Genomic DNA, 106814 nt, shown 5'->3' with positions numbered 1-106814 from the left:
AGATGTGCTCACGAGTCTGTGGCATTGGGCCGTCAGTTGCAGATACTACTAGGATTGCGCCGTCCATTTGGGCCGCACCAGTGATCATGTTTTTAACATAATCGGCGTGACCTGGGCAATCTACGTGTGCGTAGTGACGGCTGTCTGTGTCATATTCTACGTGTGAGGTGTTGATTGTGATACCACGTGCTTTTTCTTCTGGTGCTGAGTCAATAGACGCATAGTCTTTGGCTTCGCCACCAGAGGTGATTGCAGCTACGGTTGCGATTGCAGCGGTAAGGGTTGTTTTACCATGGTCAACGTGTCCGATTGTACCGACGTTGACGTGTGGCTTGTTACGTTCAAACTTGGCCTTTGCCATGGGTATTTCCTCTTTTTTTGGTGAATGATCAATAAAAAGCTGTTTAATGGCTCATAATAGAATTAAATCATCATAAACCTAGCTATCAACCGCACGAACCACTGCTTAAACAATGCTCCGAACTAATTCTTGTATCCGTTATTATACGCTGACTTGTCTTAAATAGTCATACATCTCTCAATCGAAATCAACTTCTCTCTAACTAGTAGATATAAAGCTCGATTGATTATAACCTTTCTTATAACCGTATAATTATCTTGATATGCAAGGTCGAGATATTAGCTGACCGACATCATCAAACAATCCGTAAAATCCGTTAACATATGGAACAGCAATCCAATTCCAATGATGTTAAAAGGCTTACGAAGAAAGAGTAAAGCAAAATACACTAGCATCGCATAATAAGTATGTAACGGATGAAAATTAATGCTACATCTATTTGCCTGAAATATTGGGTTTGCTACCAGATGATCTATATCAACCAACATGGTCGCAAGCAAAATCAGATATGCTTTTTTCCACTCTTTTCTAAAAAACGCAATCGCGATAAAAAGAGGGAAACCGAAGTGCAAAAAATAATGTATGAATGTCTGCATACTGACCTATTAGTTTTAGTCTTCTCTATATAAGACCATCAAAACCAATATTTATTAATATACTGACAGCACTAAAAGGCAACACCTCAGTGTCACCTTTGAATCATTGTCTACCGCACTACTGTTATATATTTCAATATTCTATAATTTCGATATCGACGCAAAGTTATATAAATAGCAAAACAAGCATAAAAGGTATAAACAATAAATGGAGCTCATATCGAGAATTGAACTCGAGACCTCTCCCTTACCAAGGGAGTGCTCTACCGCTGAGCTATATGAGCGTATGTTAAAACCTTTGATTTGCACTAAAAAAAATATCACGATGCAGCAATAATTACTGACTCTCGTGATGATTTATTGTTATGCTTTGCGATGGTGTATATATGGAGCGGGTGGCGGGAATCGAACCCGCGTCATTAGCTTGGAAGGCTAAGGTGTTACCATTATACCACACCCGCATTTACTCTTATTCAGGATAACTCTAATCGAGAGTTATGAGATATAGAGAGTATGCTTGGCGCTATGACAAACTTTAGAAAATATGGTGGTGGGGGAAGGATTCGAACCTTCGAAGCTTTCGCGACAGATTTACAGTCTGTTGGGTTTGACCGCTCCCCAACCCCACCTTAGGTTGCTTTGAACAAAAATGACTTACATTTAAGACAAATTCATAAAAAGCTACTTTAAGAGAGATGGTGCCGACTGCCGGGATCGAACTGGCGACCTACTGATTACAAGTCAGTTGCTCTACCAACTGAGCTAAGTCGGCTTGTTCTCTTAAAGTGGTGGCTATTCTATCAAATTTTTTGAGATGCGCAAGTACTTTTTCATCTTTTTTTAAATTAATTTGATATAAATATTTAAGTTACTGATTAATCTCGTTTTTTTATAAATAAAAATATGACGATAAATTGGCTTTTTACTTGCAGCCCTTATTTTTGTCATATTACTGGCTATTTAATTAGCGAATACGCAAGCCATTACAGGCCATTTCTACCGCTTTTATTAATGCCAATGCTTTTTTATTGGTTTCATCCCATTCTTTTTCTGGCACAGAATCAGCAACAACTCCTGCTCCGGCTTGAATATGTATCTCACCACGGCGCATCACCGCAGTACGGATAGCAATGGCAGTGTCCATATTACCATTCCAACCTACATAACCAACTGAACCGCCAAACACCGTTCGACGTACTGGTTCTATCTTATCGATAATTTGCATGGCACGGATTTTGGGTGCACCCGATAACGTCCCAGCTGGGAAGGTAGCGCAAAACACATCTAGTGCATCTTTGTCAGCTCGTATCGTACCTTCAACGTTAGATGCGATGTGCATTACTTGTGAGTAGCGCTCTATAAACATCTTTTCTGTGACTTTGACACTGCCATACTCGCAAACGCGGCCAATATCATTGCGACCCAAATCAATGAGCATCAAATGCTCGGCTGTTTCCTTCTCATCATTTAACAGCTCTTGCTCAAGCGCTAGGTCTTCAGCCTCATCTCGGCCACGTTGCCGTGTCCCTGCCAGCGGCCTTACCGTCACCTTGCCATTTTCGATACGGGATAGAATTTCAGGAGAGGCACCGATAATATCAAAGCGTTTGTGATCATCGAGTGTATAGCCATGCACCAAAAACAGATACGGTGATGGGTTTAGGTAGCGAAGCGCACGATAGACGGCTAGAGAGTCGCCTGTATAGTCCGCTGTCAAGCGCTGCGCTGGCACTACCTGCATGACGTCACCTGCGGCAATGTAATCCTTTATTTTATTGACATCGCTACAGTATTTTTCGGCACCTGTTTGCGATATAAATTTAGGCGTAGGCATTACAGGGGCACGCAGATTGGATGGTTCTGCTAGCTTTTCCTCGATTTGTTCTAGCTCACGAATAGCTGAACTGTAGCCATCCTCAGACTGGCAATCAGCATAGACGATGATTGACAGCGTATTCTCTAAATTATCAAATACAATAACGCTCATCGAAAGCATCAGCCACATATCTGGCATCGACATTGGATTGGGCGCATCAGATAAGCCGACACTTGGCTCAATAACACGTACTATATCGTATCCAAAGTAACCGACTAGACCGCCGCTAAAGCTCGGCATCGTCGGCACATCTTCAGCGGTTGGCATATGATATTGTGCCATCAGCTCACGCAGGTAATCAAAGGGATTCTCTACTGACTCTGTATCAATATGATCGTTTCGTTTAGTCGTCATATTGCCATCAGCGTACTGCAAAATCAGATCGCTACCCAATCCAATCATGGAGTATCGTGCCCAGCGCTCACCGCCTACTACAGACTCAAACAGATAGGCAGAGCCATTTAGATCACGTACTTTGGAGAATACAGATACGGGAGTCTGCGCATCCATCAGACGTTTTTTTACTAGCGGTGCGTGACTAAAGCCTCTATCTCTAAAAGCTTGGTATTCTTCAAAAGTCATCATAATAGCGCTCTCTTAGCACCTTATAGGCAATGATAAAACTATAAGCTGCTCTATAAAATATAGCGCCAATATTCGCTAAAATATCGACGCTATAATGAGTCATTTGTTTAAAAAACGGTACACACACAAGGGCCTCTGTCAAAAATTACGACAAAGACCTAGTGTAGAATTAAATTATGCACCGCCCATATTAAACAACCATAAGGCCAAACCGATAATTAGAATGGTCACAAATACCCATATAAACCAGCCGCCGCTCGCTTTTTTCTCTACATGACCTGCATGAGCAGGGTTGCTGATTTCTTGATCCATCGCATTATTGCCTTCGGTACCAAGATCGCGCGGCTGCCCTAAATTAGCTGTGCCTGAAAACTGGGCGCTAGCTGCTTGTTTGGCTTTTAAAACTTCAGGGTCAGCTTCTTCTTGTAACTCTGTTTTTGTCGTTTTGTCGTGTTCGTCTTGGACTGCTGGCTCTTCATGCACTGCTGGCTCTTCATGCACTGCTGGCTCTTCATGCACTACTGGCTCTTCATGCATTACTGGCTCTTCATGCATTACTGGCTCTTCATGCATTACTGGCTCTTCATGCATTACTGGCTGATCTTCTACCGTTGGCGCACTATCAATAGATGCTGCCTGTGATGGCTCTGTAGTCGTTCCAGCTTCTGTTTCAGTTGCTGTTGGTACAGATGTGTCATCTACCCCTTCTGTAGCAACTGGCATTTCTTCTACTAACGTAGGCGATGCTGCATCCGCGTCAGACAGTACTTCATCGATACCTGTTTCTTTGACAACTGGTTCTGTAGAAACGCCTTCCTCGGTAGCTAGCTCTTCAACAGCTGGTTCTTCGACAACTGGTTCAACGGTTTCGTGCGTAGAAGAGACTGAGTCTTCGGTCATATTTGAGCTGGTATCTACAGATAAAGGTTCTACAGGTACAGTATCATCTGTAGCAGGTAACATTTCTTCGATGCCAGTTTCTTTGATCACTGGCTCGTTGCCTGTTTGCTCTATGATCGGCTCTTCTTCAATTAGAGCTTCTTTGCTCGAACTTTCTTCAAGAACGCTTTCTTCAACTATTTGCTCTTCAGTCACAGGTTCACTAGCAGGAGTTTCTAGCACAGTAGCCGTGTCAGCATTCTCATGTGTATCTACTACTGGCTCTTCTGTGATCACTGGCGCTAGCGTTTCACTCTCTGACGTCGTCACAGGCGCAGTAGATGCCTGTACTTGAAAGCTAAAACTTGCAAAGCCAAGTGTATCATCTGCTTTTAGATGACTAGATTCATTACCTGCAATACGTTGCTCATTGATAAACGTGCCGTTAGAAGAATCTAAGTCCTTCACGTACAGCTGACCATCTAGCACACTGAGCACTGCATGGTTGCGAGAAACCTGCTTGCTACCTAGCACTACGTCGTTATCACTACCACGACCTATAGATAAACTATCACTAACTGTCAGTGTTAGGTCACCTAGCGCTTCCGTCAATGCATTCAGCTGCCAAGTTGTACTTGCTGCCGTATTCATACTATCTGTCTCGTTTATCATGTTATAACTCCTTATTTTTCTATTGAATATCCAATGAGGCTAAAAATAATAACTCTAAAATATTACTGCCAATTTATGATAAGTATTGTCGCTATTTCTTTAATAATATTTGCCTAGCACGGTTTATTAAGTACCTTCCTCAAACACCATACAGTATTTACTTTGGTATAAAGTGAGGTTTTATAACTTTATCAAGCTTGCTATACGGTATATTAAGGATAGGCATACCGTAAGCATATGGACCAATAGAATAATGCTGATAACGAATGCTAACGCCTGTATCTGTCAAAGTCACATTATCGCTCAACGTAAATGGCCAGTTTTTCTCATAACTGCTCACGTCTTCGGCAACCGTTTTAACCCACGTTTTATAAGCATCATAGGCAAGCGCCTCAAAACGAGGTTTTTGCCCTGATATAAGCATGTCGTCAAGCGTGACTTGCTTTTTGGTACTTGGGTCAAACACTAGGTACTCGCTATAAGACATGCCATGTGCACCGCCAGTATAGACATAGGAACTAATATCAAACAGTTCAAAATCGTCGACATGACCTAGATAATTGGGCGCTACCATCAGATTATAACCCCACGACACATCATCAAACATATCTTGAAATTGTGAATTCACAAAGCTATCAAGAGCATCCGTAACTTCTTTTTCGCTGCTTTTACCCTTAATAGGTGCTGACTCTGTCATCTGACTATTGACGACTAAGTTATCAATACGGGCATTGGCAATCTCATCTATCCAGTTTTGACTGCTTTTGAGATATTTAATTTCAATCTCTGGACAGTTATCACGCTTGTCACACGTCTCTTGTATATTACTGGGTAGTTGATACGGTAGATACTCCGTGCTGCTAATAAAACTTCCTGCATTTACCGACATACTAACGGCACTTAACAGTAGGCTGCCAGTCAACATAGCAATTGAACGTCCCTGACTCACCTTCATCGAAAATAGATCAGCCGATATAGATTTATCATCAGTTTGAGTCGTAGTATGCATATGTCCTCTTTTACAAATATAAAATGCCATTCAATATTCTACCGTAACAATTGCAATGTATTGTAGGAAGACTGTTCACGTTTTTGAGGTGGTGTAAGCGAACGGATATCTGATTCTTACTACTTAAGTCGTAAACACAGGCAATAAAAAAGACACGGCTGGCGTGTCTTAATCAATAAACGATATAAGCGTATAAATAAATTTAATGTTCGCGAGTGCTACTAAAAGTCACTTCTGGGTAGCGGTCTTGCATTAGCTGTAAATTGACGCGTGATGGCGCAAGGTAAGTCAAATAACCACCACCATCTAATGATAATTGGTCATGGGCTTTTTTCTTAAATTTCGCCAAAGCTACTTCGTCATCGCAATGAATCCAGCGTACCGTAGCTATCGATACTGGCTCAAAGGTACATTGTACTTTGTACTCTTCTTTTAGACGATGCGCGACCACTTCAAACTGTAGGACACCGACCGCACCCAAAACCAAATCATTGTTAATCTGCGGCATAAAGACCTGCGTTGCACCCTCTTCACTTAATTGTTGAAGACCTTTTTGCAGGGCTTTTGATTTAAGCGGATCTTTTAGCACCACACGGCGGAACAATTCAGGAGCAAAATGCGGAATACCTGTAAAGCTCAACTCTTCGCCTTCAGTGAAGCTGTCACCGATAGAGATGGTGCCATGGTTATGCAAGCCAATGATATCACCCGGATAGGCTTCTTCTAGCGCCTCACGGTCACCTGCTAAAAAGGTTAGAGCATCGGCAATACGTACGTCTTTACCCAGACGCACGTGCTTCATTTTCATACCCTTCTCGTACTTACCAGAGCACACTCGCAAGAACGCAATACGGTCACGGTGACGCGGGTCCATATTGGCCTGAATCTTAAAGACGAAGCCCGTAAAATCTGTCTCGGTGGCTGATACTTCACGCTCAGTCGTTGGATGGGCTTTTGGCGGCGGTGCATATTTGACCAAGGTATCAAGTACCATGTTTACCCCAAAGTTACCCAATGCCGTACCAAACAATACTGGCGTCATCTCGCCAGCCAAAAATGCTTCAACACTGAACTCTTCTAGCGCCATCTGTACCAGCTCAAGCGACTCTTCGAAAGCGTCAAACATCAACTGTCCTAGACGCTCACGGATATCTGGATAATCGTAGCCTTCTCTGGTCTCAGAGACCGTCATCTTGCCGCCATTACCTTTTTCATAAAAGTAAGTTTTATTTTCAGTCAAATGATAGACACCGATGAAGTCTTGACCCATACCGATAGGCCAAGTTACTGGGATACATTTGATTTTTAGAACGGCTTCGATTTCGCTAAGCAACTCAAGCGGCTCACGAATCTGACGATCTAGCTTGTTGACGAATGAGATGATAGGCGTATCGCGCATACGACATACTTCCATCAGCTTGATGGTTCGTTCTTCGACACCTTTTGCACCATCGACCATCATCAGCGCACTATCCACTGCGGTCAGAGTACGGTAAGTATCTTCACTAAAGTCGGCGTGACCTGGGGTATCTAGTAGGTTGACCATGTGGTCTTTATACGGAAACTGCATGACAGACGTCGTGATTGAGATACCACGCTCTTGCTCCATGCTCATCCAATCTGAAGTTGCATGACGATCTGTTTTACGGCCTTTTACTTCGCCCACTACCTGAATCGCTTGACCCCACAACAGGAGTTTTTCGGTCATGGTGGTCTTACCAGCATCGGGATGCGAGATAATGGCAAAGGTGCGGCGCTTAGCAACTTCTTTGTTTAATTTCTTTGGATCTACGCTCATAATTTTCAGCTTCAACAGTTATGTGATTTAGAAGTGACTCTAAACAAATAAAATAAATAATGGGTGTATTGTAGCGGATTTAGCATCAGGGTGCAGAATTAGCGTATAAAAAAACACGCCCCGTTATTTAAACGAAGCGTGTTTTTTGGCTTTCTAATTGCGATTATCATGCTTGAGTAGCACGACTAATAGCCATCAATTCATCTCAGTAGTAGCGTTCGATTTGCTCAGCTAAGAAGTCGCCAGCCACTTCATTGACGATTGTACAATCGACTACGTCAAAACGACTGTCTGTGTTCGGATCGGTACTACCTTTGGCGACATAGTTTGCTTCATAGACGTCTTTTCCGTATTCAACACCGCTATATTCATAAGCAGGCTGATCATCGTACTCAAAAAACATAACTTGCGCGGCTTGTTGCTGATTGCCTACGCCCACTCCGAACTGAGAAGTTCTGTGATCTCTATCTGCACTAAAGCGGGTTTTGGCCACTTCAATCCATCTTTCTATTGAGGCGTAACCAGTCTTGTTTTTCTCATTAAATGCCAAAAACGAACGCTCACTGGTTACCACAGGGATATAACAAACCGATCCTTCAGGAAAAGCAACATTGGTCGGAATTTCAGAATAGTTGTTTAAGTCGGTAATAATACCGTATCTATTGTTCATATTTGTACTAGCAACATAGCTGTTCGCACGCAGCCCTGATAAGTTAAGCGTCTTATAAGTGGTTTGGTAGTCTAGCTGGTTGTTGGTGTTTTTTTCATAAATAGGGCGTTTGACCGTCCGATTATCAACCTCGATGTCTTTATTTTCAAGTCGACCCTCGAAGTCATCTGCTAGCACGGTTCTGTCTAAATCATTCAGGCTTTGATTGCTATAACTGTTGATGAGATTGGTTGTTTTGATCTCGCGCGCACCAGTACGATACGTTTCATCAATTCGCGCAACTGCCGTAGCATTGGCTTTGCTATCATAACTATTAGCAAAACTTGTCAATGTAATCTTGCTACTAGCCGACCCATAAGCGCCGTCTTCTTCTTCGCATCCTATCAAAGCAATCGTCGTCAAAAAACAAACACTAGGTATCGCAATCCATCTATTCATCAAACAATGTCCTTATGATTCAGATTCTATTATCCGTACTGATAACGTATATATGGCTCATTACCGCTATTGTACCTCTTTGACGCCTATAAGATAAGCTTGTAAATATAAAAACGAATAAAACTGAGCTCGAAATCTCATTTACAAACTAGCAGTATATATTTACTCTCTATGCACTGAGCTGCGTGAGCGATTTGTTATGCTAAGTTTCATATTAAGATTTACCACTTAAATATAAACATTAAAACTTACAACAAAGGATGTGTCATGAAATCTCTATACTCTACCAAATCTACTGTTACTGGCGGCCGCATGGGTACAGCAACCTTAAGCGATAGCGATCTTGAAATCAATATGGTACCACCAGGCGCTAATGAAAAAGGTAATAATCCTGAGCAATTACTTGCGATGGGTTATGGCGCTTGTTTTGATGGCGCTTTAGGCGTAGTTAAGAAAATGGAAAGCGCAACATTTGGCTCAACTGTTGAGACCTCTGTAGACCTACTACAAGGTGACAATCATGAATATAAGCTTGCCGTAAAAATTCACGTCATCGCTGATAATACAGACCTATCTGCTGACGAGATCCAAAAATTGGTCGAAAAAGCGCATGAAGTATGCCCATATTCGAAAGCAACCAGCGGTAACATCGATGTCGAAGTCTCATCAGAAGTAAAATAATGCATTCAGAGACTCGTTATTAACATCTATTTAATAACAAATAGCCGATAGTCATCCAATACCAAAAGAACTCAGATTATCTGGGTTCTTTTTTTGTTTTTAGCAATTTATTTATCCTAGACATGAAATATCGAAAACTCAGTGTAGATTTCAATAAAAAAGAACACGATAGAACATCTCGTAACGGTTAAGCAGTTCGGCACGCGCTAATTTTATCGTTATAATAAGCGTATATATTTTTATCTAATAGCTGATAAGTGACTTTTATGACTGATGACATAGCTGACAATACCACCGATAACGACCACAACTCTCACCAAGCGCTTGACCCCAAAGCATTACCGAACTTCGATAGCATGCCTAACGTGGCGCTAATGAATACCAGTCATGTAGACAAAGATCAGCCGCCTTTTATTTTGGTTGATGGATCCTATTATCTGTTCCGCACTTATCACGCCTTGCCAAAAACCATGCAAAACTCGCAGGGCTTAATCACCAATGCGATACGCGGTACACTCAACGCACTACTAAAACTGATGCGTCGCTATCACCCTACTCATATGGCTGTTTGCTTCGATACCAAATCACCGACTTTTCGCCATCATATGTCTGCTGATTACAAGGCTGCTCGCCCGCCCATCGATGTCGAGCTGGTAGAGCAGATACCTTATATTCATCGTTTGGTCACCGCATTAGGTATTCCGCTGTTGCGTATCGAAGGTGCAGAAGCGGATGATATTATCGGTACACTTGCCCATCGCGCTGTCGAGCAAGGTCATCATGTGGTCATCTCGACGGGTGATAAAGACATGATGCAGCTGGTCAACGACTGCGTGATACTGGAAGACAGCTTTACGGGTAAAGTCACGGATACACCAGCGGTAATCGATAAATTCGGTATTAACCCAAACCAAATGATCGATTTCTTAACGCTAATGGGTGATGCCTCTGACGGTATTAAAGGCGTACCTGGTATCGGTAAAAAGACCGCTAAAGACCTGCTCGTTGAGTATGGTGATATCGAAAATATGCTCAAGCATATCGGCTTTATTAAAGGTCGCGGGGCGAAAGGTCTGATTGAACACGCCGACGACATTCCTTTTAACAGAAAGCTTGCTACCATCGTCACTAACTTAGCCATCGGTCAAGATTGGAATGATCTAAAAATCAATACCGATCCTTGTGCGCATATAGATGAATTGCGCGACTTATATAATGAGCTTGAGTTTAGAAATGAGCTGGCATCGCTTGATCATCCCAATCACCCTGCTAATGGCTCTAAAAGTGTTGCTGATAGCCAAGCCAATACTGAGTCACAGGCACAGGTAGCAAAATCGCTCCAATCCACCAATACCGACAGCATCAAAGACAGTACTAACCATGATAAAGCGTGGCACTCTGTACTCGACAAGCCAGCGTTTGATAGCTTGGTAGAACTATTAGAAGCTGCTCCGCACTTTGTCATTGATACCGAAACCACTAGCGTTCATTGGCGTGATGCACAAATCGTCGGTTTATCTTTCGCATTGCAAGCACATGAAGCGTATTACATTCCGCTTACGCATAGCCTAGAAGGTGATGAGCTAATAGCCAAGCAGCTTGATCGCGATACAGTATTAGCTCGCTTAAAACCTGTACTAGAGAACCCAAATATCGGTAAAATCGGTCAACATCTAAAGTATGATGCGCATATCCTCGCTCACTATGATATCGACCTAGTTGGCGCCATACATGAGCAGCCAAATAACTGGGCAATGGACACCATGCTTGCCAGCTACGTCATCAATGCGGCAGCCACTCGCCACGGTATGGATGATTTGGCACGCCATTATCTGCAAACGCAAACCATTAGCTTTGAAGATGTAGCAGGTAAAGGCGCTAAACAAGTTACCTTTGACCAAGTGGCCATCGATATCGCGAGCGACTATGCTTGTGAAGATGCCGACATCACCTATCAATTATTTGACGTGTTCAGCGTTGAGCTGGCTAACGATGCCAATAATGCCAAATTGCTACACGAGCTAGAGATTCCAACGGCAGAGATACTTTGCCAAATGGAAGCGCATGGCATTTTGATTAAACGTTCATTCTTGAACGAGCTATCAAAACGCTTCGATGAAGAAATTATCGCCCTAGAAAAACGCGCTTATGAAGTAGCTGGTGAAGAGTTCAATCTTGGCTCTCCTAAGCAGCTCGGTGAGATGCTGTTTGAAAAGCTAGGCGTTGCTGGTGGTAAAAAAACCAAGTCTGGTCAATACTCGACTGGTGAGGCGGTACTATCAAAAATCGATCATCCATTGGTCGATATTACCTTAGAGTATCGCGGACTATCTAAGCTCAAAAGCACTTATACTGATGCGCTAGATAATGTTGCGGATAGCGAAACCGATCGCGTACATACCAGCTACCATCAGGCATTAACGAGCACTGGGCGTTTGTCATCGACAGATCCTAACTTACAAAACATCCCGATTCGTACTGCGACTGGTCGTCTCATTCGTCAAGCTTTTATCGCACCAGAAGGTCGCGTTATTTTGGCTGCGGATTATTCACAAATTGAGTTGCGTCTAATGGCGCACTTCTCAGGTGATAAAAACCTAACCCATGCCTTTAACGAAGGGTTAGATATTCACGCGGCCACCGCTGCCGAAGTACTTGGTAAGGATGTCGCAGACGTCACTTCGACCGAACGTCGTAATGCTAAAGCCATTAATTTTGGTCTGTTATACGGAATGAGTGCCTTTGGACTTGCCAAGCAGCTACAGATGAGCCGCGGCGAGGCACAAGACTATATCGATATGTACTTTGAGCGTTATCCAGGCGTCAAAAACTATATGATCAATACTCGTGCCAGCGCCTATGAACAAGGTTATGTCGAAACAATATTGGGCCGTAAGCTCTATACGCCTGATATCAATCATAGTAATCGTATGGTCAAGCAAGGTGCTGAGCGCGCGGCGATTAACGCCCCACTACAAGGCTCTGCTGCCGATTTAATCAAGCTTGCTATGATTGCCGTTGATAAAGTGCTGCCAAAAGAACAAGCCAAAATGCTGCTACAGGTTCACGATGAATTGGTGTTTGAAGTAGATGCCGATAAAGTAGACGAAGTTAGCCAGCTAATTACTAATGCTATGCAAGACGTATTGACGACTACAGCAGTAGAAAAAGGCTGGAATGTAGACTTTGCAGTACCTTTATTAGTCGAGACTGATAGCGGTCAAAACTGGGATGAGGCGCACTAATCACTAACTGCCATTTTATCAAGCATGCAAGGTATGATTATCGATGTACCTTGCAGATATGACAGTTTTTGATAACTAACACTACAATAATTCATTATATATTGTTTATATTAACAATCACTTATGACCAGTTAGTTATATTTCATAACAGTAATATCTAGGTACGGGGTTTATAATAGGTCATCTGTTAAACCCTAACTATTCGATATTTTTTGCTTTAAAGTGAGCCTTTGGGCTCACTTTTTTGTTTTTAACACATTCTTTTTGATACGCAGGAGCCAGTTATTTTGAGTTCAGATGGCATCATTGAAGTCCCTGGCATTATACTTTTGATAATATGCCTATTGCGCAGTTCACAATATGTTATGAAAAGTCATGTCAAACAAATTAAGGCTTTTTGGCTAGCAGCAGTACTTATATTTGTTTCTGTCATTCGTCGAGAGTTGAACTATCTACTAGACTTACTGGTTCCAAGCGATTTTTCGATGCTTGGTCAGTCTTATGACTGGTGGGAGGACAGCGTCCTTACCGTTATCTATCTCGTCGCGCTTGGTTTGCTGGTCTACTCGAGGCATTACCTATGGGCAGTGCTAAAAAACGTGCCCGTTTCGCTCTATCTTAGCGTTACTGTACTGGCTATCATTCAATACATGGGTGAGAACGCTATTATGTTTCCGCATACATTTGGTGAAATTGTCGAAGAGCTGGCTGAGACTGCCATTTATGGTATTGCCCTGACCTATTTATGGCGATTTAAACTGGCTGACTATCAGTCATGTCTGGTACAGAAGTTAAATTACAAGTTCGACCACGCCAATAATTAAAATTATAAGTTTTATTATTTAGCAATCTTGCTATCGTACAAAGACTTAGTAGAAATTTTATAAACAATTACGGCTACTCATCTTGAGTAGCCGTTTTGCGTTCTAATTATCGTCTTACATTTTTTGAACATCCTGTCACACCTTACTACTAGTGCAAAGTTGATTAAGCGTACAAACTGAGAAGCATATTATCTACATTGCAATGAGCGATGCTTTAACAAGTCAGCGCGATATTTTTACTCCTAATGATGGCGACATCTAATAACTACAATAAGGAATTACTCATGGAAAATTCAAAAAACCCACTTCCAGAAGAGATGGATCATATTGACGGTAATCGTCGTGACAATAATGACAACGTCGATAGCTTAGATAACTTAGATAACTTAGATAACTTAGATAACTTAGATAACTTAGATAACTTAGATAACTTAGATAACAATAATCAGGATGAACCAGACAACCAATTGGTTGATTTGGACAATCCTATGCTGCATACCATCGATAACGATGATGTGATTGATAATAGTGCGGGATTTAATAACTCAGAAGTCGGTAGTGATGCGACCCAAGGACTAACACCTGCGCATCGTCAAAATATCGATGAGTCACGTGTCGATGAGATTTTGGTTCAGGATAACCTCGATGACAGCGATTATCCAGATGCGATGGATATTGTTGATAGAGAAGCGGCCGAACGTAGCAACGATGATGATTTTTAGAACTTAATACGATTGTTGACCTACCCCTCTAAACCAAAAAAGCACGCTTAACTATATTAAGCGTGCTTTTTTATTCTACTATTTAACGCACCAATACAACTACTCTCGACTAACTAAACCCATCCATCTAACGTGCCAGCCCAACCTTTTACCAAAGGTAAGCTCAACGCTTCAAGCAACTCAATATGTGTCTCATCAAGGTTTAATGCAGGGATATAATGATACTCTTGCCCGCCAGCATTAAGGAAGTTATCACGGTTTTCAATGGCTAGCTCTTCTAGTGTCTCTAGACAGTCTGCTGAAAACGCCGGACTAATTACCTGTACCGAGCGCACACCTGACTGACCCCAATCTTCCAACACCACATCAGTATATGGCTTAACCCACTCTTGCTTACCAAAGCGTGACTGGAAGCTGATAATCCACTCATCTTTTGTTAGGCCAAGTTCATGCGCCACTTGCGCAGCCGTACATTTACAACGTTTAGGATACGGATCACCTTTATCAGCATAAGGCTGCGGAATACCATGAAAACTAAACATCAATTTTTCAGGCTTGCCATGCTTCTCTTGAAAACGGCGAATAGAGTTGGCCAAAGCTTGAATATATAGTGGATGAGCAAAGTAGTCTTTGACAATCGTATAATTTGGCAAGTTGCGTTGCTTGAGCGTCCATTTCGTCAGCGCATCATATACCGCACCGCCTGAAGAGGCAGAGTACTGCGGAAACAATGGCAGAATGACAAAGTGATCAACCCCTTCACCGCGTAGCGCATCCATGACATCAGGCAAACCAGGATTACCATAGCTCATCGCAGGATGCACAGAGACACGAAATGGTGCCACACTATCGGCCAAACGTGGTTCTAATAGCTCAACTTGGCTTTTTAGTATTTTACGAATCGGTGAGTCACCTTCCCAAATACTAGCGTAAGCCTTTGCTACGCGTTTAGGACGACTCGGCAAGACAAATAGATTCAGAATAATAGCCCATAGAAATTTGGGAATCTCGATTACTCGTGGGTCTGACAAAAACTGTTTGAGGTAGCGACGTACGGCAGGTGCCGTTGGCTCATCTGGTGTACCAAGATTCACTAACAAAACGGCAATACGTGGGGGCAATTTAGGTTTCATAGCAGCACTTTATTAGCAGTAAGTTATTAAGGGTTAGGTCAAAGTAATAAGAGACGATACTGTTAAGACATAGTTGAATAGACATCTCATTAGTGTAGCATTTTATCCATTAATGACGCGGGCTAAAAGCGCCCCTATACAATTTGATACGCAGTTGCTATTTATTAACTATTGATTACTTGATGCTGGCGGCTTACTCGTTATTCATTTATAAAGCATGTTCCATAAAAACTACGCTCGAAAGGCGCGCACGATGGTTGTACTCCAACGCGCATCACCATACAATAGGCAGGCCCAGTTTATAAAAACCGTGTAGCTAAAATAGCCTGTTAGCAATGTGCTATTTTGCTTTTATTTTATTGATGATTGTAGTCTTGCGAGGTAGCTTTGAACGCACGCTCTGATAATACCAGTGACCAGCATCCTGATTCACAACCTCACCCCAATAGCTCAGCCAATATTGACAGTGCTGTAGGATCAGTGGGTGTCGTTACGCCTCAGAATTTCCATTTTTCTGAGCCCTTAACGTTAGAATGCAACCGTACCCTGCCCTCTTTTGACTTGATGGTAGAGACTTACGGTACGCTCAATAGCGACAAATCAAATGCAATTCTGATTTGCCACGCGTTATCGGGCAATCATCATGCAGCTGGCTTCCATAGCGCTGATGATAAAAAAGCAGGCTGGTGGGACAATATGATTGGCCCTAATAAAGCGATTGATACCAATCAGTTCTATGTAGTATGTGTCAATAATATCGGCAGCTGTTTTGGTTCAACAGGGCCTACCACTATTAACCCTGATAGCGTTGGTTCGGACAGCCTTGATGCAAATAGTAGCAATGAGCCACAAGTGTATGGCCCTGATTTCCCGCTGATCACGATTAAAGACTGGGTAAAAACCCAAGCAATGCTCTCAGATCGTCTAGGCATTGACGTTTGGCACGCCATTGTCGGCGGCTCAATGGGCGGTATGCAAGCGCTACAATGGTCTGTTGATTATCCAGAGCGATTAAAACGCTGTGTAGTTATCGCTAGCACGCCAAAGCTATCTGCTCAAAATATCGCCTTTAACGAAGTGGCGCGCCAATCTATATTATCCGATCCTGACTTTAAAGACGGGCGCTATATACAAGAAGGCACTTATCCTCGTCGCGGACTGATATTGGCACGTATGGTTGGACATATTACCTATTTAACTGATGACGCGATGAAAGCAAAATTTGGTCGTGATTTAAAATCTGGCAAATTTATGTACGGCTACGATGTCGAGTTTCAGGTCGAAAGCTACCTACGCTATCAAGGCGAGCGCTTTAGTGAAAACTTCGATGCCAATACCTATCTGCTCATGACCAAAGCCTTAGATTACTTTGATCCGACGCGCGACTACCCATCAACCGTAGCAAAAGATACTACAGAGTCGGCAGTGCAAATAGAAGACTCAATCGCGGCGTCAGTCGAATCTAGCAAAGCCAAGGCACAGAGTGAGTTAGAAGATGCAGTAACGACGATTGAAGATATTGAGTCTGATCGTCAGCAAGAGCTTTCTGCGCTCAAAGCAGCCTTTGCCCATACACAATGCCAGTATCTGGTCGTGTCATTTACTACTGACTGGCGTTTTGCACCTGAGCGCTCGCAAGAGATTGTCGATGCGCTGATGGCCACTGGCAAACCCGTCAGCTATATCAATATTGACGCGCCGCACGGACATGATTCTTTCTTGTTTGATATTCCTCGCTACATGGGTGCGGTTAAAGGATTTTTGACTGCGCCATTTATTACCCCTAGCCGCCCAGTCACAGGAGAGCGCTCATGAGAATGGATCATCAACTGGCAGAGCGCTGGATTGCGCCACAAGCACATGTACTGGACTTAGGTTGTGGTAATGGCGAGCTGCTTGCCCACTTACAACAGAAACTAGGCGTGACAGGTTACGGACTAGAGATTGATGAAGACAAAATCAATGAGGCGATTGGTAATGGCTTGTCAATTGTCGAGCAGGACCTGAACGATGGTCTAGCGCGCTTTGCTGATAACAGCTTTGATACGGTCGTCATGGCACGTGCCCTACAAGCAGTAAAAGCACCTGACGAGTTGTTGCTTGATATGCTGAGAGTCGCTCGTGAAGCAGTCATTACCTTCCCTAACTTTGCGCATTGGCAAAACCGCATTCATTTAGGGCTTAAAGGTATGATGCCTGTCTCTGAAGCGCTGCCTTACGAATGGTACAACACGCCAAACATTCACCTATGTACTTTCAAAGATTTTGAGCTGTTATGTGCGCAGCATGATATTCATATTATTAATCGTTTTGCGGTTAGTGATTCTGAAAAAGGTCATACACCTTTGATGAAGGCGTTAATTAGGCAAGCACCTAATTTATTAGCAGACGTCGCTATCTACCGAGTGACCAAGAAATAACCGATAAATCATCAGCTATCTTTATATTTTATAGACTGCTAAACAGTGCTGTACGTACTGGCATTAACCTTAATAGATTGTTAACTTAATATAAGTTTTTAGTAACTGTCTGATTTTGTTAAGGACAATCAAGTACAAACGTCTATGAGACCTTGTAATTAGTATTTGAGTTTCGTAAGTTTGGGTGTTAAGCTAGCAAAATATTGTCAGCCGCCCCACTATTACGACCGTTTGTCTAATCAGTTAGGGTGAAATCTCTTATTTAGAGATGACAACCCCCTTTTGCTAATGATTAGGTAAGTTCATATCGCAAGATTCCACCTAATTGTTATCGCCGTCTGACTGTCTTTAGCGAGACAATGTTTAGCGGTACAATTCTTTTTGCTTATTAACTGCCTAATTTTGGAGCTGCTATGAAATTATTAAAAGCTGCGTTGTTTACTGCATTATTTTCTTGTGCTGGTTTAGCCAATGCTGAGTTAATATCAAACGTACCGCTTGATACCTCACGTTTTGAGCTTATGCCTGTGAGCGAATTGTCTAGTCGTGCCGCTCAAGGTAACGATCACGCTCAGTTCTATCTGGCCAAGCGTTTGCAAAAAGGTGAAGGTATTGCTCAAAATACCCAACAAGCAATCCAGTGGTATACCAAAGCGGCTCAGCAAGGCGTTGCTCCTGCTCAGCTGAATCTTGCTATTATGTATTTGCGCGGTGAAGGTGTTCAGCCTAACTTACAACAAGCTCGTCTGTGGTTAGAAAAAGCTGCAATGCGTGGCGATAACCGTGCCAGTTACACGCTTGCGCTATTAGATGAAAAGCAAAAAAATCTGGTCGATGCCTATAAATGGTATGATTTGGCTGCCCGTGATGGCATGCTAGATGAAAAAGTGCGTAACAAAGCACGCGGTAAAATTGGTCAGTTGGCATTGAACTTATCAAGTGCAGATATCGCTAATGCCCGCAACAAAGCAGATACTTGGTTCCAGAGTAAATAGTATCTAACTTTCGTACTACGAATTGAATATAAAAAAAGCTCAGTATTTTACTGGGCTTTTTTATTTTTTATCATATTCATCAGTGGTCGAACGTTTTCCATAACAGCAAGCCAAGCAATACAAACTATTCAAAACCCATCTAAAATTTGCTACACTACGCGCGCATTAACCAATTCCACAATTGAGATAATGTTATATACCTATCTACTTTTTTATTATCATTGCACTAGGTTTGCGACCTAGCCAGCAGGAGAAAGACATGAGCACCTCTCAAAATAGTAATATCAAAGAAACCGTAATAACTGACAACAATTCAGCCCCTGTATACGATAGTGTAACTAATAATATCGTCGTTGCTGCACTATATAAGTTCACACGCTTTGCTGATTTTGAGCAATATCGTGAGCCTATCTTAAACACTATGCTCGATAACGATGTGAAAGGTACGTTGTTGCTTGCAAGCGAAGGCATTAACGGTACGATTTCTGGTACGCGTCAAGCTATCGATACCGTACTTGACTACCTGCGTAGTATCGAGGCGATTGGTACGTTTACCTTCAAAGAATCCTATACTGACGCACAACCTTTTTATCGCACTAAGGTGAAGCTGAAAAAAGAAATCGTCACTATGGGTGTCGAGAATATCGACCCATTGGAATCCGTTGGTCGCTATGTCAAACCTAGTGAGTGGAACGCGTTAATCTCAGATCCTGAAGTCACTTTGATCGACACGCGTAACGACTATGAAGTGCAAATCGGCACCTTCCAAAACGCGGTCAATCCGAACACTGAAACGTTCCGCGAGTTTCCAGAATACGTCTCAAAAGAGCTCGATCCAACCAAGCATAAAAAAGTCGCAATGTTCTGTACGGGTGGTATTCGCTGTGAGAAGTCGACTGCGTATTTGCGCGAGCAAGGGTTTGAAGAGGTCTATCATTTAGAAGGTGGTATCCTAAAATACCTAGAAGAAGTCCCTGCCAGTGACTCTATGTGGCAAGGTGACTGCTTTGTTTTTGACAATCGAGTTTCGGTCAACCACAACTTAGAAAAAGGCAGCTACGAGCAGTGTTTTGCTTGCCGTATGCCGATTACTGTCGATGATATGCAAAGCCCTGCCTATATTAAAGGTGAGTCATGCCCACACTGTATCGACAAGGCAACCGATGAGCAAAAAGCCCGTTTCCGTGAGCGTGAGCATCAGATGCAACTAGCGAAGAAGCGTGGTGAAGCCCATATTGGTAGCGATGTGATGGATGTAATCGAAAAACGTAAAGCCGCTAAGACGGAAGCGCGTCTACAAGCAGAAGCTGCAAACAACACGAAAGCCAACTAAACTTAGCATTAGTACAATAGAAAAGAAGTGAAATAAAAAAGAGAGGCTCTAATCAATAGAACCTCTCTTTTTTTATGATAAATCTTTAGTGACTATCAAAACTATTAGCCCTGATATAGTTAATCCAACTTTATAGTGGATTGACTATATTAGAATAAGATACGTACGCGGATAGTCTCTTCTACATCTTTTAACTGATCTAGTGCAGCAGTCGAATCATTGTAATCGACATCCATCACTAGATAACCAACATCACCTTCTGTCATCAGGCTCTGTGCTAGGATGTTAATGCCAGCTTCAGCAAACAAGCGGTTAATCTGAGACAGTACGCCTGGCACGTTTTTGTGAATGTGTAGTAGACGATGCGAGTTTTCTTTGAACGGAATAGAAACTTCTGGGAAGTTCACAGCAGTCGCCGTATCACCTTGGTCAGAGTATCTAACAAACTTATCTGCTACTTCTAGTCCGATATTGGCCTGTGCTTCTTGTGTTGAACCACCGATATGCGGCGTCAAAATCACATTATCAAACTTACGTAGTGGTGACTCAAACTCTTCGTCAGCTGACTTTGGCTCTTTTGGGAACACATCAATAGCCGCGCCCAAGATTCTACCAGACTCAAGCGCATCCGCCAGATCATCAATCTCGACGCACGTACCGCGAGCCGCATTGATAAAGTAGCTGCCTTCTTTCATCTGAGCGAACTGCTCAGCTTTCATCATATAGCGAGTGCTTGGTACATCAGGTACATGCAATGTTACGATGTCAGCCGTTGATAGTAGCTCTTCTAGACTACCAACCTGTACCGCGTTGCCTAGTGGCAACTTGGTCACAGCATCATGATAAATGACTTTCATACCAAAGCTTTCTGCTAAGACAGACAGCTGCGAGCCGATAGAGCCATAACCGACGATACCGATAGTCTTGCCACGTACTTCGTGTGAGTTGGTTGCAGACTTGCCCCAGCCACCGCGATGTACAGTTGCATTCTTTTCAGGAATACCGCGATACAGCATAATGGCTTCTGCCAATACTAGCTCAGCTACCGAACGAGTGTTCGAAAATGGCGCGTTAAAAACAGGGATACCAAGATCACGAGCTGCGTCTAGATCGACTTGGTTGGTACCAATACAAAAGCAACCTATGCCGATAAGCTTGTGTGCGTGCTCTAGTACTTCACGCGTTAGCTGAGTGCGCGAACGAATACCGATAAAGTGAGCATCTTTGATCTTTTCGATCAGCTCGTCTTGATCTAAGGCGTGACTGATATTCTCGATGTTGTGATAACCAGCTCCTTCCAATACTTTTAGGGCATTGTCATGTAGACCTTCAAGCAATAAAAACCGGATTTTGTCTTTTTGTAGTGATAACGCCATATGAGAACTGTCCTATAATTGTTTTATAAGATTACCTGTTGGATAATCTATGATGGATGAAACGAAAACAGTCCCGATATCTTACACAAAATTTGACGCCGATGTTAGCAGATTAGATGAATTATTGGTTATCAAGCCTGAAAAATTTTTATGCTATAGTGAATTATTCTGTTTGAAACCGCTCGAATCAATTGTTTATTACTTACCTCTTCTTATAGGTAGAAATTATCACCCACTTATTACCTCTACGAGCTGACTCATCACTGAATTTATAGTTATTTCGCTATATAATAAACAGTCCCAGCATCGTGCTTACGCTAATATTGAGATTTGACCATGACGCCAACTACCGCTCAGCCCACATCTGAAACCAATGCCGTGCAAACCATCTTGAGCACGCTCACTGATAACCATGAATTCGATCCCAGCCAAATCAAAACCGATGCTGAGAGTCTAGAGCATTGGGGTAAAGACTGGACCAAGCACTTTGCCCCTGCTGCTGCTGCCATCGTCTTTCCGAAAACTACCGAGCAAGTACAGACTATCGTACTGCTTGCCAATGAGCACAACGTCGTCCTCACCCCAAGCGGTGGTCGTACAGGACTCTCTGCTGGTGCCGTGGCTGCTAATGGCGAGATAGTCGTTAGCATGGATAAAATGAACCAGATTGGACAGTTCTATCCTGCCGATCGAATAGTTGAAGTCGAAGCCGGTGTCGTCACCCAACAGTTGCAAGAATTCGCTGAATCAAAAGACTTATACTATCCTGTCGACTTTGCCTCAGCAGGCTCTAGTCAGATAGGCGGCAACATCGGCACCAACGCAGGCGGTATCAAAGTCATTCGCTATGGTATGACTCGTCAATGGATCATGGGGCTAACTGTTGTCACTGGTAAAGGCGATATCTTGCAGCTGAATCGCGGCATGGTAAAGAATGCTACTGGTTATGACTTGCGCCAACTATTCATCGGTAGTGAAGGCACGCTTGGCCTTGTCACTCATGCGCAAATCAAACTTGAACGTCAGCCACAAGACTTAAACGTCATGGTGCTTGGCATGGACAGCTTTAACGATGTGATGAACGTACTCTCTGCCTTTCAAGCACAAATTGATTTGACAGCATTCGAGTTCTTTGACGATGTAGCGATTGATAAGCTGATGGCACATGGTCAAGTACAAGAGCCGTTTGAATCACGTACCAAGTTTTATACCTTATTAGAGTTTGAAGCGCCTTATGAGCCAATCATGGACAAAGCCATGGCCATATTTGAGCATTGTATGGAGCAAGGTTGGGTTGTCGATGGGGTGATGAGTCAAAACCTTACGCAAGCAGCAGAGCTGTGGAAACTACGTGAGTATATCTCGGAGACTATTTCGGTATTTACGCCTTATAAGAATGATGTGTCTGTCCTTATCAGTCACGTGCCGACCTTTATTGAAGAGATTGATCACATTGTCAGCAGCAACTATCCAGACTTTGAAGTTTGCTGGTTCGGTCATATCGGCGATGGTAATTTGCATCTCAATATCTTAAAACCTGAGAATATGAATAAAGATGATTTCTTTGCTGAGTGTCAGGTCGTCAATAAGTACGTGTTTGAGACGGTACAAAAATATGGTGGTTCAGTGTCTGCTGAGCATGGGGTGGGTATGACCAAGAAGCCGTATCTGCAATACAGCCGTAGTGAGACTGAGATCAATTATCTGCGAGAGGTCAAAAAGGTATTTGATCCTAATAACATCATGAATCGTGGCAAAATTTTTGATATGTGATTGATAGGCTAACGATTTATCTCAAAAAAAAGACGCTAAACCTAATGGCTAGCGTCTTTTTTATATCTGCAACTTTATATTTGGAAAACCCAAAATTACGTTTAAAAAAACATGATTTATAGATATAACAGTACCAGCGCTACAACTAGCAAGACACTCAAAAACCCTTGAATAATCAAAAATGCTTGATGCGGCGCCGCGATATGGCGGAACATATTGCCTAACGCATTGTAAGTGATGCCCGCTGCTTTGATATGTGGCGGGGTATCGAAATTTTTGATAATTTGCAAAAACTGCTCAGTACGATCAGGTGACCAGCCGTGCGGTGCAAATGGCAAAAATGGTGAAAGCTGCGCCGCTTGCTCTTTGGTTGCAGGCGACCATAGCCAGCGCTCTAAAAACAGCAAGCGCATACGCCAGTCGGCAAAGCTGCGATGGTTAATGACTTGTAATAGCAACACTTCTACATTCTTATGACGACTATCTACAAAGATACGCTCTTGCAGATTAAATACGTCTGATTTTTTGCCTTCAATACATTGCAAGAAGTGACCATTGCCGTAGCATAGCGTGCCTGTGATGTTATGCTGCTGATTGTAGTTACGTGCGTGGCCTTCTACTTCATCAAAAATAGAAGTGCTCAAACGCGAGCCAAGAGTCAACGTACTGACATAGACCAGCTGAACCAATGCTGATTCTTCTATTTCATCCCATTTTTTGATTCTATTGCTACGAGTTAAGGGCATAATAAAACGATCCTACAGCCGAACAAATACGGCTAAATATGACAAGCAAAACGATACTATGCCTGAAGTAAATGAAGATATTGACTCACAAAAACGTAGCAAATATTTACTACCTGAGACTGTTATTACTTATACAGCTTGCTATGATAACAAGCAAAACAAAAGGTGCTGATAGATATTATTTAGATTCTATATTGAGATAATAAATAGCAAGACAGTCGCAGGTACAATGATAATGCAGGGTTATGCGCTTATCGGTGCTCACAAACCCAATAGGTATAAAGTGGTATAGAGTGCGGCGTTCGCTATCCTTTAGTCCTCTATGTTAGCCAAAATCATTACTAAATAAAGTGAGTAAAACGGTCTAAGATATCAACATAACCTATTGTAAATACGGCAATAAATTATTGTAACGACAATATCTTCCTATTGGAATGTTTTTATTACTTTTTTGCACAAAAATCGGCACACCAATGTGCTATGACACCATTATTCGATCACACTACATTCAATAGCTATTTAAAACAGGAAACTTATGAGTAAGATGGAAAAACTAGATGATTTTCACCTCACGATTGCTGAGATTAAGAAAAAAGATTATCCACAATTAAAAGCCTTGATGGATCGTGTCTATGTAAACTTGGGTGGCGCGTGGTCGAAGACAACCATTCATACTTTGATTGATGCTTTCCCTGAAGGTCAGATTGCCTTGTTTGATCATGATCAGCTGATTGGTATCGTGCTATCCATGCGCGTTGACTATGCCAAATTTTCAAACCCGCACACTTATGACGATTTGATTGGGCAAAAAGAAATCATCAGAGACAATCCAGAAGGTGATGCCATTTATGGTTTAGATGCACTCATTGACCCTGATTATCGCGGCTACCGTCTCGGTCGTCGTCTGTATGATGCACGTAAGGAACTATGCCGACAGTTGAACTTCCGCGCTATCTTAGCCGGTGGACGCATACCTAACTATCATAACCATAAAGATCTGACTCCAGGCGAATATATTGATGCCGTTGAAAGCCGTGAAATTCACGACTCAGCTTTGTCATTCCAGCTGTCTAACGGCTTTATCGTTAAACGTATTTTGACCGCTTATCTGCCAGATGATAAACAATCAAAGGGCTTTGCTACCTTGCTTGAATGGGCAAACATCTACTACGAGCCTAAAGACTATAAGCCTAACACTCGCAAGTCTGAAGTGCGTATCGGTGGTATTCAGTGGCAGATGCGTGAAGTCGAATCACCTGAAGAATTACTGCAACAGGTTGAGTTCTTTGTCGATATCATGGCTGACTACAACTCAGACTTTGCCTGCTTACCTGAATTTTTCAATGCGCCATTGATGGGTCTGTGCGAAGAAACCGATCAAAATATTGCCATTCGATTTTTGGCGGGTTATACCGAGTGGTTCAAAAATGAAATCTCGCATTTAGCCGTCAGTTATAACGTCAACGTCATTACCGGTTCGATGCCGTTACTGGACGAAGACGATACCTTATACAACGTCAGCTATCTGTGCCGCCGTGATGGCACCGTTGAAGAGCAACGCAAAATTCATATTACTCCGCATGAGCGTAGCGCTTGGGTAATCGAAGGTGGCGATGAAGTCAAAGTATTCGACACAGATGCGGGTCGTATCGGCATCTTGGTCTGCTATGATGTTGAGTTCCCTGAGCTTGCACGTTTAATGGCACTTGATGACATGGATATCTTGTTTGTGCCCTTCTGGACTGACACCAAAAACGGCTATCTACGTGTCCGCCATTGTGCACAAGCCCGTGCTATCGAAAACGAATGCTATGTGATGATTTGTGGTTCAGTGGGCAACTTACCGCAAGTTGAGAGTTTGGATATTCAGTACGCTCAGTCGTCGATTTTTTCACCATCAGATTTTGCGTTCCCGCATGATGCGATTATGGCAGAGACCACTGCCAACACGGAGATGGTATTTTTCTCTGATGTGAACTTAGACAAGCTCACTCACGTTCGTCATGAGGGCTCAGTACATAACCTGATTGACCGCCGTGATGATTTGTTTAGCTTGAAATGGAAGCGCAAGGCCAAAGTGCCAGCGAGCAAGTTGAGTGATGAGCAGCGCCGTGAAAATTCAGGTAGCGTACTGATTGGTGATCCATTACAAAACCGAGCACAAAAGCCATAATAGGTTGACGTCGCACACTTATAGTAGACTTTATAAATAACACGGCTGATTTTCAGCCGTTTATTTTTATCTACTGTCCACTCTTAGTGCAGTTATCATATAGGCAATCACGATAAGATAAGCAGTAACGATAAGCAGTAACGATAAGCCATTATTTGAAAATAACTGAAAACAATATACAAACTAAAAAGCGGATGTCATGACAACTGATATTGAGCAAAAAGAAGTAAAGCCAAAGAAGCAGCCGAAGCGAAAGATCATTTCGATACTTAAAACGATAATGTTATATGGTCTCATGTTTGTCGTGATCTATAGCGTGGTCAATTGGTGGCGACAACCTGTCATGCCTGCCAACCCTCAATTGCAACTGACCGATTACCAAGGACAGACTATCGATCTAGCAGCGATGAGTCACGAGCGTCCTACACTGGTATACTTTTGGGGTACGTGGTGTTCAGTCTGTAGTTTTACTTCGCCCACCATCAATAAACTAGCAGCAGATAACTATCCCGTTGTCACTATTGCCGTACAGTCAGGCTCAAACCAAGAGCTACGCAGCTACCTCGATCAACATCAGTTTAATTTCACCACCATAAATGATCAACAAGGCAATATCTTTGCAGATTGGCAAGGACAAGTCACACCGTCCTATGTGATATTAGAGAATGGTAAGATGACACAAGGACTAACAGGGATTCAGCCATTATGGTCATTGAAACTGCGCTTATGGTTAGCATCTGTTTTTTAGCACTTGAGTCGTACTTTATGCTTCAATAAGTCATTGTGTAAAAGGCCTATAGCTATGTCTTCACCAATGATATATGACACAGATAAACGATTGATATTGGACAAAATTGGGCTGACCTCGCACAGCTCTTTTTACCCTACCCTTTTTGTCATATAATAGCTGCCGATCTAAATATTTTTTTGAATTATTTTTACTAGCATATTTTATGTTGCAATCGTCTCGTTACCATTTATTATTGACGTAACTATTTACCGACTAATGAGCGACAATGGGTATTTATTGACATGATGGTTGATAAACCGACTATGATGAGCAATATACCTACTATTAGTAATTGAATAATATCGACACAGCATTAACCTCAGCACTATATTGAACTACATTGAACATCGAGCCTTGTATCCGGTTTTGAACCGACACACAAACCTACCTTTTAAAAAGATACCTTCTATGACTGATAAAAGCACTGACACACCAAGCCAAGATTACAAAGACACGCTGAACCTTGCGGATACGCCATTTGCGATGCGCGCAAACCTTGCCAGGCGCGAGCCAGATTGGTTAGCTGCTTGGGAAGCAGATGACGTGTACGGTAAAATTCGTCAGGCGCGTGCTGGTGCAACCAAATATATTTTGCACGATGGCCCTCCATACGCCAACGGTCAGATTCACTTGGGTCACGCGGTCAATAAAGTACTAAAAGACATTATTGTAAAATCAAAAACCTTATCAGGATTTGATGCGCCTTACGTCCCTGGTTGGGATTGTCATGGTCTGCCAATCGAACAAAAAGTCGAAGCCAAGGTCGGTAAAGTTGGTCAAAAAGTTTCTGCGACCGAATTCCGTGGTCTATGCCGCGAATATGCGAGTACTCAAATTGAATTGCAAAAAGCAGACTTCAAGCGTCTAGGTGTGTTTGGTGATTGGGACAATCCTTATTTGACCATGAATTTCCATCAAGAAGCCAACATCGTACGTGCGCTTGCCAAAATCTATGACAATGGTCATGTGACTCGCGGTATGAAGCCGGTCAACTGGTGCTTGGACTGTAGCTCTGCCCTAGCAGAAGCTGAAGTAGAATATCAAGACAAAGTCTCTGACGCGATCTATGTCAGCTTTGATGTGCTCGGTACGGACAAAGTAGCCGCATTGGCAGATATCGCAGATAACATCGCTGCTGTTATTTGGACTACCACGCCATGGACACTACCTGCCAACCAAGCTATCTCAGTACATCCAGAGCATAACTATAGCGTGGTTGCTACTGAAAAAGGCAATCTGCTACTCGCAGCGGATCTTGTCGAAACTGCGTTAAGTGAGCTAAAATTAGAAAATAACGGCATCCTAGCAACTGTATCAGGCAGCGAGCTTGAAGGTCTAAATGCCCAGCATCCACTGATTGAAGACCGTCAAGTACCGCTCATCTTGGGAGACCATGTGACTACCGATAGTGGTACTGGTCTAGTACATACGGCACCTGGTCACGGTTTAGACGATTATATCGTTGGTCTAAAATACAACTTACCAGTGGAAAACCCAGTAAGCGGTACGGGCGTTTATTTAGATAGCGCTGCTGTATTTGCAGGCGAGCACATCTATAAAGCCAATCCAAAAATCATCGCTGCACTACATGAAAATGGCCATCTAATCAGCCATACCAAAATTGAGCATAGCTATCCGCATTGCTGGCGTCATAAGTCGCCAATCATTTTCCGTGCTACGCCTCAGTGGTTTATCAACATGGAAACTAAAGGCTTACGTGCTCGCGCGCTTGCTGATATTCCATCAGTAAGTTGGACGCCAGCGTGGGGACAAAACCGTATCGAATCAATGATGACGGGTCGTCCTGATTGGTGTATCTCACGTCAGCGTACATGGGGCGTGCCGATTACTTTCTTTACGCACAAAGAAACAGGCGAGTTGCATCCAAACACGCTGGAGCTGATGGAAACTGCAGCACAGAAAATCAATGAAGGCGGCGTAGAAGCGTGGTTTGATGCTAGCTGTGAAGACTTCTTAGGTAGTGAAGCTGCTGACTATGACAAAGCAACTGATACGTTAGACGTTTGGTTTGACTCAGGTACGACGCATTTCGCTGTCCTTGATCAACGTGATGAGTTGACCAACCCAGCTGACATGTATCTAGAAGGCTCTGATCAGCATCGCGGCTGGTTCCAGACGTCACTACTGACGTCAGAAGCGATTTATGAGCGCCCACCGTTTAAGCAAGTATTGACCCATGGTTTTGTGGTCGATGAAAACGGTCGCAAGATGAGTAAGTCACTGGGCAATATCATCACGCCGCAAGAAGAGATTAATAAAACAGGCGCTGACATGCTGCGTCTGTGGATTGCGTCTAGCGATTACCGTTATGAGATGAGCGCTGGTAAAGCATCATTTAAAGGGGCAATAGATCAATATCGCCGTATCCGTAATACTCTGCGTTTCTTACTTGCCAATACCGATGACTTCGACCCAGCTACTGACAGCATTGACATCAATGAGTTGGTTAGCCTTGATAAATTCATCATTGAGCGCGCACAAACCGTACAAGCGCAAATCATTAGCGCTTATGATGCGATGGACTTTCACCAAGTCACGCAGCACGTAACGGCGTTCTGCTCGCAAGATTTGGGTAGCTTCTATCTAGATATTATCAAGGATCGCCAGTACACCACGCAGGCGGATGGTCAGCCTCGTCGCTCTGCGCAGACGGCTATCTACCATATCACTCATGCATTGATTCGCTGGATCACACCGATCTTGTCATTCACGGCGCAAGAGGCATGGGAAGTACTGAACCAACGTGAGGCTGATAAAGGTGGCTATGTATTCACTCAAGAATGGTATGAATTCCCAGCGTTTGAGCTAAGCGCCATCAGTAATGATGACTGGCAGCGCATTATGTTCGCAAAAGATATGGTAAACAAGCATATCGAAACTGCACGTGGCGAAAAAATCATCAATGCCAACTTGTCTGCCGACGTAAGTCTATACGCTGACGGTGCTATGCATGAGAGCTTAGCTAAGCTTGATGAAGAGCTACGTTTTGTATTGATTACTAGTAACGCTGCACTAAAGCCAATGAGCGAAGCACCTGCTGATAGTAAGCAGACAAACGATACGACCGCAGAGAGTACAGATGAAGTTATCGACTTAGTCGTACAAGTCAGTGCGGCTACTGGTACTAAGTGTGTACGCTGCTGGCACATCCGTGATGACATCGGCACAGATAACGCACACCCTGAACTATGCGCGCGCTGCGTGACCAACGTCAGTGGTGATGGCGAGGTGCGTTACTATGCCTAACCCAACTGATTCGCCTGAAAGCCAGCGTGACCAGCAGCCGCAGGTTGAGATTGACCATTCGCCTAAGCCTGCTCATGCAACCACAGGTAGCTCGACTACGCCTAGAAGTCGCCTGACCAAGTCAACAAATAGGACACCAAAGCTGGTGGCCAATGGCAGTCGTGCGCTTGTATGGTATATATTGGCATTGGTTATTGTCATTATCGATCAGTGGACCAAGTGGTTGGCAGAAACCAAACTGACCTTTCATGATCCAGTGCCGGTAATTGAGCCATTTCTCAATTGGACATTGGCTTATAACTACGGCGCGGCATTTAGCTTTTTGGCGGATGCTGGTGGTTGGCAGAAGTGGTTCTTTTCAGGACTGGCGTTACTAATGTCGCTATTTCTAATCATTTATCTGATTAAAGCACCGCGCAAAGCCACGCTGTTATCTTTCGGTCTAGCCTTAGTATTGGGCGGTGCAGTTGGTAATTTAATCGACCGCTTACTACATGGTCATGTGATTGATTTTATCCATGTGCATTATGCTGATGTTTGGCATTATCCGATTTTTAATATCGCGGATATCGGTATATCTATCGGTGTACTATTGATTGTCATTGATATGCTATTTTTGGAAAAAAAGCGTGAAATGCCACGGTCATAACCATCTATAGCTAGAGACATTAAGTCAATTTATAAATAAAAAAGGTGATTTACGTAATCGTAACCCACCTTTTTTTGTCTATTTTTGACGATTGAATATGTATATCAGTTTGCCCCATTGGTACAATTTCTATTCATGCACCAAAATACCAGTCTCACCGACAAAGTAAGTGTGCGTGTCTTCGACCTCGATGTTATATACCGTCATAGTAAGAGGACCTTCGCCCTCTGCCCAATCTATGGTATCAGGATCTTTCCATTCACCTTGACGGAAACCAAAGAACTCAGCATGCTCACGTTCGTCTTCAGGTGTTTGTTCTAATAGGCGTTGCTCCCATTCTGAGTCAGCTTGCCACAATTTATTTATCCATGTTGGTGCTGGATCTGTATAAAGTTCATACCTTCCTGTTAATAAATTAACGTATGATCCTTTGAGTTCGCCTGTTTCATCACCAAAGCTTACCTGATAAGCATATCCTTCTTTATTTGCATGATACATAGGTATTATGCCTTCATATCTATAGTCATACCCACCTCCACTATCAGTTGTAAAATAAGTATTATCCTTAGTCACTAAGATATCTTGAGCGTTCAATTTATCTGCTCTCACCCAACCTCTATTTTGTGTCCAAAATGGATGATCTGCTGTCATTAATAGAGGCTCAGGCAATATCTGTTGTTTCTTTAACTTACGTCTTAGATTAACTCTATCTGCCAAATTTAATTGTGGATTTACATAAGTATTAAAATACATCATGAAAATTGATGCATCATTAGTTGTCGTCCGAGCTATCCTATTGTAAATCAGCTCACCCGAGCCATTAGCTGCATTAGACAACACTTTATCACCAATTTTTAGTTGTTCTATTGGTACTAGCCCTGTTTCTGTATGTACTAAAGTGCCAGCAGTGAAACCTGAAAAATCTTTATCCATATTATTCATTCACCGAAATTATGTCTTGTCAGGATTATCGCCATTCACCCACAACCCCTGCTCACCGACAAAGTAAGTATGAGTATCTGCTACCTCAATGTTATATACCGTAGTGGTAACCGGACCTTCCCCTTCCGCCCAGTCAATGCCTGCACCCTCTTGCCAAAAGCCTGTACGGAAATTATAAAACTCGGCATTGTCTCTTAACTCTACAGGGGTTTGCTCTAATAGTCGTTGTTTCCATCCCGAATCTTCTATGAAAAGTTTCTTAAAAACTGGATCATATCCACCATGTGATAATGATTTACCAGTTAATAAGTTAATAAACCTGCCATCATTAGTTTGACTAGACAGATTTGGTATAAAACCTACTTCAATGTTCTCTGTTTTAAAAATAGGCTCTAAGATTTCTCCAGAACTTCCGATCTCACAGAAAGTAGGCTCACCACTTTGTAATGTTGCCATATCTCCCATTTCTATGTCACTGGCTTTAACCCATCCCTTATTTTGTATCCACACTGGATGACTAGCCGTACAAAGCACATCAACGTATAGATCAAAGTTATTTTGCTGTTCGAATGGTAAGTCGTCTACAGACTCAGGTGTAAAGGTAGCAAAAAACACAGGTACATCTTCAGTAATTATAGTACGAAGTACTGGCTTATAGACTAGCTCACCTTCCGCATTATGTTGATCTCTAGATAAAACCATATCCCCGACTTTAATATCTTTGATCGGTACTAATCCTCTATTGGTATCCACCAACGTGCCACCGACAAATCCTGACGTATTCATAATCACGTTATCCATATTTGTGTCTTAGTTCTCATTTATAGCAACTCTGATAGTAAATCAGTGACAGTCTCTAACCCGCCACCTGCTAATAAAAACAATAACCCTGCCATGTTCACAATGACTGTCAAATAATAGGTGACGCGAAACTCAGGCTTTTGTGATTTGTGACGCAGATACGTCTGAGCCAATAGCGCGCCTACCCAACCGCCAAGCGCGCTCAGCACGTGCAATGTAGACTCAGGTGTACGCCAGTCGCCACTTTGGGCAGCAGCTTTGTCTTTGGCATACATTATATAAGTGATTAACCCTAGTGCAGCATACCAGCCGACCACTAGCCAACTCAGTTTACCTGTCGCTGACAATAGAGCTAAAACACCATAAAAAGCCAGTCCAAGGAACGAGCGTTTCTTTTGTCCTGCTTCAAACTCCGCTTGCGCGCTACGTTTGGCATTACGTTGACGGATCTGTTTATTTTTTTGTGCCATTTTTTGCTGCACAAAACCAAGTTCTTGTACTTGTTTGGCTCGCCTGCGCCCTTGATCGTCTTGTCCGATACTAAAGACGACTTGCTCGCCAACATTGGGACGGCGCTGCGCTCTAAACTCACTCACGTGAAAGAAGATTGAATCCCCTGCTTCGGTTTCGATAAAGCCAAACCCTTTATCATCCTGCCATTTTTTGACAGTGCCTTGTTGTTTATTCACCACCGACACCTCATATCTTTTAGAATTGCCAGTTATAGTACACCATATGCGTTACATTATTGACGCTTACATCTAATCGCAGATGGCTTATTATTTCTTACACTATAATACTGTAATTACTGCAACTAAAGAGACTGCAACCCAACGCAGCATTTTCTATTCTTTTATTCTAACAACCGATGGCTTTTTATTATGACTCAATCTCAATTTATTAACCCAAACGAAGACACTCGTATCGCTCATGGTAGCTTTGTTAAGCTGCACTTTGAAGTTTCACTAGAAAACGGTACCATCATCGACTCAACCTTTAATCGTGACGCACCTGTGTCTTTGACCATTGGTGATGAGAGCTTGTTACCTGGTTTTGAGCAAGTACTGATGAATCTACGCGCCGGTGACACTCGTACCGCACACCTTGAGCCAGAGCAAGCATTTGGTGAGTGGAATCCTGAAAACATCCAACATTTTAGCCGTACTCAGTTTGCGCTAGTCGCTGACAATCCAGAAATTGGCATGATGGTTGAGTTCGAAGATAAAGGCAAAAATACGCTGCCCGGTACGATCAGTGCCATCGATGATGATCAAGTCGAAGTCGACTTTAATCATCCGCTTGCTGGACAAGACGTGTTGTTCAAAGTAAAAATATTTAAAGTCACACCGCCCGGTGTCACTGGTATCAAATTGATGTAGTCACTTAAAGACTATCAAAAACTCGTTAGACATTAACTAAGATAAAAACTAGCGACGATAAAAATAAATATTGATAAAAAACAGCCAAAAGGGAGACTTATATGCAGTATCAAACGTTACCGCAACTCGATGAAAAAGTATCTAAAATCTGTCTAGGCACGATGACATGGGGACAGCAAAATACTGAGTCCGAAGCACATGAGCAAATGGACATGGCACTCAGTGAAGGTGTGAACTTTTGGGATACCGCCGAGATGTACCCGTCACCACCAGACAAAGACAAACAAGGCGATACCGAACGCTTTATGGGTACTTGGTTTAACAAGACCAAACAGCGTGACAAAGTCATTCTTGCTAGCAAAATATCACCCATGGATTTTTTGCGTGATGGTCAAACGCGCTTTAACGCGCAGCATATCAGTAGCGCTATCGATGGTAATTTGGAACGTCTACAGACAGACTATATCGATATCTATCAGCTGCATTGGCCTGAGCGTAAAACAAATTTTTTTGGTCAGCGCGGCTATACAGAGGACATGGCAGCGCAGTCATTAGATGACTTAACGCCCTTTCTAGAGACCATTCAGGCGCTGAATGACGAGATCAAAAAAGGTCGCATTCGTGCTTATGGCTTATCTAACGATACCGCATGGGGTCTCATGCGCTACTTATGGGAAGCGGATAAAAACGACTTGATTGCCCCCATTACCGTACAAAACCCATATAGTTTGTTGAACCGGTTGTATGAAGTTAATATGGCTGAGATTGCCCATCGTGAGAATGTTGGTCTACTTGCGTATTCACCGCTTGGTTTTGGTGTATTGTCTGGTAAATACCTCGATGGCAAACGTCCAGCTGGTGCGCGTCTGACGATGTATGATCGTTTCGGGCGTTATGTGAATGAGCAGGCCAAATCAGCCACTGAGCAATATGCCAAGATAGCCGCTGAGGCAGGTCTAGATATGGCACAGATGTCATTAGCCTTTGTGAACTCTCGTCACTTTGTCACCAGTAACATCATTGGCGCCACGACGACCGAACAGCTCAAATCAAACATCGATAGTGTCAATGTAGAGCTGACCGCAGACGTTTTAGAGGCTATTGAAGCGGTACATGCGCAGCAGCCTAACCCATCACCATAGTTCATTAGAGAACATAAGTGCTGATAGTATTTACTGTATGATATTGCATTAACCCTATGAGCACTGACAAAAAAAGGCGCAAATCGTAGTCATATGACTCGCGATTTGCGCCTTTTTATTGACTAGACTGCTTATTGGCTAGACTGCGTTACAAACACTACAAGCAATCGGTAGTACAGGTCTATCAGTCCTGCGCTGGTGTGCTAAGGACTCTTGAATGCAGCTCTGCTAAGCCTTCTTGCATACGTGCCTGCAATACATTGGTCAGCTCACTTTTAGTACAGCCTTTTGGATCGATCGGTGCTAATGGTAAGACATAAGCAGTGACATCTTTGCTATCAAGCACTTTTTTCATGCTCTCTTTCATGGTCAGTTTGCCATAGTATGGTAGTGCGTCACTCAAGGTGCCATCTTTATCAACATAAGCGATGATGATTGGTCTGATAGGCACATCAGCGTCTATGGCTGATTGTAGGAGTGTCCCATGAATGCGCTTTATTTTTTTACCACTAGTGGTCGTCGCCTCAGGGAAGAAAATAATCGAAAAACCTTTGGCTAAAAAGTCAGCAATCTGTGCCGATACTGAGCTTGCATCACCGGATCCACGCTCGATGAAAAGCGTCCCTGCGGCATGGGCAAGTTTGCCAAATACAGGCCATTCACCGATTTCAGCCTTGGATAAAAAGAACGCTGGGCTCACAGTACCAACGACAGGGATATCCATCCATGACACGTGATTCGATACCCATAAGCCATGAAACTGCTCTACAGGTTCCACTTCTACCACTTTTACCCCAAAAGAGCCTGCCATCTTGCGGCAGAATGTCTGGATATAGCGCGGTAGGGTCTCGCGTGGTGGCTGCTTAAATGCACCGATACGCTTCGCCGCGCGTATGCCGCCGACCATGGTCGTGGTCATACCAGCAACCTGACGGCCTCGGCTCAACTGTCGTCTGAGTGAAAAGCTTGATTTAGCTTGGCTCATCTTCGCCCTCATGATTAAATAACGGGTGTTTAATAGTCAAAAAACGAGCTCAGTATAGCAAAGTTAGCACACTCAGTGATAGCTTGTTCACTCAGTGAGTGCCGACTTTTATACAAACGCGCAATAAAGCAGATTTATAAAAAATTATCCGCAGCAAACGCTGTAACATAAAACCATCGCTAATTATGCTAATACGCTTTAATATCAAGTGATAAGACCATATATAGATAATCATATGAACGCTACGTCAAAGCTTCTTGAGCTGATTATAGCGAGACATTTACTTTATTAAATAGGTGATACTCTTTGGATTATTTTGAAAGACATGAAGGTGGCGAACGCGCCATTTTAGTACATTTAGACATCCGCCAAATTCAAGATCCTGACGATCTTAGTGAATTTGAGCTGTTGGCTGATTCAGCAGGTGCCGATCGTTTGGCACTAGTCACTGGATCACGCTCACGCCCTGACGCCAAATACTTCGTTGGTAGCGGAAAAGCAGAAGAAATCGCAGAGTTGGTACGCGAACACGAAGCAGACATCGTACTGTTCAACCACAGCTTGTCGCCATCACAAGAGCGTAATATCGAAGCACTAGTGAAGTGCCGCGTGTTGGATCGTACTGGTTTAATTTTGGATATTTTTGCGCAGCGTGCCCGTACCTACGAAGGTAAGCTCCAAGTAGAGCTGGCTCAGCTTAACCATCTATCAACGCGTCTGGTACGTGGTTGGACGCATTTGGAACGTCAAAAAGGTGGTATTGGTCTGCGTGGACCGGGTGAAACCCAGCTTGAGACCGATCGCCGTCTATTGCAGACTCGTGTCAATCAGCTAAAGAGCAAACTAGAAAAAGTCCGTCAGACCCGTGCGCAAGGGCGTGCCCGTCGCCAAAAATCTGATGTGCCAACCATCTCACTGGTCGGCTACACCAATGCGGGCAAATCTACTTTGTTCAATCGTTTGGTCGATGAAAATATCTACGCTGCTGACAAACTATTTGCGACGCTAGATCCTACTCTACGCCGTTTAGACTGGCAGGGAGTTGGTCGTGTCGTCTTGGTTGATACGGTTGGTTTCGTCCGTCATCTGCCGCATGAGTTGGTTGAGTCTTTTCATGCAACCTTAGAGGAAACTCTAGAAGCAGATTTGTTATTGCACGTCATTGATTCTTCTAGCGAAGATATGCACGAGCAGATTCAGGCGGTTAAAGAAGTATTGGCAGAAATCGATAACGATGTACCTGTGCTCAATGTCTACAACAAGATTGATTTGACTGATGAGCCTGCACATATCGGCTATGCTAGCGAAGGTCAGCCAAACCGCGTCTATGTTTCTTCTAGACAGAATCTAGGCATGGAAGAGCTAACGCTTGCCGTACAGCAACTGCTGACAGGTAAACTGACGACGTTTGATTTGACCTTGCCGTATGATGCTGGACAGTTCAAAAACACTCTATATGAATTGGGTGTTATTGAAGAAGAAAGCTATGACGATACGGGTCGTGAATGTCTGACGATTCGTTTGCCAAGTGACCGCTTAAGACAGCTACTGGGTCAAGCCAACTTAAAACCTATCGATGTGTTGCCGCTGGCACAAGCAACATTGCTGATGCCAGTACTCGAAGAGTTTGAAAAAGTTAATGACGTTGAAGAGCCAACCATGACAGAGGCTGAAGAAAAGGCGTTTGACGAGTTTGATGCATTACATTCAGAAACAGCTGATTCAGAAAAATAATCGTTTCTGTAAAATAAGAGCTATTGTTAAAGTGAGTCATTTGCGGCAGTAATCGAATGAACGTTTGATTCATACTGTTAGATCACAAACCCTTATATAGTACGTTAAAATAGAATAGACGATATCCATTGATATCGTCTATTTTTTTTGGATATGATGAGTCACAGTGCATAGGCTTTATTAGTTGCCCCACTCTCTATATAATCGCCTGTTATACATTCAACAAATATTGATAGATAGCGTTAATATTTTAAAAGTGAATCATTGCTACTATCAGTATTTATAGCATCATTTTCTACGTTGTGTTCTTGGTGCGATCATGTGCTTTGTTTTATACACCATCCATTTATATCTGACTTGGCCAGAACTGCTTATGAAGCCTGCTCACTCTCCCCATCTCCCACTATGGCTTGCGTTAATTCTAACGTTGACCATGGTTATCGTAGTCCGAGAAACGGCGGTTGTTCTCTGTCAAATGGCAGGCATCGAAAAAGCGGCCAATATTGCCGGTTTGGTTGCGATGTTTGTTATTTTGATGGCGTGGCGATTGCTTAAGGGATTACCGAGCTGGCTCACACAGGCCAGTAATACTTTACTAGTCGATAGTGGTTTTGCCTTCTTACCAGTTTCTGCTGGCGCAGGTTTGTTGCTATTTGCTCTAGGAGATGAGTTATTGGGTGTGATGATAACGATGATCGTTAGTACGCTCATACCACTGTGGGGACTAGCATTATTGGCCAATCGTTGGCTCAATCACGCTACAAACACTGATAGTACGACTACCACTGAGCAAAAGGGACAGCCGTGAGCTGCGGAGAGATATTATGACTTTTGACAGCGTATTTATGGCAACCCTAGCCGCAATATTATTGACATTAGCAGCACATGTAATTGCACGTGTATTGGCACGTAAACTATCATGGCTACCGATGGTCATTACCGCACTTGTTCTAGTACTTGTTTTCCTATTTGTACTGCAGTGGGATTACAACAACTATTACAGCGCGGCAAAACCTGTATTTGACCATCTGTTGGGATATGTCACAGTACTTCTGGCTGTGCCATTGGCGGCGATGAACTTTAAAGGCTTACCAGTCAAAAAACTCACCCTAATTGTCGCTATTGCTAGTGTCGTTGGGGCATTATTGCCTATGTCACTGGCCTATTTATTTTCGCTCAGTCATGAGACCCTATTGGCTTTCGCTACCCGTTCTGTGACGACGCCGATTGGCTTGAGTGTCGCAGATTTAATCAAAGCACCATTGGCAATGGCTAACCTAATTATCATCGTCTCAGGTCTGATAGGTGGTACGGTCGCGCGATTTTTGTTCCGCGGTATCAATGATGACCGTGCTAAAGGTCTAGCACTGGGGTTAGCAGCTCACGCGTTTGGTACAGTAGAAGCTTGGCAAATCAGTCACACAGCTGGACGTTATGCAGCATTTGGCTTGGCAGTGAACGGGTTGGTTACTGCGGTTTGGGTGCCTATCTTCATCAGTGCTATCGGTATCTAGTCATCACTAAAAGTCTATCTACACTATTCTTATATTTTTAAAAACCTAACCATTAATAGGCTTATCTACTGTTAATTTTAAATTAAAAATCACCTCGACTATTCAAATGTCATTATTATTTCTTAAAAAATTGAGACACTTTATTTATCTGAATTCATAAACGAAAAAACCGACTACAAATGGCTCATTAAGTAACCTAAAAAAGTTAGCATATTGATTTATCTAAGGTTATTTAATAAAAGAAATCTGATCTTACAACTTAGTTTGTCAATCTGATGCGCCAAAAAGTTATTATATGTTATAGTAAGCAACTATTATTTTTTGTATCTATTGCAAGTGGTTCCTTATTGAAAGTGATAATTGCTCAGCTGCTGTCCTCACAGTGGGCTAAATAATTCTGCAAAATCAGTAACCGCTTAAGCGCCTAAATCAATGCATATATAGGCAAAATAATTTGCTGTTATTCGATAAAAAGTGATTTTACTATGATAAATACGGCTACTTTGATGACTCGCTGCTTATCTCCCCTTTTACTAAGTGCAATGGCTCTTTCGACTTTTTCTGTCGCTGCCAATGCAGGCAACATGTATATCTACAAAGACAAAGGTGGACAAGTACTGTTGACCAACGTCAATCCTAGTGGAAATTTTGATAAGTTTACGAAAAAAGTAAAAGTAACTTATTATAAAGACTCTAAGATGTATGACGGAAGTAGCGATAGCTATGGTAGCAGCGCCGCTAGCAACAGCGGAAGTCGCAACTCTTACGACAGCTACATTCGTGCGTCCGCTGAGCGCAATGGTGTTGACCCTGCCCTTATGAAAGCGATGATGCACACTGAATCAGCTTTTAATCCAAACGCACGCTCACCAGTAGGCGCACAAGGCCTGATGCAGTTAATGCCTGCGACTGCGCGCCGTTTCAATGTCAGCAACCCTTGGAACCCTGCAGATAATATCGAAGGATCAGCCAAATATATCGCGTGGCTCATGCGCCGTTTCAATAATAATGTCGAACATGCTGTCGCAGGCTACAATGCGGGTGAAGGCAATGTCGATAAATACGGTGGCATCCCTCCATTCAAAGAAACACGTAACTATGTTCAAAGAGTAATGAGCCGTTATCATAGCCTGTATAAAAACGATGCCGGACTGTTTGGTGCAAGTATCAGTGCTAACAATCAAACCAGTAGCACCAGTACAAGTAATGGCTTACAAAATGTCAGTTATGGCACCAGCAGCAATGTGAATAGTGCCAGCTATGCCAACTCAGCCTATGCGGCTTTACGCTAAGCCAGTTATCCAAAAGTCAGACATAAAAAAGCCCATTAACGAATTAATGGGCTTTTTTATATCTGGACGCTTTATATCGTGATGCTTTATATCTTGATACATTAAGAGTGATAAAGCCAAACTGTGAGTCACAATTAAGGACTCACAGCTGATCCAATACTATATGATGCTTACTTGTTAGCAGCCTGAGTTGCAGCAACTTCAGCAGCGAAGTCTTCTTGCTTCTTCTCGATGCCTTCACCAACTTCTAGACGTTTGAAGCCAAGTACTTTTACGCCTTCAGCTTTTAGGACTTCACCAACTTTTTTGTCGTTGTCCATAACGTATGGCTGACGTAGTAAAGTTACTTCGTCTAGGTACTTACGTAGGCCACCTTCGATCATTTTTTCAACGATGTTGTCAGGCTTGCCAGACTCACGAGCTTTCGCTTCGATGATGTCTTTTTCGCGTGCCAATACGTCAGCAGCAACATCTTCATCATCTACAGCAACAGGGTTGAATGCAGCGATATGCATAGCAAGGTTTTTACCAGTGTCAGCGTCGCCGCCTTCAAAAGATACAACTACACCGATACGTAGACCATGACGGTATGCAGCGATGTTAGCACCTTCAAGTGTTTCAACACGGCGAATCTGGATGTTTTCACCGATTTTCTGTACTAGTGATACACGTGCTTCTTCAACAGTCTGACCTTCGCCATAAGACAATTCAGAGATAGCAGCAACGTCAGTTACGTTGTTTTCTAATGCAAGGTTAGCAACTTTTTCTGCAAATGCAGTGAAGCTGTCATCTTTTGCAACGAAGTCAGTCTGGCAGTTAACTTCTAACAAGAATGCTTTGTTTTCGCCTTGAGCGATAATGATAGCGCCGTCAGCTGCGATGTTACCCGCTTTTTTAGCTGCTTTAGCTTGACCAGATTTACGTAGGTTATCAATGGCAACTTCAACATCACCGTTTGATTCTTCTAACGCTTTTTTACATTCCATCATGCCAAGACCAGTACGGTCACGCAATTCTTTTACCATTTTGGCAGATACTTTTACTTCTGTCATAAGAGTCACCTTAGTATAGTTATGTATAGGAGTGCTGTATTTCTAAATGCTGTATTTCTATTCGATATCTTGGTATTACTTAAAATCTAGCAGACAGCTCGTTTTGAACGATTACTAATATAGCCATAGATGATGTCAAACAAATAACATCTGTACAATATAGCGATATGACCAGTAGGAGCGATAATACTCGCTCAATAGTTGCTCGCTCTACGTATGGCATTATTAATAAGGCTTTATTCAATAACAAGGCATGACGAGTAAAACTACATCATGCCTATTATGAGCTTATACGCTGTTCAAAACATTATATGGATGCTGATAGATACACTATCAAGACATCCTTACAAAGTTAAACTTTTTAAGTCAGCTACTTATTCTGCTGGAGTTGCAGCAGCTTCTTCTGCAGCTGGCGCTTCTTCAGTTGCAGCAGGTGCTTGCTCAGCTTTACCACCAGCTTGAGTTTGTGCGTATTCTTTACCAGCGATGATAGCATCAGCCATAGAAGTTACATACAAAGTCACAGCACGGATAGCATCATCGTTAGCTGGGATGATGTAATCAACGTTGTCTGGGCTAGAGTTAGTATCAACGATACCGATAACTGGGATACCCAAGTTCTTGGCTTCTTTAATAGCGATAGCTTCGTGATCTACGTCTACTACGAAGATAGCGTCAGGTAGGCCGCCCATGTCTTTGATACCACCTAGTGAACGCTCAAGTTTTTCCATATCGCGAGTACGTTCTAGCGCTTCACGCTTAGTTAGCTTAGCGAAAGTACCGTCTTCTGCTTGCTTTTCTAGCTCTTTTAGACGGTTGATTGACTGACGTAGAGTTTTCCAGTTAGTCAACATACCACCTAACCAGCGATGGTCAACGTATGGCATACCAGCGCGAGCTGCTTGCTCACGTACGATACCGCTTGCAGCGCGTTTAGTACCAACAAATAATACTTTGTTTTTCTTAGCAGCTAGGCCGTTTACGTAAGTCAACGCTTCGTTGAATGCTTTTACGGTGTGCTCTAAGTTGATGATATGGATTTTGTTACGTGCGCCAAAGATGTATGGACCCATTTTTGGGTTCCAAAAACGTGTTTGGTGACCAAAGTGAGCGCCTGCTTGTAGTAAGTCGCGCATTTCGATTTTGGTTGGATTCTTTGTAGCCATGAGAATATATCCTATTGGTTGGGTTATGCCTCCACATCACAAAAACAGCCTATTTAGCGACACGCATCTGCTACCGGTTAGTTTTCATTAGTAAAGCACTAACAGATCACAAATTAATCAAGTCGCCAAACACCCAGCAATTTTTTGCCATGATGTGTGTGTCATTGGTTGGTTAAAAAAAAGAAGCTATCGCTAGATCGAAGCAAATGCCCAAATCTAAACTATAAAAAATAGCTGCGCTGTATTTTATCACATAACGTCTTGGAATCTCCAGCAGTTTGTTTGTAGCGTATCAATAAGATAAAAACAAAATATGGCGATAATAAAACAAAAAAAGCGACACATTTGCATCGCTTTTTTCATGATTATCTTTTTAATAGCTATTTTTCAAGCAAGGTTAATACCGTCGCTCTGTTATAGAGGACTGACTATAACTTATGCAATGCAAATACCAATGACCGCCTTGTAACCACGCCACGTAAATGGTGTGATATAGCTTTGACGATCTTTAGGTAAATAAGACACGCTTGGCGCACTCTCCACAATGTGCGGCGGAGAAATAATAAACTCTGAACCAAACTCTGTCCGAGCGTTACCTGAGATTGTATTGGCCATTTCACCCAACAAATCTTTCATCATGGTGATTGAAGAGTCAGGCTCGCCCATCACTTTGATGACTTCTCGCAACATCACGCTTGGTGCACTGACATAGACGCAGCCTTCTAAAGGCCCTGATATCTTAATGACACCGCTATAATCAAAGCCAATCGCGCTTTTGTTGTTGTTCAAGTAAGGGGTATCAATTGACACTTCCGAGCCATCGATTTGCGCAAAAAATGCATTAATCGAGCTTAGAAATACACCCAATTTTTCTACTTTAACCATAATATATTAATATCCATCTGTATTACGTGGCAGCATTAATCTTGCAAACAAACCACAATCTCGCCTACTTGAGAATGCCAAGTGATGGGGATGATAAAAGAACGCTCATCGTTCGGCAATACAATACTTTGCGGTGCACCTTTGAACACAAATGGTACAGAGATATGAAACTCTGAGCCAAACTCTTTACGTGCATTGCCTGCGATTGTGTTGGCCACTTCCCCAGCCAGATCTACATAGTTCTCTTCACTTTTATCAGTTTCGCCCATGCTGTCCAATATTGAAGACAGCAAGTCACGCGTCGCCGAAAAATACACCACGCCTTTTTGGCCACCAGATATACCAATCACGCCCGTATAATCATGGACTTTTGGCTGTTTGTTTTCTAGTAAGTAAGGGGTATCGGCAATAAGCTCTTCTCCCCCAAACTGTTCAAAATAATTACTAATAATACTTAAAAAAATCTGTAGCTTTTGCTCTTTCATAATGACATCTGCTTTGGTCGATGAATGGTATTAGTCTTGCATCAGCTCATACAAAGACTCTACAAGCTCCTCTTCCGAAAAAGGCTTGCACAAAAATCCGCTAGCACCTAACGACAGTGCTTCAATGCCGGTGGCTTTGTCCGATAACGCTGATACCACCAAAATACGTACTTCAGGATCAATCGCGATGATTTTTTCAATACACTCTAGCCCATCCATTTGTGGCATGGTTAGGTCCATGGTGATCACATCAGGACGATGAACATTGAACTTTTCGATGGCTTGAACACCGCTAGTCGCTGTCGCAACCAACATGAATTTTCCTGAATCGTATGCGCGCTGAATACGGTTTCTAATAATATTTGAATCATCAACAATCATTAACTTATGCATAACTTATCTACTACCTTTAATGAAGTGCTTGTCGTCCCTGACAATGTAATTACTATTTTAATTAAGCTTTAGGTAAAGTAATGACAAACCGTGTCATCTGACCCAGCTCGCTATTTACATTAAGCTTGCCATCATACTCTTTTACTTTTGCTTTGATGATATCAAGTCCGACACCGCGGCCACCGTCTTCATCTGCGTGCTCTTTGGTAGAGAATCCAGAAGAGAACAGCTGTTTGAGTAAGTCGCCTTTGCTAAGCTGATTTGCCTCTTCCGTACCGAAACGACCTTCTTGAATCAGCTTATTACGGATGTTGTCATAGTTGATACCCTGTCCGTCATCTTGCACCACCAACATAAAGTTTGAACCGTTGTCTTGCACTTCCAAATCAATGGTCCCAACGTCAGTTTTGCCAGCAGTATGACGCACACTTGGCGACTCGATACCATGGACTACCGCATTACGTAGCAACTGAATACTGATTTCTTTGATTGGCTTTGCAAGATGCGCCGGAATGCTGGTTTGGGTCAGCGTCGTACTTTTTAGCTGTACTCGCTTGCCTTGTCTTGCAGCAATCTCTTTTGTAAATTCATTGTAAAAAGACAATAAATCGTCATCTGTTTCATTGTCTAAGTCGATATCTAGCCCACCATCACCATCAAAGTTAGCATTGCTAGCTGCATGGTCTGTTACTGGATTTTGAGTAGCGACTGGTGCTTGTACGGTTGACGTCTTCGCTGCTGACGGTGCTGAGCGGTTGATACGCTCACCCAATGTCGCAATTGTATTCGATAAGCTGAGCAAGTCATCCAAATGTACTGCCAATGGTAAGAAGTCATTACCAGACAACTGACCTTGGTTTTGCAATGCATGTAACTTGTCTTCAGCATCAGAAGCAATCTTCGTAAAGCTGTGTAGTTTTAGTGCTGATGCTTCACCTTTTAAGCTATGCATTTCACGATAAATAGCTTTTAATTTGCCTTCAAGCTCGTATTGTGAGCTACCAGGATTTTTCAAGATGTTATTCATCTTCTCGATATGCGCTTGGGTATTACCAATAAACTCATTAATAATCTTTGGATTTACATTCAAGATAGTCGTTAACATCTCAATCTGCATATCGTTTTGCGAACGCTCTTTTTCTAGGCGCTGTTCTAAGTAGACTGCATCTGATACATCGTTAACGTTGACCAAAATACGGGCAATGTCTTTATTGTCATAAACACGTGAGAATTTAAAATCTAAGAAGCGATTATCAAGACTCTTGTCTTCAGACAAATTATGCAGCATGACTTTATTTAATGGGTTAAGTGAATCTACCAGTTTTTCTTTAACTCGAGGGTTATAGAGCTGTTCAATAAACTGCTGGGTGGTCTTAAGGTCTTTATCAGAGATACGACCACGTAAGACATTGGTAAAGTTTTCCCCTGCCAAACTATCAGAGCCGATGATATTGTTCAGCGCGCGAGAATGCTGTTGACCAATATTCAAGTCTTTATCCAGTAGGAAAAGACCCGTATTTACCGTTTCCATAATCTCTTGCGTTTCTTGGCGAGCGGCAGATGCTTCAGCATCCGTCTCACGTAGACGACGTACAAAGAAGAATACGAAGATTAGGAAGTAGGTAAAGATAGCGGCAACACCAAGCACCTGAATAAGACGAATGGTAGTTGCTTGACGTTGTGCACTATCGAACACGTCTTTTGTCAAATTATCCAAAGAATCGTTAATAAACAAACTTGATGTTTTCGCCTGTTCAACGGCCTGCGTCAATTCATCAGCAGACGTTACCATGATATTATCAGCATCTTTTAGATATGTTTGAATCTTAGGCTCTAGCGCTTTCCATTGCTCATTGGCCGCAGCAATATTGGTTTGTGCTTGACTATCAATTTTTGGCAAGTCATAGCTATTACCTTCTGCATCTGTAATTGTACTGCCTTGCTCAATAGCAGCAATCGAGCTGGTGATTAGCGCAGTATTTTGTTCTAAACGGCTTAGCACTCGTTGTATGTGCGGAGAGTTAGTATCCTCACCATAACTACTGTCTAAATCGAAAAGATCTTTAATTACTGCCTGTGCACTGTTTGCCACTTGGTTAGTTTGGTCAATTAAAGCCGTGTTTCGTTCTAATAAATTTGAGGTATAAAACGTGAACGCTAGCAAAGCACCGATTAGAGATAAAAATAGTGCAATTGAAATAATCAGACCTTGATAGCGCTTATTGTCGACATTAGGTACGGTTGCCATCTTCAGAATTCCTTAGTTCAATTGCTTAGTATTGGTGTCAGAGTCGCTCTTTTCAGCAGGGTCAGCTTCACCCAACCAGCGCGCCTCAATTTCTTTAAATGTCCCTTTTTCTTTTAGTTTGGCAATACCTTCATTAACCGTTTTGATAAGCTGAGTATCTTCTTTTGCCATGAGCACCACTTGCTGGGCTGAGGGTGCATCTGCAGCTTCATAGGGTACAATTTTCACTTTATGCTCAGGATAGCCTTTGACGATATATTGCAAGACTGGCATATCGTACAAGAAGACATCCGTATTACCTTGAACCAAATCCTGATACGCCAAAAATGCTGTAGGTCTCGAAATTAGCTCCACCGAACTACCCATCTCTTTTAGCGTGTCTTCTTCTTTAGAGCCTTCTAACGTACCTGCTTTTAGACCTTTTATATCGTTTAAGTCTTTTATATCAAACTTACCTTCCAAATACATGATAGTAGCTGGGTTGAAAAAGTATGGTGTTGATAGACCATATCTCACTGCACGATCGTCTTTGTAAGAAATACCAGAAATCGCTAGATCACGCTTTCCTGATTCAACGCTATCGAACATATCTTGCCAAGTTTCTTTGTAAAACTCGACTTTGAATCCCTGCTCTTCACCAATAGCACGAATTGAATCAACATCAGTGCCTTGCATATTGCCATAGTCATCTTGGAACGAAAAAGGCGGCAAATCACCAGTCATGGCAACTTTCAATGTTGGCGCTGTATCAGGTAGCTTACTCACAAAGCTATCTGTATTTTCCTTTACTGGTGTATTTGCACTTTCTTGAGTAGCAGAATTACCACAGCCAAATAGGCCAACACTCAACAAAATCGGTAACGCTCGATATAACTGCTTCATAATCTATCCTTGAAACCTAACGTTGTATTACATTTTAATTAATTGACAATCTAGCAAGGTTAAGCAATGTCTATACATATTCACTTACAGAAAGTTACGTTAGATAATACTTACCTAATTTTGCGATTGCAATAATTATGTTTGGTCATTATTTAGAGTTAGTTATATATAAAAAATACAGCATATAATTCGGAACAACTTATGTTTACTAAAGTCTGATAACCGTTGCTACTTAAAGTCTCTATGAGACTTGATTCTTAACTGAATAAGTATTCAACATAAAAAAGCACTCATACGCTGTGAACGTATGAGTGCTTTTTAAAATACAGCTAACTTAAAATAGAGGCGCTGTTACTCTGCATCGTCCAAATTGAGATTACGATCAATTTTCCAAATCAGGAAAGAACCGAAACTCATTAGTGAGAACAGGGCAATACCAACTTTGAGAACTGGATTGACTGGAAATAGGTTCAATAACAAACCGCCAAAGATACCGACTGAAAACATTAGCGAACCTTGTAGCGCACTTGCCATACCAGCACGGCGTTTCTGAAAAGCGAGCGCAATTGCAGAAGCATTGGGCTGGGTCAGACCCAATCCTGCGATACAAAAGAAGATACAAGCCAACACCAGCGGCAACCAAGCATCTGTCCCTAAAAGCAAGCCGATCACGAATAGCAGACCCGCAGAGATAACTTGCATCATTGCCCCAAAGCGCAGAATACTTAGTATTCGAAAGCGATTGGTAAGCCATTGGTTTAACTGAGTCAAACCTACAAAACCTGCCGCATTCATTCCGAACAACCAAGCGAAATGTGTTGCTGAAACGCCATAAGTATCCATGATTAATTCAGAAGCCGAGCTGATATAGACAAACATCGCTCCCATTAACAATCCGCCACCAATTGCTGGATAGTTAAAAGTCGGGTCTTTTAATAAATCCCAATATTGACTGAGCACTTCCCTTGCAGGACGTACGTTACGGTTTTCTTCGGTCAAAGTTTCAAAAAAGAAAAACTTAGTAAGTAGCAAGTTTAGAGCACCAAATGCAGCTAAGAACCAAAATATAGAGTGCCAATCAAAAAACTGTAAGAATAGCGCGCCAAGCGATGGTGCCAATATCGGTGCTAAGCCCATCACTAAAATCATAATGGAGAAAGCTTTTGCCGTTTGTTTGGCAGTGAGGCGATCTCGAATCGCAGCGCGAGTAACTACTGCACCGACGCACGCGCCCAATGCTTGTAAAGTACGGCCTGCAAACAGTACATACTCATTGTCAGTGGTCGCACAAAGAATAGAAGCGATAACGTATAACGTCATACCTATATATAAGGGTTTGACACGGCCAACACGGTCACTGAATGGTCCGTAAAATAGCTGCCCAAATACCAAACCTAAAAAGTATGCAGGGACAGAGTTGGCCATAAAGGCCGTTGAAACACCGAAATCATCAGCCATCGATGGCAATGCTGGCAGATACATATCAATCGATAATGGGCCTACCGCAACCATCAGCCCAAGCATCATAATCCATGCAACAGGCAAATCAGCAGAGCGCACTCGCTCAGAAGCGATAGGTTTATTTGGAAGGGAGGGTTTTGAAGCAGACATATTTAGACCGTTTTATATAGTGGCTATTATTTTTGATATTTTATTTTTCGACGTTTAATTGCTTGCATATGTTGTTAGGTAGGCTTTGGTCATTTTACTGGCTTATCCAGTAATCAAAATAGATACCTTTAACAACAATAGTGCATCTTTACCCACATCGGTGCAAGCAGACAATGCTATATCGTGCTATCTGCTTGCATTTCAATGGCTATAAGATATTGGCGAAACAACCGCTAACAATTAAACCTGTTAAAATAATTTACCAAAATATGTCTGGTATTCTTAAGTAGCAACCTCTTCTATTAAAGCGAGTCAAATAAAAAATAGAACTAGCAAAGTTGCTAATGGAAAAAATTTAGCGGAATTGGCGTTTGCCAAATAAGGTGCTGGCCTGCTTTGCTTTTCTGAGGGCAAGCTTACGATTACGACCAAGCATCATTTTAAGCTGCCATGCTTTTTCTTTATATAAAGTCTTGGCAGGTTGATCATACATCGCATTTATCACGCGTTTACTTGCTAGCACCGCATCAGGAGAGCGCTCTGCAAACTCGGCAGCAAGTTTTTGTGCCTGTTCAAGAGGCGCTTCACTACAGTGGCTAATCAAGCCTAACTCTTTGCCTTCATTAGCATCGATGATACGAGCGCTCATGGCGAGTTCTTTTAGAGTATCTTCTCGTAGAACCCCAAATGCTGATTGGGTCAGTCCCATATCTGGCACTAGGCCCCACTTAGCTTCCATAATAGATAACTGACAATCAGGGTGACTGACACGTATGTCACAAGCCAACGCCAACTGCAACCCAGCGCCGATACAATACCCTTCCAATACTGCTATGACAGGTACTGGTAGATCACGCCATACCAAGCACACCCGTTGGAACGCACTTTGCCATGGCTTAATCAACTCCCAAAGCGCAAATGCTGTATTCTTTGGATGATTTAAGTCCCCTAAGTCGATCCCTGCACAAAACGTCCCCTCTGCCCCATTTAGAATGACTGCGCGTATGGTTCTGTCCTTGCTAATACGACCTGCCAGCTTAATCAGCTCATTGATTACCTGAAAGCTCATGGCATTTTTTTTATGTGGACGATTTAAGGTAACCGTCAGTATGTTGTCTGTAATACTAACTTGTAAGGTCTCATACTGGTAACTTGCAATCGCGTTCATAACAATCCTTATTAATGAATAAAATAAATATGGTGCTGATATTCACAATATTAGCAGGCTTGTCTTTGTTGTACCGTAGTAATAACTGACTGCCACGATACTACTGTCAGTTTCATATACAGCAGACACAGATTGTTCAGCTAATAGCAATAAGCAAATCTAACGAGGTTACTTATCGCTCTCTGAACCTGAATGATTTTGTCTGTTTTGCCTTACCCTCAACTTATATCATTTTCCACGTCATGTCATTTTCACTCAAGCGATGATAATTAAGCTGCGGATAAGAAGATAAATCTACCTTTTGCAGGTTGTCTAGCGCCATTAATAATGCCTCATAATAAGGCTCAATCATTGCAAACTGCACAGGTGTCGTATGCTGTACATTCAGCAGACACTTATCTTCTAAATCTTGGCTAGCCTGACGCAATTGTGGTACACCTGTATATCGACTACCGCCCAATATACGATGGGCAATTTGTGCCAGCATATTTCGGTCATGCGCTTCCCATGCCTGAATGAGTGCCTGTTTTTCATCATTGATAGTATCGATCATCATGATAATAAGCTTGGCCGCCAATTCAGGTTTGTTCGCTGAACGAGTGAGCGCATCTTGCCAATCTAAAATGTTTGAGGTATCACTTTTGCTTATATTATTGTGGCTAAGATCATTATTGATTTGCTCGTGTAAAGTCGTATTATCGTGAGCTGTTCTATCTTGAAAGCTTTGGTCTTTAGGGCTTTTATCTTGAGAGTTGTCGATAGACTTTGTTGTTGATTGTAGTAGTGGCGACTGACCTTGTTTTTGTAGACGTAAGCTCTCATAGCGCGGCTGAATATCACGCGCAGTATCTCGTCTATAGCCTTCACGAGGCTGGCTATCGCGCAGATAGTCATCACGGATTTTTTTCAGGGATAATGGACGGGTAATTTTCGGCTCGCTACTGACAGAAGTGCTGCTACGATTTACCCCGTCTCCTCTTATTATTGGATAAGTAGCGGTTGAGTTGTCTGAACTGGCTTGAGACTCTTTATTATTTACCTTGTTAGAGAGTAAGTCGTTCGATAAATCATTGTCATTAATTGAGTAGCCGCGCAGCGAGTCAATAGGAGTTAACTCAGCCCCTGTTGGGTCGGTACCCTTTACGTTAGCACCTTGTACATTAGCATCTTGTAAATTATCATCCTGCAAATCAGGGTGCTGTAAGCCAAAGCTCTGCAAATCTGTATCAGGCAGCGCGGTCAATTGTGGTGTAGTACTCTTGCGACCAAGCCATTTCTGTAGCACTTGCAATAACTGAGGTTGGCTAATAGGTTTGCCAACATAATCATTGATACCGCTGGCTATAAGTTTGTCACGTTCATCTGCCAACCCATGCGCGGTCAGAGCGATAATAGGGATACGACTATCCGCATTTTCGATATTTCGAATCTGCTTAGCTGCCTCATGTCCCGACATCCGCGGCATTTGAATATCCATAAATATCAAATCAATATTGTCTTTGTCTTGCGTAGCCGCTTTGTCGTCAGCGCTTATATCCTCATGATAGTACGCACTGTTTGTTTTCTTGTTTATCTCATCACGTGTTTCTGCTTTAGAAAGTTGCGTTTTATTCGATAGACTTTGCTTATCACTCTTAGCAGTTTTGATGTTTTTGGTTTGTTGTTTACTGATAATCTCGATAGCATCAAACCCACTGCTCGCAGTGACTACCTGAATACCTAGCTCACTCAATAGAGCATCAAGCACTAATAAATTAGGCAAATGGTCATCAACTGCCAGCACAGTGACCCCTTTCCAGCGTGGTTCCTGCAGGCTTTGCGGCGTACTACGGCTTTGAGTATCGAGCATCGCATACAGCTGTCTTTTGTCTAATGGTTCATACAATATATTGGCATGATAGCGATTGAGTAGCGCTTGATCGGCCGCCACTTGGTAGCCAAATACAGCAAGCTTACCTTGATAATGCAGACGAATTTGCTTGAGGAGCGCCATCATATCGTCTTGGGTATCATCATCAACGATGACCCAATCCCAATAGTTACCGTGCTCTTTTAACGACTCCAGCACACCCGGCAACGAGTTGGCTTGAGTCAATTTAATCGGTAAATATTGTAAGCTAGCCTTGAGTACTTGTATCGAAGCAGTATGATTGATCCAAACCAGTACATTAAATTCATCGGTCTCGCTTGCCAGTGGCGCCAATACTGGTAATTCAATCGTCTGCCCTGTGGCTGCCTCTAGCACGTCAACATGGGCTGGCATGCGAAACCAAAACGTCGCACCTTGGTTGGCAATATTTTCTTGAGCATTATCATGAAATCCAATATCACCGCCCATCAAGCGCGTCAACTGTTTGGAGATGACCAGACCCAACCCTGTACCACCATACTGACGCGTGATTGATGGATCGCCTTGGCTAAAGCTTTGGAACAGCATTTTTTGATCTGCCAGAGAAATGCCTTTGCCGCTATCTTGCACGCTAATCATCAGATAATTATCACGGTGATCATCTAAGCTCACACGCACCACTACATCACCACTATCCGTGAACTTAATGGCATTACCAACGATATTGGTCAATACTTGCTTAAGACGTAACGCATCGCCGTTGATGCGCATCGGCACATCATTGTAAAACAATACTGCCATGCGTAAACCCTTCTCCGCAGAGACAGGAGATAGCATATCGACTACATCATAAATGGTGTCATAGAGATCGAATTCATGGCGATCCAGTACCAGCTTGCCTGCTTCAATTTTAGAAAAATCTAAGACATCATTTACCAAAGCGAGCAAATGTGCTGAGGACTTACGTATGGTCTGTACATACAAATCCTGCTCAGGATTCAGCTCGCCATGACGTGCCAACAAATTAATAAAGCCATCGATACTGTTCAATGGTGTACGAAGCTCATGACTGATATTGGCTAAAAATGCAGACTTGGCTTGGCTGGTTGAAATCGCTGCATCACGTGCATTTCGAATAGAAATGTTTTGCATCTCCATCTCATCAAATGCCAAACGTAAATCATCCTCCGTTTGCTCTGCATGGTCTTTGAGCTCTTGAAAGCTTCTATGTAAGCGGCGCAATGTTCTGACTAGATCTTGCTGTAATAGATTCAGTTCACCATCTGACTCTACTGGTACAGGTTGGTATAAATTATCAACATGGGTACGCTGCAACTGCAAACGCAGCTCATAAATGGGGGCAATCCAACGTTTCGAATAGATATTTAGGCTCAGTAGTAGAATCAAGATAGTAAATAAACCAGTAATCACTAACGCCATCGCAATGCGGTAACGTGCAATGTAGAGCGGCTCATTATCCATATCAACGAGCAACCACAATGTCTGCCCTTCAAACTCTCCCAATACACTGCCATACGCTGTGCCTACAGGCGTTGGACGTTGTGACAAAAAGCTTGCGGAATCACTGATCAACGGCCACTCTTCATTAAGACCATAACCGACTGTTGCCAGTATTTGATTGCCTTCATTAATAATAGCAATGCGCTGTACATGCTGCTCAGACTGCATACGTCCAAGCTTATCTTGGATACCCTCTAGCGTCGTCATTGCCGCTTCCTGGCTCCTCTCTGCACTACTCCCTACTTGCTGGCGCTCTTGTTCTAGCAGCTCAGGAATCAGTTCAGCTATGACTGGCGTATAGCGAATAAGTACCGCTTCGGCCAATACTTCTTGCTCCGAGTCACTTGCACGCATGGTTTCGTGAAATACCAAAATGCCGCCCACTGCTGCCAACACACAGATGGGCAAAAACACCAGTATGATCAGCTGACCGTAAGCACTACTGGTATCGAAACGTTTTTTATATGCCATGCTAGGTCTACTCTCTACTAAGGTTTTTGCCATGAATTTTTGTGATAACGTCAGTGTTCATGTTACTTGCAGCGCGTCGTATCAGAGCATTTGGGTAAGGCGCTATTTTTAATGAAGCCACAGAACGTTAATAACGTAACTGACTTTTACGGGGCAACTACTATACAGCTCAAGATTATCTTAACAGGATTCTATAAGTTCTGGTTAGGCATTCTATGTGATGAAGAACGTTATAATTAGAGTACCAACTACTCTGTGTCAAAGAGAATATGGCTTTAAGCGAACAGTCCTACTTTTGCAACCCTCAACGTAACATTGACATTGACCTGATACAGTGACTATTAATCCTTGATGCGATAAGCGCAGCTGAAAACAAAATGATATAATAAAGCCACTTTTTATTTACCACAATATATCGCTCATAGTCATAACATATGAGAGCGCACTCTAATGCCTTTCGTTTTTAGCTCGCTTATCACCGTAAACCTATAACCCAAGCGACTGTCTAAAATTATGATCAAACAATAAAAACAACGCTTCCATCAAAAACAAGCCATTAAAAACATATTTAAAAAATAGAAAAGGATACTTTATGTCCACTACGGCCATGTCAAATGCTAACTTTATTACTCAAATCACTACCCTCGCTGATTGCGTTGGTCAAACGCCGCTGGTACAACTTCAACGTCTGCCTGAGCAAGAGCACATTGCCAATGGTGCTACAGTATTAGCTAAGCTTGAAGGTAATAATCCAGCGGGTTCTGTAAAAGACCGTCCTGCTTTTAATATGATTTATCAAGCAGAACAGCGCGGTGATATCAAGCCTGGTGATATGTTGATTGAAGCCACTAGCGGCAATACTGGTATTGCATTGGCCATGGTCGCTGCAATGCGTGGCTACCCAATAACATTGCTGATGCCAACCAACTCTACCCAAGAGCGTAAAGATGCCATGATTGCTTATGGCGCAACGCTGATTGAAGTAGACGAAGGTATGGAAGCTGCACGCGATTTGGCATTGCAGATGCAAGCAGATGGCAAAGGGGTTGTATTGGATCAGTTTAATAATCCTGACAATAGCCAAGCACATTACCTGACTACAGGCCCTGAGCTATGGGCACAGACCGAAGGTAAAATTACGCATTTTATTAGTTCGATGGGCACGACAGGTACGATTACAGGTGTGTCGCGTTATTTAAAAGAGCAAAATCCAGACGTCAAAATCATCGGACTACAGCCTGACGAAGAAGCCTCTATTGCTGGCATTCGCCGTTGGCCAGCGGCTTATATGCCAGGTATTTTTGATGCAGATTTGATTGATGAAGTGATGGATATCGATCAGCGTATTGCTGAAGTCTATATGCGTAAATTGGCGAAAACTGAAGGTATTTTTGCGGGAGTATCTTCGGGCGCAGCTGCATGGGCAGCGACCCAAGTGGCAAAAGCAAATCCTAATGCTGTTATTGCCTTTATTGTCTGCGATCGTGGCGATCGTTATTTATCAACGGGTTTATATAACGTTGACGATAGAAATACGGATAACAGCAGCGCAGAAGTTAATTAATGCATAAGCAATACCATTTAGTATCGTTAATTTAAAAAAAGTGCAAAGCGGCCAAGTGCAGATGTAAACGTAATACTTCAAGCAAGGTCAATATTGTCATTCTTTTATAATGAATTAACTATCAGCTCATAAATAGTCAGGATTATCTATGTCACAAGCGCTACCATCCGACCCTATATTGGTTTTTGATATCGAGACTGTTGCCGATGTCGATGCAGCACGCCGTATCTATCCGCAATTGGCCGATCTCAACGATGCAGATGCCTTAAGCGCGCTGACAGCCATACGTACACAAGAGGCAGGGCACGACTTTATGCGCCTGCCACTACAGCGTATTGTCTGTATCTCAGCTCTGTATATCAAGGATGGTAAGTTATCGCTATTTTCTTTGACTGCCGATAAATTTAGTGAAAAAGAAATCCTAGCCAAATTCTTTAGAGCCTTTAACGACATTGAGACATTGCCGCAACTTATTAGCTGGAATGGCTCGGGCTTTGACATACCTGTACTGATATATCGTGCCATGCAATATGATTTGTCAGCACCATGGCTGTTCGAAGAAGGCGAACGTATTAAAAATATGCGCTTTGATAATTATGTTAATCGCTTTCATACGCGTCATCTGGACTTGATGGATCGGTTTAGCCAGTACGGTGCTAGTCGCCGTGAAGCGATGGATATCGTCGCAAGTCTGTACGGATTACCTGGTAAAACTGACGTAGATGGCAGTATGGTCGGTGCGCTTGTTAGTAGCGGTGACTGGCAGACCCTATCTATATACTGTGAATCTGATGTGATGAACACTTGGCTTATTTATTTACGCTGGTTACGTCTAACAGGACAGTTGTCTTCACAAGATTTTGATGCTTGGCAGCAGCAAAGCTATGACTATCTGGCAAAGTATACCCAAGCTGACGGTAGTCCGCGACATCAAGAGTTTATCGCTGACTGGTCATCGGCACCCGAATTATAGAAATCGCATTATTAGTAGTTTTTTATTCCCCTTTTCTAGTTATTTATTATTAAGGCAGGTTTATGCAACCCACCGATTCAAAAACATCTACAGCATCTGATACGGCAGCGCAAATCAGTAACGCTCAAACGAATGAAGCTCAAACAAACGACACCCAAACGATTGTCATTCCGCCGAGTAAGAAAAAATCAAAGCCATCATCAAAGACACGTCGTCGTCTAAAAGATGCAGAGCCAATTCCATTCAATATTGATGGCTTATCACATGATGGTCGCGGTGTTGCTGTGTATGGTAATGGTTTTGATGTTGCGGAAGGCCATGCTGAAGACAAACATGGCAAAAAAATCTTTGTTAGCTTTGCCCTACCAGGTGAAAGCGCTTTAGTGAAAATAACCAACAGCCGTGCTAGCTTTGAAGAAGGCGATGCCATTAGTATTACTGCCAACCCAAATCCTGAACGTGCTGTGCCACCCTGCCCGCACTTCGGCACTTGCGGCGGTTGTAACTTGCAGCACTGGCAGCCAGATGGACAAATAAACTTTAAACAGTCAGTATTGGCTGAAATGCTAATGCACCAAGCAAACGCGGAACCTGACAATTGGCTCCCCCCTGTGGTCGGCGATCGTCTTGGCTATCGTACCAAAGCACGTTTGGGCGTACGCTATGTCGTCAAAAAGGAAACCGCGCTTGTCGGCTTCCGCGAGCGTTCAAGTAATTTCTTGGCAGAGCTAAATGAATGTCATATCCTAGATCCACGTATTGGGTTTGAGATTGAAAACCTAAAAACGCTTATTAGCACTTTAGAGAGCCGTGACAAGATTGCTCAGCTTGAGCTTGCAATGGGTGAGCAACTGCCAGAACTACCTGATGGTAATCAGCCAGTTGCGCTCATCGTACGTAATTTAGAACCGTTGTCAGACGCTGATATAGACAAACTAAAAGTGTTTTTCGCGGCGCGTAATTGGCAGCTATATTTGCAGTCGAAAGGCGTTGATAGCATCCAACGTATTGCGTTGACAGACGCTGATGATTTGAGCGAGCAATTTGGGCGTTTATATTATCAATTGCCAGAGTATGACCTTACTTTTGAATTTATCCCTACTGACTTTACTCAAGTAAATCTATCTGTGAACCGTCAGATGACCAAGCTTGCCTGTGACTTATTGGACTTAAAAGCAGGCGAACGCGTACTAGATTTATTCAGTGGTTTGGGTAACTTTAGCTTACCGCTAGCGCGCCTCGTTGGCGAGACAGGCTCAGTAGTCGGTGTCGAAGGCAGTGAAGCCATGACCGAACGTGCTGCTGACAACGCTAGTCGCAATGGTATCAACAATACTGAGTTTTATAGTCAAGATTTGACGCAAGACTGTACTAATAAGCCATGGGCCAACCAAGGTTTTGATGCACTATTGATTGATCCACCGCGCTCTGGTGCTTGGGAAATCATGCAATATTTGCCAAAATTTAATGCTGAGCGCATTGTTTATGTCTCTTGTAATCCAGCGACCCTTGCTCGTGATACAAAAGCATTGTTAGAACAAGGCTATCGTCTGACTCATGCTGGCGTGATGGATATGTTCTGCCATACGGGTCATGTTGAATCTATCGCTCGCTTCGAAAAAGTAGCGGTTTAACGTTATTAATCTTCAAAACGATTAATAGCTGAAAATGACTGTTAGTTGAACCTAATTAAAGAGACAATTAAGCGTTATTACAATTATCTAAGATAACTCAAAGCTTTGATAAGTTTGTGCTAATAAATAGCCATTATTTAGCGTAATTGACCACAGCCGTACAGAGGCTCGCTTGATTTGTCACTTTAAAATGAGATAATAGTAAACAATCTTCCTATGTTTTTGGTGATGTTTCCAATCGCTACATAGCAAGCATTTGCACTCATAGCTTTATATATTTTACGCGCATTTTATAGCTGCTAAAAATAACATTTTTAGCAGTTGTATTGGTTTATAGCTGACACTTTATGGATCGTTAATTCAGAGTGTGTGCATAGTAGATGAGGTTATAATCAATTCAAAATAGCTAAGAGGAGTCGGCTATGGTAAAAATTCGTGAAGGATTACCGCTGGTGGATGGACAGACCACGCAGGCCGATAGTGCAACACTTGCGGCGCAACTGGTGGCGAGCCAACGCTCTCACCAGTCAGCCAATAGCTATGCCCAAATTCCCCTCGACATCAAATACCAGTTGGCAACCCACAAGCTACATACTACTTTTGATCGCTCAGCTGCACACACTTATCATTTGCATGACCCTCATACTGAAGACGAGTATTTGGATGATACCAATGCGCTATCAAACAAAGAGCTTGAGGCGGTCGGCTTAGACCAGGCCAATATCGACGTACCGACTTGGTTAGATAATGTGGCCAAGCGTATTGGACAAGAGTCAGTACCCAACCTAAGTGCAGCTTGCGAGTTTATTCGCAGTCATATGAATACCAGTGAATCTGAGCGTTCAGGCGCTTATGTCACAGGTATTGGTATGACCGATATTCTGACCTATCTTTATCAAGATGAAGATGCGCTAGTCGCAGCCATGCTGTATCGCAGTGCGCGCAAATCAATCATTAGTCTCGCTGAAGTTGAAAAAAACTTTGGTCCAGATATTTTTACGCTTGTTAAAGACACCCTTGCAATGGGTAAGCTGTCGGAGATTATTGAGAGCAACAAGCGCTTAGAAGACCATTTCGTCAACAATCAACGTGATCAGCTATCAAATATTTATAGTATGCTCATCTCTGTTACTAACGACGTGCGCGTGGTACTCATCAAATTGGCAGAGCGTACCTTTGCCATGCGTGAATTGACATTTTCTAGGCCAGAGCGTCAAACTCGTGTCGCACGTGAGGTCATGACTATTTATGCACCATTAGCGCATCGCCTAGGTATTGCACAGTTAAAATGGGAACTCGAAGATCTAGCTTTCCGTTATTTAGCACCTGATCGCTATAAAGAAATTGCTAAGCTACTGTCAGAAAAACGTAGCGAACGTGAGTCCTATATTCAGCGCGTACAAGACAAATTAAATGAATCATTAGCAGATGCCAGTATTGAAGGCGAAGTATCTGGGCGCGTCAAACATATCTACTCTATTTATCGAAAGATGAAGCTTAAAGGCTTATCGTTCGATCAGCTTTATGACATTCGGGCCTTGCGCGTCTTGGTCAATAGCCCTTCTGACTGTTATCATGTTTTAGGGCTAGTACATGGCTTATGGCGTTATATTCCTGAGCAGTTTGATGACTATATTACTAACCCTAAGTCCAATGGTTATCGCTCGCTACATACTGCTGTAATTGCGGAAAATAAATCACTCGAAGTCCAGATTCGTACTCATGAGATGCACTTTGAGGCCGAGCTTGGCATGTGCGCGCATGTCAATTATAAAGAAGGTCTGAAGAACAAAAAGGACAACTACTTAAATCAAAGAATCAGCTCACTACGTCAGCTGTTGTCTATTAATAATGAAACGCGTAGTCAAACGCGCTCATCCACTCTCACAGGCGAAGAGATAGATGACACAGAGTTCGATGAAGAAGAGCAACTCGTTGATTTTGATGAGCTAGAACGTATTTATATCTTTAGCCGTGATGGTGATATTACTGAGCTACCAAAAGGCGCAACTGTACTTGATTTTGCCTACTATGTGCATACTCAAGTTGGCAACAGTGCTCAAGCCGCTCGAGTCAATCAACGCTACGTGCCACTAACCTACCAGCTCAAAACAGGTGAGCAGGTTGAGATTATTACTAAATCCTCACGCGAGCCAAACCGTGATTGGTTGGTAGCCTCGTTAGGTTATATTCATACCAATCGCGCCCGTTCAAAACTGCGCCAATGGTTTAATAAGCAAGACCGTGATAAGAATATTGAAATAGGTCGCCAAATGCTCAGTAAAGAGCTTGAGCGCCTATCTGTTCATCCTAATAGTATTGATCTAAACGACTATATTCAGCATTTTCATGTCAATACGACCGACGATATTATCGTGGGTCTGGTGACAGGCGATATCGGCCTGAATCAATTGACCAGTCATATCTCACGTCAGCTGCATCTTGAACCTGAGATACCACCAGAGAGCTTTGTACCGCATGTAGATAACCGAGATACAGGTAAGCTCGATGCGTATAAAATTCACATTAATGGTTTGGATAATATCGAAATCAATTTGGCAGGTTGTTGCCATCCTGTGCATGGCGAACCGATAGCTGGCTACATCACTTTATCGCGTGGCGTCAGCGTGCATAATCGAGGCTGCCCAGAGTACTTACGTCTGGTCGAGCGCGATCCTGAGCGCAAGATAGAAGCCGCTTGGCAAGTACAGATTGGTCGTTATCAGCCTGTTGATATTCATGTCGAAGCATATGACAGACGCGGTTTGCTACGTGATTTGACACAGATAATTGATAAAGAGAACGTCAATATTCGCCAAGTTCAAACGTTAAGCAATGACGACAATATTGCTTTTTTAAAGTTCCATATTGAAGTCTCAGGCTTAGCACATCTATCTAAGCTGCTCGCAAAATTAGAACAGCAACATGGTATTTTACACGCACGCCGTGCAGTCGTGTAAATAAAAACTTGAGCTAGTTGTTTATTCCATAACAGAGTTGTCAAAAAATACTATGCCTGAATTACCTGAAGTAGAAACCACTAAAGCCAGTCTTGCTCCATTGTTGGGGCAACAGGTAGTTGATGTTAAAGTATTTCAACCAAAGCTGCGATGGATGATGCCAGATAACTTAGACGAGCTGGTTAATTACACATTAGAGAGTGTCGAGCGCCGAGCAAAGTATCTGATTCTTAATTTTATGCCAGTAGCTGCACTGAATAATGCTCCCATGTCAGCCAGCAAAGTTGAACCACGTCAGCTTCTTATTCATTTAGGAATGTCAGGTAGCTTACAGCAGCACAGCTATGGTACTGATAAGCGTAAACATGACCATCTGGTTGTCATCTTTAATGATGCTGATAATGAAAAGTCTCAGCTACACTATTACGATCCGAGACGTTTTGGTTCAGTACTATGGCATGAAGATTACGGCAATAAACTACTAGATCATCTAGGTCCTGAGCCACTTTCAAAAGATTTTACCGCAGACTATTTATACAGCTTAATCCAGCGTATAGATTTATCTAGTCAAGATAGCAATGGGTCACCGTCAGATGATACTAAAACGAATAAGCGACTAAAACCTATCTCCCGAGCGATTAAATCTGTCATCATGGAACAAGAAGTCGTGGTCGGTGTTGGCAATATCTATGCGACTGAAAGTCTGTACTTGTCCAGCATCCACCCTGCTACACCAGCCAATCAAATTTCGCACGAGCAGATTGTCATTTTAGTGAATCATATTAAAGAAATTTTGAAGAAAGCGATAAAACTGGGCGGTTCAACACTACGAGATTTCACAGTAGCCAGTGGTCAAACTGGTTACTTCCAGCAAACCCTAAATGTGTATGGCAGACAAGGAGAAAACTGTCTACATTGCAGCACGACGCTAGAAAACATTAAGCTTACTGGTAGAGCCAGTGTTTATTGTCCAAATTGTCAGCCGTTAAAATAGTTAATAACTGATATCTATTTGTTGGCACTATATTTAGATTAAATAAAGCTAGCATCTGGAAAAAGTAACCGTTTTTAGAAGTATTATATATTGCCAAAGCCATACCTAGATTATTCTCATTTTTGTTGCTTATTAGTGCACATCTTGCTTTAATAGTGCTAGCGCTTACATAAATAGTGCGTATCATTTATTTTTCTGTAATATTTAGCCTAACTATTGTTGCCGCAAGATTCCTGCGTGAAGATAGCAGCAGCCATTAATCATACTACTATGAGTTTCAGGATATCGTTATGACTGTTAAAGCAAAAACTCAACGCACAGTTAAGCAGAGATTTTTTACTGTATTGGCAACTTTAGGATTGGTAGCTGCAACTATCCAGCCTACTTTTGCAGCTATAGAAATTGATGAAACTGATTTCGGGCCTTCATACGAGACGATGGTAGTCGATACGATTGTTGGCAAACCACTTCAACTCGTTAATGCGGTAGCTGGAACAGCAGCTTATATCGTAAGCCTACCTTTCTCACTTATTGGTGGTAATGCAGATCAAGCACAGCAGAAGCTATTTGTTGAGCCTTGGGATGCGATGGGACGTTGTTTAGGCTGCACAGTTGCAGAAGACAATTATTACAAATCTCAAGTCGTTGATAATAACGTAGTACGTATCGTTGTCGATCAACCATCAGAAATTCTAATTAATACCAATGACTATGTAGTGGTTACTCCGTAACAATTTGCTTTTAGTAGGCACATCAAATAGTTCACAAAAAATGACTGTGACTATTTCATAGCCAAAAGGCTAACGAGAAGCTAGCCTTTTTTATTGTCAACGAATTGATAATTTATTTCGTCATACTGGTATTACTTAATTTAGCACTGATTTCGCGCAGCAACTTCACTTCCTCTGATGGTTCCTCTACTGCTGCTTCTATAACTTCCTCTACCTCTTCAGCACGGCGCATTTTATTGACACCTCTAACCATCATAAAGATGATGAAAGCTAAGATTAGAAAGTTAATAAGTACGGTAATAAAACTACCATAAGCCAATACAGGTACACCTGCCTCCTTGAGCGCATCATAAGTCATAGCGATACCATCAGGTGCATCGCCTAAAACTAAGAACATATTTTCAAAATTAATCTCGCCGCCAAAGATAAAAGCGACAATCGGCATAATAATATCATCTACCAAAGATTTTGTGATGGTAGCAAAAGCCCCGCCGATGATGACACCGACTGCCAAATCCATCACATTACCCTTAACAGCAAACTCTTTAAACTCTGAAACCATACTCATTGTTTTTTCCTCAAAATTTATCTACAAACCAATAGATATTTATATAATTAGTGTCACATTTAGCTTTCATGTTAATAATTGAATACATTAATGCCACTATTCATTCTGTCTGTATTTTTCCAAGATTACAACACAAAAAAAGCAGTATAAAGTGAACCACTAATAGCTCACCTTATACTGCTCATTTTTGAATCACTTAGTGCCAGCAAAACTACTGACACTAAGTGTTTGCGTCAAACATTAATATAATGAATTACTCAGTAACTCACTTATTGATATTAAGCACCTTTCTTACCACGGCCATGACGCTTACGCTCACTTTCAGTCAAGTAGCGCTTACGAATACGTACTGCTTTTGGCGTTACTTCGACTAGCTCATCGTCTTGAATAAATTCAAGCGCTTGCTCAAGAGTGAACTTCACTGCTGGCGTCAACGTCAATGCTTCGTCAGTACCACTAGCACGTACGTTGGTTAACTGTTTAGCAGTCGTTGGGTTAACAGTCATATCATCGTTACGAGAGTTAAGACCAACAATCATACCTTCATAAACTTCAAGCTGTGGCTCAGCAAACAACTTACCACGTTTCTGTAGGTTAAATAGAGCAAAACCTAGGCAAGTACCATTTGCCATAGAAACTAAGACGCCGTTAGAACGACCACCAACATCACCGATCTTCTGTGGACCGTAATGTGAAAAGCTCGAGGTCATGATACCACTACCTGAAGTCAGGGTTAGGAACTCAGAACGGAAACCGATCAAGCCACGCGCTGGTATGGTTGCCTCAATACGCATACGGCCTTTACCGTCCAGCTCCATGTTAGTCATCTCGCCTTTGCGTAGACCAACTTGCTCCATGATAGAACCTTGATGCTCTTCTTCGATATCGAAGACAACGTTTTCATATGGCTCTTGTAGCTTACCATCAACTTCTTTAACGATAACTTCTGGGCCAGAAACACCTAGCTCAAAACCTTCACGGCGCATGTTTTCGATAAGTACTGATAAATGAAGCTCACCACGGCCTGATACTTTGAATTTGTCAGGAGACTCAGTGTCTTCTACACGCAATGCTACGTTATGAATCAACTCACGCTCAAGACGCTCACGAATGTTACGTGAAGTCACGAACTTACCTTCACGACCAGCAAATGGTGAATTATTTACTTGGAAGTTCATAGATACTGTAGGTTGATCTACCGTTAGTGCTGGTAGTGCTTCAACGTTGTTAGGATCACAAATAGTATCAGAGATGTTTAGTGCATCGATACCTGTTATACAAACGATATCACCGGCTTGTGCATCTTCAACATCAATACGATCCAGACCATGGTAACCCATGATTTTTAGGATACGGCCGTTACGTGTCTTGCCATGCTTATCAATAACAGTCACTGGCGTATTAAGTTTAACTTTACCACGCTGAATACGGCCAATACCGATTACACCAACAAAGCTATTGTAATCAAGGCTTGAGATTTGCATACGGAACGGAGCATCAGCATCAACCTGTGGAGGCTGAACAACGTCAACGATAGTTTTGAACAATGGGGTCATGTCGTCAGCTAAATCGTCTGCTTCTAGACCTGCAATACCGTTCAATGCTGAAGCATAAACAACTGGGAAATCAAGCTGCTCATCGTTTGCACCTAGGTTATCAAACAAATCAAAGATTTGATCCATTACCCAATCAGGACGTGAGCCAGGACGATCGATTTTGTTGATAACAACGATCGGCTTTAGACCTTGTTCGAATGCTTTTTGCGTCACAAAACGAGTCTGAGGCATTGGACCATCAACAGCGTCAACAACCAAAAGTACGCAGTCAACCATAGACATTACACGCTCAACTTCACCACCAAAATCGGCGTGACCTGGGGTATCTACAATGTTGATACGGTATTCAGTTTCTGTAGTTTTGTCTGTCCAGCGGATAGCTGTGTTTTTAGCCAAAATGGTAATACCACGTTCTTGCTCAATATCACCTGAGTCCATTGCACGCTCAGCAATGTTTGCACGGTCGCCAAAAGTACCAGACTGATGTAATAACTTATCAACCAAAGTTGTCTTACCGTGGTCAACGTGGGCAATAATTGCAATGTTACGCAGGTGTTTGATATCGTTCGCCATATAAAATGCTCGTTTCGTCTTAAAAAAATGCAGTAGCAGTAAGCGCTGCTGAATAAACTTTCATCATCAATCAGATAGATATTGAATCTAAGATGATGCAAAAAAGAATGCTATCAAATAAAAAAGTTCAATACAATCAAATATCTATACTGACGAATTCATCATACAGATTGCTATGCTAATGTACATGCTGTTAATTTACAGAATGTTTGGGTGGCTAGTATAACATTATTGATTCATAAATTTATGTAATAACTCACTTTTCTCAATACATAAATAAAAAAAAGCCACCCATTGGGTGGCTTTTTTTGTAACTGTATATTTAACTATACGGTTATTTTGCTAATACTTATTGAACAACCATATCTTTAGTTTGTTCAACAGTCATTGTTTTGTCACCAGTGATGATGGCATAAACACGACGGTTCATAGCACGACCTTCTTCAGTGTCGTTTGAAGCGATTGGGTTGTTGTAACCATAGCCTACAGTTGATAGACGGTTTGGAGCGATACCGAATTCGTTAGTTAGCATAGATTTAACAGCAACGGCACGAGCTTCAGATAGACGTTGGTTATAACGTGCTGAAGGACCAGTCTTAGAAGCATGACCTTCTACACGAGCGGTAGAGTTAGGATACTCACGCATCTTCTCTGCTACTTTAGCGATTTCTGGCTTGTACTGGTTTTTGATAGCTGACTTGTCGTTATCAAAGAATACACGTAGTTCCATTTTCAGTTCGTCAGTAATGTCTACTGGTACTGGGCAACCGCGCTCATCAACTACAACGTTCATTGGAGTGCCTGGGCATGCATCGATGCTATCAGGTACGCCATCACCGTCAGAATCAAGATCAGCTTCAACAACAACTACTGGAGTGTTGTCAACTACTGGCTCTTGCATAGGTGGTACTGCTACTGTAGGTGCTAAATGGCCACCTAATACTACTTCTAGACCGGCCAAAGCCATGCCTTCCCACCAGTTGTTGTCAAAGTTATGAATCGCACGAGCTTCACCACGTAGGCTTAGCGCGTCATTGATGCGATACATAGCACCTAGACCTAGGTTACCAATAGTGTCTTTAGATTCTGACACTTCAGTACCAGCAGCAACTGTATTACCGTTGCTATCTTGGTACTCTTCTTGGTTTTCTACTTTAATCTTAGATTGACCAGCACCTACTAATACGTATGGCTTAAGTGCGCTATCAGTGTAACCAGTGAATTCTTCAGTACCGATCAAGAAGTTACCAGAAATCATAGTCTGTTCGATATCAAAACGGTTAGCACCAGATTCCGCTGAGGCTTCAGAAGCTTCGCCGTTTGCATCAGATACGCCATACTCTACTTGGAACTGAGTAGAAGGAGTAAGTTCGATACCTAGTGCAGCACCAGTGTATAGGCTGCTTTCTTTGGCTACGCCACCATTATCGTTGCCTAGACGATCTGTATTATTCTGCAGGTTCTGACCAGTGGTAAGAACTTCGCGCTGTTTGTCAGCTGTATCGCCGAACTCTTCATCAACCATGTGATAACCAAGAAGCAACGGGCTAATAGTAACACCAGCATTAGCTGCCATCGGTGCAGCCGCTACAGCAACAAGGGCTAGAGCTATTTTATTCAATTTCATGGACTTCCTCCAAAGGATAATTTTAGTGATGCATTAAGCAAAACCGATTCTCAAGACGTACTAAGATAGACATCTCTTACGCATTTTAAGTTACAAAGCAAAACCAATTAAGGAGTAGCTTAGCGATTATTAATTCAGTTTACAACTTTTTTCGTTAACGAGCTACACATTATTACACGATAATGTTGTAACTAAAACACAATAAACAGTCTAAGTTACCCAGAACTAACACACCTTACGCTTCTTATCTTTTACACATCAGTTTGCGATAGATGAATAGTCTATTGATAGCTATTTTCTTGAAGCATTTTATTACAATTAGAATTTTTTCTCTATTGCTAATGTCGATCTTTCACTAATTGAAACATTTTTTGACAGTCGCTATATATTACATATATATTGTAAAAAACCAATATTCTTCTGAAAATCAAGTAATTAGGTGTTGTATGTGTTTTATATATAGTTAAGTCAGAGAAAGTTTAAAGAATTTGGACAATTGGTTTGCTTAAAAGACAGTCAACACAAGGATGTGTGAGACGTTGTTTTCTACTTAAATGACAAACAGCTATAGGATGTAGCGCATTATGAACTTACTTCATAAGGTACTGGCCCATTATAAGAGAATAGCCATTTTTACCCTTTGTTTACCTATTTGCAGAAAAGACGGATATGGAATTGATAAGTTTTTAGCTATTGCATCTGGGTTACTCAATAAACTATTTAAGTTAATCGATTATAGGAATCCATCCCTTCAAAACAATAATGCTTTAAATGCTAAGCAATCAAATGGCTTTACTCTCGTTGAGCTAACTGTGACGACAATGGTATTGGGAATTATCGCAGCTATTGCAGTGCCAAGCATCTTAACGCACTTAGCACGAATGGAAGCCCAACGTGTTAAGCATCAGTTAGAGAATACCTTATCCTTAGCAAAGGCCGAAAGTTATATAAGCCGGCAGGATGTCTTAGTTTGTTTATCGAATGATGCACAGCAATGCCATAGGAACAGTGATAAAACGCTTCTGCTATTCGTAGATAAAAACGACAACAAGCATTTTGATTCTCAAGTAGACACGTTATTAGCGCAGCAATCTTTAAACCTAAGATATAGTACAGTGAAGTTAAGAGTTGGCGGTAGGCGTCACTATACTAAGTTCTGGGGCGATAGCGGCAGACCACGCGGACATTTCGGTCATATAAAATACTGTCCTACCTCTTCTTATAATAAGTCAATGTACCAAATCTCTTTTAACCAATCCGGTATCGTCAAACATAAACTTAACGTAGACCACCCTACGAAATGTAATGGGTAATAGATGCCATATATGAAAAACTATTTATACATGGCTTCTTTCATCATTGTCACAGCGCTTTCTAGTCCTACGAAGACCGCATCTGCAATAAGTGCGTGACCAATATTTAACTCATAGATACCATCAATCTTTGCAATAGCATTCACATTGTCACACGTTAGACCATGACCCGCGTTAATAAGCAATTTATCGTCTAGGCTCTGTGCTGTAGCTACTGCTTGTTCAAGTCTTTTAAGTTCAGCCAACTGTACGTCAGTATCATTTGCTAAGCCTGCTTCGGCATAAGCACCAGTATGCAACTCTATTGCGTCTGCGCCACACTCTATTGCGGCTGCAATCTGCTTGTCATCAGGATCAATGAATAAGGAAACCTTAATATTAGAGGCTTGCAGTTTATGAACATACTCTTTTAGAGATATGACTTGCCCTGCAACATCAAGACCACCTTCTGTCGTTAGCTCTGCACGCTTTTCAGGTACTAGACATACCCAAAAAGGTTTAACTTTGCAGGCAATTGCAAGCATCTCATCAGTTGCGGCCATCTCTAGATTCATTCTCGTCGACAACTGCCCTGCCATTTCATAAACATCAGCATCTTGTATATGACGACGATCTTCACGTAAATGTATAGTGATACCATCTGCCCCTGCCTTTTCGCACAGTAATGCAGCAGCTAGAGGACTTGGATAACTCACACCGCGCGCTTGACGAAGTGTTGCCACATGATCAATATTCACGCCTAGCAAAGGTTTTTTTGTATTGTTTTCAGATGAGGTAGATACAGAGATACTCATAAAAATCCTTTGGACAATTAAGCCTAACTTATATAGTTGATACTACGATGATATTTGAGAATGCAGTTATTGATAACGCTGCTGTTGCTGCCATAACAGACGACTTTGTAGCGGCTGATAATCAAGCAAATGATCAATAAGATGTCGATGTAGTTTTGACCAATGGCTCAGCGTCTGTTCAGTAATACCTAAACGTGCCATTTCTATAATATCCGCACCCTTAAAAACAGTCTGTCCAGACTCACTGGCTAAATGCTCAGACTTTTCATTATGTACTAATACAGGGAGCAAACCTATATCCGGTAAAAAGCGGTAAGTACAATCATACTCGATGGGATCTTCAACGTTGTCATGCGTTAACGTTAAAGTAAATCCTAATTCGGTAAATAGATACTGCTCAAACTGACGTAAACAAAGGCGAAGCTCGCTATTACTTAAGGGCTGCTTGAGTTGTTGTAAACTAATTTGATAATGCTGCCATAGTACTGGCATTGGATCTTCAGTAGGTAACAGCCGCCACAGAATCTCGTTTATATATAGTGCGGCATACTGATGTTGGCCGCCGATATTAGCGTAAGGTACGGCTTCTAAGACAGCAGGTGTACTGTCTTTTTGAACACTGTCAGCTTGAGTATTATCTTGCGAAGCAATATTAATTTGACTAAAGGTTTTTAGGTCACGTTTGCCTGTAGCAAAAAGCTGTAATGGCATAAATAGCGGCGCGCCTTTTTTCCCAACACCATGTATCACACCGTGTTGTTGAGAAAAAAGATAATACAAAGCGCGTTTTTCTTGATAAGGACGCTGATGCAATAAATACCCGACGAGCGCTTCATTACGCATTTTTTATTACCTAAATAGCTAAAAGGCAGATAGTACTTTTGAAGCGTTCGTTCTTAACCGCTATCAATAGCCCAAACTGGTCAACGCACGCTCGTCATCAGACCAACCACGTTTCACTTTGACCCACAAAGTTAACATGATTTTTTTGCCGAACAACTGCTCCATATCTTTACGAGCATCCATACCAACTTGCTTGATACGCTGGCCCTTATCACCGATAACAATGGCTTTTTGACCACCACGCTCAACATAGATAGTTGCATCAATGAAAGTACAAGCTTTGCGTGGACGCCCTGTTTTTGGATCAGTATGGGCAGGTTCGTCTTTAAACTCATCAATCTGTACGGTCAAATCATATGGCACTTCATCACCCGCACTACGCATGATTTTTTCGCGAATGATTTCACTGGCTAAAAATCGCTCAGAGCGATCAGTGATTTGCTCTGTATCATAAATAGGCGCAGCGACTGGTAAATGCGAAGCAATCACTTCTTGCAAACGATCTAAGTTTTGATTTTTTAGTGCAGATACGGGAACGATATCAGCAAAATCGAAACTATCATTGAAAGTTTCGATAAGTGGTAGCACGCTGCCTTTATCTTTTAGAGTATCTGCCTTATTAATAACCAATACGACTGTTAGATTGGTCTCACCGAGCTTTTGCAAGGTCAATAAATCATCGTCACGCCATTGATCTGAGTCAACAACAAACAGTACTAAATCTACATCTACTAGCGCCGATACCGCCGCTTTATTCATACGTTCGTTAATAGCACGTACTTCGTTGCGGTGAATACCTGGTGTATCAACAAACACTGCTTGCATTTCATGGTTTGACAAAATGCCATGAATACGATGACGGGTAGTTTGCGGTTTACGTGAGGTGATAGACAGCTTTTGACCCAATAAGTGGTTCATTAAAGTTGATTTACCCACATTTGGACGTCCAACAATGGCCACATAACCTGCTCTAAAATCATCAACCATACGAGCATTGCCACTCGGTGCAAAAAACTCTTCAATAGCCATATCATTGTCTAATGCAATATCTTCTGCATCAGCAGCATAAATCTCTTCGGTAACTTTGATATTGTTTTGGCTTGACTCAATATCTGTATTCTCACTCAAATTTTGGGTGCTATCTTCATTGTTTGATGGCAAATCAGTGTGATTGCTCATAAGTTAATCCTATAGGGTTTGTGACTAGCTGAACAGTCGTTGATGCTAAATTTATTCAGTCACCATTGAAAACGGGCTAGAAACATTTAAAGTTTTAAAATAAATAATATGTGAGGTAGTTTTAATGTATGTTTTGCAAGCTATAAACCAATCTAAGCTAATATTCTGCATCTAAAAATGCATTAATAGACATCGGCTATACACGCTTTTTCGCAGATCCTGGCAATTTATGTAATTGATTAATCATAAGCTCTGCTGCTTTCTGTTCAGCGATACGGCGGCTCTCACCAGATTCAGTAATATCAGGACAGTTATTGATATTGACATGGCAACGTACAACGAAAATTTGATGCGGTGCATTACCACGCGTTTCCATGAGCTCGTAATTAGGCAAGTCAAACTGTTTAGATTGTAGCCACTCTTGTAACCGACTCTTGGCGTCCTTTAGCGCTTTTTGGTCGTTGACATTATCAATCAAATCACCATACCAAGAGAGAACACATTTACGAGTAATATCCATATCTTTACTGTCTAAATAGATAGCACCAATCAGAGATTCTACCGCATCCGCCAGTATGGAAGCACGATTACGACCGCCACCTTTGCGCTCACCTACTCCTAATATAAGATGGTTAGATAGCTCTAAGTTTTGGGCGATAATTACCAATGACTCTTGGCGCACCAATGTCGCACGCATACGCGTTAAGCGCCCTTCGTTTTGACTAGGATAACGATGATATAAAGCTTCACCCACAATCATCCCTAACAGTGCATCACCTAAAAACTCTAGGCGCTCATAGTTTTTTTTGCTATCAAATGAGCGATGCGTTAATGCAAGTTTAGGAAGGCTCAAGTCATTGAACTCGTAGCCTAACTTACGCGTTAATACTGCTAACCGCTGAATAAATTCTGAGCTAACAACAAGCGTGTCAACAGACGTACTATTTTTTTGGGAAGTAGGAACCGCTTGAGAATGGTGCGAAGTTGGTTTCATGCGTGGTTTGTGGTTATCCCTTCTGCTTGACAGATTTAGTTTAATAATATTATTTGATATATTTTATAAAATAATGAATGTGCTATGTCGTACTATTGCGACTTACTCTGCTGTCGCCATCTCGATGTTACCTTCAAAACGGTTTATGATGTCGACATTGCTAAAAAAGTTATTAGTTACTGCATATTCTTTATAAATAGCCAATTGACCTGTTTTTTTATCGGTAAAGGTAAATACATCTTCTGCCTTGGTATCATAGTCAGCATTGATAGATAACTGTTTGTTGACACGTTCAACAAATTGCTTGGCTGTTTCGTTATTATTATTGGCTTCTTTTAGCTGTGCACTTAATACCTTGGTCAATTGGTAGTCGCCAATTTGAGCTGGTACGATAGCTACTGTCAATTTAGTCGCAATACCCAAAAGCATAATAATGAGAACAATGTTTGTCACACTGGCACCGCGCTGCGTAGCCAAACCAGATAATTGCTGCATTATAAGATCCTTCTAAAGATAAACGACTATTTCGAATAAGTGTATAAATAATAAATAGCCATTAATTATTTATCAACGATATTAGCATAAAACTATTATCAACCAATCAACCTCTAGACAATCTCATAATCTTAATTGATAGTACCATTACGTTCAAATGTCGGTAAGTTTAGACCAGGTGGTTTATGCATCCAGATATAAACTGCCTTACCTGCTAGGTTTTCATCCGGAACAAATCCCCAAAATCTACCGTCTGCACTGCGATCTCGGTTATCACCCATCACAAAATACTGATCTTCTGGTACGTCAATGCGCCACTCTGTACCTTCCGACTCAACCACCTCTGGTGATTGTTGTTGTAAAAATGGCGCGTATTGTGAACTGTTCATACCGTCCAAATAGCGCACGAGATGCTTGTTGTCACCTTGTATTTCTTCAAAATATTGTGCCGCGTCTTCTTCTTGCTGGCCCATTGCAGAAGCACTCTCTTCGGTCAGCACTTGACCTGGACCAACCTGGCCTGGTAAGTATAGCTGTGAAGTCAATTCAGCATTTGCCGCGAAATCTACAGACTTAGTCTCAACAGGTACATCATTGATAGACAGCGTGCCTTTACTATAACTTACCGTATCGCCAGGTAAACCGATAACACGCTTAATATAATAAATGCTCGGGTTTTCAGGGTAGCGGAACACTGCCACATCACCATGCTCAGGTTCACCAGTGTTTAGAACCTTATTATAGGTTAACGGCAAGCGCACGCCATATGCATACTTATTGACAGCAATAAAATCACCTGTATATAGCGTCGGTACCATAGACGATGATGGAATATTAAATGGCTCAATTAAAAATGAGCGTACTATCAATACCACTGCTAACACAGGGAAAAAGTCATAAGCCCAGCGAACTAGTAAGCCTTCTTGACCTCGACCACGAGTTTTGCGCTGTTTGAGCGCTAGCTTATCTAACAGCCAAACAATTCCTAGGACTATAGTTAACGGCACTAAAATTAAATTAAAATCAAAATCCATACCAAATTGCCTATTAACGAGTGGCTTATCTAACACCTTTACGATAAGACTCACTACATTTGACTGTTATCTACAATGGCTATCTTAAATTAAGCTCAATAATTAGCTATCAACTTGCAACACAGCTAAGAAGGCTTCTTGCGGGATTTCCACATTACCTACTTGCTTCATACGTTTTTTACCAGCTTTTTGCTTAGACAGTAGCTTTTTCTTACGTGACACATCGCCGCCATAGCATTTTGCTAATACGTCTTTACGCATAGCTTTTACCGTACTACGACCAATGATTTGGCTACCGATAGCCGCTTGAATGGCGACATCAAACATTTGACGTGGAATCAACTCTTTCATCTTAGTCACCAGTGCATTACCACGATAACGTGATTGGGTTTCGTGCACGATCATCGCTAAGGCATCAACTTTATCGCCATTGATTAGTACATCAACTCTTACTAGCTTGTCAGCTTGATAACGCTCGAAGTTATAATCTAGCGATGCAAAACCACGTGAGACTGACTTTAGGCGATCAAAGAAATCCATGACAACTTCGCCCATTGGGATATCAAATATCAGCTGTACTTGTCGACCCATAAAACGCATATCAACTTGAACACCGCGACGCTCAATACATAGCGTCATTACATTGCCTAAGAATTCTTGCGGTACCAAAATTTGACAGCGGGCAATTGGCTCACGGAATTCTTCAATATTGTTTGGCTCAGGTAGATGTGATGGATTATCTACATAGATTACATCACCGTTCTTTTTCTCAATTTCGTAAATAACTGAGGGCGCTGTAGTAATCAAGTCCAGATCGTATTCACGCTCTAGACGCTCTTGGATAATCTCCATGTGCAACATACCCAAGAAGCCACAACGGAAACCAAAGCCAAGCGCATCCGACGTATCTGGCTCAAAAAACAGTGACGCATCGTTAATTTGCAGTTTTTGCAAAGCTTCACGGAATTTTTCGAAATCACTCGAATCTACTGGGAACATACCAGAATAGACTTGTGGCGTGACTTGCTTAAAGCCTGGGATACGATCCACATCAGGGGTCTTAGCATGAGTGATAGTATCGCCTACTGGTGCTCCAGCAATATCCTTAATACCCGCAATAACAAAGCCAACTTCCCCTGCTTCTAAAACACCCGTATCTACAGGCTTAGGCGTAAAGACACCAATCGAGCCAACCAGATGTGCCTCTTGAGTCGATTTGATATATAACTTGTCACCTTTACGTATAGTACCTTCACGCACCCGTACCAATGAGACCACGCCCAAATAATTATCGAACCAAGAGTCAATAATTAGTGCTTGCAGTGGTGCTTCACGGTCACCAGTCGGTGCCGGAATAAACTCTACCAATGCTTCTAGCAGCTTATCAACACCAAGACCAGATTTGGCTGATACTCGCGGTGCATCAACTGCATCGATACCGATAATATCTTCAATTTCTTGAATGACGCGTTCAGGCTCAACTTGCGGCAAATCAATCTTATTTAACACCGCCATGACTTCTAAGCCTTGATCAACGGCTGTATAGCAATTGGCCACTGACTGCGCTTCTACGCCTTGAGCGGCATCAACAACCAATAGCGCGCCTTCACACGCTGCTAATGAGCGCGACACTTCATATGAAAAGTCGACGTGACCAGGGGTATCAATAAAGTTAAGCTGATAGCGCTCACCATTTGGATGATCATAAAACAGTGTTACTGACTGTGCTTTGATAGTGATACCGCGCTCACGCTCAATATCCATCGAGTCGAGCACCTGCGCCTGCATCTCGCGATCTTGCAAGGCACCGCACATTTGAATAAAACGATCGGCAAGCGTCGACTTACCATGATCAATGTGGGCAATGATTGAAAAGTTACGAATATTGGCTAATGCAGTCACAAAGCGCCTACTAAATTAAGGGTGATAGAATAATAAAACTAAAAAATAAATATTGTCAGACACAATTGATAAGATGCTTGTACTTCTTTGAAGGTCAACCGTTATAACAAGTCGATTCGGCTAATACTACCGTCTAAAATCCATAGCCAAGCACATTAACTCTTATGCGCAGACATAAAAGAGTATTCTAGCAGTTTTCCACTGCAAAGTAAGGCGATTTTGTTAGAAGAGATGTGACTTACAGATGAAATGACAAGCTAAAAAAGGATAACGCAACAATCGTTACACTTGTTGAACTTCGTTTCTTTATATAGATACCATTATAGTTACTATGACTTCTTAGAAGGAAAAGCAAATAAATGACTAGGGTAAATTGGTTTTAGACATATCTACGTCTGTCGTTTCACTGCCAATTTGGTACAGATACTTATACATCCATGGCGATCTGCCATAAAAAGCACCATTTATTTGAGTTTGCTCTATCAGGTACTCACGAAATCTCAAATAGAATTCATTATCTGGACCCTTAGGCTGCTGCCAAAAATCATCAAGCGGCTTTTGATCTGTTAGCTTAGGAATATCGTAAATTGCACGACCCATAACCTTAGTGGGTTTTTTATGATAAACCGACTGCAAGCCTGTCGTACTGTTAATAGTGACCATGCCAATACTATATTTCATCAAAGTTGGCAGGTGCATATCACAACCATAGAAAACACGATGAGATACTTGATAGCGCTCAGCTAGGCTAGCTACCAGCTCCCGATAGTCTCTATGACCACGATCCAATGGATGATGTTTAAACACGAGTAACTGTTTTTGCTTAGCAAAATTTGCAAAGCTTGCGATAGACTCGTCAATGAACTGTACCACATCACGATAATCACTATGATGGGTAATCTGTGAGTCATTATGTACTTGTAAACTAATCAAAAAGTAATTGTTACTTTCTTGTTTGGTCAGTCTATTTTGCAGGTATTTATCTGGCAAATATCCTCGTAGCTTCCGCCACGGTGCTTTTAACCAAGCGATGGCCTCTTGCCAAGCAGTCATACCACGATAATGCGAATAATGTGGGTAACGGTTTTTGAAAAGCCAAGCAATGATGTAATAGACGATAGCTGCGATACTTAAGCGATAAAATCGATTATGTGTGTATAGAGGCTGATCATTCGCTTTCTTAAGCGCTTTAATCTCAGCAGTGTTTAGGCGTGAATAACCGTTAATTCCATGTTCTTGCAAGGTAATGTAATCAGGACGTAAGTACCCCTCTTCAAATACAAAGAATGAAATACCCAGCTTTTCACTAACACATGCTGCTTGAGTATGATGCGGTCGACAATCGCCAAAGCATACAATCGCATCAATGGCATTTTCTTTAATGAACGCCTGCAACCAAGAGGAGAATTGCGCTAACGTATCGGTATATTCGTAGGTATTGTCGTGATGATAAAAAAAGGCATCGCCTGCATTAAAATTGATTTTGCTTACTTTAATGTCTTGAGTTTGCAAGAATGAAGAAAATCGATTAAAAAACCCACCCATTTTTCCTTGTAGTAGCAAGACATGTCGATGAGTAAGCAAGTGAGACATCGAAGCTGCCATAATACAGGGCTACCATTAAATGAGAAAATAAGAGATAAGAAAGGTCGTGCAACTGTGTGAAAACACATAGCGTAAAAGTGATTATACCGAAAAAGCACCTATTTGTCGCAATGCAATTATACGGTGCTACTCTAATAAATTAACGAGACATTTTACGTAATTTCTGTTGCCATCGATGACGCTGCTGCATAAAACGTATAGTCGCGTGACGTTTCAATTTTGTAGATAAAGACGAGGTCACAGTCTTAGCTGAACTATTTAAGGTATTAGCCATTTTAGATTGCGATTCTTCACTATTCGCAAGCAGATGTAAATCTTTGGGAGGATACAAATAATCGATCATCTGCTCTACTTGTGCCAGCCCATAGCCGTCAGGCAGACGATACAACGGGTAACATATAAGCGCGCCATATATTAGCTGCTCAAGAGTTAAAGGTATATCTCGTTGACGCCTTTTTAGATAGGTATATTTCGGTAACGACTGCCCGTCAATATCTGTGGTCAATCCCCAACCTGCATAAAACGGCAATCCATAACAGGTAACGTCTAACCCTCGCAGCAACGCTTCAAAACCAGTCAATGAGCTGATCGTATGAACCTCATCCACCCATTCTAAGCAATCAGGCATCGCAGTATCATAGGCAACCGCTTGAACTTGTCGTAGATGAGCTTCTGATACTTTACCTGCTCGCAGTCCCGCTTCGACATCAGGATGCGGCTTATAAATTAAATAAGCGTCTGGGTTATCTTGTCGTACACGTTCGATCAGACCACTGTTTGTCTTTATTGTAGAGCCGCAGTACTGTACTGACAAATCGTCCTCTACCTGACCGATAATAAGGACGCGACGTCTCCCAGATATTTTGGCATCCTGCATCCACGAATTATTTTGGATGCTAGAAACATCTATACTCGCCCCAACATTGTATTTACTTACCCGCTGATTCAGCAGTTTATCTTGCAGTTTTTTTACGCGAAGACGCTGTTCAGAACTCAATGGCTGATAGTTTTGTAGCAATGTTTCTAAATCTGAAGGCTGGGTCGCATCGTAATAAATACCTTGTTTGTCTATCACAACGGACAGTGGTGCCAGTAAAGTAGCACCTAAACCATTTGATCGGATAAACCCATCTTCCATACAATAAATAGCTGGCATATCCGAGCTTTGCTCAACAAGTCTACTTTGTAGCTTCTTCTGTACTTGCTGACGTTTGGCCAAACCCCATACCAATAAAGGCTGTTGGTAGTTGACACGGAAATGGTCTGGATGTAGAAGGTTTTTTAGACGTGGCTTTGGTTTAACGAATAATGTCGTACGTGGTAGGTCTGTGAAAGCTTTGACAAATGGCAGCTTCCAACGGCTAAACTCATATACAGTCAAATCGCCTTCAAGGCGCGCTTGCCACAGTCGATTGATCACCAACCACTCAATGGCTGTATCGATATCACAAGCTTGTTTCGTTGCTGGATCTACATAACGACTGTAATCAATATAAGCACTATAAAATAATGTTTCTAATGACGTTTCAAGCGTCTTATGTGACGTTGTAGGAAACACTGCTGAGTTTGACAAATCCCTATTACTGAGAAGTATCTCAGCTGATGCTAAGCGACGTTTCTGAACTGATTTAAGTAGACTTTTGGGCGCATTAGCGTCATTGGTCAGCCCCCAACCGCTATACCAACTGACCCCGAAGCAATGCACTTTTTTACCTAGCATTAATGCTTCAAAGCCCATATGTGAGCTGACGGTATAGACATCATTTACTTGTTTAAGCAGTTCAATAGGATTGAGAGACTCAGTCAATAGCCTAACGTTTTTAGGCAGTTTTAAGTTGGATAAGTAGCCTAATTTTGATGCAGGATGAGCTTTTATCCAAATATAGGCATTAGGATGATTACGGCATGCAGACTTTAGCATCTTCTTAAACTGACGTTTATTCGCACCAGCGCCTTTAACAGAGGCATCACCTGCTACTTGGTCAATCAACAGGATGTGTGATTGTGCAGCATTTTCCTTTTCGTTAATATTTTCTTCATTAATCAATTTATCCAACGAAGGACAATCGATTATGGAATTATATTTACTCAGTTTTTCTTCGCATATACGTGCCATCAGATGACGAGCACGGGCCTCGCCTGCTGCGCGATCATTACTAGTACTCTTGGTACGCTCAACAATCAACTGCTCAAGACGTGAGTATTGCGTCATATCAAAGTAGATGCCAATGTCATCGACAACCACGCTTAAGCCGTGGCGACTACTAATACCTGAATCCAATGAACGCAAAAATCCATCTTCAATACTTAAGGTGTTCAGGTCCTGACGGGTGGCAGCTTTATCAGCTCGTTGGAAGCTTTTCTTGTGCCCCCATCCGATAAATGCCTCAGGTTGTGGTTTTTTCTTGCGATTTACTACACTTTGCTGCAAACCTGACCACGGATACCAGCGCTGAATATCAGCTTGCAACACTTGCGAGAGTAGCAGGTTGTTGCGGCACATACCTTTACCAACTACTGCCAGTTGCTTTGGTGATTGGTACTGTGACGATGGCGAAAGTAGCGCATGATCAGAGGTAGACATAGTAGATACCTTGACTTCATTCGCTACTTCTTTTGCCATATCTTTAATACCTTTACTCGTTAATTTTGGTTAAATCTATTCAACAGTCATCGTTAAGTCATGAATAGTTAACCGTTATAGGTCTAGAACTACCTTGGCAGCAATTGCTAACTGATAAACAATCTGTGATAGACCGCGCGCAATCTCCACACGCTTAGTTTTAACTTTCGGTAATACCATAATCTCGTCACCCTGCTGGATACGATACGCAGTATTGACCACTTGGCTCGCCCCATTTTGATGAATAATTAAGATATCTTTTGTATCAGCGTTATCAGAGAAACCACCAGAGTTAGCCACATAATCGCCAACGGTATAGTCAGAATTAAAGGTAAGTGCCCCTTGTGCTCGTACTTGACCATTGACTGTAATGACTGACGTTTGTGCTGGTATCTCAATGATGTCGCCTTGTTGCAGAATAATATCCTGCCACGAATTTGGCACAACGACGATTTGACCATCCGTCTGAACATTACGAGCTTTAGCGACGAACTGCTTAACCAATGCTGCATCATCTTGACGCAATGCGGCTTCTTCACGAGTCGTTGACTGAGTGGCAAGTGTCAATTCTTCTAGACGATCGAGCGACTCGTTAATCATGCGTTTTTGTTGCTCAGCAACAGATTCACGATAGATGGTTAGATGCGTTAATTTTGCCAGCGGACTTGGCTGTAATTGTGGCACAATATCTTTTAAACGTGCGCCATATGGCACAACCATTGCGCCATTACCAGTATGTGCACCTTTTACCTGCACAGCGATAGTACCTGCGTAACGATCTGATGTTACTACCATTTGATCGCCGTTATAGACAGGAACGTTTTGGGCTTCACTTAATGAGTAGTACTCTGCCGTTTGTGCACGTCCTGCACTGCGAGTGATGCTGACATTAGTAGCATTGGCTGCCGGATTAGACACTTGCAACACATCACCAATAGTCAGATCATTCACGTCAAACTCAAAGGTATATTCATTTTGAACTTGACCGCTTACCACAAATATCTTTTTCTGAGGTGCCACAGTGATGACATCACCATCACGGAATGAAAATGCCTGTAATTTACCTGCTAGCAAAAAGTCATATAAATTGACTTGCTGTAGCATTTGACCATTGCGCTTGATTTGAATATCGATATAACTACCGCGCGTTGGGTCAACGCCGCCTGCTCTATCTAAATAAGACAATACCGAGTCTGCTGCTAGACCACCGTAATAGCCTGGCTGTTTAACAAAACCTGTGACGAACACCTTAACTGGCTGCGCCTGCTCCAGTGAAGCATAAACACCTACATTCGAGCGGTAAATACGACTCACGGCGCTCTTGACCACATTCTGTAAGCTACCATTTTGCACACCAGAGACACGGACTGGACCAACGTTCGGTAAGAAAATATTACCTTGTGGATCGACGGTCATGGTAGCCGCATACTGGTAAGCGCCCCACATTCTTACTTGAACGTTATCACCAGGGTTAATCACATAGCTGTCATTGAAGGTAGAGCCTGAAGTCGTCGAAAATGCCCCACGGAATAGTTGCTCACCGAACATCATATCTTGAGTTTTAATATCTTGATAAGGACGTGTGGTATTGATAACTGACTGGCTTGGTAAGCTTGCTGCATTAACCGCTTCTTGAGTCGTTGCTTGCCCTGGCACTGCCCCAGCAAATGCTTGGGTAGACACGTTAATATTGCTCTGGTTCTGAGATTGACTCATGTTATTGTTGCTTGTACCAAAGCCCGAACCTGATATTTGATCTGCATAACTGCTTGCAGCTATTGCAGACATACTAGTCGCCGCCATTGCCAAGCTTGTCGCTATCACGATAGAACGTGGTTTCATATTCATGAGTTATATTCCTTTCCTGATCTATCGATCATTACTGATATCTGGTTTTTCAAGATTAGCTGCGGTGATCACGGACAACTGCCATTACCAAACGTACAAATCCGTAGAGCATTAAGAGCAATGCAAGCGATGTCCAAATGAGATACGCTTGGCGCGGATATGTTGCATCTTCAGCTTCATAGGGCGTAGAGATCACAATCAAGTTTTTCATTTTCTTGAATGCTTCTAGTCTTGATTTTTCAAGCGATGACAACGACAATTTATACAACTCGGTGGCAAAATCCACATCTGCCTTGATGGTCTCAAACTGTACCGCTTGACGGTTTAATTTGGTTGTATTTGGTGATGTCAATTTGGTTTGTTCTTGAGTGATCTGCTCTTCAACGGCTTTTATCTGGCTTCTTAGTGAAACCACTTGCGGCGCATCCGGATTTAGATAACTGAGTAACTGACGCTCTTCGGTACGCAAAGAGCTTAATTGCGCTTGCAAGCTGCCAATTAACTGATTGACGATTTGCGCATTGGCTTGTGGGTCATAGATTTCGTTTTCATTCTGATAGTTTAATAGCTGCTCTTTGGCATCATTTAAACGCTCTTCTGATTCGTCTAACTGAGTTTCTGCAAACGCCAATTGATCACGAGCCACTTCTTGTGAAATGCGGTTCACAAAACGCTCAGACTCTCCTAAGATCGCTTTGTTCAGCTCAAAAGCATACTTTGAGTCAAAGCCTTCTGTTGATACCGAAAGCACATAGCTCTGCTCATCGAGATCAATGTGAACCCGTTTTTTGAAGTACTCAAGTAAATCTTCTTGGGTTGCATCAGGATCGATTTCATAAATAGGATCAGAACCATCAACATAGTAAGCGTCTCGGAACTTAAACTTACTATCGAGTCGCTTCACCATATCATTCGACAGAATATATTCCGTCAAATAGGTCGCATCTTCTTTACTGGTACTATTTACGCCCAATAGAGCTGATATGCCACCTCCAGAAGATACGTTAGTATCACTGACTTGTTTGACCACTACATCTGCAGTCGAAACGAAGCGCGGATGCGCCAGTGTCATTACATAGTATATAACGAGCAACCAAGGAAGGATGACCAAGCCGATAAACAGCGAGAAGTTAATTATCTTACTTTTTTGCTTTGTGGATATGCTTTTCATAAACCTCAATCGCTTCTGTTGTATCGTCAAACACGTGTGCTGTTTGATCCATTAGTACAATACCAATATCGCAGTTTCGTTTGATATCACCAATATTGTGCGACACTATTAAAAATCCCGCTTGTGCGCGGCGGGCCGCTAAGATCTCTTCACTACGCTTACGGAATGCTGCATCACCAACGGCACCTGCTTCATCAAGCATATAGTAATCAAAATCGAAGGCTAAGCTTAAACCGAACGTTAATCGAGCTTTCATTCCTGATGAGTAGCTTTTTACCGGCATATCAAAATAGCTGCCAATATCAGCAAATTCTTCGACAAAACGAATTTTTTCATCAATATAAGGACCACTTGAATATAAGCGACAAACAAAGCGTACATTTTGACGACCTGTTAGACTACCTTGAAAACCACCTGCCACCCCAACTGGCCAAGAAATAGTCGAATCGGTAATAACCTCTCCATGATCTGGCTCATCAAGTCCACATATAATACGTAGCAGTGTTGACTTACCAGCGCCATTACGACCAAGCAAGCCCACACTTTGTTTATCACCAATAGTCAGGTTTAAATCTTTGAACAAGTAATGACGGCCTTTCTTTGTCATAAATGACTTAGAAATATTTTTTATTTCAATCATTTACTCACCTTTCTTAATATTAGTGCTCATAATTATTGATATTACCTTAACGAGAACGGATCATGTCACGTTCAGCATACTTATAGAGTAAAAGTCCCAAAAAGTTTACAACGAACATCCATTCTAAAAAGTACCAAATATCAATATGATCGGCTGGATAATTGGGTGCAAAGGCGTGTCTAATCAGCTCAATATTGTGAATAAAAGGGTTATAAAGTAAATAACTAAAATATGGTTCAGGGATAATATGAATCGGGTAAATGATACCGGATGTGAAATACAGTATGGTAAACAATATAGTAATTACTTTACTGATTTCGCCACCATAATATCCCACAACCATCATAATCAGAGCAACGCCAAAGCTAAATATAAATAGCGTTATCCAACAAAACAATACAATGTGAAGGTTTTCTAAGTTGGCATAAATATCGAAAAAAGCCAACCCTAGAAGTAGTAGTATAGATGTAAAAAAATAAATCACCAGTTCTAAAAATGAGCGTGCAATAATCACATCAATGTGTTTAATTGACCGGTACATCAATAAGCCTTTGTTAGCGTCGACTGCTCCTAGAGCTCTCGTTGCTATCTTTTGGAACATTCGAAAAGGAACCATTCCCGCAACTAAGAATAAAGAGAAATCCATTCCCGGCAAAGCGCGTTCCATGATCACGCCAAAAATCACTAAAAATATTAATATTTGGAAAAGGACTTCAAGCGGCGCCCAAAGATAACCCAAACGATATCCACCAAAGCGAGTCTGTAACTCACGCATGAGCAATGCATGGAAGGCTGCACCCATGACTTTAAGGCCACTGCGATGCTTGATAGGACGATAAGGAGGTAGTTGGACAGACATGGCGTTACAGGACTTTACCGAAAACAGCCCCTATGATAAGTAAGCGCGACATAAGTTACAAGATTTAATCTGTATACAAACAGATAAACCTATGATTTAGTAAGAAATCTGTAAGTAATTGTCATCCAAAACGCTATTTATCAATGGCTTCTAGTTTATAAAACCCTTTATTTCAGGCAAAAAAAAACCAATCTCGATAGATTGGTTTTTTTAGTACTGCTATATATGGTGGCGATGAAGAGACTTGAACTCTTGACCTCACGATTATGAGTCATGCGCTCTAACCAGCTGAGCTACATCGCCGTTTTAGGCTGCACATTATGCCCAAGCTGTTGACTGCCGTCAACCCCTAATAAGCATTTTTTGCAAAAAAACGAATTTAATTCAAATTAATTGCAACTATTACTACATCAAACAATAAAAAAGGTTTGGTAAACCGATAAGCCGGGTTCTGTCGTGGACGATCATTCCTCTAGGCGTATCATCGCTAATACGCTCAAGCAACCTACCCGCATCGAACGCGGGCCGCGCCATGCCGATGCCTATTTGGTCTTGCTACGCGTGGAGTTTACCATGCCGTGAACTGTTGCCAGCCACGCGGTGCGCTCTTACCGCACCCTTTCACCCTTACCGATAATACCCTAAGATACTAAAGGCGGTCTACTCTCTGCTGCACTGGTCGTCAAGTTACCCTGCCCAGCTGTTAGCTGGCACGCTGCCCTATGTAGCCCGGACTTTCCTCCCCTGCTCATCTGTTGCCAGTGTGCAGCGGCGATCGCCTAGTCTACCAAGCGCGCTAGTATAGCAAACTTATGACTACCTGCGCATGTCTTTTGAATTTATTTTTAAAGACAACATAAACAGGCTAAACAAAATTTTCTGGCAGTGTTTCAATATTACCGACCACATTATCTTTTAGATATGGTATCTGTAGCCAATGCGCTGCGGGATAATGATTGTCCAAATATTTTCGTAGAAATTCAATAGTGCTATTTGCGATTTCAGTATCCGTTTGCTCAGTATCATCATGAATATGATTATAAATTACGCTATGTACTATTAATCCGCGCGACTTTATAGCTTCTAAACTCAGCAACGTATGATTGATGCTGCCCAATCGACCAGAGGTGACCAAAATAACTGGATAGCCTTGCTCAGCAATATAATCTAATATTAGTAGATTCTCTGTGATCGGTACAAGTAAGCCACCTGCACCTTCTAGTAGTACCGCATCGTAATGTAACTGTAAGCGCTTGGTGGCGTTAGTAATCATATCAGGATCAAGTGTTTCCCCTGATAGTTTAGTAGCCAAATGAGGAGACGCAGGCTTTTTATAACGATGAGCACAAGTCGTAAAATCGAGGTCACATGGCTGCAGAGGTATGTCCATTAATTGACGATGCGTAATAATATCATCAGCGATATTCATCTCACCATTATCTGGATTTATCGATACACCCGTCTGTACTAGCTTTTGAGTGATGACATTTAAGCCTTGCTGCATAAGGGCTTTAGCAAGCAGCCCAGTAGCATAAGTTTTACCTATATCGGTATCGATACCAGAAACAAATAAAACACTCATGATTGACCTCGGTCTTCTAAATACATACGCACTACTTTTAGCAGCGCTTGGCATAAGGTAGTCAGCTCATCAACAGTAATCACGTAGGGTGGCATGATATACACCAGCTTGCCAAATGGTCTGACCCAAATACCATTATCAATCAACAAAGATTGAAATACAGGCATATCAACCGCTTCATGCAACTCAATCACAGCAACTGCGCCCAAACAACGTACCTCGACAACACCGTCTAATAACGCAGCAGGCGCTAGCTGCTGTTCCATAATAGTCTGCATGTTTGCGGTACACGCTTCAATATCATAAGACATAATCAAATCAATCGATGCACACGTAACCGCACAAGCCAGTGGATTGCCCATAAAGGTTGGGCCATGCATCAGCGCTGGATAGTCACTATTATGGATGGTATCGGCAATTTTTCGGGTACATAGCGTGGCGGCAAAAGTCATATAGCCACCCGTTAGCGCCTTGCCAATGGTCATGATATCAGGGCTAATAGCTGCATGTTCACACGCAAACAATTTACCACTACGACCAAACCCAGTGGCGATTTCATCCGCAATCAATAGTACATCGTACTCATCGCACAGTTGACGCAGCAATTGTAGATATTCAGGACTATAAAAACGCATCCCGCCTGCACCCTGGATAATCGGCTCAATAATAAAACCCGCCAACTGCTCACCATACTCGACAAAAAACTGAGCTAATGATTCACGCTCATCCACTGTCAATGCGCGATCAAAGCCAAGTGGCGGCGCAGGGACAAAATGCTGCATCGGTAACTGCTTGCCATATAGACTGTGCATTCCATTAATAGGATCACAGACACTCATGGCATGCCACGTGTCTCCGTAATACCCTGAATGGGTTGATGCAAACTGCTGCTTGTTTGGATGCTTAGCAGCTACTTGATATTGCAGTGCCATTTTTAGCGCCACTTCTACCGCAATACTGCCACTGTCAGCATAAAAAATCGCATCAAGTCCGGCAGGTACAATGTCGAGCAGTTTTTTGCCCAAATCTATCGCTGGCTGATGGGTTAACCCACCAAACATGACATGCGCCATTTTACCCAACTGCTTAGTCAGTGCGTTATTCAGTTTTGAATGGTTGTAACCATGAACGCTCGCCCACCATGACGACATACCATCGATCAGGCGAGTACCATCTTCGGTGATGATATAAATACCTTCGGCACGATCAATTACGATATTAGGATAAGTGGGTGGCAGGCTGGCATAAGGGTGCCAAAGATGTTGCTGATCAAAGTCATTTGTGACTTGGACGGCTTGCGTGGTTGTTGTTTCCATGGTCATCGTGTTGTCCCTAAAACGTTGTAAACCCAAACGTCATCAATCGCTTATAGATACTTTATTGACCCGTAATACGTTTGTATTTAGATAGCAGGTCGCTTTCAGTCTCGACATGATTGGGATCGTGAGGAATACAGTCGACTGGACAAATCACAACACATTGTGGCTCGTCAAAATGTCCAACACATTCTGTACATAGATCAGGGTCAATGACATAGATATCATCCCCTTCTGAGATGGCTTCATTGGGGCAAGCAGGCTCGCACACATCACAGTTGATGCACTCATCAGTGATTAATAGTGCCATGAACTGTTCCTTATATTTTTGCTTATATCAGTCATATATGGCTGCTCCTTACTGTTTTAGCAAGTGCTAGCAGCATATCTTTGATACAGCATCTTTTATTTGATATTTAACTTTTTGTCGAATGCTTGCAAAACACAGGGTGGAACGAATTTATTGACGTCACCGCCAAGCTTAGCAATTTCGCGAATCATGGTAGATGAGATAAATGAGTAATTTTGAGATGGGGTCAAAAACACTGCCTCAAAGTTTTCATCAAGCTCACGATTCATATTAGCTAGCTGAAACTCGTACTCAAAATCTGACATCGCTCGCAAGCCACGCAAAACTGCCGTGGCGTTTTTTTCACGCATAAAGTCAACAAGCAGCCCTTCAAAACCAATCACAGATACTTGCGGTAAATCAGCAAACACGGTTTCGACCAAAGCAACGCGCTCTTCAAAATTAAACAAGGGTTTTTTATGATGGCCTGAGGCAACCGCGATAACGACCTCATCAAATAGCTTGACGGCGCGTGTGACCAAATCTACATGACCATTAGTAATAGGATCAAAGGTACCAGGGTATAGAATTTTGGTATGTAGCTTTGAGGAATTGGGAGAAATAGAGTGGCTCATAGCATGACTGATATAATCGGTGATATTAGGCCATATGCTAGCAAATTTTGCTCAAACTTAATACTTATCTGCTACATTTGTCCTAATAGCTGATTTACCTTTTCATCAGAGGCTTTGATACAATAGGCAGTTCGACTCATCCATCTCATAATCGAAATAAAAAACAAGACTATTTATTGGATTAGGATGAGGAATTAGTGGGACTGATTAAATAAGGAGCCTATGTTTTAGGTCATCCTTATGGAGAAATTATGTCAAAAAAATCAAAAAAGCCAGATAATCAGATTTGCGCCAATAAAAAGGCGCGTCATGAGTACTTTATCGAAGAAACCTTTGAGGCAGGACTGGCATTACAAGGTTGGGAAGTCAAAGCCATTCGTGCAGGAAAAATGACTATCACCGAAGCGTATGTCATATTCCGCAATAACGAAGCTTTCTTATTCGGGGCGCACATTCAGCCATTACTATCGAGCTCAACGCACGTTAGTCCAGACAGTATTCGTACCCGTAAACTGCTGCTAAATCGTCGTGAAATCGAGAAACTATCTGGGGCAATCAACCAGAAAGGCTACGCTTGTGTACCGCTGTCTTGCTACTGGAAAAACTCATTGGTGAAATGCCAAATTGGCCTAGCATTGGGTAAAAAGCAGCATGACAAACGTAAAACGCTAAAAGATCGTGACTGGGAACGTGATAAGCAACGCGGCTTTAAGCAACATTTAGATTAAGTGTTATTTAATCTATATAAAGAAGGACGACTCAATATTTACTGAGCCGTCCTTTTTTGTTGTTTGTGACGTTTAATAAAATAGTAACCTTTATAATATCTAGCCAGTGGCTTTCTATGCCATTTGCTCTTCTAGAGACGCTGCTGTCTTTCTGCTAGCCTGACGCAATTGCCTAACACCATGCGCAATCAAACACGCAATACCTAGCCAAATCAGACCATAGCTATAGATCATCGCTGACTCAAATGGGTTACCTAGTACGGTCACTGCCAAAATAAATAGCAACGCAGGTTCCAAATAGCTCATCATGCCATAGACGTTAACTGGTAGCATTTGACTGGCATCAATATTGGTCTTCATCGCCAAGACACTGAGCACACCCAAACCTATTAGCATCATGATAAAGAAACCAGAGCCGCTAACCAATGCCAAACTGCTTGGGGCAAAGAAGAACAAGTAAGCCAGCGCAAAGGGCGCAAATATCGTTAAATCAACCAACAACCCAGTCACTGCACCGACTCCCTGCAGTCGGCGTAAAATGTAATAAACCGGATACGTACCGCATACCCATAGCGTCGCCCAAGAGACACTTTGGGTACGAATAACTTCGCTACCCACACCCAATGCAGCAAAGGCTACTGCCAACCATTGCAAACGGCTTAGTTTTTCGCCAAAGAGGACACAACCAAACACCACCATCATTAACGGGAATAAGAAGTATCCCATCGCGGTTTGCACACCTTGGCCATTCACTGGCCCCCACATAAATAACCAAAACTGGCTGAGAAATATCGGTGTAGGTAATAGCAACCAAGCCCATTGCTTAGCGCCTTTTAACACTTTCAATTTATCAATGTGTAATCCTAGACGTCCACTTACCATCAGGTATCCAACCAACGCTGCCCACATTGCGAGCATACGCCAGATAAAAACTTGCGTCCCTGATAATGGCGCTAAAAAACTGCTATACGCATAGAGTACGCCAAATAGCACATTAGACAATATGGCAAAAGACACCCCTAATATCAGAGTGCGTTGTTGTGCGCTACCTGTCGTCCAAATCGCAGGTAGTGGCAAACGTGCAGCAGTCGTTGCTAGGGTATTAGCGAATACATTGGAGAACATTGAGATAGACATGATAAGCACCGTAGATATTAATAGATGATAAAAAACCAATTGCTAGCTCTTATTTTGAAGCAGCTCTAATTGATATGATCTATTTTACTAGGCTGCTTTGATATATTATCTCTATATAGATATATTTATGAATAAAAATATCAAATACATGTCGTATAAACTATTATTTTCTTATATTAAACTTTATAGTGATAATATTTATAAAAAAAGATAAAAACTGCCGTTATTAAGGATGTCCTGATATGAGCCATACTTTAGATAATATTGATAAAGCTATTTTGAACTTGCTACAAGATGATGCGACATTACCGCTTAAAACTGTCGCAGAGCAAGTGCATGTATCTATTGCGACGGCGCAGCGGCGTATACAGGCGCTCATAGATAGTGACGTGATTACCAAACAAGTAGCCATCGTCAATCCTGACAAAGTGGGCTACGGTCTGACAGCAGTGGTAATGATAGAAATGGAGCGCTCTAATACCTCAATGCAGCATCGGTTTGAGCGCCTAATGGATGCGCAATCACGAATCATGAGCTGCTATGAAGTATCGGGCGATTTTGATTTTATGTTGATGGTCAATGCAAAAAACATGAGCGACTATCATCAGTTCACTCGCAGCTTACTGACTTACGAAAATAATGTACGCAATTTCAAAAGCCAGTTTGTGATGAACTTTACTAAGAGTGGAACTAAAATTACCCTAGATTAATTATAGTTAATCCGTCTAAGCTACACTTACCTATCATATGACAATGGATGATGAGTAGCTAAGTTGCCTCTACAGCCTGTACGATATTCACCAGACATCCGAGAAGAAATAAAAACTCGATAGTTAATTTCGTAAGCCCATTTTTTGGACAAGGAAGCCTAATCATGACTGACCATACAAACGCTGCTAATAAAAACATGAAAGCGTCACTAAAACCATTAAACCCATTAAATTCAAAAAAGGTAATAGCAGGCGCCTTGTTTGCCGCGGTACTAGCCAGCTCTGGCTGTGCGACTAGCTCATTGTTAGAAAATAGCGGGCATGTCACCACAAACACAACGAAGCAGATACTGTCTGAAGATCAAATTATTGCCTTTGGTCGTCCTGCTCAGGCGTTACCAAAAATGCCAAACGCGTCAATGGTTATCGTAGGAGAGAAGAACAGCTACGTCCTCACCCAAGGTGGGACAGAAATGGTGAACTTACTGAGCAATCTCACGCAAAAAAATATTCAAGTGGATAACGACATGAGCTTTCATGTACCCAACAACGATGGGTACTTCCAAGGTGAAATGAAACTGTCTTATGCTAAATTAAAAGATGAGTTTGGACGCTCAGACTATCAGTTCTTTTTGCAAAATAATGGTAAAGAGTGCACCTCCGCGAGCGATCAACGTATCAATGCTCAGCGCTTCTGCTTTAGCGTTCCTGTCAAAGGCGCTATCTATCCACAAGTTAGTAACTTAGGGTTAATTCAGTCAAACTATCGCGCACTGACCAAACCATATACGGTAAGCTTCTATACACAGACTCAGCAAGATGTCGTCACTCGTAGCGGTCCAAATGGCGCACAAAAGCTAGTATTACTACCCTTTGCCCTTGCCTTTGACGTAGTTACTTTCCCGCTTCAGTTATTAGATTAAATCGCTAACTATTAGACTACTCATCGTCTAGCATCAAGTTTCAAGGTGCGTTATGAAAGCTACATAATGAAAGCTAAGTTATAAAAGCCCCTTTATATAAGGCACGTTATCGAAAGGTATTTCGCACCCAACCGTAACATGCCTGCTTCATATCTTAGAATAACTTTTCGACCAGTGTTTTCGGGTAATTTTGTTTTGCCTTCTCTGCCGCTCGAAACATCATCTCATCTGCTTCGACAGGACCTGCAACATCGCATAAGCATACATAAGCCAGCTGCATCAAATTATTTAACAGGTGCTCATTATCAGGTACAGACGGACGATTGCCTTCTAAAAACCGACTGATGTTAAGACTATGCCCTTTGAAGGTGCGTTCTTGCGAAACAGTTTGGTGCATGGTCAGAAATAGGTTGCGACTTTCTGTTTCTGATAGCTGACTGCGCAGTGCTTCTATGGCAGTATAAAATGCCAAAACCAACTCAGAGACAGGGACTGGCGCTTTGATTGCTTTATTATGACCATTATGGCTATTGTGACTATCAGACTCGACTGTTTGCTGACTGTCCGTTTGCAACGTAGCCCAAAAGCCTTTCCTAATGTCAGACTTATAAGCTTGCAGCTCAGGATAGCGCCGTGTCGCATCCAAGACGCACTGTTGCATCATTTTTACTGAGACAGTCGAGTATCGCTGCCACTGTGATTTAAGCAGCCGCACCTCTTCAGGGTGTAGATAATCGGCAAGCACTTCTGCCATTGCAGTCACAGCTTGGTCTACGGATTGAGTATCAATATTCATCAGCTCGCTCCTATAAATGCCGCTCGGTTAAACTCTTGGAATCAAACATTTGCTTCTGGAACTCAGGATAACCAAGCTCTGCATGCTCGGTATAATCAAGACCGCGCTGCTCATGTAAGCGGCTGGCTTTTAACCCGAAGCTTAGATCAATCAGCTTATACATCACCAGACCCAATCCCAGCCCCCAGCCTAACGCCACACCAACGCCCAGCGCTTGTACACCAAGCCGTGATAAGTTAAACAAATCTCCTGTATAAAACAATCCTGCGGCGAGCGTACCCCATGCCCCGCCAAAGCCATGTACTGCTACTGCCGATACTACATCGTCTACTTTGAATTTTAATAACGCTTGCGATGATAAGATATACACCACTGAAGCGACCGCACCGATAATAATGGCAAATACAGGCGTTGTGGTCGCGCAGCCTGCGGTAATCGATACGAGACCAATCAAACTGGCATTGACACTATCGCTCAGCAAAATGGCTTTGTTAAGCGTACGAGAGATAAGCATATAGCTCACCACTGCACTCACTGCTGCGACAAAAGTATTGACTGCAATTAGACCAATATTGCCAGTGATAGACAATGTCGATCCAGCATTAAAGCCGAACCAACCAAACCATAAGATAAATCCGCCTAACGCCAGCAACGTCATGTTATGCCCTGCGATGAGTCTTGGTGTGCCATCAGGTGCAAAGCGGCCTAATCTTGGGCCAATGACCAAGATGCCTGCTAATGCCAACCAACCACCGATAGAATGCACAACAGTAGACCCAGCAAAATCAATAAAACCAAGCTCAGCTAGCCAGCCCGTCCCGCCAAAGTAACCACCCCATACCCAGCTGGCAAACACAGGATAGATAAACAAACAAATCAAACAGGCGGCAACCGCATAGCCAATAAAGGAGACACGCTCTGCCATTGCACCACTCGCAATCGTCACCGCTGTCGCTGCAAACATCATCTGAAAGAACATCAGTGCCCAGTCCATATTGGACAACGCGACTGGCATAAAATGATCCGTACCGACGAATCCGGAGTGATTGGTACCCATCATTAGCCCAAAACCAACTAAGTAGAACGCCAGACCACCGATACACATATCGGTGTAGTTTTTCATCATCACGTTTACCGCATTTTTCGCTCGTACTGAACCGCTCTCAAGTAGAGCAAAACCTGCCTGCATAAAGAACACCAATACCCCGCCCCAGATAATCCAAGCGATGTTTTGATATTCGAGCAGCTGCGCCACGGTCAATGTGTCAGTCTCAGCAGCTTGGGCGCTACTTATCATTGCAAACGATAATGTACTTAGTACCAGCTTATTACTTAGCGATGCTCTTAATAGTTGTAATAGTTTTAATAATGTCTTTATCGTGTCCAGTCCAACAGAGGATGTTCTCATTTTATCTCCAAACACTTATCTAGCCGTTCAAATTTTATCGGTGCACTATTTTTACTCATTAATGCACACAAATAAGCCCTAATAAGGGTGGAGCAAAACCTGTGCCAAAATCTACTATTAGGAATTAAAGAAAATCATAAATATAAGAAAACAAATGACTAGTATCAGCCAAGTCGGTATTTTGATAGTTATGCTTGTGACGATGTAAGCATAAATTGAACTAGGGTAGAGAATGATTGTTGGAAGTAAGTTTGATTGAACTGATAATGTGACTGTTCTGTCTAGACTGTTTTTGCCATTATTTTGCTGTGCGGATAGCTTACTTTGCATGAGCAGTTTATCTCGCGCTATCAATAACTTATCTGCAATCGTCACTCATAGAATAGGTCGCATAGTGAAGGCGATTCATGTTAAAATGAGCGCTTTTAAATTCGCCTTTATTATCATTGGGTAATAAGGGCTGTATTTTTAGTGCCATTTTTCTAATTAACAGGTCCGCCCATGTCTGCCGATACCATCGCCCGCACTGCCTTTAAACAAGGCACCAAGCCACTTTATGATTATGACAAACACTGGGCGAGCTGCTACGAGCCGGCGCCTTATCTACCGATGAGCCGCAAAGAAATGGACGATTTGGGCTGGGATGCTTGTGATGTCATCATCATCTCAGGTGATGCCTATGTCGATCATCCAAGCTTTGGTATGGCCATCATCGGTCGCCTATTAGAGTCACAAGGCTTCCGTGTTGGTATCATCGCTCAGCCAGATTGGAAGAGCAAAGACGCCTTTATGGAACTGGGCAAACCTGTCTATGCGTACGGCGTAACCGCGGGCAACATGGACAGCATGATCAACCGCTATACCGCCGATCGTAAAATCCGTAGCGATGATGCCTACTCGCCTGGTAACGTGGCAAACAAACGCCCTGATCGCGCGGCTATCGTCTATAGCCAGCGCTGCCGTGAAGCCTATCCTGATGTGCCAATTATCTTAGGCGGTATTGAAGGCAGTCTACGCCGTATCGCTCATTATGATTATTGGTCAGACAAAGTTCGCCGCAGTATCTTGTTGGATGCGCGTGCTGATGTCTTACTATATGGTAATGCTGAGCGTGCAATCGTCGATGTGGTACATGGTCTGTCTAAAGGCTATAGCTTTGAGCAGATGAGCAAATTGCGCGGTACGGCTTACTTATTGACCCCGACTCGTCGCCACTGGCAAGAAGATATGACTGAGGTCGCGAGTAACGATGTCGATACCGTTGGCCGTGTCGATCCAATCATCAACCCTTATGTAATGACCGAAGACGTTGATAGCTGTTCAATTGAGCAGAGCAAACCATCGGACTCGCCTGTTGGCCAAGCCATGCCTTCATCTATGTCATCACAATATCAGGGCTTTGTTGCTGAGCCAGTTGCCAATAAAGTCATCAACGCTGAACAAGTCGATGAAGAGACGCAAGTGGTGCAAATGCGCGGCTTTGATAAGCCAATGACCGCACGTAAGCATAAGCTAAAAATGCCACCACGCGAAAAGACAGTGATTCGTCTGCCTGACTATGAGCATGTCAAATCTGACCCTGTACTTTATGCTCATGCAAGTCGTATCCTGCATTTAGAGACCAATCCAGGTAACGCCCGTGCGCTCGTACAGCGTCATAGCAGCGGTGCTGGTAACTCGCATACTTCTATCGACGTTTGGCTCAATCCGCCACCAGTGCCACTCTCGACAGAAGAGATGGATTATGTGTTTGACCTGCCGTATGCACGCCTGCCGCATCCAAGCTATGGCGATGCGCGTATCCCTGCTTATGACATGATCAAATTTTCGGTCAATATCATGCGCGGCTGTTTTGGTGGTTGTACCTTCTGCTCGATCACTGAGCATGAAGGCCGTATTATCCAGAGCCGTTCAGAAGATTCAATCTTGCGTGAAGTAGAAGCCATTCGCGATACCGCACCGAACTTTACTGGTGTGATATCTGACCTTGGTGGCCCAACAGCCAATATGTATCGCCTCAGCTGTAAAGACGAAACGATTGAAAAGAACTGCCGTAAGCCATCTTGTGTCTATCCTGATGTCTGTGAAAACCTAATCACTGATCATAGTAATTTGACCAAGCTATATCGCAAAGCGCGTGATATCAAAGGCGTGAAAAAAATCCTGATTGCTTCAGGCTTACGCTATGACTTGGCAGTAAAAGATCCTGAATATGTGAAAGAATTGGTCAGTCATCACGTCGGTGGTTACCTCAAGATTGCGCCTGAGCACTCTGAAGAAGGCGTGCTATCGAAGATGATGAAGCCGGGCATGGGCAGTTATGATCAGTTCAAAGCCATGTTTGAGCAATTCAGCCAAGAAGCGGGCAAAGAGCAATATCTGATTCCTTACTTCATCGCCGCCCATCCGGGAACTAAAGATGAAGATATGATGAACCTTGCGCTTTGGCTCAAAAGTAATGGCTACCGTGCTGACCAAGTACAGGCGTTTTATCCAAGCCCAATGGCGACCGCGACTACCATGTATCACACGCACAAAGATCCGCTACATAAGGTCAGCCGTGATGAAGGTGACATGGATATCGTCAAGTCTGGCAAGCAGCGCAAACTGCATAAAGCGTTCTTGCGCTATCATGATCCAAAAAACTGGGTACTACTACGTAAAGCCCTGCAAGACATGGGTCGTAGCGACTTGATTGGTAAAAACCGTGGTTGCTTGATTCCACCATTTAACGCCAGTTTAGAAGGGCGTGATGCCGCGCAAGATACTTATCAATCAGCGCGCAAAAAGAATAGCCGTGTTGGCAATGACTCAGTGAAGCGCAGTAATGGCTCGTCAAACAGCAATGCGTCAGCTAAAGGTGCAGCAGGTAAAAATGCTGTCGGTAAAAATAGTAAGAAGAAAGTGAGTAAAGGTAACTTCCAGACGCAGCATACTGGTCTGCCACCACGCAAAACCAAGTAGTGTTCACAGCAAATAGTGTTCATAGTATAAAAATGCATGCTCAATATAGAGCGTGTTAAGTAAAACAAAAAAGCGCCTATCAGCCACTCGTTGATAGGCGCTTTTTTACGCGCTAATTTCATAGATGCACATTTCAAACTAACACTGTTTACTTTTCACCCTGTCGCAGATTACAAGTTACATTAGACAGCGGTTGGGTAACGAAGCTAACAGGTAACGAACAATTTCTAACATTGAAATGGTTCGTTTTCGCTACTATAACCCTCATATGCTAAACGCATCATTAAGAACAAGTAAATGACAACAGTGAAAAGCTTTGGAGAGCACTATGAAAATGATAACTAAAATTGCGACTACCCTACCAGTTCTTGCCCTATTGAGCGCTTGTGCGACTACCGCACCAACTACCCCAGATGCAACTGATACGCCAGTTCCAGAAAAAGTAACCGCTGCCTATGATCGTATGGCACCAGCACCATACACCTGTACCGATGACAGCAAAATCATGGCAAAGCAATCTATCAATAAAGAACAAGTGATGCTCAACGTCACCTTGCCAAAAGTAAAATGGGCCGATCAGCCAATCATCTTAAACGGTAAAGTGAAAGGCGAAGTCGCAAGCTACGTAAATGACTCAAACCCAGAAGTCGTCTATGCATGGCATATGAAAGGTGACAAAGGTATCTTTGCGATGAAGTGGGCTGACGGTAAAGAATACCAAGTAAACTGCCAAATCTAATCAGTTAGAGATACGCTCATATCGTAATAGACAAATAGTCGCAACAGCAAAAAAGCAGTCATCATATAGTGGCTGCTTTTTTATGCTTGTTCGTTTGATACGCGTATAAAGACGGCTATAAAAAATAGTATCAGATAGTTGTATAGTCAGTTCAATATAATTTCGATGCAAGGAAACCGAGTGCAAGTTATATATTAGTATGCTTAGCGAGGATGACGATGTAGCAGATTTATATAGACTTGACTATACAGTTGATTCAATTTAAAAGTAGTACAAGGCAATCGAGTGCAGATATAACTGTGATACTGCAAGCGAGGTTAACGCTGTCATTCTTTTATAGAGGATTAGACTATATCAAAACTGACCATCTAATGTATTTCGCTAGAGAAGCACAAGGAAAGCTGTCAAAATAGCAGGTAAAGCAAATCAATCATAATCGATAATCAAAAGGGTAACTTGATGGCAAAGCGTCTGATAAGTATGATGGTAATTGCAACGGCAAGCATGTGGGCGCTGACAGGCTGCGATAACGCTACCGATTCTGTCGATGCCACTGAGCAAACTGCGGAGACAGCAACAGATCCATCCGCACCAGCAGCCGACACCATCGACTGGTCACTGGTAGATAGCGGTGCGAAGCCTGCTGACCCTACCAATTATAAATATCCGTTTGCGATCGATAGTCAAAACGTCCGAGACTATGCAGATTACTTCAAAGTGGACGCTGCGACCGCTCAGCATAATCTAACAGTGAGCATGGCAAGTAACGAAGCACTATCGAAAGCATTAGATCAACTCAGCGAAACCTATATCTCACACGAGCTAACCGATGGCAATGAGATGACGCTTATCATTCATACCACGCCTGATGTCGCTGCCAGTCGCTATGATTATGTGCTGTCTGATGACTTTGCTAAAGGACTGGTACTACCTATCGTGATTCAGCCAGATGGTAAGAAAGGCGATGTGAAAGCGCATGGTGAAATGGTGGAGTAGAATGCTAAGATATATCTCATCGTTATATATACAGCAAGGTTTTTATGCAGAAGTCTGGGGTAATGATTCAATTGGTTTTTTATAGCGTTTTTCAGATAAATTAAAGTAGTTTATTTCTCTAGGTGCGCTGAGCGCACCCTACGCTCCATCACTTGCGTCCGTCCATATTTAAGTTAGCATAACCATCGCCAAGCATACGTTTGGGCGCAATATATTCAAGTAGAAAATTTTCGGGGTTGTCAGTACCGCAGTTGGTATTGTGAACCATGATCTGATAAGTACCACCAATACAGTAGGTATGGTAATCCTCAACTTCAAGGTTATATACCGTCGTGGTATAAGGAATATAAGACTCTGTACCATCATCATGAGTGGTGACATTGTAGTTATCGCAGGAAATGTCCGCATATCGAAATGCACCGAAATATTCATTGATATCGTCCATATTAAACAATGTCCCTTTGCTTAAACTTTCCTCCATATCTTCAGTATCTTCTACAGCGTGAGCATAGTAAGGTGTGGCATGCATCCATGCCATATTATCGACCTGATCACTCCCATACTGGTATAAGGGTTTAGCGGCTATTACTGCATAATGATTGCCATTTTCTGGATTCAACAGTATATCTCCAAACGTTAGCTGGTCTGCACGTCTCCATTTAGGTGTATCAAGTAATGCTAAATCCTCTGGCGGTCCAACGAGCGAACGATCTCGGTCAGTATGATATCCTTTACCCACGATCATAAAAGGGTGATTAGGCGTGACACCAACGTGTCTTGGTGTCATTGCATAATGGATATCCCCTATATCTCTTACATCTGTTAGAGCTGGGCGCGTGATATCAATAAATCCAACGTACCATATCTCTTTGTCTTCAAACTTAAAGGTTTTGGTCACTCGTTTAAAGACAGGCTCTCCGATACCATTTTCAGGTGCTGATAGTACTTTGTCACCTACCTCGATATCTTGTATCGGTTTATAGCTAAACCTATTTGGCCCCTCTACTCTGACTGATGTTCCTTTAACAAAACAACTAATTTCGCGCTGGCTAGCATCTTGTGTTATCGTTTTCATAAAGGATTATCCAATGTTTGCAAGTGGTAGCGTCCAGCGCATCTATAAATCTCAGTTGAAGCTAAATCTACGCCCCAACCATCGCCAAAAACTCTTCCTCACCCACAATTTTCACACCCAGTTTTTCTGCTTTGGTCAGTTTAGAGCCAGCCTTATCCCCTGCCAATAGCGCAGTGGTTTTTGTCGAGATGCTACCCGAGACTTTCGCACCCAGCGCTTGTAGTTTGGCTTTGGCTTCATCACGCGCCATGCTATCGAGCACGCCTGTGATGACCCACGTTTGCCCATCGAGTGGTAGCCCTTCTGATGCGACCTGCTCGACCTTATCCCAATAGACGCCAGCTTCACGTAGTGCAGTAATGACTTCGATATTATGCGGGGCACGGAAGAACTTATAAGTCAGCTCAGCGGTGATTTCTCCGACATCTGGCGTTTTTATCAAGGTCTCAATACTGGCCGACATTAGGCTATCTAAATCACCAAATTGCTGAGCAAAGTTCTGTGCTGTGCCTTCACCGACACCGCGAATACCTAGCGCGTAAATAAAGCGAGCCAATGTCGTATGCTTGCTGGCTTCGATAGCGTTGATGATATTTTGTACCGATTTTTCACCCAATTTCTCAAAGGTGACCATCTCATCTGCATGATTGTGCAACTGATAGATATCAGCGACCGTTTTGACCAGACCATGCTCAAAGAAGCTAATCAACCAACTGGCACCAAGCCCATCGATATCCATGGCACGGCGTGAGACAAAATGAATAAGCGCTTCCTGCTGCTGTGCTGGGCAAAACAATCCGCCCGTACAGCGCGCCAATGCCTCGTCTTCTGGCAAGACGACAGGAGAGTCGCAGACAGGGCAAATAGAGGGTAGCGTGACCGGCTCACTATCGGCTGGGCGCTGATCATGCCAGACACGAGTGACTTTTGGGATGACATCGCCTGCACGGTGAACGCTGACCGTATCGCCTGCACGCACATCTAAACGCTGAATCTCACCAAAGTTATGCAAAGTGACATTGCTGACGGTGACGCCGCCAACTTTGACAGGTTCAAGCTTACCGACTGGGGTGATTTGACCCGTACGGCCGACTTGCCACTCGATATCGTTGAGACGTGTCATCACAGTCTCGGCAGGGAATTTATAAGCAGTCGCCCAGCGTGGCTCGCGTGATAGGTAGCCTAACTGCTGCTGTAACGCAAGGCTGTTTACCTTGATGACCATGCCATCGATTTCAAATGGCAGATCGCGACGCCCTTCTATCACAGACTCATAATAGGTCTGTGCGGCGCGTGGATTTGCTACGACTTCTACGGCGCTGACCGTAAATCCAAGCTCGGTAAGCCATGCCAACGCCCCTGACTGAGTGTCGATAGTATCTGGCAAACCTTGATTGACCGAATAGCCATAGAAAGCCAATGGACGACTGGCTGCTATCGCTGGATCTAGCTGACGTAAGCTACCAGCGGCGGCATTGCGCGGATTGGCAAAGGTTTTGCCTTCATTCTCTTCTGCCAGTCGATTGAGACGCTCAAATCCTGCCTTTGGCATTAATACTTCACCGCGCACTTCTAACAATTCAATATCAGCTGCATCGGCTATCCATAGTGGTAAGTTACGAATGGTTTTGGCATTTTGAGTAATATCTTCACCGGTCTGCCCATCACCGCGCGTGACTGCTTGGACAAATTTTCCGTGCTCATATTTCAGTGAAACCGCCAGTCCATCAAGCTTTAGCTCCATCTCGTATTCAGGGTTTTGCTGCGAGTCGCTGAGACGATCATTGACGCGGCGCATAAAATCGCGCAAATCATCATATTCAAAGACATTGCCTAGCGACAGCATCGGAATGTCATGCGTAACTTGGGTAAAAGCTGATAACGGCATATCACCGACTTGATTGATTGGGCTATCTGGCTGCACTAAATCTGGATATTCCTCTTCAATCTCAAGCAACGAGCGGCGTAATTGGTCGTACTCGCTGTCTTCTAATATCGGATTATCGAGCACGTAATAGGCATAGTTATGCGTCTTAATCGCTTCAATAAGCGCACGCATTTTTGAGACAATCTCTGTATTATTATTGGTACTACTATCGGTAGGACTGGGTATATTAGAGGTCGCAGGTGCTTGGCTTTCTACTTGAGCAGATGAATTTTTAGAATTATTTGATGAGGTAGAGTCAGTCATAGTCGGCGTCTTTTTTGCAATTCAAGATGTCGATATGATAACAAGTTTGTAGGAAGCTCGGTATAGTCAATCCTATATAAATCAGATACTGTGTCAGGCTCGCTCAGTCTACTATCTATGGTTAGAATTTTGCAGAAACTATAGCTCAATAAAAAGGGCAAATAAAAAAGGCAAATAACGTTAATCGCTATTTGCCCTTTTTATGATTTCTAATATTAGTCAGCTTTTAACTTTCGTAGCTTTTGGCTTTCAAACCGTTAACCTTCGTAATCACGAACTTGGTTACGCAGCTGCTGCTTGTATTCAGGCGTGATTGGTTCGTTCTCTTCATCCAGCATAATCGCGTCAAGGTCGCTTGCCATCATGTAAGCAATGCTCATCATGCTATCGAAGCTGCGTACGGCTTGTGGATGCGGCAATGATAAGAACACGACGACACCGTTATAAGTGTTGGTCGCGACACTATGCGGATCAAACGGTGCGATACCGCTATCAGTAATGCCCATCATACTAAACCACAGCATACCCGTGCCGTCTTTTTGCTCATAGCGATGGAACATATTCATCGCACCATAGCGTAGACCATATTTATCAATCAATGCTAGCAGGTCACGACCACGGATAATCGCCGCTGGACGATCGCGATATTGGTGCGGCAAGATGGTGATATTGATATTGTCTTTAGCATTAATCAATGGCCCGTTTTGCGCGTCATCACCTGACTCTGATAGATGCTGATCCAGTATCGGGCTGTTGTCATCGAAGCTTGGCTCTTCTGCCGTATCGATGGTTGGCATCAGGCTATCAGTCGCTGACATTAGGCTAGAGAACGCATCAGGCTCTTGCTCGATATGTATCTGATCGGCGACTTCTACAAACTCAGCACTATCGGCACGGCGTTGCTCTTCTTGCCAGCGCGCGTAGTCCGCTTCATCGATGACGTCATGGTCTTCAGTTGCTATATGATCACGCTCAGCCGTTAGTTGAGCGTCAACGTTGGTATGTGCTTGCGTCAATGGCTCTTCTTCAACCACAGCATCCAAGTAGCTACGATCTGGACCGATACTCGTCTCACCTGCAACCGTATCATCAAGGTCTGGCTGATCGACGATGTTGCGCTCGTGACGCGGTATGATCGGAATACCATTTTTATCATAATTGACCGCAGCAGCTTCGGTAGCACCGCGGCGCTTAAAGCTACGAATGACCATAAACAGCCCTGCGAGCACGATAAACGCGGCAATGGCAATCAATATAAACTGAATAACGGTCATGATAAATACATCCTAGTATATATAACAAAAGGGAATACACAAACGAGCATAAATGGCAATATTCTAGCATGGCTGACCTATATCGTCACCACATTGTGTACTTTATAACCAGTATGCTGGACTGAGGTCAAGCTTATTTGCATTTATGCCAACTGATTGATTATATTTGCATCGCGCTGATTCTCATAGCACTTTTAATATCGACTACTTCACGCTTAGCTCTCTACGTAACGCACAGCTTCATCAAGCGACACGCTGACTAGTGTAGAAATGCCTGCACTTGGCATAGTGATACCTTTTAGCTCATCAGCAATTTGCATCGTCAATTTATTATGACTGATAAAGATAAACTGTAAATCATCTGCTAGCTCATGGATGAGACTGGTAAAGCGCGCGACGTTGGCATCATCAAGCGGTGCATCGACCTCGTCAAGCACACAGAACGGTGCGGGATGCTGCTTAAATATCGCAAAAATTAAACTCAATGCAGTAAGGGTTTTTTCACCACCCGACAGTACCGCTAAGCGACTGTTGCGTTTGCCCTTCGGCTGCGCCATCAAGGTAAGCCCTGCCCGCCACTGCTCTGACTTTGGCGTATTGGCTGGCATCTCGTCGGTGTTCAGTGTCAGGCTAGCCTGTCCACCGCCAAAGACTTTGGCAAATAAATTGGCCAGCTCATTATTGACCGCATCAAGCGTCTGCATAAACAGTGTCTTGGTCGTCTCATCAATAGAGGCAATCGCTTCAGTCAATGTCTGCATACTTGCCGAGATATCTGCCGTCTGCTGTGCGAGTGGATCTAGGCGCTCGTTTACCTCAGCCAACTCTGCGACCGCTGCCAAATTGACTGGCCCAATCTTGCTCAACTGCTGGGTCAACTTGGCGCGCTCAGATTCAAGCTCAGCGATTTTGTCTGGACGGACGCGGCGATCATGAGCGATAAAATCTGCTAGCAAGTTTGAGACGCTCATGCTTTGTTGAGGTTGCTCTGCTGGTGCCTTATATTTATGACTTACACGATAGTAGGCATCTAAAGCGCTCTTCGTGTGCGCGCTAGCATCCTCTAACCGTGCCGCGCTTAATGCCAGCTCAGTAGCATGACGGGCAAGCTCGCTTTGCTGCGTGTGTAATGTGTTTTGCAATGTATCAAATGCTGTCTGCTGCTCAGTATAAGTTTGTTTTAGTACCGTTAGCGCAGTATCGCGCTCGTTCAATAGCACTTGCTGCTCATCTCGCGTTACCTGTGCAGACTGTAGCGCTGCTTGTAGCTCTGGCAACTTGACCTGCTGCTGCTCGTGACGAGTCTGTAGACTCTGCTCATTCTCTAACGACTTGTCATGTTGCTCAGTTGCACGAGCCAGACTGCTAACGCTATGCTCCAAGCGCATCTCATACTGCTGAATACGCAGCTGTAATGCTTGCCAAGCGTCATCATCAGCTTGACGCGCGCGGTTTAGCTCGCTGCGCTCAGCTTGCAGTTGCTGAGTTGTCGCTCGTGCCCCTGCTATTTGCGGCGTTAGCGTAGCAATCTCGCCTTCAATATGCTGTTGTTCTTGCTCAAGGGTTTGTTGCTCTTGTGCCAGTTCTTGCTTTTCTTGCTCAAGAGTTGCTTTGTCAGCGTTCAGGCGCTGGCTATCCGCTTGCAACCGCTCAGCATTGGCTCGCTCGGTCGTCAGTTGCTGCTGGTATTGATGCTTATCACGGGTTAACTGCTCAGCTTGCGCGCGCGTTTCTTCCAAGCTAACCATTAACGCATCATAATCGCGCTGGTCTTTTGCAATCGACTTTTGCTGTTCTTGTATTTTGGTTTCAAACTCATCAAGCAAGTCTTCTAACGCTTGCAAACGAGTGCGCTGCTGCAAACGCTGCGTGAGAAATTGACTGCTGCTATTACTTTGACTATCTTGCGCACCAGCGAATTTGCTTAAATTAATCGTTCCATGACGACTGATGAGCCAACCATCTGCGGTGAGCAATATCGCTGATGGCGGCAATGACTTTAGTACATCAGTAAGTGTATCAATCTCATGCTGCTCACTAGTCTCAAACTGCGCTGTGTATAGATAACACTGCTGCCATAGCGAGAGTAGCGGCTGAGTAATCAACTGCGATAATGGCAATACTTTATCAATCAAATTGTCTGGCAATTCGCTGACAAATTCTTGGTCACTAATATCATTTTGCGCAGTAGGCAACCATAAGCTATGACCCGTCTCTATTGGAGTTTTATCTTTTGCACTGGCAGGTGTATTTTGTGCCGTTTGATAAGTCAGTAAATCTGTAATGTCATGCTCAAGCGCTTGCCATAAGCTATCAGTTTTTTGAGAAACGTCAGTAGCATTATCAACGCTTGATTGCTTTGTTTGATTGGCTTGTTGGTTAGCAACCAGCACATGGCTGTCTAGCCATAATGCCAAGATATTATCGAGTAGCGGCGCATGTTCCTGCCCTTTGGCACTTAGCTCAACCTGCTCACGTAGCGTTGCAATGGCTATCGGCTGATGATGTGTGCCATCGCTATCTACATTATCTGTCGCGATAACTTTCGACTTTGCTGATTGCTGCTGTGTAGGTTTTGGATGCAGTATCTGATGCAGGGTATCGTATTCGCCTGCCAACAGCGCATGACGCTTTTCATCATTGCTCAGCTCGCTCTGCTGTGCGTTTAGTCTCTGCTGCAAACTATGCGCTTGCGGTTGTATCTCGGATAATCGTTCATCGACGGCTTCGTATTGACGCTCAACCTGCTGCAACTGCGTGTTTAGCTCAGTGACTTGCTGTTCTAGCAGTTGACTTAGATCTTGTGCATTATCCGTCTTACTCATAACGATACTGTCAGATGGCGCTATAGACTGCTGCAATTGCTGCCAGAGGTTTTGCCAATTTTGCTCGCGGCGTTGCCACTTATCATAGCTTTGCTGGTGGCGCTTTTGTGCTTGGATATTAATCGCCTGCTGCTGCTCAAGCGTGCGAGCCTTGTCTTGCAAGCGTGACAGATTGTTTTGCGCTTCGTGCCACGCGCGTTGTAGTGGCTGCTCAT

83 protein-coding genes, 5 tRNA genes and 1 other RNA gene (1 of these 89 only partly in view) are annotated in these 106814 nt (G+C 42.7%); 32 read left to right on the top strand and 57 right to left on the bottom strand.

Translation table 11 applies throughout. The annotated features are described in order from the left end of the window. From JMX91_RS04960 to JMX91_RS04915, 11 genes are all read right to left on the bottom strand, one after another. Window positions 1-361: GTP-binding protein (locus JMX91_RS04960; RefSeq protein ID WP_201547959.1), on the bottom strand; the 361-nt coding region annotated here is incomplete at its 3' end. 278 nt (window positions 362-639) lie between these two features. Continuing rightward, window positions 640-957 carry a DUF6122 family protein gene (locus JMX91_RS13300; protein WP_227679280.1) on the bottom strand — a complete coding sequence of 106 codons (318 nt, stop codon included), beginning with the start codon at window positions 955-957 and terminating at the stop codon, window positions 640-642. Window positions 958-1166: 209 nt separating this feature from the next. Continuing rightward, window positions 1167-1241 (bottom strand) — tRNA-Thr (locus tag JMX91_RS04955). 103 nt (window positions 1242-1344) lie between these two features. Further along, window positions 1345-1418 (bottom strand) — tRNA-Gly (locus JMX91_RS04950). 84 nt (window positions 1419-1502) lie between these two features. Beyond that, window positions 1503-1586, bottom strand: a tRNA-Tyr gene (locus JMX91_RS04945). Window positions 1587-1653: 67 nt separating this feature from the next. After that, window positions 1654-1729, bottom strand: a tRNA-Thr gene (locus tag JMX91_RS04940). A gap of 192 nt (window positions 1730-1921) precedes the next feature. After that, window positions 1922-3418, bottom strand: coding sequence for an anthranilate synthase component I (trpE, locus tag JMX91_RS04935; protein WP_201547958.1), 1497 nt, complete (start codon window positions 3416-3418; stop codon window positions 1922-1924). A 174-nt stretch (window positions 3419-3592) separates the two neighbouring features. Next, window positions 3593-4969 (bottom strand): FHA domain-containing protein, encoded by a 1377-nt coding sequence (locus JMX91_RS04930; protein WP_201547957.1) that lies wholly within the window; start codon window positions 4967-4969, stop codon window positions 3593-3595. 157 nt (window positions 4970-5126) lie between these two features. Beyond that, window positions 5127-5978: a DUF3298 and DUF4163 domain-containing protein gene (locus JMX91_RS04925; protein WP_201547956.1), complete on the bottom strand. Its 852-nt coding sequence runs from the start codon at window positions 5976-5978 to the stop codon at window positions 5127-5129. A 202-nt stretch (window positions 5979-6180) separates the two neighbouring features. Continuing rightward, window positions 6181-7776 carry a peptide chain release factor 3 gene (locus tag JMX91_RS04920; protein ID WP_057758477.1) on the bottom strand — a complete coding sequence of 532 codons (1596 nt, stop codon included), beginning with the start codon at window positions 7774-7776 and terminating at the stop codon, window positions 6181-6183. Window positions 7777-7981: 205 nt separating this feature from the next. Continuing rightward, complete coding sequence (locus JMX91_RS04915; protein ID WP_201547955.1) at window positions 7982-8884, bottom strand: hypothetical protein; 903 nt, start codon at window positions 8882-8884, stop codon at window positions 7982-7984. Window positions 8885-9151: 267 nt separating this feature from the next. Between JMX91_RS04915 and JMX91_RS04910 the strand changes: the two genes are divergently transcribed. The 4 genes from JMX91_RS04910 (at window position 9152) to JMX91_RS04895 (ending at window position 14356) form a co-directional block, all read left to right on the top strand. Further along, window positions 9152-9565 (top strand): Ohr family peroxiredoxin, encoded by a 414-nt coding sequence (locus tag JMX91_RS04910; RefSeq protein ID WP_191114742.1) that lies wholly within the window; start codon window positions 9152-9154, stop codon window positions 9563-9565. Window positions 9566-9831: 266 nt separating this feature from the next. Beyond that, window positions 9832-12810: a DNA polymerase I gene (polA, locus tag JMX91_RS04905; protein WP_201547954.1), complete on the top strand. Its 2979-nt coding sequence runs from the start codon at window positions 9832-9834 to the stop codon at window positions 12808-12810. Window positions 12811-13175: 365 nt separating this feature from the next. Further along, window positions 13176-13634 carry a hypothetical protein gene (locus JMX91_RS04900; RefSeq protein WP_227679278.1) on the top strand — a complete coding sequence of 153 codons (459 nt, stop codon included), beginning with the start codon at window positions 13176-13178 and terminating at the stop codon, window positions 13632-13634. Between the two features lie 284 nt (window positions 13635-13918). Next, on the top strand, window positions 13919-14356 hold the full coding sequence (locus tag JMX91_RS04895; protein WP_201547952.1) for a hypothetical protein: 438 nt from the start codon (window positions 13919-13921) through the stop codon (window positions 14354-14356). Between the two features lie 113 nt (window positions 14357-14469). Here the strand turns inward: JMX91_RS04895 and hemH are convergent, their stop codons facing one another. Beyond that, window positions 14470-15489: a ferrochelatase gene (hemH, locus tag JMX91_RS04890; protein ID WP_201547951.1), complete on the bottom strand. Its 1020-nt coding sequence runs from the start codon at window positions 15487-15489 to the stop codon at window positions 14470-14472. 459 nt (window positions 15490-15948) lie between these two features. Here hemH and metX point away from each other — a divergent pair, with 459 nt between their 5' ends. The 4 genes from metX to JMX91_RS04870 all read left to right on the top strand — a co-directional run bounded on the left by metX (window position 15949) and on the right by JMX91_RS04870 (window position 20237). Continuing rightward, window positions 15949-17304: a homoserine O-acetyltransferase MetX gene (gene metX / locus JMX91_RS04885; protein WP_227679283.1), complete on the top strand. Its 1356-nt coding sequence runs from the start codon at window positions 15949-15951 to the stop codon at window positions 17302-17304. Next, window positions 17301-17909 (top strand): methionine biosynthesis protein MetW, encoded by a 609-nt coding sequence (gene metW, locus JMX91_RS04880; RefSeq protein ID WP_057758464.1) that lies wholly within the window; start codon window positions 17301-17303, stop codon window positions 17907-17909. The genes metX and metW overlap by 4 nt, the downstream gene beginning before the upstream one ends. A 413-nt stretch (window positions 17910-18322) precedes the next feature. Beyond that, window positions 18323-18904 carry a tetratricopeptide repeat protein gene (locus JMX91_RS04875; RefSeq protein ID WP_075107830.1) on the top strand — a complete coding sequence of 194 codons (582 nt, stop codon included), beginning with the start codon at window positions 18323-18325 and terminating at the stop codon, window positions 18902-18904. A gap of 259 nt (window positions 18905-19163) precedes the next feature. Further along, complete coding sequence (locus JMX91_RS04870) at window positions 19164-20237, top strand: rhodanese-related sulfurtransferase (RefSeq protein WP_201547949.1); 1074 nt, start codon at window positions 19164-19166, stop codon at window positions 20235-20237. A 149-nt stretch (window positions 20238-20386) separates the two neighbouring features. On the opposite strand, the gene serA is transcribed toward JMX91_RS04870, so the two are convergent. Beyond that, complete coding sequence (serA, locus tag JMX91_RS04865; protein ID WP_201547948.1) at window positions 20387-21613, bottom strand: phosphoglycerate dehydrogenase; 1227 nt, start codon at window positions 21611-21613, stop codon at window positions 20387-20389. 336 nt (window positions 21614-21949) lie between these two features. On the opposite strand from serA, the gene JMX91_RS04860 reads away from it, so the two are divergent. Next, entirely contained in the window at window positions 21950-23386 is a 1437-nt protein-coding gene (locus JMX91_RS04860; RefSeq protein WP_201547947.1) for an FAD-binding oxidoreductase, read from the top strand. Window positions 23387-23502: 116 nt separating this feature from the next. Here JMX91_RS04860 and JMX91_RS04855 read toward each other — a convergent pair whose 3' ends face one another. Continuing rightward, window positions 23503-24132: a BLUF domain-containing protein gene (locus JMX91_RS04855; RefSeq protein ID WP_201547946.1), complete on the bottom strand. Its 630-nt coding sequence runs from the start codon at window positions 24130-24132 to the stop codon at window positions 23503-23505. Window positions 24133-24667: 535 nt separating this feature from the next. Between JMX91_RS04855 and JMX91_RS04850 the strand changes: the two genes are divergently transcribed. The 4 genes from JMX91_RS04850 (at window position 24668) to lspA (ending at window position 31011) form a co-directional block, all read left to right on the top strand. Further along, a complete protein-coding gene (locus JMX91_RS04850; RefSeq protein ID WP_102094613.1) occupies window positions 24668-26305 on the top strand; it encodes a carbon-nitrogen hydrolase family protein in 1638 nt (545 codons plus the stop codon). Window positions 26306-26504: 199 nt separating this feature from the next. Further along, the gene (locus JMX91_RS04845; RefSeq protein WP_201547945.1) at window positions 26505-27053 is read left to right on the top strand and encodes a protein disulfide oxidoreductase; all 549 of its coding nucleotides are present in this window, start codon (window positions 26505-26507) and stop codon (window positions 27051-27053) included. A gap of 450 nt (window positions 27054-27503) precedes the next feature. Continuing rightward, the gene (ileS, locus tag JMX91_RS04840; RefSeq protein WP_201547944.1) at window positions 27504-30362 is read left to right on the top strand and encodes an isoleucine--tRNA ligase; all 2859 of its coding nucleotides are present in this window, start codon (window positions 27504-27506) and stop codon (window positions 30360-30362) included. Further along, the gene (lspA, locus tag JMX91_RS04835; protein ID WP_201547943.1) at window positions 30355-31011 is read left to right on the top strand and encodes a signal peptidase II; all 657 of its coding nucleotides are present in this window, start codon (window positions 30355-30357) and stop codon (window positions 31009-31011) included. Before ileS ends, lspA begins: the two co-directional genes overlap by 8 nt. A 129-nt stretch (window positions 31012-31140) precedes the next feature. Here the strand turns inward: lspA and JMX91_RS04830 are convergent, their stop codons facing one another. The 3 genes from JMX91_RS04830 to JMX91_RS04820 are packed head-to-tail and all read right to left on the bottom strand — an operon-like array spanning window position 31141 to window position 33443. Then, window positions 31141-31944 (bottom strand): hypothetical protein, encoded by an 804-nt coding sequence (locus tag JMX91_RS04830; RefSeq protein WP_201547942.1) that lies wholly within the window; start codon window positions 31942-31944, stop codon window positions 31141-31143. A gap of 18 nt (window positions 31945-31962) precedes the next feature. Continuing rightward, complete coding sequence (locus tag JMX91_RS04825; protein WP_201547941.1) at window positions 31963-32754, bottom strand: hypothetical protein; 792 nt, start codon at window positions 32752-32754, stop codon at window positions 31963-31965. A gap of 20 nt (window positions 32755-32774) precedes the next feature. Further along, entirely contained in the window at window positions 32775-33443 is a 669-nt protein-coding gene (locus JMX91_RS04820; RefSeq protein WP_227679277.1) for a DUF1294 domain-containing protein, read from the bottom strand. A gap of 192 nt (window positions 33444-33635) precedes the next feature. On the opposite strand from JMX91_RS04820, the gene JMX91_RS04815 reads away from it, so the two are divergent. Both JMX91_RS04815 and JMX91_RS04810 read left to right on the top strand, forming a co-directional pair. After that, window positions 33636-34133 carry an FKBP-type peptidyl-prolyl cis-trans isomerase gene (locus JMX91_RS04815; RefSeq protein ID WP_201547939.1) on the top strand — a complete coding sequence of 166 codons (498 nt, stop codon included), beginning with the start codon at window positions 33636-33638 and terminating at the stop codon, window positions 34131-34133. Between the two features lie 101 nt (window positions 34134-34234). Next, on the top strand, window positions 34235-35275 hold the full coding sequence (locus JMX91_RS04810) for an aldo/keto reductase (protein ID WP_201547938.1): 1041 nt from the start codon (window positions 34235-34237) through the stop codon (window positions 35273-35275). A 184-nt stretch (window positions 35276-35459) separates the two neighbouring features. Here the strand turns inward: JMX91_RS04810 and JMX91_RS04805 are convergent, their stop codons facing one another. Continuing rightward, the gene (locus JMX91_RS04805) at window positions 35460-36260 is read right to left on the bottom strand and encodes a lysophospholipid acyltransferase family protein (protein ID WP_201547937.1); all 801 of its coding nucleotides are present in this window, start codon (window positions 36258-36260) and stop codon (window positions 35460-35462) included. Window positions 36261-36566: 306 nt separating this feature from the next. On the opposite strand from JMX91_RS04805, the gene hflX reads away from it, so the two are divergent. From hflX to JMX91_RS04785, 4 genes are all read left to right on the top strand, one after another. Continuing rightward, the gene (hflX, locus tag JMX91_RS04800; protein ID WP_201547936.1) at window positions 36567-37994 is read left to right on the top strand and encodes a ribosome rescue GTPase HflX; all 1428 of its coding nucleotides are present in this window, start codon (window positions 36567-36569) and stop codon (window positions 37992-37994) included. A gap of 373 nt (window positions 37995-38367) precedes the next feature. Further along, the gene (locus JMX91_RS04795) at window positions 38368-38802 is read left to right on the top strand and encodes a CidA/LrgA family protein (protein WP_201547972.1); all 435 of its coding nucleotides are present in this window, start codon (window positions 38368-38370) and stop codon (window positions 38800-38802) included. A gap of 16 nt (window positions 38803-38818) precedes the next feature. Next, window positions 38819-39508: an LrgB family protein gene (locus tag JMX91_RS04790; RefSeq protein WP_101204237.1), complete on the top strand. Its 690-nt coding sequence runs from the start codon at window positions 38819-38821 to the stop codon at window positions 39506-39508. A gap of 485 nt (window positions 39509-39993) precedes the next feature. Next, the gene (locus tag JMX91_RS04785) at window positions 39994-40800 is read left to right on the top strand and encodes a lytic transglycosylase domain-containing protein (protein WP_201547935.1); all 807 of its coding nucleotides are present in this window, start codon (window positions 39994-39996) and stop codon (window positions 40798-40800) included. Window positions 40801-40970: 170 nt separating this feature from the next. On the opposite strand, the gene tsf is transcribed toward JMX91_RS04785, so the two are convergent. The 10 genes from tsf to JMX91_RS04735 form a co-directional block, all read right to left on the bottom strand. Further along, entirely contained in the window at window positions 40971-41852 is an 882-nt protein-coding gene (gene tsf, locus JMX91_RS04780) for a translation elongation factor Ts (protein ID WP_057758434.1), read from the bottom strand. Between the two features lie 374 nt (window positions 41853-42226). After that, entirely contained in the window at window positions 42227-43018 is a 792-nt protein-coding gene (gene rpsB, locus JMX91_RS04775) for a 30S ribosomal protein S2 (RefSeq protein ID WP_057758431.1), read from the bottom strand. Window positions 43019-43453: 435 nt separating this feature from the next. Then, a complete protein-coding gene (locus JMX91_RS04770) occupies window positions 43454-43903 on the bottom strand; it encodes a chemotaxis protein CheX (protein WP_057758429.1) in 450 nt (149 codons plus the stop codon). A gap of 35 nt (window positions 43904-43938) precedes the next feature. Then, the gene (locus tag JMX91_RS04765; protein WP_201547934.1) at window positions 43939-44388 is read right to left on the bottom strand and encodes a chemotaxis protein CheX; all 450 of its coding nucleotides are present in this window, start codon (window positions 44386-44388) and stop codon (window positions 43939-43941) included. A 30-nt stretch (window positions 44389-44418) separates the two neighbouring features. Beyond that, window positions 44419-44781, bottom strand: coding sequence for a response regulator (locus tag JMX91_RS04760; RefSeq protein WP_057758425.1), 363 nt, complete (start codon window positions 44779-44781; stop codon window positions 44419-44421). A gap of 61 nt (window positions 44782-44842) precedes the next feature. Beyond that, on the bottom strand, window positions 44843-47029 hold the full coding sequence (locus tag JMX91_RS04755; protein WP_201547933.1) for an ATP-binding protein: 2187 nt from the start codon (window positions 47027-47029) through the stop codon (window positions 44843-44845). Between the two features lie 12 nt (window positions 47030-47041). After that, window positions 47042-47911, bottom strand: a complete 870-nt coding sequence (locus JMX91_RS04750; RefSeq protein WP_201547932.1) for a transporter substrate-binding domain-containing protein — start codon at window positions 47909-47911, stop codon at window positions 47042-47044. Window positions 47912-48262: 351 nt separating this feature from the next. Beyond that, window positions 48263-49522 carry a multidrug effflux MFS transporter gene (locus JMX91_RS04745; protein WP_191114724.1) on the bottom strand — a complete coding sequence of 420 codons (1260 nt, stop codon included), beginning with the start codon at window positions 49520-49522 and terminating at the stop codon, window positions 48263-48265. A 355-nt stretch (window positions 49523-49877) separates the two neighbouring features. Continuing rightward, window positions 49878-50690, bottom strand: coding sequence for a crotonase/enoyl-CoA hydratase family protein (locus JMX91_RS04740; protein ID WP_134292623.1), 813 nt, complete (start codon window positions 50688-50690; stop codon window positions 49878-49880). A gap of 223 nt (window positions 50691-50913) precedes the next feature. Continuing rightward, window positions 50914-54531: an ATP-binding protein gene (locus tag JMX91_RS04735; protein WP_201547931.1), complete on the bottom strand. Its 3618-nt coding sequence runs from the start codon at window positions 54529-54531 to the stop codon at window positions 50914-50916. Between the two features lie 592 nt (window positions 54532-55123). On the opposite strand from JMX91_RS04735, the gene cysM reads away from it, so the two are divergent. The 6 genes from cysM (at window position 55124) to JMX91_RS04705 (ending at window position 63387) form a co-directional block, all read left to right on the top strand. Continuing rightward, entirely contained in the window at window positions 55124-56095 is a 972-nt protein-coding gene (gene cysM, locus JMX91_RS04730; protein WP_227679275.1) for a cysteine synthase CysM, read from the top strand. A 148-nt stretch (window positions 56096-56243) separates the two neighbouring features. Then, window positions 56244-57068: a 3'-5' exonuclease gene (locus JMX91_RS04725; protein WP_057758412.1), complete on the top strand. Its 825-nt coding sequence runs from the start codon at window positions 56244-56246 to the stop codon at window positions 57066-57068. Window positions 57069-57130: 62 nt separating this feature from the next. Continuing rightward, window positions 57131-58702, top strand: coding sequence for a 23S rRNA (uracil(1939)-C(5))-methyltransferase RlmD (gene rlmD / locus JMX91_RS04720; RefSeq protein WP_227679274.1), 1572 nt, complete (start codon window positions 57131-57133; stop codon window positions 58700-58702). Between the two features lie 422 nt (window positions 58703-59124). Next, on the top strand, window positions 59125-61662 hold the full coding sequence (locus JMX91_RS04715; protein WP_201547930.1) for a RelA/SpoT family protein: 2538 nt from the start codon (window positions 59125-59127) through the stop codon (window positions 61660-61662). Window positions 61663-61714: 52 nt separating this feature from the next. Continuing rightward, entirely contained in the window at window positions 61715-62656 is a 942-nt protein-coding gene (gene mutM, locus JMX91_RS04710) for a bifunctional DNA-formamidopyrimidine glycosylase/DNA-(apurinic or apyrimidinic site) lyase (RefSeq protein WP_201547929.1), read from the top strand. Between the two features lie 290 nt (window positions 62657-62946). Continuing rightward, window positions 62947-63387, top strand: a complete 441-nt coding sequence (locus JMX91_RS04705) for a hypothetical protein (protein ID WP_114701175.1) — start codon at window positions 62947-62949, stop codon at window positions 63385-63387. A gap of 112 nt (window positions 63388-63499) precedes the next feature. On the opposite strand, the gene mscL is transcribed toward JMX91_RS04705, so the two are convergent. From mscL to JMX91_RS04690, 3 genes are all read right to left on the bottom strand, one after another. Further along, window positions 63500-63955, bottom strand: a complete 456-nt coding sequence (gene mscL / locus JMX91_RS04700; protein ID WP_201547928.1) for a large conductance mechanosensitive channel protein MscL — start codon at window positions 63953-63955, stop codon at window positions 63500-63502. A gap of 278 nt (window positions 63956-64233) precedes the next feature. Beyond that, a complete protein-coding gene (gene typA, locus JMX91_RS04695) occupies window positions 64234-66084 on the bottom strand; it encodes a translational GTPase TypA (protein WP_201547927.1) in 1851 nt (616 codons plus the stop codon). A 349-nt stretch (window positions 66085-66433) separates the two neighbouring features. After that, on the bottom strand, window positions 66434-67711 hold the full coding sequence (locus JMX91_RS04690) for an OmpA family protein (protein ID WP_201547926.1): 1278 nt from the start codon (window positions 67709-67711) through the stop codon (window positions 66434-66436). 584 nt (window positions 67712-68295) lie between these two features. On the opposite strand from JMX91_RS04690, the gene JMX91_RS04685 reads away from it, so the two are divergent. Further along, complete coding sequence (locus JMX91_RS04685) at window positions 68296-69024, top strand: prepilin-type N-terminal cleavage/methylation domain-containing protein (RefSeq protein WP_201547925.1); 729 nt, start codon at window positions 68296-68298, stop codon at window positions 69022-69024. 20 nt (window positions 69025-69044) lie between these two features. Here the strand turns inward: JMX91_RS04685 and JMX91_RS04680 are convergent, their stop codons facing one another. From JMX91_RS04680 to coaD, 19 genes are all read right to left on the bottom strand, one after another. Then, entirely contained in the window at window positions 69045-69818 is a 774-nt protein-coding gene (locus JMX91_RS04680; protein WP_201547924.1) for a pyridoxine 5'-phosphate synthase, read from the bottom strand. A gap of 66 nt (window positions 69819-69884) precedes the next feature. Beyond that, window positions 69885-70661 carry a DNA repair protein RecO gene (gene recO, locus JMX91_RS04675; protein ID WP_201547923.1) on the bottom strand — a complete coding sequence of 259 codons (777 nt, stop codon included), beginning with the start codon at window positions 70659-70661 and terminating at the stop codon, window positions 69885-69887. A 63-nt stretch (window positions 70662-70724) separates the two neighbouring features. Further along, window positions 70725-71690: a GTPase Era gene (gene era, locus JMX91_RS04670; protein ID WP_227679282.1), complete on the bottom strand. Its 966-nt coding sequence runs from the start codon at window positions 71688-71690 to the stop codon at window positions 70725-70727. Between the two features lie 346 nt (window positions 71691-72036). Next, a complete protein-coding gene (rnc, locus tag JMX91_RS04665; RefSeq protein ID WP_201547921.1) occupies window positions 72037-72834 on the bottom strand; it encodes a ribonuclease III in 798 nt (265 codons plus the stop codon). A gap of 102 nt (window positions 72835-72936) precedes the next feature. After that, window positions 72937-73329, bottom strand: coding sequence for a DUF4845 domain-containing protein (locus JMX91_RS04660; protein ID WP_227679273.1), 393 nt, complete (start codon window positions 73327-73329; stop codon window positions 72937-72939). Window positions 73330-73460: 131 nt separating this feature from the next. Beyond that, complete coding sequence (gene lepB / locus JMX91_RS04655; RefSeq protein WP_201547920.1) at window positions 73461-74363, bottom strand: signal peptidase I; 903 nt, start codon at window positions 74361-74363, stop codon at window positions 73461-73463. Window positions 74364-74465: 102 nt separating this feature from the next. Then, on the bottom strand, window positions 74466-76265 hold the full coding sequence (lepA, locus tag JMX91_RS04650; RefSeq protein ID WP_101204270.1) for a translation elongation factor 4: 1800 nt from the start codon (window positions 76263-76265) through the stop codon (window positions 74466-74468). A gap of 363 nt (window positions 76266-76628) precedes the next feature. After that, entirely contained in the window at window positions 76629-77870 is a 1242-nt protein-coding gene (locus JMX91_RS04645) for a capsule biosynthesis protein (RefSeq protein WP_201547919.1), read from the bottom strand. A 139-nt stretch (window positions 77871-78009) separates the two neighbouring features. Beyond that, window positions 78010-80493 carry a capsular polysaccharide biosynthesis protein gene (locus JMX91_RS04640; protein WP_227679272.1) on the bottom strand — a complete coding sequence of 828 codons (2484 nt, stop codon included), beginning with the start codon at window positions 80491-80493 and terminating at the stop codon, window positions 78010-78012. Between the two features lie 75 nt (window positions 80494-80568). Continuing rightward, entirely contained in the window at window positions 80569-82341 is a 1773-nt protein-coding gene (locus JMX91_RS04635; RefSeq protein WP_201547918.1) for a polysaccharide biosynthesis/export family protein, read from the bottom strand. Window positions 82342-82396: 55 nt separating this feature from the next. After that, entirely contained in the window at window positions 82397-83512 is a 1116-nt protein-coding gene (locus tag JMX91_RS04630) for a capsule biosynthesis protein (protein ID WP_201547917.1), read from the bottom strand. Beyond that, window positions 83481-84152, bottom strand: coding sequence for an ABC transporter ATP-binding protein (locus tag JMX91_RS04625; RefSeq protein ID WP_201547916.1), 672 nt, complete (start codon window positions 84150-84152; stop codon window positions 83481-83483). The genes JMX91_RS04630 and JMX91_RS04625 overlap by 32 nt, the downstream gene beginning before the upstream one ends. Before the next feature lie 46 nt (window positions 84153-84198). After that, on the bottom strand, window positions 84199-84954 hold the full coding sequence (locus JMX91_RS04620) for an ABC transporter permease (RefSeq protein WP_227679270.1): 756 nt from the start codon (window positions 84952-84954) through the stop codon (window positions 84199-84201). Between the two features lie 283 nt (window positions 84955-85237). After that, window positions 85238-85314 (bottom strand) — tRNA-Met (locus tag JMX91_RS04615). Between the two features lie 121 nt (window positions 85315-85435). Then, an RNA gene (rnpB, locus tag JMX91_RS04610) (RNase P RNA component class A) lies at window positions 85436-85802 on the bottom strand. Between the two features lie 74 nt (window positions 85803-85876). Further along, a complete protein-coding gene (gene bioD, locus JMX91_RS04605; RefSeq protein WP_413786769.1) occupies window positions 85877-86593 on the bottom strand; it encodes a dethiobiotin synthase in 717 nt (238 codons plus the stop codon). After that, window positions 86590-87915 (bottom strand): adenosylmethionine--8-amino-7-oxononanoate transaminase, encoded by a 1326-nt coding sequence (gene bioA, locus JMX91_RS04600; protein ID WP_227679269.1) that lies wholly within the window; start codon window positions 87913-87915, stop codon window positions 86590-86592. Before bioA ends, bioD begins: the two co-directional genes overlap by 4 nt. Window positions 87916-87970: 55 nt before the next feature. Beyond that, window positions 87971-88219, bottom strand: a complete 249-nt coding sequence (locus JMX91_RS04595) for a YfhL family 4Fe-4S dicluster ferredoxin (RefSeq protein WP_021814308.1) — start codon at window positions 88217-88219, stop codon at window positions 87971-87973. Between the two features lie 95 nt (window positions 88220-88314). Next, window positions 88315-88833, bottom strand: a complete 519-nt coding sequence (gene coaD / locus JMX91_RS04590) for a pantetheine-phosphate adenylyltransferase (RefSeq protein WP_102078894.1) — start codon at window positions 88831-88833, stop codon at window positions 88315-88317. Window positions 88834-89084: 251 nt separating this feature from the next. Here coaD and smpB point away from each other — a divergent pair, with 251 nt between their 5' ends. Further along, complete coding sequence (smpB, locus tag JMX91_RS04585) at window positions 89085-89561, top strand: SsrA-binding protein SmpB (RefSeq protein ID WP_057758370.1); 477 nt, start codon at window positions 89085-89087, stop codon at window positions 89559-89561. 114 nt (window positions 89562-89675) lie between these two features. On the opposite strand, the gene rarD is transcribed toward smpB, so the two are convergent. Continuing rightward, on the bottom strand, window positions 89676-90698 hold the full coding sequence (rarD, locus tag JMX91_RS04580) for an EamA family transporter RarD (protein ID WP_265089161.1): 1023 nt from the start codon (window positions 90696-90698) through the stop codon (window positions 89676-89678). Window positions 90699-90940: 242 nt separating this feature from the next. Between rarD and JMX91_RS04575 the strand changes: the two genes are divergently transcribed. Both JMX91_RS04575 and JMX91_RS04570 read left to right on the top strand, forming a co-directional pair. Continuing rightward, window positions 90941-91408, top strand: a complete 468-nt coding sequence (locus tag JMX91_RS04575; RefSeq protein WP_114701186.1) for an Lrp/AsnC family transcriptional regulator — start codon at window positions 90941-90943, stop codon at window positions 91406-91408. Window positions 91409-91572: 164 nt separating this feature from the next. After that, window positions 91573-92331 carry a hypothetical protein gene (locus tag JMX91_RS04570; RefSeq protein WP_201547914.1) on the top strand — a complete coding sequence of 253 codons (759 nt, stop codon included), beginning with the start codon at window positions 91573-91575 and terminating at the stop codon, window positions 92329-92331. Window positions 92332-92485: 154 nt separating this feature from the next. Here JMX91_RS04570 and JMX91_RS04565 read toward each other — a convergent pair whose 3' ends face one another. Then, the gene (locus tag JMX91_RS04565) at window positions 92486-93127 is read right to left on the bottom strand and encodes a hypothetical protein (protein WP_201547913.1); all 642 of its coding nucleotides are present in this window, start codon (window positions 93125-93127) and stop codon (window positions 92486-92488) included. Between the two features lie 10 nt (window positions 93128-93137). Continuing rightward, complete coding sequence (locus JMX91_RS04560) at window positions 93138-94424, bottom strand: ammonium transporter (protein ID WP_201547964.1); 1287 nt, start codon at window positions 94422-94424, stop codon at window positions 93138-93140. Between the two features lie 612 nt (window positions 94425-95036). Here JMX91_RS04560 and JMX91_RS04555 point away from each other — a divergent pair. The 3 genes from JMX91_RS04555 to JMX91_RS04545 all read left to right on the top strand — a co-directional run bounded on the left by JMX91_RS04555 (window position 95037) and on the right by JMX91_RS04545 (window position 99234). After that, a complete protein-coding gene (locus tag JMX91_RS04555) occupies window positions 95037-97499 on the top strand; it encodes a YgiQ family radical SAM protein (RefSeq protein ID WP_201547912.1) in 2463 nt (820 codons plus the stop codon). Window positions 97500-97827: 328 nt separating this feature from the next. After that, the gene (locus tag JMX91_RS04550) at window positions 97828-98238 is read left to right on the top strand and encodes a hypothetical protein (protein ID WP_201547911.1); all 411 of its coding nucleotides are present in this window, start codon (window positions 97828-97830) and stop codon (window positions 98236-98238) included. A 459-nt stretch (window positions 98239-98697) separates the two neighbouring features. Beyond that, window positions 98698-99234 carry a hypothetical protein gene (locus JMX91_RS04545; RefSeq protein WP_201547910.1) on the top strand — a complete coding sequence of 179 codons (537 nt, stop codon included), beginning with the start codon at window positions 98698-98700 and terminating at the stop codon, window positions 99232-99234. A 148-nt stretch (window positions 99235-99382) separates the two neighbouring features. Here JMX91_RS04545 and JMX91_RS04540 read toward each other — a convergent pair whose 3' ends face one another. The 4 genes from JMX91_RS04540 to JMX91_RS04525 form a co-directional block, all read right to left on the bottom strand. Beyond that, window positions 99383-100309, bottom strand: coding sequence for a hypothetical protein (locus tag JMX91_RS04540; RefSeq protein WP_201547909.1), 927 nt, complete (start codon window positions 100307-100309; stop codon window positions 99383-99385). Window positions 100310-100376: 67 nt separating this feature from the next. Beyond that, window positions 100377-102368: an NAD-dependent DNA ligase LigA gene (ligA, locus tag JMX91_RS04535; protein ID WP_227679281.1), complete on the bottom strand. Its 1992-nt coding sequence runs from the start codon at window positions 102366-102368 to the stop codon at window positions 100377-100379. Window positions 102369-102757: 389 nt separating this feature from the next. Next, complete coding sequence (locus JMX91_RS04530) at window positions 102758-103774, bottom strand: cell division protein ZipA C-terminal FtsZ-binding domain-containing protein (RefSeq protein WP_201547908.1); 1017 nt, start codon at window positions 103772-103774, stop codon at window positions 102758-102760. A 215-nt stretch (window positions 103775-103989) separates the two neighbouring features. Further along, window positions 103990-106814: the 3' portion of an AAA family ATPase gene (locus JMX91_RS04525; protein ID WP_201547907.1), read on the bottom strand. It continues 1114 nt past the right edge of the window; the window shows 2825 of its 3939 coding nt (coding positions 1115-3939); the start codon falls outside the window, past its right edge; it ends in the stop codon at window positions 103990-103992.

It is taken from the genome of Psychrobacter sp. Pi2-1 (genome assembly GCF_904846645.1).
GTDB lineage: Bacteria > Pseudomonadota > Gammaproteobacteria > Pseudomonadales > Moraxellaceae > Psychrobacter.
The sequence above is the reverse complement of the archived record's forward strand: the minus strand, read 5'-3'. Positions and strand labels throughout refer to the sequence as shown.

Coding starts and splice junctions, on each gene's coding strand:
- ileS (WP_201547944.1), top strand. CDS start 27,504: ATGACTGATAAAAGCACTGACACACCAAGCCAAGATTACAAAGACACG.
- JMX91_RS04755 (WP_201547933.1), bottom strand. CDS start 47,029: ATGGCAACCGTACCTAATGTCGACAATAAGCGCTATCAAGGTCTGATT.
- recO (WP_201547923.1), bottom strand. CDS start 70,661: ATGCGTAATGAAGCGCTCGTCGGGTATTTATTGCATCAGCGTCCTTAT.
- JMX91_RS04735 (WP_201547931.1), bottom strand. CDS start 54,531: ATGGCATATAAAAAACGTTTCGATACCAGTAGTGCTTACGGTCAGCTG.
- JMX91_RS04595 (WP_021814308.1), bottom strand. CDS start 88,219: ATGGCACTATTAATCACTGATGAGTGCATCAACTGTGATGTGTGCGAG.
- JMX91_RS04845 (WP_201547945.1), top strand. CDS start 26,505: ATGACAACTGATATTGAGCAAAAAGAAGTAAAGCCAAAGAAGCAGCCG.
- JMX91_RS04765 (WP_201547934.1), bottom strand. CDS start 44,388: ATGAAAGAGCAAAAGCTACAGATTTTTTTAAGTATTATTAGTAATTAT.
- JMX91_RS04620 (WP_227679270.1), bottom strand. CDS start 84,954: ATGGGTGCAGCCTTCCATGCATTGCTCATGCGTGAGTTACAGACTCGC.
- JMX91_RS04910 (WP_191114742.1), top strand. CDS start 9,152: ATGAAATCTCTATACTCTACCAAATCTACTGTTACTGGCGGCCGCATG.
- JMX91_RS04770 (WP_057758429.1), bottom strand. CDS start 43,903: ATGGTTAAAGTAGAAAAATTGGGTGTATTTCTAAGCTCGATTAATGCA.
- smpB (WP_057758370.1), top strand. CDS start 89,085: ATGTCAAAAAAATCAAAAAAGCCAGATAATCAGATTTGCGCCAATAAA.
- JMX91_RS04555 (WP_201547912.1), top strand. CDS start 95,037: ATGTCTGCCGATACCATCGCCCGCACTGCCTTTAAACAAGGCACCAAG.
- JMX91_RS04920 (WP_057758477.1), bottom strand. CDS start 7,776: ATGAGCGTAGATCCAAAGAAATTAAACAAAGAAGTTGCTAAGCGCCGC.
- trpE (WP_201547958.1), bottom strand. CDS start 3,418: ATGATGACTTTTGAAGAATACCAAGCTTTTAGAGATAGAGGCTTTAGT.
- cysM (WP_227679275.1), top strand. CDS start 55,124: ATGTCCACTACGGCCATGTCAAATGCTAACTTTATTACTCAAATCACT.
- JMX91_RS04660 (WP_227679273.1), bottom strand. CDS start 73,329: ATGCAGCAATTATCTGGTTTGGCTACGCAGCGCGGTGCCAGTGTGACA.
- ligA (WP_227679281.1), bottom strand. CDS start 102,368: ATGCGTGCGCTTATTGAAGCGATTAAGACGCATAACTATGCCTATTAC.
- JMX91_RS04680 (WP_201547924.1), bottom strand. CDS start 69,818: ATGAGTATCTCTGTATCTACCTCATCTGAAAACAATACAAAAAAACCT.
- JMX91_RS04685 (WP_201547925.1), top strand. CDS start 68,296: ATGAACTTACTTCATAAGGTACTGGCCCATTATAAGAGAATAGCCATT.
- typA (WP_201547927.1), bottom strand. CDS start 66,084: ATGGCGAACGATATCAAACACCTGCGTAACATTGCAATTATTGCCCAC.
- JMX91_RS04570 (WP_201547914.1), top strand. CDS start 91,573: ATGACTGACCATACAAACGCTGCTAATAAAAACATGAAAGCGTCACTA.
- JMX91_RS04825 (WP_201547941.1), bottom strand. CDS start 32,754: ATGGATAACGTGATTATGAATACGTCAGGATTTGTCGGTGGCACGTTG.
- JMX91_RS04855 (WP_201547946.1), bottom strand. CDS start 24,132: ATGCCCTTAACTCGTAGCAATAGAATCAAAAAATGGGATGAAATAGAA.
- JMX91_RS04785 (WP_201547935.1), top strand. CDS start 39,994: ATGATAAATACGGCTACTTTGATGACTCGCTGCTTATCTCCCCTTTTA.
- JMX91_RS04565 (WP_201547913.1), bottom strand. CDS start 93,127: ATGAATATTGATACTCAATCCGTAGACCAAGCTGTGACTGCAATGGCA.
- metW (WP_057758464.1), top strand. CDS start 17,301: ATGAGAATGGATCATCAACTGGCAGAGCGCTGGATTGCGCCACAAGCA.
- JMX91_RS04830 (WP_201547942.1), bottom strand. CDS start 31,944: ATGGATAAAGATTTTTCAGGTTTCACTGCTGGCACTTTAGTACATACA.
- bioA (WP_227679269.1), bottom strand. CDS start 87,915: ATGACCATGGAAACAACAACCACGCAAGCCGTCCAAGTCACAAATGAC.
- JMX91_RS13300 (WP_227679280.1), bottom strand. CDS start 957: ATGCAGACATTCATACATTATTTTTTGCACTTCGGTTTCCCTCTTTTT.
- mscL (WP_201547928.1), bottom strand. CDS start 63,955: ATGAGTATGGTTTCAGAGTTTAAAGAGTTTGCTGTTAAGGGTAATGTG.
- JMX91_RS04930 (WP_201547957.1), bottom strand. CDS start 4,969: ATGATAAACGAGACAGATAGTATGAATACGGCAGCAAGTACAACTTGG.
- rpsB (WP_057758431.1), bottom strand. CDS start 43,018: ATGGCTACAAAGAATCCAACCAAAATCGAAATGCGCGACTTACTACAA.
- lepB (WP_201547920.1), bottom strand. CDS start 74,363: ATGGATTTTGATTTTAATTTAATTTTAGTGCCGTTAACTATAGTCCTA.
- JMX91_RS04550 (WP_201547911.1), top strand. CDS start 97,828: ATGAAAATGATAACTAAAATTGCGACTACCCTACCAGTTCTTGCCCTA.
- JMX91_RS04925 (WP_201547956.1), bottom strand. CDS start 5,978: ATGCATACTACGACTCAAACTGATGATAAATCTATATCGGCTGATCTA.
- JMX91_RS04895 (WP_201547952.1), top strand. CDS start 13,919: ATGGAAAATTCAAAAAACCCACTTCCAGAAGAGATGGATCATATTGAC.
- JMX91_RS04745 (WP_191114724.1), bottom strand. CDS start 49,522: ATGTCTGCTTCAAAACCCTCCCTTCCAAATAAACCTATCGCTTCTGAG.
- JMX91_RS04705 (WP_114701175.1), top strand. CDS start 62,947: ATGACTGTTAAAGCAAAAACTCAACGCACAGTTAAGCAGAGATTTTTT.
- JMX91_RS04875 (WP_075107830.1), top strand. CDS start 18,323: ATGAAATTATTAAAAGCTGCGTTGTTTACTGCATTATTTTCTTGTGCT.
- JMX91_RS04725 (WP_057758412.1), top strand. CDS start 56,244: ATGTCACAAGCGCTACCATCCGACCCTATATTGGTTTTTGATATCGAG.
- JMX91_RS04540 (WP_201547909.1), bottom strand. CDS start 100,309: ATGAAAACGATAACACAAGATGCTAGCCAGCGCGAAATTAGTTGTTTT.
- JMX91_RS04575 (WP_114701186.1), top strand. CDS start 90,941: ATGAGCCATACTTTAGATAATATTGATAAAGCTATTTTGAACTTGCTA.
- rlmD (WP_227679274.1), top strand. CDS start 57,131: ATGCAACCCACCGATTCAAAAACATCTACAGCATCTGATACGGCAGCG.
- hemH (WP_201547951.1), bottom strand. CDS start 15,489: ATGAAACCTAAATTGCCCCCACGTATTGCCGTTTTGTTAGTGAATCTT.
- JMX91_RS04810 (WP_201547938.1), top strand. CDS start 34,235: ATGCAGTATCAAACGTTACCGCAACTCGATGAAAAAGTATCTAAAATC.
- JMX91_RS04850 (WP_102094613.1), top strand. CDS start 24,668: ATGAGTAAGATGGAAAAACTAGATGATTTTCACCTCACGATTGCTGAG.
- coaD (WP_102078894.1), bottom strand. CDS start 88,833: ATGAGCCACTCTATTTCTCCCAATTCCTCAAAGCTACATACCAAAATT.
- JMX91_RS04805 (WP_201547937.1), bottom strand. CDS start 36,260: ATGAGCCAAGCTAAATCAAGCTTTTCACTCAGACGACAGTTGAGCCGA.
- JMX91_RS04625 (WP_201547916.1), bottom strand. CDS start 84,152: ATGATTGAAATAAAAAATATTTCTAAGTCATTTATGACAAAGAAAGGC.
- lspA (WP_201547943.1), top strand. CDS start 30,355: ATGCCTAACCCAACTGATTCGCCTGAAAGCCAGCGTGACCAGCAGCCG.
- JMX91_RS04915 (WP_201547955.1), bottom strand. CDS start 8,884: ATGAATAGATGGATTGCGATACCTAGTGTTTGTTTTTTGACGACGATT.
- rarD (WP_265089161.1), bottom strand. CDS start 90,698: ATGTCTATCTCAATGTTCTCCAATGTATTCGCTAATACCCTAGCAACG.
- JMX91_RS04750 (WP_201547932.1), bottom strand. CDS start 47,911: ATGAAGCAGTTATATCGAGCGTTACCGATTTTGTTGAGTGTTGGCCTA.
- mutM (WP_201547929.1), top strand. CDS start 61,715: ATGCCTGAATTACCTGAAGTAGAAACCACTAAAGCCAGTCTTGCTCCA.
- JMX91_RS04645 (WP_201547919.1), bottom strand. CDS start 77,870: ATGGCAGCTTCGATGTCTCACTTGCTTACTCATCGACATGTCTTGCTA.
- polA (WP_201547954.1), top strand. CDS start 9,832: ATGACTGATGACATAGCTGACAATACCACCGATAACGACCACAACTCT.
- serA (WP_201547948.1), bottom strand. CDS start 21,613: ATGGCGTTATCACTACAAAAAGACAAAATCCGGTTTTTATTGCTTGAA.
- JMX91_RS04690 (WP_201547926.1), bottom strand. CDS start 67,711: ATGAAATTGAATAAAATAGCTCTAGCCCTTGTTGCTGTAGCGGCTGCA.
- era (WP_227679282.1), bottom strand. CDS start 71,690: ATGGCTATTGAAGAGTTTTTTGCACCGAGTGGCAATGCTCGTATGGTT.
- JMX91_RS04530 (WP_201547908.1), bottom strand. CDS start 103,774: ATGACCGTTATTCAGTTTATATTGATTGCCATTGCCGCGTTTATCGTG.
- JMX91_RS04740 (WP_134292623.1), bottom strand. CDS start 50,690: ATGAACGCGATTGCAAGTTACCAGTATGAGACCTTACAAGTTAGTATT.
- JMX91_RS04760 (WP_057758425.1), bottom strand. CDS start 44,781: ATGCATAAGTTAATGATTGTTGATGATTCAAATATTATTAGAAACCGT.
- JMX91_RS04870 (WP_201547949.1), top strand. CDS start 19,164: ATGAGCACCTCTCAAAATAGTAATATCAAAGAAACCGTAATAACTGAC.
- bioD (WP_413786769.1), bottom strand. CDS start 86,593: ATGAGTGTTTTATTTGTTTCTGGTATCGATACCGATATAGGTAAAACT.
- tsf (WP_057758434.1), bottom strand. CDS start 41,852: ATGACAGAAGTAAAAGTATCTGCCAAAATGGTAAAAGAATTGCGTGAC.
- JMX91_RS04795 (WP_201547972.1), top strand. CDS start 38,368: ATGAAGCCTGCTCACTCTCCCCATCTCCCACTATGGCTTGCGTTAATT.
- JMX91_RS04635 (WP_201547918.1), bottom strand. CDS start 82,341: ATGAATATGAAACCACGTTCTATCGTGATAGCGACAAGCTTGGCAATG.
- JMX91_RS04860 (WP_201547947.1), top strand. CDS start 21,950: ATGACGCCAACTACCGCTCAGCCCACATCTGAAACCAATGCCGTGCAA.
- JMX91_RS04715 (WP_201547930.1), top strand. CDS start 59,125: ATGGTAAAAATTCGTGAAGGATTACCGCTGGTGGATGGACAGACCACG.
- JMX91_RS04560 (WP_201547964.1), bottom strand. CDS start 94,424: ATGATAAGTAGCGCCCAAGCTGCTGAGACTGACACATTGACCGTGGCG.
- rnc (WP_201547921.1), bottom strand. CDS start 72,834: ATGAAACCAACTTCGCACCATTCTCAAGCGGTTCCTACTTCCCAAAAA.
- JMX91_RS04630 (WP_201547917.1), bottom strand. CDS start 83,512: ATGAAAAGCATATCCACAAAGCAAAAAAGTAAGATAATTAACTTCTCG.
- JMX91_RS04790 (WP_101204237.1), top strand. CDS start 38,819: ATGACTTTTGACAGCGTATTTATGGCAACCCTAGCCGCAATATTATTG.
- JMX91_RS04640 (WP_227679272.1), bottom strand. CDS start 80,493: ATGGCAAAAGAAGTAGCGAATGAAGTCAAGGTATCTACTATGTCTACC.
- JMX91_RS04900 (WP_227679278.1), top strand. CDS start 13,176: ATGAAAAGTCATGTCAAACAAATTAAGGCTTTTTGGCTAGCAGCAGTA.
- JMX91_RS04815 (WP_201547939.1), top strand. CDS start 33,636: ATGACTCAATCTCAATTTATTAACCCAAACGAAGACACTCGTATCGCT.
- JMX91_RS04545 (WP_201547910.1), top strand. CDS start 98,698: ATGGCAAAGCGTCTGATAAGTATGATGGTAATTGCAACGGCAAGCATG.